The 113785-nt window shown below is 73.3% G+C and carries 99 protein-coding genes and 3 pseudogenes (2 of these 102 running past the window's edge); 58 read left to right on the top strand and 44 right to left on the bottom strand.

Annotated features, from left to right (window positions below):
• Positions 1 to 355, top strand: the final stretch of a protein-coding gene (locus ACTVZO_RS03925) for an RNA polymerase sigma factor (RefSeq protein ID WP_443303039.1). 875 nt of this gene lie to the left of the window's left edge; 355 of the gene's 1230 nt are visible here — the last part of the coding sequence; the start codon falls outside the window, past its left edge; it ends in the stop codon at positions 353 to 355.
• A 132-nt stretch (positions 356 to 487) separates the two neighbouring features.
• Entirely contained in the window at positions 488 to 1753 is a 1266-nt protein-coding gene (locus ACTVZO_RS03920; RefSeq protein ID WP_443296997.1) for a S8 family peptidase, read from the top strand.
• Here the strand turns inward: ACTVZO_RS03920 and ACTVZO_RS03915 are convergent.
• From ACTVZO_RS03915 to ACTVZO_RS03900, 4 genes are all read right to left on the bottom strand, one after another.
• Complete coding sequence (locus tag ACTVZO_RS03915) at positions 1741 to 3219, bottom strand: condensation domain-containing protein (protein WP_443296996.1); 1479 nt, start codon at positions 3217 to 3219, stop codon at positions 1741 to 1743. The genes ACTVZO_RS03920 and ACTVZO_RS03915 overlap by 13 nt on opposite strands.
• 87 nt (positions 3220 to 3306) lie before the next feature.
• Complete coding sequence (locus ACTVZO_RS03910) at positions 3307 to 4275, bottom strand: ABC transporter ATP-binding protein (protein WP_443296995.1); 969 nt, start codon at positions 4273 to 4275, stop codon at positions 3307 to 3309.
• A complete protein-coding gene (locus ACTVZO_RS03905; RefSeq protein ID WP_443296994.1) occupies positions 4272 to 7001 on the bottom strand; it encodes a hypothetical protein in 2730 nt (909 codons plus the stop codon). Before ACTVZO_RS03905 ends, ACTVZO_RS03910 begins: the two co-directional genes overlap by 4 nt.
• Positions 6998 to 10309, bottom strand: a complete 3312-nt coding sequence (locus ACTVZO_RS03900) for an FtsX-like permease family protein (protein ID WP_443296993.1) — start codon at positions 10307 to 10309, stop codon at positions 6998 to 7000. Before ACTVZO_RS03900 ends, ACTVZO_RS03905 begins: the two co-directional genes overlap by 4 nt.
• Before the next feature lie 179 nt (positions 10310 to 10488).
• Between ACTVZO_RS03900 and ACTVZO_RS03895 the strand changes: the two genes are divergently transcribed.
• Positions 10489 to 11208, top strand: coding sequence for an ABC transporter ATP-binding protein (locus ACTVZO_RS03895; protein ID WP_443296992.1), 720 nt, complete (start codon positions 10489 to 10491; stop codon positions 11206 to 11208).
• Between the two features lie 45 nt (positions 11209 to 11253).
• Here ACTVZO_RS03895 and ACTVZO_RS03890 read toward each other — a convergent pair whose 3' ends face one another.
• Positions 11254 to 12258: a LysR family transcriptional regulator gene (locus ACTVZO_RS03890; RefSeq protein ID WP_443296991.1), complete on the bottom strand. Its 1005-nt coding sequence runs from the start codon at positions 12256 to 12258 to the stop codon at positions 11254 to 11256.
• A 71-nt stretch (positions 12259 to 12329) separates the two neighbouring features.
• Between ACTVZO_RS03890 and ACTVZO_RS03885 the strand changes: the two genes are divergently transcribed.
• Positions 12330 to 13280: an NAD-dependent epimerase/dehydratase family protein gene (locus ACTVZO_RS03885; RefSeq protein WP_443296990.1), complete on the top strand. Its 951-nt coding sequence runs from the start codon at positions 12330 to 12332 to the stop codon at positions 13278 to 13280.
• Positions 13281 to 13294: 14 nt separating this feature from the next.
• On the opposite strand, the gene ACTVZO_RS03880 is transcribed toward ACTVZO_RS03885, so the two are convergent.
• Positions 13295 to 14041 (bottom strand): GntR family transcriptional regulator, encoded by a 747-nt coding sequence (locus ACTVZO_RS03880; protein ID WP_443296989.1) that lies wholly within the window; start codon positions 14039 to 14041, stop codon positions 13295 to 13297.
• Positions 14042 to 14218: 177 nt separating this feature from the next.
• Between ACTVZO_RS03880 and ACTVZO_RS03875 the strand changes: the two genes are divergently transcribed.
• The 7 genes from ACTVZO_RS03875 (at position 14219) to ACTVZO_RS03845 (ending at position 21813) form a co-directional block, all read left to right on the top strand.
• On the top strand, positions 14219 to 15409 hold the full coding sequence (locus tag ACTVZO_RS03875) for an ABC transporter substrate-binding protein (RefSeq protein ID WP_443296988.1): 1191 nt from the start codon (positions 14219 to 14221) through the stop codon (positions 15407 to 15409).
• Positions 15409 to 16293 (top strand): ABC transporter permease, encoded by an 885-nt coding sequence (locus tag ACTVZO_RS03870; protein ID WP_443296987.1) that lies wholly within the window; start codon positions 15409 to 15411, stop codon positions 16291 to 16293. Before ACTVZO_RS03875 ends, ACTVZO_RS03870 begins: the two co-directional genes overlap by 1 nt.
• On the top strand, positions 16281 to 17213 hold the full coding sequence (locus ACTVZO_RS03865) for an ABC transporter permease (RefSeq protein ID WP_443296986.1): 933 nt from the start codon (positions 16281 to 16283) through the stop codon (positions 17211 to 17213). The genes ACTVZO_RS03870 and ACTVZO_RS03865 overlap by 13 nt, the downstream gene beginning before the upstream one ends.
• Before the next feature lie 5 nt (positions 17214 to 17218).
• Entirely contained in the window at positions 17219 to 18337 is a 1119-nt protein-coding gene (locus ACTVZO_RS03860) for an ABC transporter ATP-binding protein (RefSeq protein ID WP_443296985.1), read from the top strand.
• Positions 18334 to 19005, top strand: coding sequence for an HAD family hydrolase (locus ACTVZO_RS03855; protein WP_443296984.1), 672 nt, complete (start codon positions 18334 to 18336; stop codon positions 19003 to 19005). Before ACTVZO_RS03860 ends, ACTVZO_RS03855 begins: the two co-directional genes overlap by 4 nt.
• 68 nt (positions 19006 to 19073) lie before the next feature.
• Positions 19074 to 21038: a serine/threonine-protein kinase gene (locus ACTVZO_RS03850; protein WP_443296983.1), complete on the top strand. Its 1965-nt coding sequence runs from the start codon at positions 19074 to 19076 to the stop codon at positions 21036 to 21038.
• Positions 21039 to 21054: 16 nt separating this feature from the next.
• On the top strand, positions 21055 to 21813 hold the full coding sequence (locus ACTVZO_RS03845) for a GntR family transcriptional regulator (RefSeq protein WP_443296982.1): 759 nt from the start codon (positions 21055 to 21057) through the stop codon (positions 21811 to 21813).
• Here the strand turns inward: ACTVZO_RS03845 and ACTVZO_RS03840 are convergent.
• A complete protein-coding gene (locus ACTVZO_RS03840; protein ID WP_443296981.1) occupies positions 21803 to 22375 on the bottom strand; it encodes an HD domain-containing protein in 573 nt (190 codons plus the stop codon). The two genes, ACTVZO_RS03845 and ACTVZO_RS03840, sit on opposite strands and share 11 nt — an antisense overlap.
• A complete protein-coding gene (gene tmpA / locus ACTVZO_RS03835; RefSeq protein ID WP_443296980.1) occupies positions 22372 to 23484 on the bottom strand; it encodes a 2-trimethylaminoethylphosphonate dioxygenase in 1113 nt (370 codons plus the stop codon). The genes ACTVZO_RS03840 and tmpA overlap by 4 nt, the downstream gene beginning before the upstream one ends.
• Before the next feature lie 148 nt (positions 23485 to 23632).
• Here tmpA and ACTVZO_RS03830 point away from each other — a divergent pair, with 148 nt between their 5' ends.
• Entirely contained in the window at positions 23633 to 24727 is a 1095-nt protein-coding gene (locus ACTVZO_RS03830) for a DUF2330 domain-containing protein (RefSeq protein WP_443296979.1), read from the top strand.
• Between the two features lie 35 nt (positions 24728 to 24762).
• Here the strand turns inward: ACTVZO_RS03830 and ACTVZO_RS03825 are convergent, their stop codons facing one another.
• The 5 genes from ACTVZO_RS03825 to ACTVZO_RS03805 form a co-directional block, all read right to left on the bottom strand.
• Positions 24763 to 26355, bottom strand: a complete 1593-nt coding sequence (locus ACTVZO_RS03825; RefSeq protein WP_443296978.1) for a carboxylesterase/lipase family protein — start codon at positions 26353 to 26355, stop codon at positions 24763 to 24765.
• Positions 26352 to 27107, bottom strand: coding sequence for a 5'/3'-nucleotidase SurE (surE, locus tag ACTVZO_RS03820; RefSeq protein WP_443303038.1), 756 nt, complete (start codon positions 27105 to 27107; stop codon positions 26352 to 26354). Before surE ends, ACTVZO_RS03825 begins: the two co-directional genes overlap by 4 nt.
• A gap of 57 nt (positions 27108 to 27164) precedes the next feature.
• A complete protein-coding gene (locus tag ACTVZO_RS03815; RefSeq protein ID WP_443296977.1) occupies positions 27165 to 28085 on the bottom strand; it encodes a recombinase family protein in 921 nt (306 codons plus the stop codon).
• A 172-nt stretch (positions 28086 to 28257) separates the two neighbouring features.
• Positions 28258 to 28902: a response regulator transcription factor gene (locus ACTVZO_RS03810; RefSeq protein ID WP_443296976.1), complete on the bottom strand. Its 645-nt coding sequence runs from the start codon at positions 28900 to 28902 to the stop codon at positions 28258 to 28260.
• Positions 28899 to 30107, bottom strand: a complete 1209-nt coding sequence (locus tag ACTVZO_RS03805; RefSeq protein ID WP_443296975.1) for a sensor histidine kinase — start codon at positions 30105 to 30107, stop codon at positions 28899 to 28901. The genes ACTVZO_RS03810 and ACTVZO_RS03805 overlap by 4 nt, the downstream gene beginning before the upstream one ends.
• 255 nt (positions 30108 to 30362) lie before the next feature.
• Here ACTVZO_RS03805 and ACTVZO_RS03800 point away from each other — a divergent pair, with 255 nt between their 5' ends.
• The 3 genes from ACTVZO_RS03800 to ACTVZO_RS03790 all read left to right on the top strand — a co-directional run bounded on the left by ACTVZO_RS03800 (position 30363) and on the right by ACTVZO_RS03790 (position 33503).
• On the top strand, positions 30363 to 31235 hold the full coding sequence (locus tag ACTVZO_RS03800; RefSeq protein WP_443296974.1) for an ATP-binding cassette domain-containing protein: 873 nt from the start codon (positions 30363 to 30365) through the stop codon (positions 31233 to 31235).
• 18 nt (positions 31236 to 31253) lie between these two features.
• A complete protein-coding gene (locus ACTVZO_RS03795) occupies positions 31254 to 32048 on the top strand; it encodes a hypothetical protein (protein WP_443296973.1) in 795 nt (264 codons plus the stop codon).
• A 186-nt stretch (positions 32049 to 32234) separates the two neighbouring features.
• Positions 32235 to 33503, top strand: a complete 1269-nt coding sequence (locus ACTVZO_RS03790) for an IS256 family transposase (protein WP_443303037.1) — start codon at positions 32235 to 32237, stop codon at positions 33501 to 33503.
• 69 nt (positions 33504 to 33572) lie between these two features.
• Here the strand turns inward: ACTVZO_RS03790 and ACTVZO_RS03785 are convergent, their stop codons facing one another.
• The 3 genes from ACTVZO_RS03785 to ACTVZO_RS03775 all read right to left on the bottom strand — a co-directional run bounded on the left by ACTVZO_RS03785 (position 33573) and on the right by ACTVZO_RS03775 (position 38349).
• Positions 33573 to 36710 (bottom strand): Tn3 family transposase, encoded by a 3138-nt coding sequence (locus ACTVZO_RS03785; protein WP_443296972.1) that lies wholly within the window; start codon positions 36708 to 36710, stop codon positions 33573 to 33575.
• Between the two features lie 102 nt (positions 36711 to 36812).
• A complete protein-coding gene (locus ACTVZO_RS03780) occupies positions 36813 to 37004 on the bottom strand; it encodes a hypothetical protein (protein WP_443296971.1) in 192 nt (63 codons plus the stop codon).
• An 82-nt stretch (positions 37005 to 37086) separates the two neighbouring features.
• Positions 37087 to 38349 carry an MFS transporter gene (locus ACTVZO_RS03775; protein WP_443296970.1) on the bottom strand — a complete coding sequence of 421 codons (1263 nt, stop codon included), beginning with the start codon at positions 38347 to 38349 and terminating at the stop codon, positions 37087 to 37089.
• A gap of 685 nt (positions 38350 to 39034) precedes the next feature.
• Between ACTVZO_RS03775 and ACTVZO_RS03770 the strand changes: the two genes are divergently transcribed.
• The 4 genes from ACTVZO_RS03770 to ACTVZO_RS03755 all read left to right on the top strand — a co-directional run bounded on the left by ACTVZO_RS03770 (position 39035) and on the right by ACTVZO_RS03755 (position 43345).
• Positions 39035 to 39733 (top strand): phosphatase PAP2 family protein, encoded by a 699-nt coding sequence (locus ACTVZO_RS03770; RefSeq protein WP_443296969.1) that lies wholly within the window; start codon positions 39035 to 39037, stop codon positions 39731 to 39733.
• Between the two features lie 144 nt (positions 39734 to 39877).
• A complete protein-coding gene (locus tag ACTVZO_RS03765; protein WP_443296968.1) occupies positions 39878 to 41404 on the top strand; it encodes a carboxylesterase/lipase family protein in 1527 nt (508 codons plus the stop codon).
• 43 nt (positions 41405 to 41447) lie between these two features.
• Positions 41448 to 42455, top strand: coding sequence for a LacI family DNA-binding transcriptional regulator (locus tag ACTVZO_RS03760; protein ID WP_443296967.1), 1008 nt, complete (start codon positions 41448 to 41450; stop codon positions 42453 to 42455).
• A gap of 89 nt (positions 42456 to 42544) precedes the next feature.
• A complete protein-coding gene (locus ACTVZO_RS03755; protein ID WP_443296966.1) occupies positions 42545 to 43345 on the top strand; it encodes a hypothetical protein in 801 nt (266 codons plus the stop codon).
• Positions 43346 to 43981: 636 nt separating this feature from the next.
• Here ACTVZO_RS03755 and ACTVZO_RS03750 read toward each other — a convergent pair.
• Together ACTVZO_RS03750 and ACTVZO_RS03745 are read right to left on the bottom strand one after the other, a co-directional pair.
• Entirely contained in the window at positions 43982 to 44713 is a 732-nt protein-coding gene (locus ACTVZO_RS03750) for a phosphatase PAP2 family protein (RefSeq protein ID WP_443296965.1), read from the bottom strand.
• A complete protein-coding gene (locus tag ACTVZO_RS03745) occupies positions 44703 to 45707 on the bottom strand; it encodes an alpha/beta hydrolase fold domain-containing protein (protein WP_443296964.1) in 1005 nt (334 codons plus the stop codon). Before ACTVZO_RS03745 ends, ACTVZO_RS03750 begins: the two co-directional genes overlap by 11 nt.
• Positions 45708 to 45929: 222 nt before the next feature.
• Here ACTVZO_RS03745 and ACTVZO_RS03740 point away from each other — a divergent pair, with 222 nt between their 5' ends.
• From ACTVZO_RS03740 to ACTVZO_RS03700, 9 genes and pseudogenes are all read left to right on the top strand, one after another.
• The gene (locus ACTVZO_RS03740) at positions 45930 to 46358 is read left to right on the top strand and encodes an ATP-binding protein (RefSeq protein WP_443296963.1); all 429 of its coding nucleotides are present in this window, start codon (positions 45930 to 45932) and stop codon (positions 46356 to 46358) included.
• A gap of 137 nt (positions 46359 to 46495) precedes the next feature.
• Positions 46496 to 48097 (top strand): annotated as a pseudogene (locus ACTVZO_RS03735) (AMP-binding protein); the annotation flags it as partial.
• A complete protein-coding gene (locus ACTVZO_RS03730) occupies positions 48089 to 48667 on the top strand; it encodes an acyl-CoA thioesterase (RefSeq protein WP_443303036.1) in 579 nt (192 codons plus the stop codon). The pseudogene ACTVZO_RS03735 and the gene ACTVZO_RS03730, both read left to right, overlap by 9 nt.
• Positions 48649 to 50952 carry an oxidoreductase gene (locus ACTVZO_RS03725; RefSeq protein ID WP_443296962.1) on the top strand — a complete coding sequence of 768 codons (2304 nt, stop codon included), beginning with the start codon at positions 48649 to 48651 and terminating at the stop codon, positions 50950 to 50952. Before ACTVZO_RS03730 ends, ACTVZO_RS03725 begins: the two co-directional genes overlap by 19 nt.
• Before the next feature lie 11 nt (positions 50953 to 50963).
• Complete coding sequence (locus ACTVZO_RS03720) at positions 50964 to 51965, top strand: carbon-nitrogen hydrolase family protein (protein WP_443296961.1); 1002 nt, start codon at positions 50964 to 50966, stop codon at positions 51963 to 51965.
• Positions 51962 to 53077: a cupin domain-containing protein gene (locus ACTVZO_RS03715; protein WP_443296960.1), complete on the top strand. Its 1116-nt coding sequence runs from the start codon at positions 51962 to 51964 to the stop codon at positions 53075 to 53077. The genes ACTVZO_RS03720 and ACTVZO_RS03715 overlap by 4 nt, the downstream gene beginning before the upstream one ends.
• A 15-nt stretch (positions 53078 to 53092) precedes the next feature.
• A complete protein-coding gene (locus tag ACTVZO_RS03710; protein WP_443296959.1) occupies positions 53093 to 53998 on the top strand; it encodes a fumarylacetoacetate hydrolase family protein in 906 nt (301 codons plus the stop codon).
• A 126-nt stretch (positions 53999 to 54124) separates the two neighbouring features.
• Positions 54125 to 54850 carry a maleate cis-trans isomerase family protein gene (locus ACTVZO_RS03705; protein WP_443303035.1) on the top strand — a complete coding sequence of 242 codons (726 nt, stop codon included), beginning with the start codon at positions 54125 to 54127 and terminating at the stop codon, positions 54848 to 54850.
• Positions 54851 to 54908: 58 nt separating this feature from the next.
• Positions 54909 to 55739, top strand: a complete 831-nt coding sequence (locus tag ACTVZO_RS03700) for a PaaX family transcriptional regulator (RefSeq protein WP_443296958.1) — start codon at positions 54909 to 54911, stop codon at positions 55737 to 55739.
• Between the two features lie 32 nt (positions 55740 to 55771).
• Here ACTVZO_RS03700 and ACTVZO_RS03695 read toward each other — a convergent pair whose 3' ends face one another.
• A complete protein-coding gene (locus ACTVZO_RS03695; RefSeq protein WP_443296957.1) occupies positions 55772 to 58072 on the bottom strand; it encodes an MMPL family transporter in 2301 nt (766 codons plus the stop codon).
• Positions 58073 to 58264: 192 nt separating this feature from the next.
• Between ACTVZO_RS03695 and ACTVZO_RS03690 the strand changes: the two genes are divergently transcribed.
• Positions 58265 to 59440 carry a sensor histidine kinase gene (locus ACTVZO_RS03690; protein WP_443296956.1) on the top strand — a complete coding sequence of 392 codons (1176 nt, stop codon included), beginning with the start codon at positions 58265 to 58267 and terminating at the stop codon, positions 59438 to 59440.
• The gene (locus tag ACTVZO_RS03685) at positions 59437 to 60120 is read left to right on the top strand and encodes a response regulator (protein ID WP_443296955.1); all 684 of its coding nucleotides are present in this window, start codon (positions 59437 to 59439) and stop codon (positions 60118 to 60120) included. The genes ACTVZO_RS03690 and ACTVZO_RS03685 overlap by 4 nt, the downstream gene beginning before the upstream one ends.
• A gap of 170 nt (positions 60121 to 60290) precedes the next feature.
• On the opposite strand, the gene ACTVZO_RS03680 is transcribed toward ACTVZO_RS03685, so the two are convergent.
• From ACTVZO_RS03680 to ACTVZO_RS03650, 7 genes are all read right to left on the bottom strand, one after another.
• Positions 60291 to 61340 carry a zinc-dependent alcohol dehydrogenase family protein gene (locus ACTVZO_RS03680; RefSeq protein ID WP_443296954.1) on the bottom strand — a complete coding sequence of 350 codons (1050 nt, stop codon included), beginning with the start codon at positions 61338 to 61340 and terminating at the stop codon, positions 60291 to 60293.
• 31 nt (positions 61341 to 61371) lie between these two features.
• Positions 61372 to 62232 (bottom strand): DMT family transporter, encoded by an 861-nt coding sequence (locus ACTVZO_RS03675; RefSeq protein ID WP_443296953.1) that lies wholly within the window; start codon positions 62230 to 62232, stop codon positions 61372 to 61374.
• Positions 62233 to 62259: 27 nt separating this feature from the next.
• The gene (locus tag ACTVZO_RS03670; RefSeq protein ID WP_443296952.1) at positions 62260 to 63090 is read right to left on the bottom strand and encodes an ATP-grasp domain-containing protein; all 831 of its coding nucleotides are present in this window, start codon (positions 63088 to 63090) and stop codon (positions 62260 to 62262) included.
• Positions 63087 to 64001: an ATP-grasp domain-containing protein gene (locus ACTVZO_RS03665; RefSeq protein WP_443296951.1), complete on the bottom strand. Its 915-nt coding sequence runs from the start codon at positions 63999 to 64001 to the stop codon at positions 63087 to 63089. The genes ACTVZO_RS03670 and ACTVZO_RS03665 overlap by 4 nt, the downstream gene beginning before the upstream one ends.
• A 234-nt stretch (positions 64002 to 64235) precedes the next feature.
• Positions 64236 to 64958, bottom strand: coding sequence for a zf-HC2 domain-containing protein (locus tag ACTVZO_RS03660; RefSeq protein ID WP_443296950.1), 723 nt, complete (start codon positions 64956 to 64958; stop codon positions 64236 to 64238).
• Positions 64955 to 65566, bottom strand: coding sequence for a sigma-70 family RNA polymerase sigma factor (locus ACTVZO_RS03655; RefSeq protein WP_443296949.1), 612 nt, complete (start codon positions 65564 to 65566; stop codon positions 64955 to 64957). Before ACTVZO_RS03655 ends, ACTVZO_RS03660 begins: the two co-directional genes overlap by 4 nt.
• A gap of 105 nt (positions 65567 to 65671) precedes the next feature.
• The gene (locus tag ACTVZO_RS03650; protein ID WP_443296948.1) at positions 65672 to 66670 is read right to left on the bottom strand and encodes a DUF1996 domain-containing protein; all 999 of its coding nucleotides are present in this window, start codon (positions 66668 to 66670) and stop codon (positions 65672 to 65674) included.
• A gap of 115 nt (positions 66671 to 66785) precedes the next feature.
• Between ACTVZO_RS03650 and ACTVZO_RS03645 the strand changes: the two genes are divergently transcribed.
• The 3 genes from ACTVZO_RS03645 to ACTVZO_RS03635 all read left to right on the top strand — a co-directional run bounded on the left by ACTVZO_RS03645 (position 66786) and on the right by ACTVZO_RS03635 (position 72724).
• Positions 66786 to 67568 carry a DUF1838 family protein gene (locus tag ACTVZO_RS03645; RefSeq protein ID WP_443296947.1) on the top strand — a complete coding sequence of 261 codons (783 nt, stop codon included), beginning with the start codon at positions 66786 to 66788 and terminating at the stop codon, positions 67566 to 67568.
• Between the two features lie 395 nt (positions 67569 to 67963).
• On the top strand, positions 67964 to 69718 hold the full coding sequence (locus ACTVZO_RS03640) for a S8 family peptidase (RefSeq protein ID WP_443303034.1): 1755 nt from the start codon (positions 67964 to 67966) through the stop codon (positions 69716 to 69718).
• A gap of 225 nt (positions 69719 to 69943) precedes the next feature.
• Positions 69944 to 72724 carry an AAA family ATPase gene (locus tag ACTVZO_RS03635; RefSeq protein WP_443296946.1) on the top strand — a complete coding sequence of 927 codons (2781 nt, stop codon included), beginning with the start codon at positions 69944 to 69946 and terminating at the stop codon, positions 72722 to 72724.
• A 40-nt stretch (positions 72725 to 72764) separates the two neighbouring features.
• Here ACTVZO_RS03635 and ACTVZO_RS03630 read toward each other — a convergent pair whose 3' ends face one another.
• The 3 genes from ACTVZO_RS03630 to ACTVZO_RS03620 all read right to left on the bottom strand — a co-directional run bounded on the left by ACTVZO_RS03630 (position 72765) and on the right by ACTVZO_RS03620 (position 74609).
• Positions 72765 to 73685 carry a glycoside hydrolase family 19 protein gene (locus tag ACTVZO_RS03630; protein ID WP_443296945.1) on the bottom strand — a complete coding sequence of 307 codons (921 nt, stop codon included), beginning with the start codon at positions 73683 to 73685 and terminating at the stop codon, positions 72765 to 72767.
• Between the two features lie 147 nt (positions 73686 to 73832).
• On the bottom strand, positions 73833 to 74243 hold the full coding sequence (locus tag ACTVZO_RS03625) for a rodlin (protein WP_443296944.1): 411 nt from the start codon (positions 74241 to 74243) through the stop codon (positions 73833 to 73835).
• 174 nt (positions 74244 to 74417) lie between these two features.
• On the bottom strand, positions 74418 to 74609 hold the full coding sequence (locus ACTVZO_RS03620; RefSeq protein ID WP_215147036.1) for a DUF5302 domain-containing protein: 192 nt from the start codon (positions 74607 to 74609) through the stop codon (positions 74418 to 74420).
• A 241-nt stretch (positions 74610 to 74850) separates the two neighbouring features.
• Between ACTVZO_RS03620 and ACTVZO_RS03615 the strand changes: the two genes are divergently transcribed.
• Positions 74851 to 76212, top strand: coding sequence for an FAD-dependent oxidoreductase (locus tag ACTVZO_RS03615; RefSeq protein WP_443296943.1), 1362 nt, complete (start codon positions 74851 to 74853; stop codon positions 76210 to 76212).
• A gap of 223 nt (positions 76213 to 76435) precedes the next feature.
• Positions 76436 to 77107 (top strand): annotated as a pseudogene (locus ACTVZO_RS03610) (NADPH-dependent F420 reductase); the annotation flags it as partial.
• Positions 77108 to 77137: 30 nt separating this feature from the next.
• Here the strand turns inward: ACTVZO_RS03610 and ACTVZO_RS03605 are convergent.
• The 3 genes from ACTVZO_RS03605 to ACTVZO_RS03595 form a co-directional block, all read right to left on the bottom strand.
• Complete coding sequence (locus ACTVZO_RS03605) at positions 77138 to 77344, bottom strand: cold-shock protein (protein ID WP_443296942.1); 207 nt, start codon at positions 77342 to 77344, stop codon at positions 77138 to 77140.
• 94 nt (positions 77345 to 77438) lie between these two features.
• Complete coding sequence (locus ACTVZO_RS03600; RefSeq protein WP_443296941.1) at positions 77439 to 77948, bottom strand: mycothiol transferase; 510 nt, start codon at positions 77946 to 77948, stop codon at positions 77439 to 77441.
• A gap of 51 nt (positions 77949 to 77999) precedes the next feature.
• The gene (locus ACTVZO_RS03595) at positions 78000 to 79523 is read right to left on the bottom strand and encodes an MFS transporter (protein WP_443296940.1); all 1524 of its coding nucleotides are present in this window, start codon (positions 79521 to 79523) and stop codon (positions 78000 to 78002) included.
• Between the two features lie 145 nt (positions 79524 to 79668).
• Here ACTVZO_RS03595 and ACTVZO_RS03590 point away from each other — a divergent pair, with 145 nt between their 5' ends.
• From ACTVZO_RS03590 to ACTVZO_RS03580, 3 genes are read left to right on the top strand one after another with little or no spacing between them, the layout of a single operon-like run.
• On the top strand, positions 79669 to 80121 hold the full coding sequence (locus ACTVZO_RS03590; RefSeq protein ID WP_443296939.1) for a MarR family winged helix-turn-helix transcriptional regulator: 453 nt from the start codon (positions 79669 to 79671) through the stop codon (positions 80119 to 80121).
• Between the two features lie 16 nt (positions 80122 to 80137).
• Positions 80138 to 80509, top strand: a complete 372-nt coding sequence (locus ACTVZO_RS03585; protein WP_443296938.1) for a DUF4180 domain-containing protein — start codon at positions 80138 to 80140, stop codon at positions 80507 to 80509.
• 26 nt (positions 80510 to 80535) lie between these two features.
• Positions 80536 to 81168 carry a HutD/Ves family protein gene (locus ACTVZO_RS03580; protein ID WP_443296937.1) on the top strand — a complete coding sequence of 211 codons (633 nt, stop codon included), beginning with the start codon at positions 80536 to 80538 and terminating at the stop codon, positions 81166 to 81168.
• 107 nt (positions 81169 to 81275) lie between these two features.
• Here ACTVZO_RS03580 and ACTVZO_RS03575 read toward each other — a convergent pair whose 3' ends face one another.
• Positions 81276 to 83090 (bottom strand): galactose oxidase-like domain-containing protein, encoded by a 1815-nt coding sequence (locus tag ACTVZO_RS03575; RefSeq protein WP_443296936.1) that lies wholly within the window; start codon positions 83088 to 83090, stop codon positions 81276 to 81278.
• Between the two features lie 202 nt (positions 83091 to 83292).
• Here ACTVZO_RS03575 and ACTVZO_RS03570 point away from each other — a divergent pair, with 202 nt between their 5' ends.
• On the top strand, positions 83293 to 83943 hold the full coding sequence (locus ACTVZO_RS03570) for a DUF4360 domain-containing protein (RefSeq protein ID WP_443296935.1): 651 nt from the start codon (positions 83293 to 83295) through the stop codon (positions 83941 to 83943).
• Positions 83944 to 84028: 85 nt separating this feature from the next.
• On the opposite strand, the gene ACTVZO_RS03565 is transcribed toward ACTVZO_RS03570, so the two are convergent.
• The 4 genes from ACTVZO_RS03565 to ACTVZO_RS03550 form a co-directional block, all read right to left on the bottom strand.
• A complete protein-coding gene (locus ACTVZO_RS03565; protein WP_443296934.1) occupies positions 84029 to 85081 on the bottom strand; it encodes a LacI family DNA-binding transcriptional regulator in 1053 nt (350 codons plus the stop codon).
• Positions 85082 to 85180: 99 nt separating this feature from the next.
• The gene (locus tag ACTVZO_RS03560; RefSeq protein ID WP_443296933.1) at positions 85181 to 86704 is read right to left on the bottom strand and encodes a glycoside hydrolase family 64 protein; all 1524 of its coding nucleotides are present in this window, start codon (positions 86702 to 86704) and stop codon (positions 85181 to 85183) included.
• A 25-nt stretch (positions 86705 to 86729) separates the two neighbouring features.
• A complete protein-coding gene (locus tag ACTVZO_RS03555) occupies positions 86730 to 88151 on the bottom strand; it encodes a glycoside hydrolase family 16 protein (RefSeq protein WP_443296932.1) in 1422 nt (473 codons plus the stop codon).
• Positions 88152 to 88472: 321 nt separating this feature from the next.
• Positions 88473 to 88706: a hypothetical protein gene (locus ACTVZO_RS03550; RefSeq protein ID WP_384225253.1), complete on the bottom strand. Its 234-nt coding sequence runs from the start codon at positions 88704 to 88706 to the stop codon at positions 88473 to 88475.
• A 302-nt stretch (positions 88707 to 89008) separates the two neighbouring features.
• Here ACTVZO_RS03550 and ACTVZO_RS03545 point away from each other — a divergent pair, with 302 nt between their 5' ends.
• Positions 89009 to 89248: an acyl-CoA carboxylase subunit epsilon gene (locus ACTVZO_RS03545; protein ID WP_443296931.1), complete on the top strand. Its 240-nt coding sequence runs from the start codon at positions 89009 to 89011 to the stop codon at positions 89246 to 89248.
• A 50-nt stretch (positions 89249 to 89298) separates the two neighbouring features.
• Here the strand turns inward: ACTVZO_RS03545 and ACTVZO_RS03540 are convergent, their stop codons facing one another.
• On the bottom strand, positions 89299 to 90933 hold the full coding sequence (locus ACTVZO_RS03540) for an FAD-dependent oxidoreductase (protein ID WP_443296930.1): 1635 nt from the start codon (positions 90931 to 90933) through the stop codon (positions 89299 to 89301).
• Positions 90934 to 91208: 275 nt separating this feature from the next.
• Between ACTVZO_RS03540 and ACTVZO_RS03535 the strand changes: the two genes are divergently transcribed.
• The 9 genes from ACTVZO_RS03535 to ACTVZO_RS03495 all read left to right on the top strand — a co-directional run bounded on the left by ACTVZO_RS03535 (position 91209) and on the right by ACTVZO_RS03495 (position 98251).
• On the top strand, positions 91209 to 92306 hold the full coding sequence (locus tag ACTVZO_RS03535; RefSeq protein WP_443296929.1) for a SchA/CurD-like domain-containing protein: 1098 nt from the start codon (positions 91209 to 91211) through the stop codon (positions 92304 to 92306).
• Between the two features lie 58 nt (positions 92307 to 92364).
• Entirely contained in the window at positions 92365 to 92808 is a 444-nt protein-coding gene (locus tag ACTVZO_RS03530; RefSeq protein WP_069918768.1) for a cupin domain-containing protein, read from the top strand.
• Positions 92805 to 94076 carry a beta-ketoacyl-[acyl-carrier-protein] synthase family protein gene (locus ACTVZO_RS03525; RefSeq protein ID WP_443296928.1) on the top strand — a complete coding sequence of 424 codons (1272 nt, stop codon included), beginning with the start codon at positions 92805 to 92807 and terminating at the stop codon, positions 94074 to 94076. The genes ACTVZO_RS03530 and ACTVZO_RS03525 overlap by 4 nt, the downstream gene beginning before the upstream one ends.
• Entirely contained in the window at positions 94073 to 95308 is a 1236-nt protein-coding gene (locus ACTVZO_RS03520) for a beta-ketoacyl synthase N-terminal-like domain-containing protein (RefSeq protein ID WP_443296927.1), read from the top strand. The genes ACTVZO_RS03525 and ACTVZO_RS03520 overlap by 4 nt, the downstream gene beginning before the upstream one ends.
• A gap of 76 nt (positions 95309 to 95384) precedes the next feature.
• On the top strand, positions 95385 to 95639 hold the full coding sequence (locus ACTVZO_RS03515) for an acyl carrier protein (protein ID WP_443296926.1): 255 nt from the start codon (positions 95385 to 95387) through the stop codon (positions 95637 to 95639).
• A 1-nt stretch (position 95640) separates the two neighbouring features.
• Positions 95641 to 96120, top strand: a complete 480-nt coding sequence (locus ACTVZO_RS03510; RefSeq protein WP_443296925.1) for an SRPBCC family protein — start codon at positions 95641 to 95643, stop codon at positions 96118 to 96120.
• A gap of 21 nt (positions 96121 to 96141) precedes the next feature.
• Positions 96142 to 96483, top strand: a complete 342-nt coding sequence (locus ACTVZO_RS03505; protein ID WP_443296924.1) for a TcmI family type II polyketide cyclase — start codon at positions 96142 to 96144, stop codon at positions 96481 to 96483.
• A 142-nt stretch (positions 96484 to 96625) separates the two neighbouring features.
• Complete coding sequence (locus ACTVZO_RS03500; RefSeq protein ID WP_443303033.1) at positions 96626 to 97543, top strand: MurR/RpiR family transcriptional regulator; 918 nt, start codon at positions 96626 to 96628, stop codon at positions 97541 to 97543.
• A 321-nt stretch (positions 97544 to 97864) separates the two neighbouring features.
• The gene (locus ACTVZO_RS03495) at positions 97865 to 98251 is read left to right on the top strand and encodes a hypothetical protein (RefSeq protein WP_384225342.1); all 387 of its coding nucleotides are present in this window, start codon (positions 97865 to 97867) and stop codon (positions 98249 to 98251) included.
• Positions 98252 to 98278: 27 nt separating this feature from the next.
• Here the strand turns inward: ACTVZO_RS03495 and ACTVZO_RS03490 are convergent, their stop codons facing one another.
• Entirely contained in the window at positions 98279 to 98653 is a 375-nt protein-coding gene (locus tag ACTVZO_RS03490; protein ID WP_443296923.1) for a toxin Doc, read from the bottom strand.
• Between the two features lie 195 nt (positions 98654 to 98848).
• Between ACTVZO_RS03490 and ACTVZO_RS03485 the strand changes: the two genes are divergently transcribed.
• The 3 genes from ACTVZO_RS03485 (at position 98849) to ACTVZO_RS03475 (ending at position 100293) form a co-directional block, all read left to right on the top strand.
• Complete coding sequence (locus ACTVZO_RS03485; protein WP_443296922.1) at positions 98849 to 99340, top strand: hypothetical protein; 492 nt, start codon at positions 98849 to 98851, stop codon at positions 99338 to 99340.
• Between the two features lie 50 nt (positions 99341 to 99390).
• The gene (locus ACTVZO_RS03480; protein ID WP_443296921.1) at positions 99391 to 99639 is read left to right on the top strand and encodes a hypothetical protein; all 249 of its coding nucleotides are present in this window, start codon (positions 99391 to 99393) and stop codon (positions 99637 to 99639) included.
• A gap of 81 nt (positions 99640 to 99720) precedes the next feature.
• Positions 99721 to 100293: an SRPBCC family protein gene (locus ACTVZO_RS03475; protein ID WP_443296920.1), complete on the top strand. Its 573-nt coding sequence runs from the start codon at positions 99721 to 99723 to the stop codon at positions 100291 to 100293.
• 55 nt (positions 100294 to 100348) lie between these two features.
• Here the strand turns inward: ACTVZO_RS03475 and ACTVZO_RS03470 are convergent, their stop codons facing one another.
• The 3 genes from ACTVZO_RS03470 to ACTVZO_RS03460 form a co-directional block, all read right to left on the bottom strand.
• Entirely contained in the window at positions 100349 to 100639 is a 291-nt protein-coding gene (locus tag ACTVZO_RS03470; RefSeq protein WP_443296919.1) for an SHOCT domain-containing protein, read from the bottom strand.
• Between the two features lie 137 nt (positions 100640 to 100776).
• Positions 100777 to 101442, bottom strand: coding sequence for a response regulator (locus ACTVZO_RS03465; protein WP_443296918.1), 666 nt, complete (start codon positions 101440 to 101442; stop codon positions 100777 to 100779).
• On the bottom strand, positions 101439 to 102644 hold the full coding sequence (locus ACTVZO_RS03460; protein WP_443296917.1) for a sensor histidine kinase: 1206 nt from the start codon (positions 102642 to 102644) through the stop codon (positions 101439 to 101441). Before ACTVZO_RS03460 ends, ACTVZO_RS03465 begins: the two co-directional genes overlap by 4 nt.
• 359 nt (positions 102645 to 103003) lie before the next feature.
• Here ACTVZO_RS03460 and ACTVZO_RS03455 point away from each other — a divergent pair, with 359 nt between their 5' ends.
• The 4 genes from ACTVZO_RS03455 (at position 103004) to ACTVZO_RS03440 (ending at position 111254) form a co-directional block, all read left to right on the top strand.
• Positions 103004 to 104161, top strand: coding sequence for a hypothetical protein (locus ACTVZO_RS03455; RefSeq protein ID WP_443296916.1), 1158 nt, complete (start codon positions 103004 to 103006; stop codon positions 104159 to 104161).
• A 347-nt stretch (positions 104162 to 104508) separates the two neighbouring features.
• On the top strand, positions 104509 to 108267 hold the full coding sequence (locus ACTVZO_RS03450) for a bifunctional glycosyltransferase/CDP-glycerol:glycerophosphate glycerophosphotransferase (protein WP_443296915.1): 3759 nt from the start codon (positions 104509 to 104511) through the stop codon (positions 108265 to 108267).
• Positions 108260 to 109741 carry a hypothetical protein gene (locus ACTVZO_RS03445; protein WP_443296914.1) on the top strand — a complete coding sequence of 494 codons (1482 nt, stop codon included), beginning with the start codon at positions 108260 to 108262 and terminating at the stop codon, positions 109739 to 109741. The genes ACTVZO_RS03450 and ACTVZO_RS03445 overlap by 8 nt, the downstream gene beginning before the upstream one ends.
• A 49-nt stretch (positions 109742 to 109790) precedes the next feature.
• Entirely contained in the window at positions 109791 to 111254 is a 1464-nt protein-coding gene (locus ACTVZO_RS03440; RefSeq protein WP_443296913.1) for an Ig-like domain-containing protein, read from the top strand.
• On the opposite strand, the gene ACTVZO_RS03435 is transcribed toward ACTVZO_RS03440, so the two are convergent.
• Positions 111241 to 112215 (bottom strand): endonuclease/exonuclease/phosphatase family protein, encoded by a 975-nt coding sequence (locus ACTVZO_RS03435; RefSeq protein WP_443296912.1) that lies wholly within the window; start codon positions 112213 to 112215, stop codon positions 111241 to 111243. The two genes, ACTVZO_RS03440 and ACTVZO_RS03435, sit on opposite strands and share 14 nt — an antisense overlap.
• 163 nt (positions 112216 to 112378) lie before the next feature.
• Here ACTVZO_RS03435 and ACTVZO_RS03430 point away from each other — a divergent pair, with 163 nt between their 5' ends.
• Positions 112379 to 113317 (top strand): aldo/keto reductase, encoded by a 939-nt coding sequence (locus ACTVZO_RS03430; protein ID WP_443296911.1) that lies wholly within the window; start codon positions 112379 to 112381, stop codon positions 113315 to 113317.
• Positions 113318 to 113461: 144 nt separating this feature from the next.
• On the opposite strand, the gene ACTVZO_RS03425 is transcribed toward ACTVZO_RS03430, so the two are convergent.
• Positions 113462 to 113614, bottom strand: coding sequence for a hypothetical protein (locus ACTVZO_RS03425; protein WP_443303425.1), 153 nt, complete (start codon positions 113612 to 113614; stop codon positions 113462 to 113464).
• Here ACTVZO_RS03425 and ACTVZO_RS03420 point away from each other — a divergent pair.
• A pseudogene (locus ACTVZO_RS03420) lies at positions 113574 to 113785 on the top strand (alpha/beta hydrolase); its annotated part runs 841 nt beyond the window's last position; the annotation flags it as partial. The gene ACTVZO_RS03425 and the pseudogene ACTVZO_RS03420 overlap by 41 nt on opposite strands.

Here is a 113785-nt window from a genome sequence, read left to right as displayed (position 1 = left end):
GGCCGCGATCGCCGGCTGCCACGCGGCCGCCGTCCGCTACGAGGACACCGACTGGACGGCGATCGCCACCCTGTACGGGCGGCTCGTCGCACTGATCCCGTCCCCGGTGGTGGAGCTCAACCGGGCGGTCGCCGTCTCGATGGCCCAGGGACCGGAGGCCGCGCTGCCGCTCGTCGACGCCCTCGCGCGGGAGCCGGCCCTGCGCTCCTACCACCTGCTGCCGAGCGTGCGGGGGGACCTGCTGGAGCGGCTCGGCCGGCCCGCGGAGGCCCGCGCGGAGTTCGAACGGGCGGCCTCGCTCACCCGCAACGAGAGCGAACGCGCCCTGCTCCGGCGGCGCGCGGAACGGCTCTGACCCCCGAAACCCTCCGGGACGGGAACGGCCGTCGGCCGGGCTGTCCGGGACCGCACTCTTGTGCCCTCGGACCGGACCGGGGAATCTGGGGCGCCCCCACGCCCGGTCGACGAAAGGTCAGGTGTACCGGAGATGACCGCCACCAGACGCGCAGCTAGGCTGCTGCCCTGCGCCGCCCTGCTCGCCGCCGCCCTCCTGCCGATCGCCCCCCTCGCCACCGCCGCCTCCGCGGCCCCCGCACCCGGAACTTCCGCCGCTCCGGCCGGGAAGTTACAGCTCGCCGGCCCCGCCGAGACGGCGGTCCCGGACGGCTGGATCGTCGTACTGAAGGAGCCCGCCGCCGGTACCCGGACCCTCCCCGACCTCCTGGCGAAGGCGGACGGGGCCCGGCTCGGGCACGTCTACACCTCCGCGCTCCACGGATTCTCCGCGCGGATGGACCGGAACCGGGCGGCCCGGCTCGCCGCCGACCCGCGCGTGGCCCGCGTCCAGCAGGACACCACGCTCACCCTGGACGCCACGGCCCCCACGGCCCCCACCGGCCCGGCGGCCGAACAGCCGGGCGCCCCCTGGGGGCTGGACCGCATCGACCAGCGCACCCTCCCGCTGTCCACCGGCTACACCTACCGGACCACCGCCCCCGGCGTCCGCGTGTACGTCATCGACACCGGACTGCGCACCACGCACACGCAGTTCGGCGGCCGGGCCTCCGTCGGCACCGACACCGTCGGCGACGGCCAGAACGGCAACGACTGCAACGGCCACGGCACCCACGTCGGCGGGATCGTCGCGGGCTCGACCTACGGAGTGGCCAAGGAGGCCCGGCTGGTCGCCGTCCGCGTCCTGAACTGCCAGGGTTCCGCCAGCACGTCGGGGGTCATCGCGGGCGTCGACTGGGTGACCGCGAACGCGGTCCGCCCCGCCGTCGCGAACATGAGCCTGGGCGGGGCCGCCAGCTCCGCCCTCGACGCCGCCGTCCGGGGCTCCATCCGCGCCGGGATCACCTACACCGCCGCGGCCGGCGGCTCCGCCCGGCCCGACGGGGCCTGCGCGACCTCGCCCGCGCGGCTCCCCGAGATCATCACCGTCGCGGCGAGCGACAGCCTCGACCGCCGGGCCTCCTCCTCCAACCACGGCCAGTGCGTGGCCCTGTTCGCGCCCGGCGTGGCCATCCCGTCCGCCTGGAAGGACGGCGACACCGCCACGGCCACCCTCAGCGGCACCTCGGCGGCCACCGCCCACACCGCCGGAGCCGCCGCCCTCCACCTGGCCTTCCGGCCCGCCGACACCCCCGCGCAGGTCAAGCAGGCCCTCGTGGTGAACGCCACCGCCGGAGTCCTCCAGGGCAGCCCGCCCGTCGCCCCGAACCGGCTCCTCTACACCCTCTACCGGCCGTAGCGGACGGCCACGTCGAGCGGCGTCCGCCCGGGTCGGCGCGGCGCGGTCAGCGCGACGGGCCGGCGGAAGCCGCCCGAGCGGGCGATCTGCCGGACCGTCAGGCACAGCGCCTCCTGGAAGGCGCCCATGGTCCGGCGGGCCGCCGGAGTGTCGACGTACAGCGAGTTCATGTGCAGCCCGTCGGCGTCCCGCTGGAACCACGAACAGGCGCCGTTGGCGCGCGCCGACCACACGTGGGTCGAGGGCCGCCACTCGTCGTGCCGCTCGGCGCCCTGACACCGCCGCATGTCGATGTACGAGAAGAAGTTCACCGGGTACGGCCAGGAGCGGGCGGCGAACTCCTCGGGGGCGAGCAGCTCCCAGGCCCGCACGAACGGTACGTCGATGTGGCTGATCATCTCGCCGAACCCGGCCCGGACCCCCGCCATCACCTGGGCGAAGTCCCGGCCGGGGGAGGCGTCGAACTCGATGGGCATGGTGTTGACGAACCAGCCCACCGAATTCCCCCAGCCCTCGCGGCCGCGCTCGCTCACCGGCATCAGACCCCGGTAGACGCCCGGTCCGCCGGCCTCGCGCAGGCAGACGGCGACGGAGGCGAGCACCCCCATGAAGGGCTTCCCGCCGACCGTCAGGCAGGTCTTCTCGAAGACCTCCGCCTCGGCTGCGTCCAGCAGCGTGGAGGCCTCGTTGACGATCGGGTACATCCGGTCCGGCTCCACACCGAGGTCGAGCGGGAAGCGGGGGAAGAACTCACCGCCGCGGGCGATGAACTCCTTCCAGTAGTCCAGACGTTCGTCGCACGCGTCGATGGACAGGTACCGGCGGCGCTGCTCGTCGGCGAAGTCGAGATAGCTGGGCGCGGCCGACGGCAGCCCGCTGTCCTCGCCGCGGCACAGGGCCTCGTACTCCGTCAGCACCTCGTGGACGACGATCGGCATCGACATGCCGTCGCACACGATGTGGTCGAAGGCCAGGTAGACCGTCGCGGAGTCCTCGCGCAGCACCGCGCCCATCACGAACAGAGGCCAGGACAGCGTGTCGATGCTCCGCGTGAACCGCTCGACGAGGAAGTCCCGCAGCGCCCCGGAGGTCTCGAAGGTGTCCACGGTCTCGGCGTCGAGGGCGAGTTCGGCCGGGTCGAACGGTTCGCAGGCCAGCTCCCCGGCCAGCCGACGGAAGGCGCACCTCAGCACCTCGTGCCGCTGCACGAACGCCAGCAGTGCCCGGGCCAGGGCCGGTTCGTCCAGTCGCCCGGCCACCTCGAACGTGACCGCGATCCACGACGCCACGGGGTCGTCGGCGGCCCGGCTCTCCTCGGCCACGGTGAAGTGCTTCTCCTGGTTGAACGAGGCCCTCCTGCCCGGCTCGTCGTCCGGCCCGCAGGCCTCCACGACCCCGGACCTCAGCCGCCATTCGACCACCCGACCGGGTGCCACGTGGTGCATCTCCAGAGGAAACTGCCGCATTCCGTTCATCCCTTCGCCCCCGAGTCAACCCCGAGGCCCTAACGACCCCCAGGGCGCGAAGGTGACGAAATCGGCGACGGGCGTACCTCAGTCCCCGTCCGTGTCGGAGTCGTCGCGGCGCACCTCGATGTGGTCGGCGGCCAGGTCCACGGCCACGCGCTGCTCCATGCCGAGGGCCTCCAGGAACTTGTGCGGCAGCTGGACGCGGCCGGTGCGGTCCAGCATCACGTACTCCCGTTCGCTCACCGACTGTGCGCCGTGCTCGTCGGTCACGGTGCGGCGCAGCACCTCGCTGCTGGTGCGTCCGTCGCGGATGGCCACCGTACGGCGGACCTCCCCGGCGACGAGCGGATCGTGGGTCACGATGACCACGGTGGCGCCCAGTTCCCGGTTCACCGTGCGGAAGGCCTCGAAGATCGCGGCGCCGGTCTCGGAATCCAGTTCGCCGGTCGGCTCGTCGGCGAGCAGGACCGCGGGGTCGTTGGCCATGGCCACGGCGATGGCCACCCGCTGCTGCTGGCCTCCGGAGAGCTCGGCCGGCCGGCGGGCCGAGAGGTCGGATATCTCCAGGGCCTCGAGGAGTTCGCCGACCCGGGCCGCGCGGCGCTTGGCGGCGCCCCTGGGAACGCGGCCCCTCAGCTGCATGGGCAGGGCGATGTTCTCGGCGGCCGTCAGGAACGGCATCAGGTTGCGTGCCGTCTGCTGCCAGACGAAGCCCACCGCCTCCCTGCGGTAGCGCAGCCGCTCCTTGGCCGACATCTCCAGCAGGTCGTAGCCCCCGACGGTGGCGGTCCCCGCCGTGGGGACGTCCAGCCCGGCCAGGATGTTCAGCAGCGTGGACTTGCCGCTGCCGGAGGCTCCGACCAGCGCCACCAGATCGCCCTGCGCCACGGTCAGTTCGAGCCCCTGCAACGCCTGAACCTCCACCCCGTCGGTGCTGAAGATGCGCACCAGACGGTCGCAGGCGATGGCCGTGTCCGCCCCGGTGGTACGGGGCGCGGCGGCGGCCAGCGCCTGCCGGCGCAGCTCTTCGTAGGTCGGCTGCTCGGTGTTCACCGCTGGTCTCCCGCTCTCAGCTCGGTGGAGATCTGTCGTCTGCCGGATATCGCCGCCTCGGCGAGCACGGCCGCGGCGACCAGGGCCGCCAGGCCCAGCGCCTGCGTCAGCACGGGCCGCGCCGTGAACCGCAGCCCGGCCGGCACCTGCGCGCCGACCAGCGCGGACAGGTCCACCGCCGGGCCGAGCAGGGCCACGGCAGCCGCCGCGACCAGCCCGCCGCCGACCGCTGCGACCAGCGCCTGCGGCAAGGACTCGGCGAGGATCAGCGCCACGCCCTGCCGGGGACGCAGGCCCATGGTGCGCAGCCGGGCGAGCAGCGCGGCGCGGTCGGGCGCGGCCCGCATCAGCGTGAGCAGGACGGCCAGCAGGGCGAACCCGGCGGCTCCCGCGACCGCCGCCCAGAACAGGCGTCCGGCCGAATGCTGGAGCGGGTCGGCGCCGAGCTTGGCGACGGCGTCGGCGCTGGTCCGCACCAGGACGTGCTCGGCGGCCGCGGCCGGAGTGCCCGCCCGGACCACCTGCCGCAGCCGGTCCGCGTCCAGGGCTCCGGTGCCGAACCAGCGGTTGGGGCTGGAGACTCGGGGCGTCAGCGCCACGGTCGGATCCGCCGGCAGGACCAGCGTGCCGGCTCCGCCGCCCGACAGCGCGGGCGTGCCGTCGACCACGGCAGCGGCCCTGACCTGGAGTTCCTCCCCGCGAACCCGCAGCCGGTAGGCCCGGTCCCCGGCCTGTGAGACCACGTCGCTGCTGAACAGCGCGGGCACCGGCTCCCCGGGGCCGCCCGCGGCGAGCAGCGCCGGATCGAAGCCGCCGCGCCCGACCGTGCGGGCCAGCGCCGCGTACGCCACCGGGTCGACGACGACCACCGTCACCTGCGGGGAGCCCCGGTCGGTGCCGAAGACGAACGCGTCCTCCTCCACCCAGGCGGCGACCGACGTCCCTACCCCGGGCAGCTCGCTCGCGGCCCGGATGAGCTCGGGCGTCAGGACGTCGCCCAGGGGAGCGGCGATCTGGGCGTCGCCGCCGACGGCCTGCCGGGCCACCTGGAGCCGGGCGGCGTCCACCGAGCCCAGCACCGTGGCACCGAAGCCGCCCGTGGTGACGGCGAGCAGCAGGGCGATCAGCGGCAGTACGGAGGGCCGTCCGCGGCCGCTGCCCCGGGCGGCGCGCGCCAGCCCGAGGAAGCCGACCAGGCCGGGACGCCGTCCGGCCGCCCCGGCCAGCGCCCCGACGAGGGCCGGCTGGAGCCGGGCGAGCAGCAGCGCCCCGGACAGCGCGAGCAGCAGCGGGGCGGCCACCAGCAGCGGATCGAGTCCGGCGGAGGTGACGACACCGCGACGGCGCACCTCGACCACGGCCGCGGCGGTCGCGGCGAGGACCAGCAGCTCGCCGATGAGACGGCGCCGGGGGCTCGGCGGGCGCGGCGCCGACAGCAGCACGAAGGCCCGTACGGGGAAGGCCAGCAGCGCGAGCAGCGTCACGGCGGCCGCGGCGGTCAGCGAGGCCGCCGGCCGGGGGGCCGGCAGCAGCCGGAGGGCGAGCCAGGTGGCGAGGGCGGCGGCCGGCAGCACGGTGAGCGCGCCCTCCGCGAGCAGCCGGCGCACCAGGGAGCGGCGCGATCCGCCGCGGGCCGACAGCAGCCGCAGCTCGGCCTCGCGCCGGTCGCCGGTGAGCGCGGCGGCCAGGCAGAACACCACGGCGGCCACCCCGGCGACACCGGCCGGACCGATCGCGGCGAGCGGTGCGACGCCCTGCTGCCGGGCCTCGGCCTGCGCGAACAGTTCGGGAAGGCGGGAGCGGATGCGCAGGTCGGGCCGTTCGACGGCGAGGGACAGCTCGGACGCGGTGCGGCCGGTGACGAAGGCGGCGATCTCCCGCGAGACGCCGGGCAGCAGGTCGGCCCGCAGGACACCGGTGTCCACCGGGAGCCGCCAGAAGTACTCGATGCCCTCGCCCCAGGGCGCGATGCGGTCGAGCCCGTCCGCGCCGACGACTGCGGAGGTCTGCCAGAACACCTTCGGCAGGGTGTCGCGGGTGCGCGTCTCACAGGCCTTGGTCAGGCACGGCAGGTCGGTCCAGTAGACGTCTTCGGGGTCGGCGGCGTCGTAGAGCCCGACGACCTCGGCCCGCTGCGCGCCGGAGATCCCCGGCGCGGACTCCAGCACGGTGCCCAGCGGAGCCCTGAGGGTCTCGGAGGCACTGCGCGACAGGGCCACCGGGAGCGGGCCGCCCGGCTCGCCGCCGTCCGGCCACCGGCCGGCCACCAGCGTGGTGTGCGCGGCGGCCTCGGGGAGGTGGGTCAGCGAGAGCTGTGGATCGATCCCCTCGGGCCGGGCCAGGCCCGGGTTGGCCAGGGCGCGCGGCTTCACCCCGACCGCCCCGTGCACGGAACCGCTCGGGGCGATGCGGAAGGCACCGCCGGTGCGTGCGGCCAGGGCGGCCCGTACGGAGTCCAGGTCCTGCGGGGTCATCGGCCCGCCGCGGCCGGTGGCGGAGGCGAACAGGCTGGTCGGTCCGGGGCCCTGGTCGTGCAGGAAGGAGCGCAGCGCCTGGTCGGCGCCGCGGTCCACGGCCCGCGGCAGGGCGGCCGCCAGCAGCACCGCGACGAAGGCGAGGGCGGCGCCGAGCAGTACGGTCAGCGGCGCCGCGCGCAGCCGGGTCCGCACCCAGGGCGCGGGGCGAAGTGCCCGCTCCTCGGCGGTGATCGGGGCCGGGCGGGTCACATCTCCTCCAAGAGGCGCAGCCGGTGGGCGGCGCCCCGGGCGGTCCGGTCGCGGCGGCCGCCGATCACGGCCGACAGCAGGGGCACCGCGGCGATCGCGGCGGCCATCAGCAGGGTCTGGACGGTCGGCAGGTCCACGAGGACCTCCGGTACGGGCCGCCGCGCGGCCGGCGTCAGCACCACCAGCGGCACCACCAGGTGCACGATGGCCGCGCCCAGCCCCAGCCCGACGGCGGTCCCGAGGCCGACCAGGACGCCGTTCTCGGCGGCGGCCGTGCGGCCGAGGCCGCGGCGGGGCGCGCCCAGCGCGGTCAGCACCGCGAACTCCCGGGCCCGCTCCCGCCCGGCCGCCGCGGCGGACGCTCCGAAGCCGATGGCGGCCAGCACCGCGCAGGCCACCGCGAGGGCGGCGAGCGCGCTCTGCGGGCCGGCGCTCAGCGGGTCCTCCAGCAGGGCGCCGGCCACCTCCTCGCGCAGCTCCGCCCGTTGCGTACCGGCCCCGGCCCGCAGCTCGGCGGCGGCCGCCGCCGGGGCCGCGTCCCCGGACGAGGCGGCGGGCAGCCACCACTCGTCGGGCGGTGGCAGCTCCCGCGCGGTGTCGGCCGCCAGCAGCCGCCCGGCGGTGGCCAGGTCGACGGCGAGGGCGGTGTCCCCGGCCACCGGCAGCGAGCCGACGGCCGCGGTGATCCGCACGGGCACGGTGGCCCCGCCCAGCGGCACGGGGACCAGGTCGCCGACGGCCGCCCCGACGGCGGAGAGGTAGCCGCGGGTGGCGATCCCGGGCACCTCGGCGGCGGGCGCGGGCCCCGGCAGCATCCCGAGCTGCACACCGCCGGCGGTGTCCGGGCCGCCGCGGTAGCGCACCCGGAGCAGCGCCGCGCCGCCCGGGGCGCCCTGCGCGGGCAGGAGTTCCGCGGCGGGGGCGGCGCCGGACAGGGCCGGCGGCTTCAGGGTCCAGGCCGGCGGGGTCGCGGGCAGCGGCACCGGTACGGCCGCCCCGCCCGGGGCCGAGGCGACCGCGAGGCGGCGTACGGTCAGCTCGCCGGGCAGCTCGGGCCCGCCGGTCCCGGGCCCCTCGAGGCCGCGGCCCGGACCGGCTTCGAGCCCGTACGAGAGCACCAGCCCGGCCAGGCTCAGTGGCGCGGCGGCGGATCCGAGCGGGGCTCCGGCCAGCGCGTCGAGGTCCACAGAGAGGGTGGCTTCCCCGGTGTCGGGGAGCTGGAGCATGGGCGAGCGGTAGGTCGTGCCGAACCGGTCGCGCAGCAGCAGTCCCAGACCGGGACGGCCTCCGGCCCGGGGGGTCCGGGCGGTCACGTCGAGGTCCAGCCGGCGCGGGTGTCCCGGGAGTTCGATGGCGCCGCCCGCCGGGCCGGCGGCGGCGAGCGGGGTGAACAGTTCGCGCATGGACCGCCCGTCCCGCAGGTCGGCGCGGAGCGGCACCCGTTCGGCCACACCGGCGGCGTCCAGCGCGAGCACCTGCGCGGGCCGCCCGCCGGGCAGCTCCTGCACGGCGCGGACCACCGGGATGACCCGTTCCCCGCCGGGCAGTGCGGCATAGCGGCCGCCCCGGCCGAGCGGGGCGATCTCGCTGCCGGAGATCCGCAGGCCACCGGCGGTGGCGAACGCGGCCTGGTCGCGCTGGGAGGCGGTCCAGGCGGTGTGCTGGCCGAGCGCCAGGACCCCGCTGGACACGGCGAGGACGAGCAGGAGCACCGGACCGGTGGCCCGCCTCGGCCGCCGCGCGAGCTGCCAGCCGACCAGGGCGGGGCCGAGCCCCCGGCCGCGAGCCGCCAGCCGTCCGCCCAGCCGGGCGGCGAACGGCAGCACCCGCAGCACCAGCAGGGTGCCCGCGCACAGGGCCAGGGTCGGCGCGGCCACCAGCACCGGGTCGACGCCGAGCCCGCCGGAGGACGGTGCCTGCGGTTCGTGCCCGGCGCCGCTGTACCGGGCGAGCTGCTGGTAGGCCAGGACGGCGAGGGCCACCAGAGCCAGGTCCGCGCCGGACCGGGCGGCCCCGGCGACCAGGGCCTGGCGGCGGCCGCTGCGGCGCAGGGCGGCGGCCCCCGCACCGCGCAGGGCGGCGGGCAGCGCGGTCAGCGCCACGCACCCGAGGGCGCAGGCGGCCGCGACGGGCCACAGCAGCCAGGAGCCGGAGGTGTTCAGCGGCACCCGCGACAGCGGGCCGAAGCCGCTCAGGAACCCGAGCAGGGGAGGGGTGAGCAGGGGGGCCAGGACCGCGGCGGGCAGGGCCAGGAGCAGCGATCCGGCGGCGCCGAGCGCGCCCAGCCGTCCGCGTGAGGCGCCGCGCGCGGTGAGCAGGACCCGCTCGGGCTCCTGGCGGTCCGTCAGCAGCTGGGAGACCAGCAGCAGGGCCGCCGCGGCGAGGACGGCCAGCTGGAGCGCCCCGACCAGGAGCGAGGACCGGGCGACGAGCTGCCCGGACTCCAGCTCGCCCAGCAGCTGCGGGAGCTCGGTCCTGACCTGGAACCCGGCGGGTGCCTCGGCGGCCGCCGCGCCCGGCGGGCCGCCGGCCGGCACCGCCGCGCGCTCGCGCAGGGCCCGGGCCTCGGCGGGGCCCACCGTGGAGAAGTCGGGGGACAGCAGCGAGGCGCGGCTGTTCTGCGGGATCCCGCCCGCCGTGAAGGCGGTGTCGTCGACGAGCAGCGGTCCGTAGGTGGTGAAACCGCCGACCTGGAGGGCGCGGCCGCCGAGCGGGTCGAGCCGCCAGTACGGGTCCTCAGGGTCCGCCGCCCGGTACACGCCGGTGACCCGGACGGTCAGCGGGGCGCCGCCGTACCGGTCGGCCAGCGCCACCTCGGCGGGCAGCGCGGCCTCCGCCAGCCCCAGCCGGACCAGCGCCGCCCGGGGCACGGCCACCGACGGCGCGGACGCGCCGTCCGCGGCCTGCGGCCACTGGCCCGCGAGCAGGTCCACGCGCCCCCGGTCCAAGGAGGCGAGCAGGGTCAGATCGGCCTGCCTGCCCGGGGCGGCGGCCCCCGGCAGGCCGTACGGCCGGCTGCGCGCCAGGCTCTCGACGCCGACGGGGAGCCGGCCGAACAGCCGTTCCGCGAAGCTCCGTACGGCCGCGTCGTCCTGGGCCCGGGCGGTCACCGGGTGTTCGGCGGTGACCAGCACGGTGGCCCGGTCCCGGCCCGGGCCCTGGAGCGCCTGGCGCAGCCCGGCCTCGCCCACACCACGGGTGAAGGCGAACAGCGCCGTCAGCACGGTGGTGGTGATCAGTACGGTGAGCAGCACGGCGGCGGCGAGCGGCAGTCGCCCGCGCAGCCGGCGCACGACGAAGCCGAGCATGTGCCTTGTTCCTCCCCCGTCCGGACCGCTGGCACCGGATAGCGGACGATGCTGTCAGATTCGAACGCGCAGTGGAAGGGACTTGCGCGAAGGATGAGACGGATGAGCAAATTCGAGCAGGAGGGGCCCGGGGCGGCGTCTCCACCGGCCGGACCGAGTCCCAGGGGGAACCGAACACCATGACGCAGCATCAGGACGGCCCGGCCGCACCCATGGTCGTGGTGGACGACGTCCACCGGAGCTTCGGCAGCGGCCCGCGGACCGTGCACGCCCTGCGCGGCGTCACGTTCGAGGTGCGCCGCGGTGAACTCACCGCCCTCAAGGGCCGCTCCGGCTCCGGCAAGACCACTCTGCTGAACCTGGTCGGCGGCCTGGACACCCCGACCACGGGAGTCGTGCGGCTCGACGGCACGCCGCTGGGCGGCCTCGACGAGCCGGGGCTGCTGGCGCTGCGGCGGGAGCGGATCGGCTTCGTGTTCCAGTCCTTCGGCCTGATCCCCGTCCTCACCGCCGCCGAGAACGTCGGCGTCCCGATGCGCATGCGCAAGATCCCCGCCCGGCAGCGGGAGGAACGCGCCCGGACCCTGCTCGCCCTGGTGGGCCTGGCCGAACACGCGGGCCAGCGCCCCGGCGAACTCTCCGGCGGCCAGCAGCAGCGGGTGGCGGTGGCCCGCGCCCTCGCCAACGAACCCGACCTGCTCATCGCGGACGAACCCACCGGCCAGCTCGACTCCGAGACCGGACGCTCGATCATGCGGCTGCTGCGCGCCGTGGTGCGCAGCGAGGGAGTCACCGCCCTGGTCGCCACGCACGACCCGGCCCTGATCGAACTGGCCGACCGCGTCGTGGAACTGCGCGACGGCCGCATCGTCGACGAACACCGTCCGGCGGACCTCTGACGAGACCGCCCGACGCGCCGGGCACCGCCTGCGGTCCGAGCCCGGTCACCGTGACCGCAGCCGCTCCTCGTGCGAGGTCGCGGTCGCAGCCGCGGTCGCAGCCGCAGCCGCAGCCGCGGTCGCAGCCGCAGCCGCAGCCGCGGTCGCAGCCGCAGCCGCGGTCGCAGCCGCGGTCAGGGCCGCGGCCAGGGCCTGGGCGTACGGGTGCGGGCGGCGTCGGCGGGGGAGGAGGAGGCCGATGTGGCGGGTGGGGCTTGGGGGGTTGACCTGGAGCACCGTCGTCTGTGGTGACGGGGTCAGGGAGACCTGCGGGATCAGGGAGACGCCCACGCCCGCCGCCACCAGGGTCTGCGCGAAGAAGTAGTCGGTGGTCGACGCCCCCACCCGCAGCTCGAAGCCGGCGATCTCCGCGTACCGGCGCAGGTACGCCTCCGTCTTGAGGCAGCCGATCACCCAGCGTTCGGCGGAGAGCTCCGCCAGGCCCGTCGAGGGCCGGTCCGCGAGCCGGTGGCCGCGCGGGACGACCAGCCGGAGCGGGTCCTCCATCAGCGGGACCCAGTCCAGCGCGGGACGCTCGCCCGGCCGCACGGGCGGCGGCCCGTCGAGGTGGTAGGCGAGGGCGAGGTCGGCGGCTCCGCCGCGCACCATCGGCGCGGCCGCCTCCGGCTCGCTCTCCAGCACGGTCAGCTCCACCTCCGGATGCGCGGCCACGAACCGGGCGAGCGCGGCGGGCAGCAGATGACGGCCGCCGCTGGTGAAGGTGGCCACGGTCAGGCGCGGCCGGGGTGCGGTCAGCCGGGCGATCTCGTGGCGGACCTGGTCCAGTTCGGCGGAGATCGCCTCCGCCGCCTCCACCAGCAGCCGTCCGGGCTCCGTCAGGGTGACCCCGCGGGTGCTGCGCACGGCCACCGGGTGCCCCAGCGTGCGCTCCAGCGCGGCGATGTGCTGGGAGACGGCCGACGGGGTCAGCAGCAGGGCGCCGGCGGCCCTGTTGAAGCTGCCGTGCTCCGCCACGGCCCGCAGGACGCGCAGCCGCTGCACATCGATCATCAGTTTTCCTTCATACGGGTTCAGCAGGTCACCAGTTCCGCTGGGGACCCTATAGCGGCAGAGTCGGGCGCATGAACACGATTCTTGTCATCGGCGGGAGCCGGTACTTCGGAAAGTCCCTGGTCACCAACGCGCGGGACGCGGGGCACGAGGTCACCGTCCTCAACCGGGGCTCCAGCGCCCCGCCCGCCGGCGTCGGGCGCGTCGTCGCCGACCGGGACGACGAGGCGGGGCTGCGGGCGGCGCTGGGCCCGCGCGGTTTCGACGTCGTCATCGACCAGGTCTGCTACACGCCCCGGCAGGCCGCCGTCGCCCGCCGGGTCTTCGCCGGGCGGACCGGCCGGTACGTCATGACCTCGACGATGGAGGTGTACGACCCCGCCACCCTCCCCGGTCCCGAGGAGCGCGGCGGTCGGGGCCCGGCCGCCGCTCCCGTGCCCGTGCCCGTCACCGAGGATTCCCTCGACCTCGCGCGCACCCTGCCCGCGGCCCCGCACCCCGGCCCCGGCCCCGGCCCCGACCCCGCTTTCGCGTACGCCGAGCGGAAGCGGCAGGCCGAGGCCGTCCTCCTGCGCGAGCCGGCCTTCCCGTTCGTCTCCGTACGCACCGCCCACGTGCTCGGCGGCGGACGGGAGGAGTTCACCGGGCGGCTGGCGCACTACGTGCAGCGGATCGCGGCCGGGACCCCCGTCGACGTGCACGGAGCCCCGTACGCCACCTCGTTCATCCACCACAGGGAGATCGCGGACCTGTTGTACTGGGCGGCCGGGCAGGAGTTCACCGGGCCGGTGAACGCGGCCTCGCACGGGGCGCTGGACGTGACCGGGCTCTGCGAGCTGGTCGCCGCACGGCTCGGGCGGCGGCCGCGGTACCGGCTGGTCGAACGGGGCGCCGCCGCCTCGCCGTTCTCCTTCGACCGGGCCTACGCCATGGACAACGGCCGGGCCGCCGCTCTGGGTTTCGGCTTCGGACGGGTCGCCGACTGGCTGCCGGGGGCGATCGGCGAAGCGGCCGAAGCGTAGCGGGCTGCCGGACGTCAGCCCTCGCCCGCCCGCCGCTCCAACGGTGTTGCTACCGCCGAGTTGTTCACACTGAAGGTGACGCTGCCCGCCCGGTAGCGGTCGTCGGACCACTCGATCGGGCGGCCCGCAGCGGTCGCGGAGACGTGCCGCTGGCGCAGCAGCGGGCTGCCGCGCCGGATCTCCAGCAGCCGGGCGTCCTCGCTGCCCGCGGCGAGGGCGTCGATGAGGTGCTCGCCGTGGTGGGCGACGATCCCGGAGCCCTGCGCCAGGCTGTCCATGACGGAGCGGCAGTCCGCGGGCAGGGCCTCGACGGCCGCCGCGACCCAGTCCGCGTACGCGGTCCGCTCCACCATCGTGGGCTCCCCGTCGAGCAGGCGCAGCCGCAGCACGGCCAGGATCTCCGTACCCGGCTCCAGCGCGAGGCGCTCCGCCTCCTCGGCCGTGGCCGGTCTGCGGCTCCGGGCCAGGAAGCGGCTGTCCGCCCGGTGCCCCACCCCCTCGGCCCACTGGGCGAAGCTGTTCAGTTCGCCGAAGCTGTGCCGGCGCTCCTGGCGCAGTACGGTCCGCCGCGCGCCCTGCCGGGAGCCGATCAGCCCCTCCGCCGCGAGGGTGGCGACCGCCTGGCGGACGGTCCCGCGCGAGGCGGACCAGCGCGCCGCCAGATCGCTCTCCGAGGGCAGCTGCGCGCCCACCGGGAGTTCGCCCGAGGCGATCGCGGCGCGCAGCGCCTCGGCGATCTCCACATGCCGGACCGTGCCCATGTCCTTCGCCCCCTGGTCGTGTGTGCCGCCGCGCTCTCATGATCATTCCAGCAGCTGTCGCGCGGATTCCCGCCGACCTTCTCGTCTCTTCGTCGAGCCGTGCTCCCGGAGACGGCCGCCGTTCACCGTACGTACAGAGGGCCCGGGCGAACTGGAGCCAACTTGTCCAGACAAGTGATGCCCCCTAAGTCTCCGGGAGAGACCGTGCTCAGTTCCTCCGCCCGTCGCGGTGCGGCCGTACTGCTCAGCGCCGCCGTCCTGACCACGCTCAGCGCGTGCGGCGCCGCACCCGAGCCCAAGGCCGGCGCCGCCGGTGACGCCAAGAGCAACGTGCAGCCGGGCGCCGCCGCCTCGGTCGCCGACTTCGGCTCCATGGAGGCCCTCGTCGCCGCCGCGCAGAAGGAGGGCGAGCTCAATGTGATCGCGCTGCCGCCGGACTGGGCGAACTACGGCGAGATCATCAAGGCCTTCGAAGCCAAGTACAAGATCAAGGTGAACAGCGAGAACCCGGACGCCTCCAGCGCCGACGAGATCGCCGCCGTCAAGTCCCGCAAGGGCCAGAAGCGCGCCCCCGACGTACTGGACCTCGGCATCGCCTTCGCCCGCAGCGGCGCCGCGGAGAACCTCTTCGCCCCGTACAAGGTCACCGCCTGGGACAAGATCCCGGCCGGCCAGAAGGACGCCGACGGCCGCTGGTACAACGACTACGGCGGCTACGTCTCCATCGGCTGCGACGCCGCGAAGATCCCCACCTGCCCGCAGACCTTCGCCGACCTGCTGAAGCCCGAGTACAAGGGCAAGGTCGCCCTCAACGGCAATCCCACCAAGTCCGGCTCCGCCTTCGGCGGCGTCTACGCGGCCGCCCTCGCCAACAAGGGCTCCTTCGCCGACATCCAGCCCGGCATTGACTTCTTCGGTCAGCTGAAGAAGAGCGGCAACTTCATCCCGGTCGAATCCACCCCGGCCACCGTCGAGAAGGGCGAGACGCCCATCTCCATCGACTGGGACTACCTGAACGCCGGCTACGCCGACCAGTTCAAGGGCAAGGGCGTCGACTGGAAGGTCGCCGTCCCCACCGACGGCGTCTACGCCCAGTTCTACTCGCAGGCCATCAACAAGGAGGCCCCCAACCCGGCCGCCGCCCGCCTGTGGATGGAGTTCCTGTACAGCGCGGACGGCCAGAACCTCTGGCTCAAGGGGTACGCCCGCCCCGTCCTGCTGCCCGCCATGACGCAGGACGGCACCGCCGACAAGACCGCCGTCGCCAAGCTCCCGCAGGTCCAGGGCACCCCCGCCTTCCCGGCCTCCGAGGAGCTCGACAAGGCCAAGGCCACCCTCGCCGAGAAGTGGGACAAGGCCCTCTCCTGATGCCCACCACCCTCACCCGCGCCGCCGGCACCAGCCGCCGGCGGCGCGGCCCCCGCACCTGGCTCGCCGCCCTCCCGCTGCTGGCCTTCACCGGACTCTGCTTCGGCCTGCCCCTCGGCGCCATCGCCTTCGGCGCGGTCACCCGCACCGACCCGGCGGACGGCGCCACCCGGCTGACCGGCGAGCACCTCGCCCGCTCGCTCCAGGGCCCGTACCTCGGCTCGCTCATCGGCAGCGTCCAGCTCTCCGCCCTCACCGCACTGATCGGCGGAGTCCTCGGCGTCCTCATCGCCAAGGCCGTGGTCACCTCCCGCTCCGCCGCACTGCGCAGCGCGGCGCTCACCGCCTCCGGCGTGCTCGCCAACTTCGGCGGCGTCCCGCTCGCGTTCGCGTTCATCGCCACCGTCGGGATCTCCGGAGTCGTCACCCAGCTCGCCGGCCTCACGGGCCTCGGCTGGAGCCTGTACTCCTTCACCGGCCTCAGCGTCGTCTACCTGTACTTCCTGATCCCGCTCATGGTCCTGGTGATCGCCCCGGCGCTGGAGGGCCTGCGCCCGCAGTGGCGCGAGGCCGCCCAGAACAACGGGGCCGACGGATGGCAGTTCTGGCGCCACATCGGCCTTCCGGTCCTCGCCCCCTCCCTGCTCGGCGGCTTCGTCCTGCTCTTCGGCACCGCCTTCGCCGCCCACGCCACGGCCGCCGCCCTCGTCGGCGGCTCCGTCCCGCTGGTCACCCTCAAGATCGCGGACGCGCTGTCCGGCAACGTGCTCACCGGCCAGGAGAACGTGGCCCTCGCCCTCGGCCTCGACATGATCCTGATCGCCGGCCTGGTCATGGCGGTCTACCTGCCCCTCCAGCGACGGAGCGCCCGATGGCTGCGATGACCCCCACCGCCCCGGACACCGAGGCCCCGGCGCACACCGCCGCGCCGCGCCCGGCCGCCGCCCGCCCGCGCCCCGGCGGCCGCCGGCGCACCGGCATCTGGCGCGGCGCCGTACTCGCGCTCGCCGGCGCGTACTTCCTGGTCCCGCTCCTCGCCTCCTTCGTCTTCACCGTGCACGTGCCGGGCCAGGGGATCACCTTCGAGGCCTACACCGAACTGCTCTCCGCCGACGGGTTCACCGAGAGCCTCCTGCTCTCCCTCGGGCTGGCCGCCGCGACCATCGTGCTGTCGCTGCTGCTCGCCGTGCCCGCGCTGATCGCCGTACGCGTCGGCTCCCCCCGGCTGCGGCCCGTCGTCGAGATCATGTGCATGCTCCCGCTGGTGGTGCCGCCGATCGCGCTGGTCACCGGGATCACCACCGTGCTGCGCTGGGGGCCGGAGCACCTGTCGCGGACCCCGCTCTACCAGACCTTCCTCGCCGTCCAGGACGAGCGGTTCCCCCTCGTCCTGGTCCTCGCCTACACCGTGCTGGCCCTGCCCTTCGTCTACCGCTCGCTCGACGCAGGACTGCGCGCCGTCGACGTGCCGACCCTGGCCGAGGCGGCCCGCAGCTGCGGAGCGAGCTGGCCGTACGTGGTCCTGCGGGTGCTGCTGCCGAACCTGCGGGCCTCGATCGCCGGCGCCGCCTTCCTCACGCTGGCCCTGGTCCTCGGCGAGTTCACCATCGCCTCGCTCCTCGGCTTCCAGCCCTTCGCGGTGTGGATCGTCTCGATCTCCGGAGCCCAGGCCCGGATGTCCGTGGCGGTCTCCGTCCTCAGCCTCCTGATCACCTGGCTGCTGCTGCTCGCCCTCTCCCGGGCCGGAACCGCCCCGGCCACCGCCGCGGCCGCACCCGCCACCCCCTCCCGCAAGGAGTCCTGACCCCGATGCCCACCACGCCCACCACCCTCCCCGCAGACGCGGCCGCCGCCGGGAAGCCGACGGCCGACTCCGCGCAGCCCGCGGGCGCGCGCGTCGAATTCCGCGGCCTGCGCCGGGCGTTCGGCTCCACCGTCGCCCTCGACGGCCTCGACCTGACCGTCGAACCCGGAGAACTCCTGGCCCTGCTCGGCCCGTCGGGCTGCGGCAAGACCACCGCGCTGCGCGTCATCGCCGGATTCGAGCAGCCCGACGCCGGCGAGGTCCTGGTCGACGGAGCGGACATCACCCGGGTCCCGGCCAACCGCCGCGACGCGGGCATGGTCTTCCAGTCGTACAGCCTCTTCCCCAACCTCAACGCCCGTGACAACGTGGCCTTCGGGCTGCGCGTCCGCAAGGTCGCAGCCGCGCAGCGCCGTGAGCGGGCCGCCGAACTCCTCGACCTGGTGGGCCTCCCCGACCACGGCGACCGCTACCCGCACCAGATGTCCGGCGGGCAGCAGCAGCGCGTGGCCCTGGCCCGGGCCCTCGCCCTGCGCCCGCGCGTCCTGCTGCTCGACGAGCCGCTCTCCGCGCTGGACGCAAAGGTGCGGGCCACCCTGCGCGAGGAGATCCGCAGGCTCCAGCTCTCGCTGGGCATCACCACCGTGTTCGTCACGCACGACCAGGAGGAGGCGCTGTCGATGGCCGACCGGGTGGCCGTCCTGAACGCCGGGAAGCTGGAGCAGTGCGCCGCCCCGGCCGAGCTGTACGAGCGGCCCGCGACGCCGTTCGTCGCCGAGTTCGTCGGCACCATGAACCGGCTGCCCGGACAGCTCGCCGACTCCGGCCTGGTGGCGGTGGCCGGCGTCCGGCTGCCCGTGGACGGCCCCCTCCCCTCCACCCCGGACGTGGAGGTCCTCGTACGCCCCGAGAACGTGACGGCGACCGCGGACGCCGAGGGCGAGGCGACCGTGGTCTCCGCCTCCTTCTTCGGCTCCGTGACCCGCCTGCACCTGGAACTGCCCGGCGGCGTAGCCGTCAAGGCCGACCTGCCCTCGCGGGACGCCGGAGCCCTGGTGCCCGGGGCCCGGGCCGCCGTGGGCCTTGCCGAGCGGCCCGTGCTCGTCGTGGCCAGGACCGCGTGAGCGGCCGCCCGGACGCCCTCGGCGCGGTCCTGTTCGACATGGACGGCACCCTCGTCGACACCGAGGTGCTGTGGTGGGAGACCACCGAGGAGGTCGCTGACGGCCTCGGCCACCGGCTCACCGACGCGGACGCGCCGGAGGTGGTCGGCCGCGCCGTCGAGGACACCGCGGCGCACCTCGTACGGACCGTGGGCGGGGGAGACCCGGCCGAGATCGCGGCCGCGCTCACCGAGCGGTTCTTCCGCCGGGTCGAGGCGGGGGCGCCCATGCGGCCCGGAGCCCAGCGGCTGCTGACCGCCCTGGCGGTGGAAGGCGTGCCCTTCGCCCTGGTCAGCGCCTCGCCGCGGCTGGTCGTGGACTCGGTGGTCGGTGGCTCGCTGGCCCATGTCCCCTTCGCCTTCACCGTGTCCGCCGACGACACCGAGCGCACCAAGCCGCACCCGGACCCCTACCGGGCGGCGGCCCGGCGCCTCGGCCTCGAACCGGGCGCCTGCGTGGCCGTGGAGGACTCGCCCGACGGAGCCGCCTCCGCGGAGGCGGCCGGCTGCGGGGTCCTCGTGGTCCCCTCGCTCCTGCCGGTTCCGCCGTCACCGCGGCGGACGTTCGCCCGCTCGCTCGAGGAGGTCACCCCCGCACTGCTGCGGGGCCGGGCGGAGCCGCCCGTGTGAGATCCGGCCCGGCGGGTTGGGTAGGGTGCCGGTCGTCGGGAGAGAAACTGCGTGGGAGACATGAGTTGATGAGTGGTCAGCAGCCGGGCCGGGACGGTACGCCTCAGGTCTTCCAGCCGCTAGCCGGAGACGACCCCACCACCATCGCCGGATACCGGCTGGCCGCCAAGCTCGGCGCGGGCGGCATGGGCAAGGTCTACCTCTCCTACACGCCCGGCGGCAGGCCCGTCGCGATCAAGGTGATCCGGCCCGAGTTCGGCGAAGACGCCGAATTCCGCCGCCGGTTCACCCAGGAGGTGCAGTCCGCGCAGCGGGTGCAGGGCCTGTTCACCGCTCCCGTCATCGACGCCGACACCGACAGCGCCCAGCCCTGGCTGGCCACCGCGTACGTGCCGGGACCCTCGCTCGCCGACGCGGTGGTCGCCCACGGGGCGCTGCCGGTCGAGGCGGTGCTGCTGCTGATCGCCGGGATGGCCGAGGCCCTGCACGTCATCCACGGGGCGGGCATCGTCCACCGCGACCTGAAGCCGTCCAACGTGCTGCTCGCCGCGGACGGGCCCCGCGTCATCGACTTCGGCATCGCCTACGCCGCCGACGCGACCTCCCTGACCGGCAGCGGAGTGACCATCGGCACCCCGTCCTTCATGGCCCCGGAGCAGGCCGCCGGAAGCAAGGTGACCCCGGCCACCGACATCTTCGCGCTCGGCCAGGTCGCCGCGTACGCCTCCACCGGGACCCCCGCCTTCGGCGAGGGCACCTCGCACGGCGTGCTCTACCGCATCGTCCACGAGGAGCCGGACCTCGGCGGGGTCCCGGACCGGCTGACCGAACTGGTCAGCCGGTGCCTCGCCAAGGACCCCGGAGCCAGGCCGTCCCTGGCCGAGATCATCGCGCTCTGCCAGGCCGCCAACGCCGAAACCGTGCTGCGCCGCCCCGAGGACTGGCTGCCGGCCCCGGTCGCCGCCGACATCACGGTGCGCGCCGCCGCCCCCGCCCCGGTGCAGACCCCGCCGCCCCCGGCCGCCGCGCCCGCCGTGCCGGCCGCCGCCCCCGCCGCCCCCGCCGCCCCCGCCGTGCCGGCGTACGCGCCCACCGCGCAGGCGGCTCCGGCCACCCCGCCCCCGGGCTTCGGTCCGGCACCGCACCAGCAGCCCACGCAGCCGCACCAGCAGCCGCAGCCGCAGCCGCAGCCGCACCAGCCGTATCAGAACCAGCCGTATCAGCCGCAGCAGCCTTCGCAGCAGCCCCAGTCGTACCCCACGCCGCCCCCCGGCCCCGCCGCGCCGCCGCAGGCCCACGGGCACGCCTACGCCCCGACGCAGTTCCCGCCGCAGCCGCAGCCGCAGCCGCAGCCGCAGCACGCCCGCCCCTACCCCGGCGGGTTCATGCCGCAGCCGGTCCAGCCCCCGAAGAAGTCGGGCGGCAAGGGCGCACTCATCGCGCTGGCGGCCGTACTGGTCTTCGCCGTGGCGGGCAGCGCCACGGCCTACGCCCTGCTCAAGGAGAACGACGGGCAGCAGGCCCGGGCGCAGGGCAGCGGATCCGGGCAGGACAAGGGCAAGGGAGCGGACCAGGCCGGGGGAGGGCAGACCGGCTCGGCCCAGCCGGGCATCAAGCCGGGCACCCAGGCCGATCCCAAGCCCACCGACCACAAGGGCATCAACCTCACCGCGGGCTACCACCTGACCCTCGGCGACGAGGACATCCGGCCCCAGGACGGCGAGGACGGCGGCTACGAACTCTCCTACGACACCGGCGGATACCTCGACGCCGAGACCTCGGACGGCAACATGGTGCTGCTCGACCCCGGACAGGAGGGAACCCTCGCCGTCTGCCGCGCCGAGACCCGCTTCGCCAAGAACATCAACCTGGCCAAACTCTCGAAGGGGCGGCAGATCTGCGTCACCACCGGCACCGGGCACCTGGCCCTCGTGACGGTCCAGGGCTTCTCCCCCGAGAACTCGCCCAGCAAGTACATGACGCTGGACGTGACGGTCTGGCGCAACGCGGTCCGCTCCGGCGCCGGCAGCTGAGCCGCGGTCCGGCCCCGTGAACCAGGCACCGCCGCCCCGGACCCCGCTGTACGTCCAGGTCGCCGAGGACCTGCGGGCCGCCATCACCGCGGGCGAGTACGGCTCCGGCGCCCGGCTCCCCGCCGAAGACGAACTGGCCCGCCGCTACGGCGTCTCGCGGGGTACGGTCCGCCAGGCGCTGGCCGCGCTGCGCGGCGACGGGCTGGTCACCTCCCGCCGCGGCACCCGCCGGGTGGTGCAGGCCGGGCCGGGCGGCGCGGCCGGCACCACCGATCTGCGGAGCTTCACCCGGTGGGCGCGCTCGCTGGGCGAGCGGCCCGGCGGCCGCACCGTCTCCGTCCTCCGGGGGCGTGCGGACGCCGAGGAGGCGGAGCAGCTGCGCATCGAACCCGGCGCCCCCGTCCACCGCCTCCTGAGGCTGCGCACGCTGTCGGACGCCCCGGTGATGGTGGAGCGCACGACGTACCCCGGGGCGATCGGCGCACTCGTGGCGGACATGCCCGCGGACACCGTCTCGTACTCGGAGCAACTCGCCCTGCGCGGCGTGCTGTTCACCGATGCCCACCACACCATCGACATCGCTCCGGCAGACGACGACGACGCGCGTCTGCTGGGCTGCCGGGCCGGGGAGTCGCTGCTGCGCGAACGCAGGCGCTCCACCGACCCGGCGGGCGTCCCGGTGGAATGGTCCCAGGACCGGTACCTGCCGGGGACGGTGGCCTTCACCGCCCACAGCACCTCGGCGGGGGCGCTGGGCCGCCGGCTCAGGCCCTGACCAGCAGCCCCTCCAGCAGGGGGCGGTAGGAGTCGAAGTGCGGGACGCGTGCGTCCGGGTCCTTGGCCCGTTCGTCCCAGCGCCGTACGGCCACCGCCTCGGCAGCGCCGGGCAGTGCCTCGAAGGCGCGGGCCTGGGCCTCGGTCATCGGCCCGCCCTGCACGCGCAGCGTGTGCACCGAGGCCTCGGACAGCAGGCCGAAGTAGCCGGGCTCGGCCGTGCACAGGTACCGCTTCGCGGCGACGTGCAGCCGGACCGGCTCGGTCACCTCCGGTCCGAACCACTGGGCCAGCCACTCGGCTCCGGTGTGGCTGTGCCGGTTGTCCAGGCCGCCCTCCATCAGGTCCCGGCCGGTCACGGTCCCGTGGAAGTGCCCGACGTCGTGCAGCAGCGCCGCGGCGACGAGGTGCGCGGGGGCGCCGGCCGCCCCGGCGAGGGCGGCGGCCTGGAGCATGTGCCCGGCCTGGGTGACGGCCTCGCCCAGGTACTCGGAGCCGCCCTCGCCCTCGAAGAGCGCGGCGAGCAGGTCGACGGGGCCGGGCCCGGGGTCCGGGGCGGTCATGCGCGGGCTCCTTCGCGGTGCAGAACGGCAAGGGTGGACAGCAGCCCGTCGAGGTCGGCGTACGTGCCCTGGAGGTGGCGGTCGCCCGACTCGGAGAAGGCCGTACGGGCGTGCAGCAGACGGGTGTTGTCGAAGACGAGGCAGTCGCCGGGGGCGAGCCGGAAGTCCAGCCGGAGCCCGGGACGCAGCAGCAGCTGCGCGAAGGTCCGGTAGGCGGCGTAGAACTCCTCGACGACCGCGGCGGGCTGGTGCAGGGTGCCGATGGACCGGTTGTTGAACCGGATCTCGCGGATGCGTCCGAGCGGGTCCACGTCGATCAGCGGCCGGTGGGCGCGCAGCTCGGTGCGGGCGTCGGCGAAGGCGAACTCCACGGGCACCCGGGTCAGCACGGCGAAGGCCTCCGGGTGCTCGGCGCGCAGCAGCGCGGCGGCCCGGAAGCCGTCGACGAGCCCGGAGTCCCCGCCGCGGGCCTCGTTGCTCAGGCAGTGCAACAGCTGGAGCGTGGGCACCGGGTCCCGGTACGGGTTGTCCGTGTGCGGGCTGATCCGGGCCCCGGTGAAGGCGAGGTTGTTCGGATCGGCCTCCACCCGCACCTCGAAGAGCTCGCCGTAGTTCGTCTCGCGCACGAAGCCGAAGCTGCGCGCCACGTCGAGGACCGTCCGGTCCCGCGGCGGGACGCCGCGCAGCAGCACGAAGCCGAGGCGGACGACGCTCTCCAGCGCCCGGATCCGGACCCGCCGGTCGCCGGTGTACGCCTCCCAGCCGGCCTCGGGGAGCCGTCCGTCCAGGTCCGGCGCGGCCCACAGCTCCTTGTCCGCCTCGGTCCGGCCGTCGCCCGGCCGGGGCGCGCCGCCGGCGCCGGGCGCGTGGGCGGCCAGCCAGGCCTCCGGGTAGACGGACCGGTGCCCGTCGGGCTCCCACCGCACCTCCCGGCCGAGGCCGCCGTCGGCGGCCGGCACGCAGTCCCGTACCGCGCCGACGGCCAGGTCCTCGGGCAGGTCGGTGATCTGGAACAGCTTCTGGCCGGTGCGCGGATCCCGGCAGTCGGCGCACGGGCAGTTGTCGCGCAGCCAGAAGGCGGGCGGGTGGAGGTTTCGAGTCGCGGACACCGGCGCTCCCGTCAGAGTTGTATGTACAACTTTTCGGACGCCATGCTGGCAGCGCCTGATGACCGGAAGATGGCGCCGACGTGTCCGAAGGCCGTCGGCCGTGCCCGCGGAACCGGATCGCGCGGGCCGTCGTCTGAGACCCGTGTGGATGAGACGAAGAATCGCCGCCCTGCTGTTCGCCCTGCTCGCGACGCAGGTGGGCGCCCTGGTCAACCCCGCCTACGCGTGCGGATGCGGGGCGATGGTGCCCGACCGGCAGTCCAGGATCGGCGTCGACCGCGAGACCTCCGTCGTGCGCTGGGACGGCCGTACGCAGCAGATCGTGATGCGGTTCACCGTCGGCGGAGACGCGCACCGGGCCGCCTGGATCATGCCCGTGCCGGGCCGGGCCACGGTGGAACTGGGCGACGGGGAGGTGTTCGGCGAGCTCTCGCGGCTGACCCGGCCCGAACGCAGGACCCGCGGCTACTTCTGGCCGCGCGACGGCGACTGGCCCTTCTCCTCCATGGCCGGGGACACCGCCGGCGCGACACCGCCCGGCAGCGCCGACCCGGGCGTCGCCGTCGTCGGCCGCGAGCGGCTCGGCGACTTCGACGTCGCCCGCCTGACCGCCACCGACCCCGACGCCCTGAAGGACTGGCTGGAGACCAACGGCTTCGACCTCCCCGAACGCCTCACCGCCGAGGTCAAGCCCTACGTCGACCAGAAGTGGGAGTACGTGGCGGTACGACTGGCCCCCCGACAGCAGGGCACACCGCTCCGGGGCGACCTGGACCCGCTGAAAATCCGCTTCGACAGCCCGACGCCCGTCTACCCGATGCGGCTCTCCCGGATGGCCAGGACACCCCAGTCCCTCGGCCTGTACGTCCTGGCCGACCACCGCATGGAACCGAGCTCGGCGATCGGCGGATCCGCCCCCGAGGTGACCTTCGCCGGGAAGATCGCCCCCAAGAGCGGACCGCTCGCCGAACTCACCGGCGGAAAACCGGTGTTCCTCACGGCCATCGACCAGCGGTTCCCCGAACCGGGCCGCATCGACGCCGACCACGAACTGCGGGCCACCGCCCAGGACACCCCCTACCGCAGGGTCGTCTACCGGGACGAGCTGCTCACGCTGGGAGACGGCATCCCGGTCTGGCTGCTGACGGTGTCCGCCGCCCTGGTCGCGGCGTCGGCGTCGGCGCTGGTGGTCCTTCGGCGCCGACGCCGACGTGCGGCCGCGGATGCGGGCGCGGCCGTGTGATCACGGCGGCCCGCCCGAGCCGAGCCGCCGCCCGATCAGAGCGGGCGGTCCGGCTGGGTCCGCCAGAACGCGCACTGGTGGTCCGCCCCGAACGACGAACCCGGACCCGTCCGCCCCGGGCCGAGCGTCAGCACCGGGGCGACCCCGGAGCCCGGGACGGCCGCCGGCCACGGCACCTGACCCGGCACGACGGGCGCACCGAACCGGGCGAAGGCACCCCAGTAGCGCTTCATCCGCGCCGCCAGCGCCACCTGCACCGGGGTCAGCGGCCGCTCACCCATGGTGAAGTCGTGCAGATAGGCCAGTTCGGCGCTGTGCCCGTTCGACTGGTCCAGGCCCGGCACCTGGGCCCCGGCCAGCGTCGGTGACCGGGGATCGTCGAACTCGTACGCGTACGTCGGCACTTGGGAGGCGAACAGCTCCGCCGTCCACGCGGTGTGACAGGCGAAGGTCGAGTCCGTCAGGACGGCCGACAGCGCCAGGTACGGCGAGCCGTGGGCCTCCACCGGATAGCGTGCGAGCACCTCGGGCCCCGCGGCCCCGTACCCCGCGAGGACCTGCGCCGCATACTGCTCCCGGGTCAGGTCCGGCTGCGTCAGCGCGACGAAGAACCGGCCCTCGGAACGCGTGCTGCCGATCATGACCGGCACCCTGTTCCACGCGCCGCTTCGTACGGCCCGCTCCGGATCCACCGGCAGCAGCCCGTCGCCCGACGCCGGACCCGGAGCGGGCAGCGTACGGGCGGCCTCCACCAGCGCCGCCCCCGAGGCCCCGCGCAGACACGCGGCCATCCCGGCCGGACCGGCGCACCCCGCCCGCGCGGCGAACTCCCGCGCCAGGGCCTCGGCCCGGGCCCGGTCGGGCGTACGCAGCAAGGTGCACGGCCCGCTCTGCAGCACCGCCCGGTGGAACAGACCCGCCGCCGAAGGGGCCGCCAGCAGCGCGCACACGGACCCGCTCCCCGCCGACTGCCCGGAGACCGTGACGCTCTGCGGATTGCCGCCGAAGGCCCCGATGTTCTCCCGGGTCCAGCGCAGCGCGGCGATCTGGTCCATCAGCCCGAAGGAGCCGGACCGTACCTCGCGCGGCCCGTTCAGCTCGGGCAGGTCCAGATAACCGAGCTGCCCCAGCCGGTAGTTGATGCTGACCACCACGGTCTGGGTGAGCTCGGCCATGGTCCGCCCGCCGAACTGGGTCCCGGTGCCCTGGCTGTACGCACCCCCGTGCATCCAGACGATCACCGGCAGCCGGGCTCCGGGACGGGCCGACCGGGGCCGGTACACGTCCAGATACAGGCAGTCCTCACTGACGGCCGCCGGATCACGCAGGCCGAACGGCGAGAACTGCAGGCACGCGGGGCCCTGCCGGACGGCCTCCCGCACCCCGTTCCAGCGCTCCGCCGGCCGCGGCGCCCGCAGCCGGGCCTCCCCGACCGGGGGAGCGGCGTAGGGGACGCCCAGGAACTCCTGCGCCCCGTCCCGGTTCTGCCCGCGCAGGGAGCCCTGCGCGACGGCGACCACGGGATCCGGCGCCCCGCCGCCCCGCGCCGCCGCCGGGGCTGCCGGGGCCAGCAGCCCCAGCGCCAGGGCGAGGACGGCGCCGAGCAGCGGTCCCGTCCGGCGTCTCACGGGCGGAGCCCGGCGAGCAGGGCGGAGGTCACGGCGTGGTCGACCGGACCGGTGTTCCAGTCGGAGTTCATCGGGCTCACCGCGATCCGGCCCGCGGCGACCGCCTCGACGTCGCCGCCCTTCGCCGCGGGCCGCAGCGCGACCTTGACGGACACCTTCCAGGTGCCGTCGCCGGAGTCGGTGAAGTCCGGCTGGAGGAGGTTCTGCGGGTCCTGGAAGGTCGCGGCCACACCGGCGGCCGTGCCCTTGCCGTCGGCGCCGACCACCGGGTGGTTGACGTTGAGGCCAACTCCGGCGGGCAGCAGCCGTCCGGACCGGGCCCGCGCCGCCCGCAGCCGGTCGATCAGCTTGACGGCGAAGTCGAGGGTCGGACCCATCGCGTTGACGGTGGTGACCGGGTCGGGCGCGGTGAGGCCGCCGGTGCTCAGGGCGATGGCCGGCACTCCGGACTCCAGCGCGGCGACGGCGCCGCCGACCGTACCGGAGTGGCTGGCGAGCCCGGCGACGTTCGGGCCGAAGTTGGTGCCGGAGACCACGAGGTCGGGGGCCTTTGCGGCGAAGACCTCGGCCAGACCGAAGGAGACGGAGTCGCCCGGCGTGCCGTCGACCGCCCACACCTTGGGCTCGGGGTGCTTCACCACGATGGCGGGGGCGTTGGACATCTTCGTGCCGGTGCCGCTCTGGTTGGTGAGCGGGGCCACGATCGTGACGTCGTGGCCGGCCGCGGTCAGCCGCGCGAAGGCCTTGCGGATGCCGGGCGCGTCCGGCCTCGGGGAACATCGGTACAGCGGTTAACGCTAAGCCGGTGATCATGGTCCGGGTGTGAGCGTGCTGACCCTGTTCTCGTACTCGCGGCGTGCCTTGCGCTGGGCAGGGATTGCGGGGAGGCCGTGGCCGCCGTCGAGCGGCTGGCAGCGGGTGAGGAATTGGCGGTGCACGGAGGGTGCGGCGGTAACGCGCAGGGTGTAGCCCTGGCCGCGCCGTACGGTCACCCCCTGGTCGAGCGCTGCCCGCTCGACGGGGTCCAGCTCGGTGGTGCGGAGGAAGTCGGCGACCTTGCCCGGCATGTCGAGGGTGACCGGCAGCTCCGGCGCCGGAACGTCTTCGGCGGCGGTGTGGTCGGGCAGGAGGTCGGCGACGGTCGTGCGGATCGCGCCGCGGCTGACGTCGTGGTCGCGGGCGAGGGCGGCGATCGAGCGGCCCGCCAGGTAGGCGGCGCGGACCGTGTCGGCCTTGTCGACCGCGACGGCGGGGCGGCGTCCGCCCTTGTTGCCCTTGGCCTCGGCGGCGCGGAGTCCGTCGTAGGTCAGCTCGCGCTGTAGGTCGCGTTGGAGTTCGCCGGCGGCGGCGAGGGTCTGGACCATGAACTTCACGGTGGACAGCAGTTCGCCGGTGCGCGGGTGGCGGGCGGTGAGGTCCATGGCGGAGAACGCGCCGTCGTGGATGCGCAGGGCGAGCTGGTCGCGGTGCAGGACTGCGAGGACGTCGAGGATGTGCTGGTTGCCGCGCACGAGGCGGAACATCTCGGAGATGTGCACGGTGTCGCCCGGCCGCGCGTAGGTGAGCAGTTCGCCGAACTTCGGGCGCTGAAGCGGGTGGAGGCGGCTGGAGGTGCCCGGGTCTTCCTCGAAGACGACCGGGTCCTCGATCCCGGCCTCGGCGAGGACGAGGTCCTGGCGGGCGGTGGACTGCTGGTCGGTCGACACCCGCTTGTAGACGAGATTGGCCACGCTGTTCCCCGCTCCTGCCGCCGCATCGGACCTGGGCTGTCATCTAACCCTGTCGTCTGCCGTCATCGGATCTCATTGGATCGGGGCCGCCGTCAGGCCCCGGAATCACTGGGTTCATTGGACGCCCGCCGCGCCTGTCGTCAAACGATCGTTTGACGACAAGTGGGCAGGGTCATGCCGTGTTGGCCTGGTGGGCGAGGATGGCGATCTGGACGCGGTTGGTGGCGTCGAGTTTGGTCATGATCTGGCTGACGTGGGCCTTGATGGTGGCTTCGCTGAGGTGGAGTGCGCGGGCGGCGTCGGCGTTAGACATGCCCTCGGCGACGGCAGCGAGGACCTCTTGTTCCCTGGGGGTGAGGGCGGTGAGCCGGCGTCGGGCTTGGGCCTGATTGGTAGAGCCTTTGGCGAAGTGGTCGATCAGGTTTTTGGTGACGCTGGGGGCGAGGATGGCGTTGCCGTCGGCGATGGTGTGGACGGCGGCGATGAGGTCCTGGGGTGGGGTGTCCTTGAAGAGGAAGCCTGCGGCGCCGTTCTGTAGTGCGGTGTAGACGTACTCGTCGCGGTTGAAGGTGGTCAGGACCAGAACGCGGGGGGCGCCGGGCCAGGTGCTGAGCTGCCGGGTGGCGGCGAGGCCGTCGAGATGGGGCATCCGGATGTCCATCAGGACGACGTCCGGGCGGTGAGCGCGGATCTGGGCGAGGGCTTCGTGGCCGTCACCTGCTTCGGCGATCACTTTGATGCCCGGGTCGGACTGCAGGATCATCCGCAGTCCGGTGCGGACCAGGGCCTCGTCGTCGGCGATCAGGACTTTGATCATGCTGCGGCCTCACGTGTCTGAGGATCTGTACTGGCTGTCGGCAGTGTGGCGGTGACCAGGAATCCACCGTCGTCTTGCGGCTGGGCGGTGAAGGTGCCGCCCAGCAGTTCGACGCGCTCCCTCATGCCGAGGAGACCGTGACCTCCTCGGGGGAAGTCTGCGGTGGCTGACTTTGTGGGCCGGGCGTTGCGGATGGTGACGTCCAGGGCTCCGGCACGGTGGCGGAGCCGGATGGTCGTGCGGGCCTGGGGGGCGTGTTTGTGGATGTTGGTCAGTGCCTCTTGGACGATGCGGTAGGCGGTGCGCTCGATGGTGACGGGCAGCTCGTTCGGGGTTCCTTCGATGGTGAGGCGGATCTTTACGCCTGCCTGGCGGGAGGAGCGGATGAGATCGTCGAGCTGTTCCAGGGTGGGCTGGGGTGCCAGGGCGCTGTCTTCCCGGGCGTGGAGAAGTCCGAGAATCGTGCGCAGCTCTTGGAGGGCTTCGCGGCCGTTCTCGCGGATGAGGGCGGCTGGTGTGGTGACTGCGGGGTCGGTGGCGGTGACTTCCAGGGCTCCGGCGTGCAGGACCATGAGACTGACCCGGTGGGCGACGATGTCGTGCATTTCGCCGGCGATGCGGGAGCGCTCGGCTGTGCGTGCCGCGGCGACTTCTACTTCGTGGGTTGCCTGGGCCTGGGTGATCTGGCGGCGCAGGTTGTCCAGGAGGGTTCGGCGGGCGGCCAGCCACAGGCCGATGGTGAGGGGAAGCGCTCCGGCGGCGACCGTCCAGAAGGCGGTGTTGACCGCTGAGAGGTGCAGCGGGTTGGGCATCAGGACGCGGGAAGCTAGGGCTGCCAGGGAAAAGACGGCAAGGCCTGTTGTGCGGCGTCGTGTGGCCAAGGGCCGGAGCCCGAGGTTGTACATGGCCAGCATGGCCACCCACGGGATGCCTAGCACCAGCCAGCACGCGGCTCCGGCCGCCACCATCGGTACCGGGTGGCGGCTGCGGACCACGGTGGCCCACGCGGCGGCAGCTGCGACGAGCTGCGGCAGCGGCGTCAGCGCCACGATGTCGGCGTGTACGGGGCCGTGGCTCACGGTGACGCGGATGAGTAGGTACGCGAGGGAGGCCAGAACCAGCGAGGTCAGGAGCGCATCGCCGGCCGCAGACCCTCGCCACCACCGGTGAGAGGCCGACTGCGGGGATTTGTCCTGCTCACTCATGGTCCCAGGGTACGAAGGCGGGCCTGCCGGCAGCTTCGCCCGTGGGGTGAGGCGGTCCCCTACTTTCGTCGGGGGTGAGGTGTGTGCCACCAGCCACTTTGGTCGGGGTGGCTGTAGCGGATGCTCCGATGCCAGGGGTGCCCGCCGGGCGGGAGCATCGGTGCCAGATGCGAATACGCACCCCTTCACCTCATGAAACGGTAGTTCCCGATGATCGATGTCACCGATCTCACCAAATCCTATGGCGACCGGACCGTGGTCGATCGCCTGTCGTTCCAGGCCAGGCCCGGGGTGGTGACCGGCTTCCTCGGACCCAACGGCGCGGGGAAGTCCACCACCATGCGCATGATCATGGGCCTGGACCGGTCCACGTCCGGCTCGGCGACCGTGAACGGCCGCGGTTACGGCACGCTGGCCGCCCCGATGCGCGAGATCGGCGCACTCCTGGACGCCAAGGCCCTCTATGGACCCCGCCGGGCCGCGGACCACCTGTGGTGTCTGGCCCGCGCCAACGGGATCGGACGCCGCCGGGTCACCGAGGTGCTCGAGGTGGTCGGCCTGCAGGATGCGGGGCGGCGCCGGGCCGGCGGCTTCTCCCTCGGAATGGGCCAGCGCCTTGGCCTGGCCACCGCGCTGCTGGGCGACCCGCCCGTCCTCATGCTCGACGAGCCGGTCAACGGGCTGGACCCCGAGGGCATCATCTGGATCCGCACCCTCCTGCGGTCCCTGGCCGCCGAGGGCCGCACCGTGCTGCTGTCCAGCCACCTGATGAGCGAAATGGAGCACACCGCAGACCACCTCGTCGTCATCGGCCAGGGGCGCCTCCTCGCTGATATGAGCATGCAGGAACTCATCGACAGCAGCTCACGGACCTGCGTCAGGGTCCGGGCGACCGAACCGGAGCGGCTCGCCGCCCTGCTTGCCCGTACCGGTGCCGGCGTCGAGCAAGCGCCGGACGGCCTGCTCTCGGTCACCGGCCTGGACACCGGCCAGGTCTCCGACATCGCCGCCCACAACGGGATCGCCCTGCGGGAACTGGCCGCCCACCGGTCCAGCCTCGAAGAGGCCTACCTCGAACTCACCCAGCACACCACCGACTACAGCGCCACCGCGCCCGCCGCAGCCTGACCAGGAGAAATGAACACCATGACCGCCCAAACCACCACCCTTTCCGCCGGCACCCGACGGCATGCCACCACCCCGCGACCGGCCACTTTCCTCGATGCCGTGGCCAGCGAATGGATCAAGATCCGCACCCACCGCGGAGTCCTGCTCGCCCTGCTCATCGGCATCACCGTCACCGTGCTGGCGGGCGCGAACAACTCCTCGGCCAACGCCCGGCACATCCTGGGCGGCGGTGAAACCGGCGGGGACCTGACCTGGGTCACCCAGTTCGGCATGAAATTCGGAGTGATTGCCTTCGCCGTCGCCGGCGCGCTGGCCATGACCTCCGAGTACAGCAGCGCAATGATCCGCACCTCGCTGACCGCCGTCCCCTCCCGCGGCCGCTTCCTGGCGGCCAAGGCCACCGCCTTCACCGCCATTGCACTGGCCGCAGGCCTGGCCGCCTCCGCCGTCTCCTTTGCTATCGGAAGCTCCATCCTGTCCGGGGCCGGCGTCCACCTCAACCTGAGCGATCCCGGAGTCATGCGCGCCATAGCCGGCGGCGGTCTGTTCCTGGCCACCTCCGGCCTGCTCGCCCTCGCCCTCGGCGCCCTCCTGCGCAACCCGGTCGCCACCGTGGGCAGCATCTTCGCCCTCTACGTCCTCCCCATGATCCTCGGCCCCGACCTGGGCGACCACGTTCCCCCCTTCGAGGCCGGTAACGCCATCACCCGCGCAGCAGCCGAAACGGCCTGGACCGGCTACCTCACCCTCCTCGCATGGACAGCAGCCATCGCGGCCAGCGCGTACGCAGCAATGAAGCGGCGCGACGCCTGAGCAGCCCGAGACGGTCGCAGATGCGTTCTGACACCCTTGCTTCACTAGGAGTGTCATGAATTAGGTGGGTTCCTTCCTCGAAGGAGTCATCTGATGGGTACGACGACGGGTCACACGATCGGGATGGCCGGCGGTGTGTCGCTTGCCAGGGTCGGCGCGAGTGCTGAGGGTTCTGGTGTGAAGGCGATGCCGGTATCCGAGAACGGCCTCTCGGTCGAGCTGCTGGAAGAATTGGCCGCGCTCGCGGCGGAGAAGACCGCGGCCGGTGGTCTTCGGCTGATGGGCGAGGGCGGCATTCTTCCCGAGCTCGCCCAGCATTTGATGCAGGCCGCGCTCGAGGCGGAGATGGACTTGCACCTGGCTGATGAATCAGTGCGGGCCGGCGGCCGGGGATCTCGTTCGGGCGGGAATATGCGCAACGGTTACCGGGCGAAGAAGGTGATGACCGAGGTCGGCCCGGTGGTGGTGAACGTGCCGCGTGACCGGCTCGGAACCTTCCGTCCGGGGCTTCTGCCGAAGTACGCCCGCCGGACCGGCGCCCTGGATGAAATGGTCCTCTCGCTCACCGGGAAGGGGCTGACGTCCGGGGAGATCGTCGCTCATCTCGCCGAGGTCTATGGGATGGCGACGTCGAAGGAAACCGTTTCGACGATCACGGACAAGGCGCTGGAATCGATGGCGGAATGGCGTACTCGTCCTCTCGATTCGGTGTATCCGGTGGTGTTCATTGATGCGATCCATGTGCGGATCCGGGATGGTCAGGTCGCCAACCGGCCCGTCTACGTGGCGATCGCGGTCACCGCGGACGGCTACCGCGAGATCCTCGGACTGTGGACCGGGCAGGGCGGCGAGGGTGCCAAGTACTGGCAGACCGTGCTCACGGAGATCCGTAACCGTGGCGTGAAGGACGTCCTCATGCTGGTCTGTGACGGCTTGACCGCGCTGCCCGAGGCCGTTAACGCGATCTGGCCCCAAACCGTTGTCCAAACGTGTGTAGTTCATCTGATCCGAAACAGTCTGCGTTACGGATCGCGTCGGGATGCAGCTGAGATCGCCCGGGGCCTCAAGCCGATTTACACAGCCGTCGACGAAACCCAGGCCCGAAGCCGGCTGACCGAATTCAAAGAGAAGTGGGACAGCCGGTATCCCTCGATCGGCGGGATCTGGGAACGGTCCTGGAACGAGTTCGTCCCGTTCCTCTCCCTGCCACCGGCGATCCGTCAGGTCGTCTACACGACCAACGCGATCGAGAGCTTGAACGCGCGCTACCGACGGGCTGCACAGGCCTGCGGACACTTCCCGAACGAGACCGCAGCCCTCAAGAGGCTCTATCTCGCCACGCTTGCTCTCGATCCCACTGGCCGGGGCCGTCAGCGCTGGAGCAATCGCTGGAAGGCCGCTCTCAACGAATTCGATGTCCTCTTCGACGGCCGCCTTACCGCCAATCAGGTATAGGCCAGAAAGCCCAGCAAACAAGGCGTAGGCCAAACAGACGAACCACACCTAATTCGTGATAGACCCGCTTCAGTCGGCCGCTGGCTCGTCCTCGTCTTCGTCCTGCTCCGGCGCGTCGGGGTCACGCAGCGGGCGCAGGGCACCGGTAGCCGGGAAGCTGGCGATGAAGCTGTAGCGGCCGAGCAGGTTCAGGTTGCGGTGCTTGAGCGGGGACAGTCGGGCGACATCCTCGTTCCGGATCTCGTGGACCTCGGCGCGGAGCTGGGCGACGGCGGCGTCAATGTACTTCGTCGTCCAGAGCACGATGGCGTTGAGGACCAGGCCGAGAGCGCCGAGCTGGTCCTCCATACCGTCGCGGTACGCCTGGTGGATGGTGCCGCGCTTGCCGTGGCACACGTCCCGGGCCAGCTTGTGGCGGGACTCCTGCACGGTGAGCTGCCGGTTCATCTGCCGCCGGTAGGTGTCGTCCACCGGGTCGACCACGCGCAGCAGGTGCTCGGTCTTCGCGATCCGCCCGTACTCCGCGAACGCCGCACCCAGCGGGGTGGCGCGGCCGTCACGGCCGAACATACGCAGCAGGTCGTAGGCGCGGACCTGGTTGGTGACCAGGGAACCGGCGACCTTCAGCATGTCGGGCCAGTGCGTGATCACCTTGTTCAGATTCACGCGGTTGCGGGCCAGGTCCTCCACCGGGCCGTACGTACCGGTCTCGACGCCGGGCATGGTGGCCCGCCAGAACCGCTGGTCGTCCAGGTCGCGAAAGCGGGGGCTGAAGTTGTAGCCGAGGATCTTGAACAGGCCGAACACCATGTCGGAGTACGAGGCGTTGTCGGTCGCCACCATCTCCGGCTTGACGCCGCCGTCCAGGTTCAGCAGCGCGTCCAGGATGTGCAGGGAGTCGCGCGGGGTGCCGGGCACGACCATCTGCCCGATGCCCGCGACCTGGTCGTTGACAGCATTGAGCCAGGTGATGCCCCGCTTGAACCCGAAGTACTTCGGCGACGGCGCGGCGTTGATGGTGCGCACCGGTACCTGGAAGCGCAGCCCGTCCACAGAGGCGAGCAGCCCGTCGCCCCAGAACTGCACGATCGGGATGTCGGCCTGGGCGGCGATGAGAGCTGCGTTCGCCGCGGCGATGGTGTCGGCGCGCAGGTAGTACTGGTCGACGTGCACGAGCCGGGCCCGGGTCAGCGCCTCGTAGCCGGGGCTGACCACCGGGGTCAGGCCGATGTTGCACGCCTCGGAGACGAGCAGCGCGACCATGGAGGTGGGCAGGTCTTTCATCCGGGTGGTGCCGTCGCCGAGGTGCACGAAGGCGTCGAGGAACCCGGTCCAGGCGTTCACCTCGAACAAAAGGTCCGGCAGGTCGATCTTCGGGAGCATCTTCTCGACCCGCTTGCGCAGCCAGGTCAGGGACTTCGGTTCGCCGAGCGCGCCGAGCTTGTCGACGTTCAGCTTCACCCGCCCGTCGCCGGCCACCTCGATGGAGACCTTCGCCGCCGGCCCCGCCTCCTCCAGCCGTTCGGCGAGCTGCTTCCATCCGGCGTCCAGGCCGCGCACCAGCTCCGCCAGGTGCTCGGTGACGGGCCTGTCCAGGCTCAGGGCCGCCAGGACGTCCTCCTCGACCGCGTCCCAGTCCGGGCCCTCCAGGAGGCGGGCGCGCGGGTTGGACCAGCGGTGTGAGGGCGAGGCGAAGACGTCGCGGTTGTTCAGGGCCCGGTGCAGCTGTTCCAGCACGCACACCACGTAGGCGTCCCGGTCCACCGCGCCCTGGGGTAGATCAGGGTTGGCGTACACCGCCTTGCGCCACGCGGGAGGCACGAGCTTGTCGTCCACCTCGCGCGGCAGCAGCGGCTTGACGCCCACCTTCCGCCGGGCCAGCGCTGGCAGGCCGCGCACCCCGGCCAGGACCCGCTTCCCGGCACTCGCCGCGTCCAGGGCCTTCGACTCGCCCAGCAGCGCGAGGAACGGACGGACCGTGGCATACCGGTTCGTGAGCGCGGCCCGCATGGCGACCTCGGCCGAGTTCTCGTCCTCGGGCACCAGCGAGACCACGGTGGCCGCCGCGGTCATCACGGCGGCGCGCGGGGCGACTTCCTCTACGGCTGCCCAGAGCGCGGCCACGTCCAGGTCCGTCGCCTGCTCCTCGACCAGCTCCAGTTCCTCGAACAGCACCTTCGCCGCCCGCGCGAGCACTCGTGACGCCTTCTCCAACTGCGGCAGCGTGGAAAGCCGCTCCTTCTCCGTCTTGCGCTTCGCCGTGTTCAGCAGCCGGGTGGCCATGAGGACCTGGAACAGGTCCAGGGCCTCGTCGATCGCCTTCGCCTCCAGGTGCCGCATCACCGCGGTGAGCATTGCCGTGCGCTTGGGCTCCGCCGTCCGCTCCAGCAGCGGCGCCTTCGAGCCCAGCGCGTACCGGGCCAGCGCCGCCATCCGGTTCGGCGGGATCTGCGACAGCCTCAGCCTGCCGAGCCGGTACGCGCCGATCTCGTCCACCCGCTCCAGCGCACGGGCGAACGCCGTGCCCGTCGTCCGCGTCGGCGGCCGGCGCAGCCGCTCCAGCTCCGAGAACCGCGAGCCCTCCGGTGTCTTCAGCGTCGCCACCAGATCCCCGGGCAGCGCCGGGTCCGCGCGGCGGGCGGCACCCGCGACCGTGGCGTGCAGCCGCTTCTCCGCGACCTTCCGGGCCTCCGACACCTGCCGGGCCAGCACCGACACCCCGGGCAGCAGGACCCGGTGACGGCGCAGCCAGCCCACCGCCTGGTTGAACAGGGCCACCGGCCCCTCGGCGTGCGTCCACGCCCGCCCGTGCAGGAACGTACGGAACCGGCGCGACCACTCCGCATCGTCGTACTCGCGGTACTCGTAGGCGTCCCGGATCTCCCACGCGTGCTCGTACGGCGTCGGCTTGCGCTCGGTGTACCGCTTCACGCACGAGACGTCCTCGATGCCGAGCTGCACGGCCAGGTGCTCGACCACGACCCACGGCACGTCCAGCGGGTCGTCCGGGAGGAACCGGCCGATGTGGCGCACGGTGCACATCTGGAGAGCGAACCCGAGCCGACTGTGGTCCCCGCGCCGCTTCGCGACCAGCTTGCGGTCCTCGTCGTCCAGGAAGAAGAACCGCTCCAACTCTGGCCGAGTCGGCTCCTCGTTGAACTTGCCGTACGACGCTGCCTGCTCATCGGTCAGGAACTCCACTGGCATGGACGCGAAGCTATCGGCGCCCGCAGGCTCTCAGGGATCTTCCACCGAACCTCGCCGCCGGGCCTGCCGCCCGTGGTAGAGGCCATGATCACCGGCTTAGCGTTAACCGCTGTACCGATGTTCCCCGAGGCCGGCGTCGTACCCGTCGTCGTTGGTGAGCAGGATCCGCAGCGGGGCGGTGCGTTCGGGCGCCGGGCCGGCGGTCCGCGGGGCGGCGGCCGCGGGGACCGTAGCGGCCAGGGCCGGGGTGCACAGCAGCAGGGCGGCCAGCGGCAGAACGCGCTTGCGAGTCACGGGGATGCTCCTTCGGAGGGTGGGCGGGTGGGTGGGGGGGCGGAGTACGGGGGCGCCGGGTCCGGCGGACCCGGCGCCCGGATCAGCGCACGCTGCGGATCGGGAGGATGGCGAGCGCGCCGATGAGCGACAGGGCCCCGCCGGCCAGGAAGAGCGGGGTGTAGCCGCCCAGTCCGGTGACGATGGCCGAGGCGACGAAGGGGGCAACGATCTGCGGCCCGGCGTTCGCGATGTTGAGGACGCCCATGTCGCGGGCGGCGTCCTCGGCCCGGGGCAGGACGAGGGTGACCAGCGCCGTGTCCACGGCCATGAAGCAGCCGAAGGCGAGGCCGTTGAGCGCACTGAAGACGATCATGCCGGTCCAGGTCGGGCTGATCACGGGGACCGCCATGACCAGTCCGGCGAGGGCGGCCGAGACGCCGACGAACACCTTGCGGCGGTCCCACCGGTCGGACAGCAGGCCGCCGAGCACCGTGGAGAGGGCCATCGCGACCATCGACACCGGGGTGAGCACGGCCATCGCGGCGGGCGGGGTCAGACCGGCGGGCAGCGCGATGTGGTCGTCGAGGATGTACAGCTGGTAGCCGACGACCGAGAAGTAGCCGAGGACCATCAGGGCCCGGCCGATGAAAGCCCACCGGAAGTCGTGGTGGGACAGCGAGGAGAGGAAGGCGGCGATCCCGGAGCCCTTGGGACGGGCGGCCGCGGCGGCTGCCGCCTCGACGGCGGCCGCGGTGCGCGGGACGTCCCGGCAGAAGGTGGTGAGCAGCAGCGCGGCAACGGCGACGATCGCGCCGAAGACCAGGTAGCCCGTACGCAGGTGGTCCGCGGTCTGGGAGGCGATGAGCACGCCGACCGTGCCGCCGATGGGCAGGCCCAGCCCGACCAGCGCCGATGCGGTGCCGCGGCGGGCGGCCGGGATCCGGTCGGGCACGATCGCGGTGACCGCGGCCTGGTAGACGTTCATGGTCGCCTGCGCCAGGCACCAGGCGGTGCCGACCAGGAGCGCGGTGCTCACACTGCCGAGCAGGGCCAGGGCGGCGAGCGAGGCGAGGGCGCCGCCCAGGATCCAGGGGCCGCGGCGGCCGGTGCGGTCGGAGAGGGCGCCCGCGATCGGGTTGAAGGCGGTGGCGAAGATCGAGCTGACTCCGCCGATCAGGCCCAGGACCGCGACCTTGTTGACGGGGTCGATGGCGGCGACCTGGAGGGGCAGCAGGACCGAGCCCACGCCCATGTAGACCGCCATCATCGCGGAGTTCGCGACTAGCAGCAGGGTAAACAGGCCGCGCTGACGCGGTGGTTCGGGGGCGGCGGGGACGGGATGGACGACGTCGGGCAGGGCCATGACGACTCCTCGGGGGACGGAGCGGGGAGGTGGCGGTGAGCGGGGCGCCGCATGCGGGGGCGGGGGAGGAGTGGGGTGGTGCGGGGCGCGCGGCAGCGGCCGGGGGCGCCGGGAGATGCGGCGTACTAGCGCGGCCGACCTGATGTTGTTACACGTGTCACCGACGGCGCTGGACACTGTGTAGCACCCATTTCCGGCCGCCGCCAGAGGTTTGGCGGAGTGCTGGTCCGGATCGTGACCGTCCGGAGATCCCTTGTGCCATGACGTGTAACCAACGCTTGTGCGGGGGCCGGGTCTCGGCCATACTCCGTGCCGCAGCGCGACGATCCGAGCCGCTGGCCCGGCCCCGACCGCACGGGCCCACGTCCGGCTCACCCCCGGCACGACCCTTGGCGCGGCCTCGCCGTGGTCCTCGGCTCCGCCGTCTGCTTCGCCCCTCGGCCTGGCCGTTGGCTTCGCTCTTCGCCTGCCTTTCCGGGGACTTCCGCTCGGCGGTGGCGGTGAGGACGTTCCGTGTCGGCCGGTCAGTCGGCCGGTCAGTCAGTCGGTCGGCGGCCGCGCGGTCGTTGTCGCGCGCCGCCTGCCGCTGGTCCCGTCGCCGTGTTCGCCCGCCGTCCGTTCCGTAGCCGTCCCCGCTGCTCGCCCTCCCGTGTCCGCTCACCGGGACGCCCGTGAAAGGCCCGCCATGACGCACTCGCCCTCCCGTGTGCCGCCGCCCCCGCACCATCTGCCGACCGCTCCGCCGCGCCATGCACTCCCCTGGGGGATCGCCCTCCTGCTCGTGCCCTTCCTCGTCGCACTGTTGCTCAGCACGGTCGAACGGCCCTTCTTCCAGGGGTTCGACGACTGGTGGGAGGCCTCGGTGAACAACGCGTCCACCACCGGGGACGGCGGTTTCGCCCTCGTCCTCGACCGGCTCGGCGGCCCGCTCGGGATGATCCTGCCGCTCGCGCTGATCGGCGTCCTGTGCGTGTACGGGCGCTGGCGCTCGTCGCTCTTCGTCCTCGCGGCGGCGGTCGCCGCCAACGGCGTGGTGCTGCTGCCGCTCAAGCAGCTCGCCGACCGCCCGCGTCCGCCGCACCCGTGGGTCCTGGTCAACGAGGGCTCGTACCCCTCCGGCCAGGTGTTCAGCGCCGTCACCCTGGTGATCGTGGCCGGACTGGTGGTGTTCCCGCCCCGTGCGCGACGCTGGTGGTGGCCGGTCGGTGCCGTGTACGTCCTCGCGATGATGGGGAGCAGGACCTGGCTGCACGCCCAGTGGCTCAGCGACACCTTCGCCGGCGCCCTGCTCGGCGCCGGGACCTGCCTGGTGCTGTGGCGGGTGTTCGCCTCGCTGCTGCGTGCGGAGGCGGAGCGCATGGCCGCGGACAGCCTGTGGCTGTGAGTCCCGGGCGGGCCGTGCGGGTCCGAGCCACGGAGCGAGCCACGGACCCGCTCGGATATTGCGAAATGTTGACGGTCGATAATTGTACGCAATAGTCTCGTCGTGTCGGCGCGCATCCGGCACGCGATCAGGAAGGACCGGCTCATGGCTCACTCCCCAGGCGAGGACCCGATGGTCGTGGACCTGCCCGCAGGGCGGCTCCGCGGCGCGGACGAGGGCGGGCTCCTCGTCTTCCGCGGCGTGCCATACGCCGAACCGCCGGTCGGCGACCTGCGCTGGCGCCCGGCCCGGCCGCACGCGGGCTGGAGCGGGATCCGGGACGCCACCGCCGACGGGCCGAGCGCGCCGCAGCTTTACCAGGAGGGTGGCGACCCGGTGCTCGGCGGTCACGGCGCGCCCCCCTTCGACGAGGACTGCCTGACCCTCGACGTCTGGACGCCCGCCGCCGACGGGGCCCGCCGCCCGGTGCTCGTCTGGATCCACGGAGGCGGCTTCGTGTCCGGCTCCGGGTCGCTGCCCGGCTACTCCGGCGCGACCTTCGCCCGCGACGGCGATCTCGTGGTCGTGAGCATCAACTACCGGATCGGGCCGCTCGGTTACCTCTGTCTCGGCCCCGGCGAGGGCGTCAACCACTGGCTCACCGACCAGCTCGCCGCCCTGCACTGGGTACACGAGAACATCGCCTCCTTCGGCGGCGACCCCGACGCCGTCACGGTCGCCGGGCAGTCGGGCGGCGCGGTGTCCACAGCCGCGCTCGCCGGGCATCCGCAGGCACGGGGCCTGATCAAGCGGGTCATCCTGCAGAGCCCGCCCTTCGGCCTGGACCTCCCCGACCCGGCCGCGGCCCTCGAGCGCACCGCCGCCTACCTCGAGCTCGCCGGGGTCAAGGACCAGGCCGAACTGCGCACCCTGCCCTGGCCCGAGCTGATCGGTGCGGCCGCCGGACTGTTCGGGCGGACCATGCGGTGGGGGTACTGGCCGACCCCCTTCCTGCCCGTGATCGACGGCGCCACCCTGCCCCGGCATCCGGCCGAGGCCCTGCTGGGCGGGGCGGCGGCCGGCATCGACGTCATGATCGGCTGGACCCGGGAGGAGGCCGCCTTCGGCTTCGCGCTCGACGAGCGGTACGCCGCCGCGACCCGGGAGCAGGTCACCGACCGCATCGCGGAGACCTTCGGCGGCTCCCGCGCCCCCGCGGTGTACGCGGCGTACGAACGGACCCGCCCCGGCGCCCGCCCGCACGACGTCCTGATGGACCTGATCACGGACGAGCTCTTCCGGGTCCCCGCCGTACGGCTGGCCGAGGCCAGGGCGGAGCTCGGGCGGCCCGTCTGGGCCTACCAGTTCGACCTGCCCGCGCCCGCTTACGAGGGCCGGCTCGGCGCCGCGCACTGCCTCGAACTGCCCTTCGCCTTCGACAACTTCGACCAGTGGGCGCACGCCCCGTTCGTGGCCGGGATCGCCCCCGCCGTCCGCGACGGCCTCGCGCACGCCATGCACCAGGCCTGGATCGGCTTCGTCCGCACCGGCGATCCCAACCACTCCGACCTGCCGCGATGGCATCCGTACGACACCGCCACCCGCACCACGATGCGCTTCGACTCGGTGGTCGGCGCCCTCGACGATCTCGCCGGCGATTCCCGGCGGCTTCATCTGACTCGTGTAACCTGAAAGGAGCCGTACGAGTCAGGCAGAAGGAGCTCCGAGGGACGTCATGGCCAAAGACACAAGCGTCCCCGCCTCCATCACCAGTGCCGACGTGGCCCGGCTCGCCGGGGTGTCACGCGCCACCGTCTCCTTCGTGCTGAACGACACCCCCGGCCACCGCGTCAGCGAGAACACCCGCGCCCGGGTGCGCGACGCGGCCCGGCAGCTCGGCTACGTCCCGCACGCCGCCGCCCGCTCCCTGCGGGCCGGCCGCAGCAACCTCGTCCTGATGCCCGCGTCGATCTCCGCGATCGGCCGTCTCGTCAGCGACTGGGTGGACGACCTGCACAGCGAGCTCGACCGGCACGGCTACACGGCCGTGCTCCACGCCGGCCGGTTCCCCGACCCCCTCGACGCCGCCCGGGCCTGGGCCGAGATGCGCCCCGCGGCGGTCGTCGCCATGGACGGCGACCGCTTCGGCGGCCAGGCGGCGGAGCTGCTGCGCCGCGCCGGCGTCCGGGGACTGCTCGCCTTCGCGGCCCACCCCGTTCAGGGCGTGCACACCGTCGGCTTCGACCACGCCAGGATCGGTGCCGCCGCCGCCGAACACCTCATTGCCCGCGGCCGCAGCCGGATCGGCGTCGTCATGCCCCTCGAACGCGGCCTGGGCACGCTCGCCCGGCCGCGCCTCGCGGGGGCCGAATCGGTCGCCGCCCGTCACATGGCCACGGTCACACCCCTGGAGCTGGCCTACACCCGCGAATCCGCGACCGAGCTCGCCCGGCGGTGGCGGAGCCTGGGCCTGGACGCCGTCTTCGCGTACAACGACGAATACGCGGCCCTGCTCCTCCACGCGCTCCAGGCGGAGGGCGTCCGCGTACCGGACGACGTCGCCCTGGTGGGCTGCGACGACCTGGTCCTGTCCTCGCTCCAGCAGCCCGCGCTCACCACGGTGCGGCTGGAACTGCCGTCGGCCGCCCGGATCGCCGACACCGTGCACGAGCAGATCGACACCGGAACGGCCCCGCCGGTGAAGCCCGTCGAAGCCGTCCTCGTCCACCGCCAGACCTCCTGACACGGCCGCCGGGGCGCCCCGGGGCCGGCCGCCGGGCCCCCGTGCCTCCCCGGATGGCCGGTGGGCCGCGGGGCGCGGACGATGGAGGCATGCGGCGGAGCGAGGCAAACGGCGGGGGCACCGGAGCACTGTCCGGATTCCTGGAGAACCCGGTCATCGGCATGGCGCCGTGGATCGTCTTCTCCCTGCTCGTCGGACCGGGACGGTTCGAGATCGCGGTCGGGATCGCGCTGGCGACGGCCGCCACACTGATCGTGCTGAGCCGCGTGGTCAACCGGGGCACTTCGTGGAAGCTGCTGGAACTGGCCGACGTGGTGTTCTTCGCCGCGCTGGCCGTCGTCGGGGCCACCGCGAGCGCAGGGACGCTGCGCTGGCTGGAGACGTACGCGGGCGAGCTCGCGAACATCACCCTGGCCGTGATCGCCTTCGGCTCCATGGCCGTGGGGATGCCCTTCACCCTCCAGTACGCCCGCGAGCAGGTCGACCCCGCGCTCTGGCACACCCCCACCTTCGTCCGGACCAACTACGTGATCACGGCGGTGTGGGGGCTCGCCTTCCTGGTGGCGGCCCTCGCGGGCGGCTACGGGGACCTGGTCCTGCACAATCCGAACAACATCTGGACCGGCTGGATCATCCAGATCCTGGCGATCGTCGCGGCCCTCCGGTTCACGGGCTGGTACCCGGAGGTGGTCCGGGCCCGCGCGGCCCGGGCGGCCGCCGGACAGGGCGCCGAACCGCCCCGCCTGGCCGGCCTGCTGCTCCCGCTGGCGGGGCTGCTGGTGCCGATCGGGATCGCCGTGCTCGTCTTCGACGGCAACGTGTGGTGGCTGGGCGTGGCGCTGATGGTGGCGGGCGGAATCCTGACGAAGCGGCTCCAGTCGCGGAGCTGAGCCCGCCGGGGGTTGCGGGTGCGGCGTCGTTGCGGCGGCGCTGCCCCGGGGCCCCGCGCCTCAATCGCCGGCGGGGCTGGTGGGGTGCCGGGGTTCGGGAGGCGAGGGGTGCGGGGCCCCTCCGCGGTGTCTCCTCGGCTTGCGGCTGGGCCGTGGCCGGGGGTTGCGGGTGCGGCTTTGTTGCGGGGGCGCTGCCCCGGGGCCCCGCGCCTCAATCGCCGGCGGGGCTGGTGGGGTGCCGGGGTTCGGGAGGCGAGGGGTGCGGGGCCCCTCCGGGGTGTCTCCTCGGCTCGCGCACCATGGCTTGGCTGCGAGGGTTTCGGCCGTGGTTGCGCGCTCGTCCTGCGGGGACACCCCTGCACGGCCCCACCCCCCTCGCCTCCCGAACCCCGGCGGGCGGGGCAGTCGCTTGCGGAGCCTGGGTGTGGGGTGGGGGCGCGCAGGAGGGTCCCCGCAGGACGAGCGCGCAACCCTGGTCCGGCGCTTCGCAGCCGGGGCTTGGTGCGCGAGCCGAGGAGACACTCCGGAGGGGCCCCGCCCCACGCCCGTGCCGGGCCTGGCCGTTGGGGGACCCGGCCCGCCAGGGCGTCGGTCCGTGCCGGGCCTGGCCTCGGATCAGGGCCGGCCCGGCGGGGGTCAGGCGGGGGGCGCCGCGCGGGCGGCTAGGCGGGTGTGTTCGCGGGTCAGGGACGGGATCAGGAGCCACCACACCACCAGCCCGGCCCCGGCGCCCGCCGCGGCCCCCGCGACGGTGTCGCTGAGCCAGTGCGCGTGCAGCCAGGTGCGGCTCCACATCATGGCCAGGGTGAAGACCGCTCCGGCCGCCCACCACAGCCGCCGCCGCGCGGACGGGACCAGCACCGCCCCGACCACGACGACCAGCAGCGCGGCCGTGGCGGCGTGCCCGGACGGGAAGGAGCCGTGGTCGACGCGGACCAGCGGGTTCGCCGGGCGCGGCCGGTCCACCAGGTGCTTGAGCCCCTGCACGACGAGCATGTTGCCGCCGAGGAAGGCGAGCAGCAGGAAGCCGGCCGAGACCCGGCGCCCCCGCAGGAGCAGCAGGGCCAGCAGGCCGAGCGGCACGACCGCGCCGAACGGGCCGCCGAACCAGTTCAGGGCCGAGGCGACGGCCGCGTACGGGCCCTCGTGTGGGCCGCCCATCCAGGCCAGCCAGCGCTCGTCCAGCGCCTGGAACGGCGGATCGCCGACGTCGGCGCGGACCACGAGGCCCGTCACCGCCGCGCTCCCCAGGAGCAGCAGCCCCAGGACGAGGCTGCCCCGGCCGCGCACTGCCCCGACCGTGTGGCCTGCGGGGTCGGCGAGGCGGACGGTGTCGGCGTCGGCGGCGGTCGCGGGTCTACCGGTCATGGCCGGCTCTCGGGGCGGCGGCAGCGGCAGCGGCAGTCGCAGCGAGGTGCCCCGCCAGGAACGCCACGCTCTCGGCGACGATCCCGGCGATGTCCGGGGAGCCGAGGAAGATGTGGTCCGCGCCCTCGACCGGCCGCAGGGTGACCTCGCCCCCCGCGCTCCCCAGCGCCTCGGCGAGGGCCTCGCTCTGGCTGTAGGGGACCAGCCCGTCGTGGGTCCCGTGCACCAGGAGGAACGGCGGCAGGTGCGGACCGGCGGCGTACGTCACCGGGCTCGCCACCCGCGCCGGCTCCGGGCCGTCCGCGACGGGGGCGCCGAGCAGGGCCTCGTACGGGTCGGGGAAGGCGACCTCGGACGGCATCGGCGGCATGGGGTGCGCGGCCAGGGCGACCAGGTCGGAGCAGCCGTACCAGTCGACGACGGCGCGTACTGCGGTCTCCCCGGAGCCGACCCCCTCCGTGCCCTCGAGCGCGGCGCCGTCCGTCGAGCCGGGGCCGACGAGACCGGCGAGTGCGGCCAGGTGGCCGCCGGCCGACTCGCCCCAGACGCCGATGCGGGCGGGGTCGATGCCGAGGACGTCCGCGTGCGCACGGACGTAGCGGATCGCGGCCTTCACGTCGTGCAGCTGCGCCGGGAAGGGCGCTTCGAGGCTGTGCCGGTAGTCGATGGAGACCAGCGCGAGCCCGGCCGCGGCCACCGCGCCGTGGAGCAGCGCGGCGGGCACGGTCGGCGGCGGGTAGCGGCGGTCGCCGTCCAGCCAGCCGCCGCCGTGGATCCAGACGACGGCCGGGAAGGGGCCTTCGCCGGCGGGCACCTGCACGTCGAGCAGCCGGGGACGGTAGCCGGGCGTGGTCGCGTACGTGATCCCGTCGAAGCGGCGGACGCCGTCCGGGCCGGTCACGGCCGGGACGGGGAGCCGGTACGGGGGAGGCGGCCAGGTCATGTCGGCGGCGTCGAATCCGGAGGGGGGAGATGCCGGGGGAGATTGCGTCATTGCGGCCCTTCCAAGGCGGGGCGGCCGGGGCGGGGGCAGGCTTCGTGACGTTTGTCCGAAATGCTTGCGCAGGCCACCGGGGGAGACGTAACGTGTTACACGTGTAATCACGACTCTAGCGATGCGTTTCCGCTGACCACAAGCCCGGGAGCTGACCCGATTCGGGATCGGTTACACGAGCCACTCCAGCGGATGTGCCGCCTTCCCCTCCGGGAGCACGTCATGCTCACCACCACCGGCAGCTCGGTCCGCAGCGTCACCCACTGGGTGACCGACCCCCTCCCGGCAACCGTTCCGCAGGTCAGGGCCCGGGTGCGGGCCGTGCCCGACGGATGGCGGGTTCCCCTCGACGAATCGGACGCCCTGCTGCTGGCCGTCAGTGAGCTCGTCGGCAACGTCGTCCGGCACGTGGGCGCCGGACGGATGCGGGTGGTGGTGGCCGCCGGCGGCGGATGGCTCCGGCTGGAGGTCGCCGACCAGGGTGCCTCGCTGCCGCGCCTGCCCTCGCCCCGCGCGGCGTTCGACCCCGACGCCGAAAACGGGCGCGGGCTGCTGATGGTGCAGCTGATGGTGGCCGGGCTGGGCGGTGAACTCGCCGTGGTGGCAGACGGGTTCGGAAAGTCCGTGCACGTGCGAATTCCGGCCGCCTGAGCCGCGCGGCCGGCCGTACGGCGGGCGTGCGAAGGGTGGTCGCGGCGCAGCGATATCGCGCAATGTTGACGGACGCCAAATATTCGACATACCTTGCTCCCGTCTCCCCCGCTGCTCCCTGATTGAGGTGCCGCCCCATGGAGCTCTCCCCTTCCGCGTACGCCGACTCCTTCTGTCGTGACCGGCTGCCGCCCGACCCCCTCTGGCCCGAACTCCACTTCGATCTAGCGGAGTTGGCCTACCCGGACCGGCTCAACTGCGCCCGTCGACTGCTCGACGACGCCGTCGAGACCCTGGGCCCCGACCGCCCCGCCCTGCTCACCCCGACCGACCGCTGGACCTACGGCGAGCTGCGGCACCGGGCCAACCAGGTCGCCCAGGTGCTCACCGAGGACCTCGGCCTGCGTCCCGGCAACCGCGTCCTGCTGCGCGGTCCGAACAACCCCTGGCTCGTGGCCGCCTGGTTCGGCGTCCTGAAGGCAGGCTGCGTCGCCGTCACCACCATGCCGCTGCTGCGCGCCGCCGAACTCGCCGAGCTCCACGACATCAGCCGGCCGGCGGCCGCGATCTGCGACCACCGCCACACCGGCGAGCTCGACGCGGCGGACCTGCCCGGTCTGCCCGTCCTCCCGTACGGGGGACCCGGCCCCGAGGACCTGACCGCGCGGTGTTCGGCCAAGGACGGCCGCTTCACCACCGTCGCCACGGCCGCCGACGACGTGGCGCTGATCGCCTTCACCTCCGGCACGACGGGCCGCCCCAAGGCGACCCTGCACTTCCACCGCGACGTCCTCGCCAATGCGGACACCTTCTCGAAGCACATCCTCAAGCCCCGCCCGGACGACGTGTTCACGGGCACGCCGCCGCTCGCCTTCACCTTCGGGCTCGGCGGGCTCGTGGTCTTCCCGCTGTACGTCGGCGCCGCGACCCTGCTGATCGAGCAGGCGGCCCCAATGCAGCTGGCGGAGCTCGTCGAGGCCCACGGCGTGACCGTGCTGTTCACCGCCCCCACGGCCTACCGCGCGATCATGGCGGCCGGGGCGGCGGACCGGCTGGCCGGCGTGCGCCGCTGCGTGTCCGCCGGAGAGCCGCTGCCCGCCTCGGTGTGGCACGCGTTCCACGAGGCCACCGGGCTGCGGATCATCGACGGCATCGGTGCCACCGAGATGCTGCACGTGTTCATCTCCGCGGCCGACGAGGACATCCGGCCCGGCTCCACCGGCCGACCGGTGCCCGGCTACCGCGCCGCCGTCGTCGACGAACAGGGCGATCCCGTGCCCGACGGGCAGCCCGGCCTCCTCGCGGTCACCGGCCCCACCGGCTGCCGCTACCTCGCGGACCCGCGCCAGGCCTCGTACGTCAGGAACGGCTGGAACATCACCGGCGACACCTATGTCCGCGACGCCGAGGGCTACTTCTGGTACGTCGCCCGCAGCGACGACATGATCGTCTCCTCCGGCTACAACATCGCGGGCCCCGAGGTGGAGAAGGCCCTCGCCGCGCACCCGTACGTCGAGGAATGCGGTGTCGTCGGCGCCCCTGACGAACGGCGCGGCATGATCGTCAAGGCGTACGTGGTCCTGGGTGCGGGCGTGCCGGCGGACCCGGACACGGTCCGCGCACTGCAGAACCACGTCAAGCAGGCCATCGCCCCCTACAAGTACCCGCGCGCCGTGGAGTTCGTGACGGAGCTCCCGCGCACCGGCTCCGGAAAGCTCCGGCGCGCCGAACTGCGCACCCTGGCGGCCCGGACGGCCGCCTCGCCCCCGGAATCCGCCCCGCCCCCGGAATCCGCCCCGCCCCCGGAACCCGCCGCGCCGGCCGCCCCGCCGGCCCCCGCGGCCCCCGCGCGGCTGCCGAGCGTCGTCGTCGAGCGCCGCGTCGAATGGCCCGACACCGACGCCGCCGGCCACTACCACCACTCCACCGTCGTGCGCTGGGTCGAGGCGGCCGAGGCCGTGCTGCTGCGCCGCCTGGGCCTGGCCCAGCTGTTCGGCAGCACGCCCCGGGTCCACTTCGAGGCCGACTACCGGGCGCGGCTCTGGTTCGGGGACGCCGTGCGCACCGAGCTCAGGGTCACCGAGGTCGGCGCGAGCTCCCTGCACTACGCCTTCACGGTCCACGGCGAGCACGGGGAGGAGGCGGCCACCGGACGGATGGTCGTCGCCCACTCGGCCGCCCGCGCCACCGGCTCAACCCCCTGGCCCGAGGACGTACGGGCCGTACTCACCACAGCGGGTCCGCAACGGGCCGAGCTCCTGATCGCTTCGGAACCACTGGGAGGCACGCCGTGCGCGTGGCAGTCATAGGAGGAGGACCCGGCGGGCTGTACTTCGCGGCCCTGGCCAAGCAGCTCTCCCCGCACTGGGAGATCACCGTCTGGGAGCGCAACGCTCCCGACGACACCTTCGGCTTCGGCGTCGTGTTCTCCGACGAGACCCTCGACGGCATAGCCCAGGCCGACCGCGAGACGTTCGAGGCCATGTCCGCGCGGTTCGCCCGCTGGACCGACATCGACATCCGCTACCGGGGCCGCACCCTCACCTCGGGCGGCCACGGCTTCGCCGCCCTCGGCCGCCGGCACCTGCTGCGGATCCTCCAGGAGCGCTGCTCCGCGCTGGCGGTCGACGTCCGTTACCGCACCGAGGCCCCGCCGGCCGCCGAACTCGCCGCCACGCACGACCTGGTGGTGGCCTGCGACGGCGTACGGTCGGCCACCCGCGCGGCCTTCGCCGACACCTTCGGCCCCGACCTCGACGAACGCGCCGGCCGTTACATGTGGCTCGGCACGGACAAGGTCTTCGAGGCCTTCACCTTCATCGTCGAGGAGCGGGACTTCGGCACGCTCCAGGTGCACGCCTACCCGTACGACGACACCCGGTCCACCTTCATCGTGGAGATGTCCGAGGAGTCCTGGCGCCGCGCGGGCTTCGCGGAGTCGCAGGGCCGGGTCCTTGCGCCCGGCGCGAGCGACACCGAGAGCATCCGGCGCTGCGAGCAGCTCCTCGCGGACCATCTCGACGGCCACCGGCTCCTGCCCAACAACTCCAAGTGGCTGCGGTTCGCCACCGTCCGCAACCGCACCTGGCGCCGCGGCAACATTGTGCTGCTCGGCGACGCCGCCCACACCGCGCACTTCTCCATCGGCTCCGGCACCAAGCTCGCCATGGAGGACGCCCTCGCCCTGGCCGCCTGCCTGCACGAACACCCCGACGTGCCCAGCGCGCTCGGCGCGTACGAGGAGGAGCGCAAGCCCGTGGTGGAGTCGACCCAGCGGGCGGCCCAGGCCAGCCTGGAATGGTTCGAGCACATCGACCGGTACACCGGCCAGGACCCCCACCAGTTCGCCTTCAACCTGCTCACCCGCAGCCGCCGCGTCACCTACGACAACCTGCGCGTGCGGGACGAGGACTTCACCAGTGCCGTCAACGGCTCCTCGGCCGTGCCGCCCATGTTCCGGCCGTTCCGGCTCGGCGGCCTGCTGCTGCGCAACCGGGTCGTCGTACCGCCCACCGCACTGGACACCGCCCGCGAGGGGGTCCCGGGCGACTTCGACCTCGTCCACCTCAGCACCCAGGCCCTCGGCGGCTCCGGCCTCGTCCTCGCCGGCATGACCGCGGTCAGCGCCGACGGCCGGGCCACCCCCGGCTGTCCCGGCCTGTGGAACGACGAGCAGGAAGCGGCCTGGGAGCGCATCACCGGCTTCGTCCACGGCCAGTGCGACACCCTCATCGGCATTCAGCTCACCCACGCCGGACGCCGCGCGGCCACCGGTGACGGGCCGCCCGTGGCCGCCTCGGCGCTGGCCTGGGACGAGCTCAGCCGTCTGCCGCGCGAGGCCGACCGAGCCGATATGGACGCGATCGTACGGGACTTCGTGTCCGCGGCCCGGCGCGCCGACCGGGCCGGCTTCGACGCGCTGGAACTCCAGTTCGGGCACGGCCATCTGCTCTCCGGCTTCCTCTCGCCGCTGACCAACCGGCGCACCGACGCCTACGGCGGCGACGTGGCCGGACGGCTGCGCCTGCCGCTCGAAGTACTGCGCGCCGTAAGGGCGGTGTGGCCCTTCGGCAAGGCCCTGCTCGTACGGATCTCGGCCGCCGACTGGGCGGAGGGCGGTCTGACCGAGGCCGACGCCGTGGCCATCGCCCGCGCCCTCGACGAGGCGGGCGCCGACGCCATCGACGTCTCCACCGGAGAGGTCGTCGCCCACGAACGGCCCCGGTACGGCCGCAGTTACCAGACCCCGTACGCCGACCTGATCCGCAACGCCACCGGCGTCCCCGCCATCGCCGTCGGCGCGATCTCCACCTACGACGACGTGAACTCCATCATCCTGGCAGGCCGGGCCGACCTCTGCGGTGTCGGCCGGGCCCAGCTCCACGACCCCCTGTGGACCCTGCACGCCGCGGCCGCCCAGGGCTACCAGGGGCCCGCGGCGCCCTGGGCGCCGTCCTGGGCGGCGGGCCGCCGCCGCCCGCCCGCCGCCCGCACCGACCGGGTGCCGCCCCGCCTCGAACTGCTGCGCCCGGCAGCCGAACCCGTCCACCGGCGCTGGCTGCCGCGCGTCGCCGCGGCGCCCGCCCCCCGATAGCGGAGGTCCCCATGGACAACCTGCGCCGCTTCACGGCCGCGGCCGTCCAGGCCGCACCCGTCTACCTCGATCCGGCCGCCACCGTCGACAAGGCCGTCGCCCTGATCGCCGAGGCCGCCGGCAACGGCGCCGAACTCGTCGTGTTCCCCGAGGTGTTCGTCCCCGGATACCCGTACTGGAACTGGACGATGAACCCGGTCCAGGGCTCACCCTGGTTCGAGCGGCTCCGGGCCGCCTCGGTCGACGTCCCCGGCCCGCACGTCGACGCCCTGTGCGCCGCCGCCCGCCGGTACGGCGTCACGCTGGTCATCGGCGTCAACGAACGGGTCCGGTACAGCCTCGGTGTGCTGCACAACACCCTGCTCACCATCGGCGCGGACGGCGAACTCCTCGGCGTGCACCGCAAGCTGGTGCCCACCTGGGCGGAGAAGCTCACCTGGACCGGCGGCGACGGAAGTTCGCTGCGGGTCCACGACACGCCCGTCGGGCCGCTCGGCGTACTGGCCTGCGGGGAGAACACCAACACCCTCGCCCGGTTCGCCCTCCTCGCGCAGGGCGAACTCGTGCACGCCTCCTGCTACATCGCCCTGCCCGTGGCCCCGGCCGACTACGACATGGCCGACGCCATCGCCGTCCGCACCGCCGCCCACAGCTTCGAGGGCAAGGTCTTCTCGGTCGTCGCCTGTTCCACCGTCTCCCCGGAGATCGTCGACCTCCTCGCCGGGGACGACGAGGAGCTGCGCAAGCAGTTCACCCGGCCGCGCAGCGCCCTGTCCGGCATCTTCGGCCCCGACGGCCGCCCGGTCAGCGAGCCCCTGGTCGACGACGAGGGCATCGTCTACGGCGAGATCGACCTGGCCCGCTGCGTCCAGCCCAAGCAGATGCACGACATCGTCGGCCACTACAACCGCTTCGACGTCTTCCGCCTCGAAGTCGACAACCGGCCGCGCCCGCCCGTGACGTTCACCGTGCCCCCGTGCCCCCCGACCACCCCCTCCGAGGAGGACGTATGACCACCGAGCAGAACGACACCGCCCTCGGCCGCGCCCGGGTGACCGACACCCCCGAACTCACCGCCTACTACGAGGAACTCGGCGCCCTCGACGCGGGCGCCCTGTGGACCGTCGCCAACGACATCGAGCCCTGGTACCCGCAGCCCAAGTCGGTGCCCGTGCTGTGGCGTTACGCCGACCTGCGCCCCCTGGTCCACAAGGCGCTCGGCCTGGTCCGCGCCGACGACGCCGGCCGCCGCGTGGTCATGCTCGTCAACCCCGGCCGCCGGGAGGTCAGCGCCGCCGCCGGACTCCTCTACACCGGCCTGCAGATCATGGGGCCCGGGGAGGCGATGACCGCACACCGCCACCAGGCCGCCGCCCTGCGCTTCGTCCACGAGGGCACCGGAGCCTGGACGATCGTCGACGGGCAGAAGCTGAAGGTCGGCCCGCGCGACTTCGCCATCACCCCCAACGGCACCTGGCACGAACACGGCAACGAATCGTCCGACGCGCCCGTCATCTGGCAGGACGGACTCGACATCCCGCTGGTCAACGCCTTGGACGCCGGGTTCTACGAGGTGCACCCCGAGCTGTACCAGAAGCCCGGAAAGGTCATCAACTCCTCCGTCCTGACCTACGCGGCGAACCTGCTGCCGTACGGCGCGGAGAAGTGGACCCGGCCCTACTCGCCGCTGCTCGCCTTTCCCTGGGAGCCGACGTACGAGGCCCTGCTGGGCCTGGCCAAGGCCGGTGAGGGTTCCCCGTACGACGGAGTCATCGCCGAGTACACCAACCCGCTCACCGGCGGTCCGGTCATGCCCACCATGGGCGCCCACATGCAGCTGCTGCGCCCCGGCCAGGCCACCCGCGCGCACCGCCACACCGGATCGGTGATCTACACGGCCGCCAAGGGCCGGGGGGTCTCGGTGATCGCCGGACGGCGGTTCGAGTGGACCGAGGGCGACATCTTCTGCGTCCCGTCCTGGGCCTGGCACGAGCACCACAACCCGGACCGGTCCGAGGACGCCTGCCTGTTCTCCTTCAACGACTTCCCCGTCATGCGCTCGCTCGGTTTCCACCGGGAAGAGGCGTACGCCGACCACGGCGGCCACCAGCCCGTCACCGCCTGACCCCGAGGAACTCCCATGCGACTGCTGACCTTCACCACCGCCGACTCCGTGGAACGCCTGGGCGCCGAGGCCGACGGCCTCGTCGTCGACCTGGCCGCCCTCGCCGACCGGGCCGGAGTCCGCCTCCCGCACGACCTGCTCTCCTTCATCCAGGCAGGCCCCGCCGCGCTGGAGACCGCCGGGCGCCTGCTCGCCGCGGACCCGGCGGACCGGCCCGCCGGATCCGTGCACCGCCTGGACGAGGTCACCCTGCGCGCCCCGCACCGCCCCGGCAAGATCATCGGGGTGGGCCTCAACTACGTGGAGCACGTGGAGGAGTCCAGCCGCAGCCTGGACACCGACAAGGAGCGCCCGCCGCGCCCGGTCCTGTTCTCCAAGCCCGCCACCGCCGTCACCGGCCCGGGGCAGCCCATCCTGCACAACGCCGACCTGACCACCCAGCTCGACTGGGAGTGCGAACTGGCCGTCGTCATCGGCCGCACCGCGTTCCGGGTCAGCGAGGAGGAGGCGTACGGGTACGTCTTCGGCTACGGCATCGTCAACGACATCAGCGCCCGCGACCAGCGCCGCTCCGGCCAGTGGTTCTTCTCCAAGGGCCAGGACTCCTACGCCCCCTTCGGCCCGGTGGTCGTCACGGCGGACGCGGTCCCCGAACCGATGGACCTCGACCTCTCGCTGCGCGTCAACGGCGTCACCAAGCAGAAGTCGAACACCCGCCACATGCTCTTCCCCATCGCCCGCCTCATCGCCGACATCAGCTCCGGCATGACCCTGGAGCCCGGCGACGTCATCGCGACGGGATCGCCCTCGGGCGTCGGCGCCGGCATGGTCCCGCCGGAGTTCCTCGTCCCCGGGGACACGGTGGAGGCCACCGTCGAGCTGATCGGCACCCTCACCAACCCCGTCGTCGACGCCCGCTGAGGAGCACCCATGCCCGACCGCACCGACCGCACGGACCGCACGGACCGCACGGACCGCACGGACCGCACGGACCGCACGGACCGCACCTTCCGTATCGGCCAGATCGTGCCGAGCTCCAACGTCACCATGGAGACCGAGATCCCCGCGATCCTGCGGGCCCGCCAGACCCTCTTCCCCCACGAGCGCTTCACGTTCCACTCCAGCCGGATGCGCATGACCCATGTGACGCCGGAGCAGCTCAAGGCCATGGACGCCGACTCCGACCGCTGCGCCGTGGAACTGTCCGACGCCCGCGTCGACGTCCTCGGCTACGCATGCCTCGTCGCGATCATGAGCATGGGCCTCGGCTACCACCGCACCGCGCAGGAACGCCTGCACCTGCGCACCGCGGAGAACGGCGGCCCGGCGCCCGTGGTCACCAGCGCCGGGGCCCTGGTCCACGGGCTGCACACGCTCGGCGCCCGGAAGATCGTGCTGCTCGCCCCGTACATGCGCCCGCTGACGCGGACCGTCGTCGACTACCTCGGCCACGAGGGCATCGAGGTCCTCGACCACCGGGCCCTGGAGATCCCCGACAACCTCGACGTCGCCGCCCACGACCCGGCCCGGCTCCCGGGCCTGGCCCGGGCGCTGGAGTACGCCGAGGCCGACGCGGTGGTCCTGTCCGCCTGCGTGCAGATGCCGTCGCTGACCGCCATCGAGGAGGCCGAACAGCTGCTGGGCAAGCCGGTCGTGTCCGCGGCCGTCTGCACCGCCCACCAGATGCTGCGCGCCCTGGACCTCGAGGCGGTGGCCCCGGGAGCCGGGCACCTGCTCTCCGGCGCCTACGCGCAGAGCCCGCTGCCCAGGTAGCCCGAGGGGCCGGAGGGCGGCTCGATATGATCGCGACCGCGCACAACGGAAGGCGATCATGTCGGACAGCCCCCTTCGGCCCAGCTCGTTGATCAACACGGTCTACGGGGCGTTCCTGCGTCGCCTCGGCGGCTGGATCTCCATCGCGGACCTGATCACGCTGATGGCGGAACTCGACGTCGACGGGCCGGCCGTACGCTCGGCGATCTCCCGCCTGAAGAAGCGCGGAGTCCTCGAACCGGAGCGCCGCGGCGCCACCGGATACCGCCTCGGCCCGGCCGTCCACCCCGTCTTCGACGAAGGGGACCGCCGGATCTTCGCCAGCCTCGAACCCGCCGACCTCGCCGACGGCTGGGCCATGGCGGTCTTCTCCGTCCCCGAGTCCGAGCGCTCGCACCGCTACCAGCTGCGCACCCGGCTGACCTGGCTCGGCTTCGGCAACATCGCCCCCGGCGTCTGGCTGGCCCCGGGGCGGCTGCTCGACGACGCGCGCGGCATGCTGGAGCGGCTCGGACTCAGCGACTACGTCCACCTGTTCGCCGCCGAGTACGCCGCCTTCAGCGACCTGCCCGACACGGTCAGCTCGTGGTGGGACTTCCCGGCGATCCAGACCCAGTACGCGGCCTTCACCGACACCTACGCGCCGGTCGCCGCCGGGCTCGCCGCCGGGCCGGACCCGGACCCCGCGCAGGCGTTCCGCCACTACGTGCCACTGCTCACCCAGTGGCGCCGCCTGCCCTACCTGGATCCGGGCCTGCCGACCGAACTGCTCCCGGGGGACTGGAACGCGGTCGCGGCACGCCAGGTGTTCCAGCAGCTCCACACGGTGCTGCTGGAACCGAGCCTGCGCCACGTCCAGGACGTGACCGGCCTGAGGGCTGAGGCCTGAGGGCTGAGGCCCTCCCGGCCGGGCCGGGGCGGCTAGCCGACGGACACGCGGTCGTGGTCCGGACGGGACGCGAGCGGTTCGGTCTGGTGGCGGCCCCGGGCGCCGCCCGGGCGGACCGGCCACCAGGTCCTGCGGCCGAGCAGCGCGGCGAGCGCGGGCACCAGCACGATGGACAGGACGAACGCCGAGAGCATGATGCCGAGCGCCGTGGCGAAGCCGATCTGCCGGGTGGACGGGTTCACGTTGACGGCGAGGCTGCCGAAGGAGGCCGCCAGGACGACTCCCGCCGTGGCGATGGCGGGCGCGGTGTGCCGTACGGCCCGGGCCACGGCCTCGCGGGCCGGTCCTGGGCGTTCCATCTCCTCGCGTATGCGGTCGCTGATCAGGATGTTGTAGTCGGTGCCGAGGGCGACCACGAAGAGGAACAGCACCAGCGGGAGCACGAAGTTGACGCCGGGCTCGTCGAGCAGGTGCTGGAAGAAGAGCGCGGAGGCGCCGAGGGTGGCGGCGAACCCGAGGCCGACGGCGATCATGAGGATCGCGGGGGCGAGCAGGCTGCGGAGCAGTACGAGCAGGATGAGGGCGATCAGCACCGCGGCGACCGGGAAGACGACCCGCAGGTCGTGGTCGACGGCGGTGGAGATGTCGGCGAAGACCGCGGCGGTACCGCCGACATGGGCCTCGGTCCCCGCGGGGACGGCGTCGGCGATCGCGTCGCGGACGGGCCCCGAGACGAGGTCGCGGGCCTGCCGGGTCTGCGGTCCCGGGGTGAGGTAGAGGTCGAAACGGGCGGCCGTGCGCTCCTCGTTGAGGGTGGTCGGGCCGATGCTGCCGACGCCGTCGACCGCTCCGAGGGCCCGGGGCAGGGCCTCGATCCGCTGGGGGTCGAGGGCGCGGCCGTCCTTCGCGGTGACGTAGACCGTGGCCGGGTCGGACACCCCCGCGGGCAGGGCGCGGGAGATCTCGGCGGCGGTGGCCGCGGCCGGGGTCTCGTGGTTGCCGCCGCCCTGGCCGAAGTCCATCCGGATGCCGGCCAGTCCGGCCGACAGGGCGCCCAGCAGGGCCACGGAGGCGAGGACGAGGCGCAGCGGCCGACGGGCGACCAGGGCGCCGAAGCGGGAGGCCGTCCCCTCCGCGGGCTGCCGCTCCAGGGCGCGCGAGGGCCAGAACATCCGGCGTCCGGTGGCCGCGAGCAGCGCGGGCATCAGGGTGAGGCTGGCCAGCAGCATGACCAGCACCGACACGGCGATGGCGGGACCGAGGACGCGGAACTGTCCGAAGGTGGCGACGGCGAGGGTGGCGAACGCGGCCACGATCGTCAGGGCGGCCGAGGTGACGGCCGTGCCGACCCGGGCGCTGACGTGCGCCGCCGCCTCCCGGGCGGGCTGGTCGGGGCGGGAGCGCAGCTGTTCGCGGAAGCGGAAGAGGAGGAAGAGGAAGTAGTCGACGCCGATGCCGATGAGTACGACGCTGATCATGCTCGGCGTGGAGGGGTCCAGCTTGATGCCGGTGAGCATCGCGCCGCCGATCACCGTGCCCGCCGCCGCCCCGCCGACGATGACCACCGCGAGCAGCGGCACGAAGGCGGCCAGGACGCTGCGGAACACCAGGATGTTGATCAGCACGATGAGGCCGACCATCACGATGCCGACGACGGTCTGCGTGGTCTTCTCGGCGTCGGCGGTGTCGGTGAGGTCGGCGAGTCCGCCGGTGAATCCGGTGCGCATCCCGGCCGCCTCGAAGGCCTCCTCGGCCCGGTCGTGGAAGACGCGGTAGACGCGCTGGAGGCCGGGGTCCAGGGAGTTGCCGGTCAGTTTGACGGAGAGCAGCCCGAAGGCGCGGTCCGGCGCGGTCATCGCGGGACTGACGGCGGGGGTCTGGGAGTGGTCCTCGTTCAGGAAGGCGGGCGGTTCGTCCTCCTTCGGTGCGGGCATCTCGACGCGTCGGCTGCTCAGCTGCCCGGCGACGGCGCCGATCTGCCGCTCGTCGGCCTCGGTGAGCGGCCCGCCGTCGGCGCGGGCCACGAGCACGGTGACCGCGTTGCCGTCCGGTTTCAACCCGAACTCCTCCCCGGCGATCCGGAGCGCGGCGGCCGAGTCGTACTGCCCGGGCAGGAACGCGCCGCTCCGGGTCTCGGTCACCCGGTAGACGAGGGGCTGGCTGAGCACGGTCAGGAAGATGCCCAGCACCGCCCAGACGGCGATGACCTTCCACGGGCTGCGGGTGGAGAACCCGGTCAGGGCGCGGATCACGTTGGTGTCCTTCTGCGGTGGGTGGTTCGCCGGGGTCTCCCGGCCGATGTCCAGCTCATCAGCGGGAAGCGGGCGAATCATCCGGGTGCGGGAGGAGACGGCACCCGGGAGCGGGGGCCGGGCCGGAGCGCGGACCAGGACCCTGGTCCTGGTCCGGGATCCGCCCCGGGGCCCGGGGGGCGGGCCGCGGACCGGTGCCAGAATGGGTCGCGAGACGACGGCCGGTCGTGCGTACCGGCGGTCGGCGGGGGCGCCCGCGGGGGAGGACACAGCATGCCGAAGAGACCTGCCCGGGAGGGTTCCCGGGCCGACGGAGCCGGGCCGGACGGCGACGCCCTGCCCTGGACCCGCAACGACGGGCTGGTGACCGTCGGGGCGGCCGTCGTGGACCTGGTCAGCTTCTCGTTCGGCAGTCAGCTCGACCGCGGGTACGTCCCGCCGGCCGGGTGCGTGCTGCTGCTGGTGGCCGCCCTGCCGTTGCTGGCCCGGCGCCGCGCCCCGCTGGCCACCCTCGCGGCGGTCCTGCTGTCCGACCTGGCCCTGAACCTGAGCGTGCCGGTGGGGCAGCACTTCACGGCGACGACCGTGGTCGCGCTGTACACGGTCGCCCGCTCCCGGCGCGCGGCCGTGGTGGCGGCGGCGGCGTTCGTCTGCGCGGTGATGCCGCTGGTGGGCCAGTCGTCGATGCCGGGGACGGTGGACGTGGTCGGCAGCCTGGCCAACGTGCTGCTCGTGCTCGTCGCCGCGGCCGCGATGAACCGCTGGCACCGCGAGAACGAGACCAACCGCCGTCTGCTGGCCGACCGCGCGGTCGCCGACGAACGGCGCCGCATCGCCCGGGAGCTGCACGACATCGTGGCCCACCACATCACCACCATGCAGCTGATGGCCGGGGGCGCCCGGGCCAACCTGGCGCACGACCCGGAGGTGGTCCGGGAGGCCCTGGTCACCCTGGAGGGCTCCGGCCGGATGGCGCTGCGCGAGATGCGCCAGCTGCTGGACGTGCTGCGGGCGGGCGACGAGGCGGAGGAGGCGCCCACCGCCCCGCAGCCCGGGGTCGCGGACCTGGCGGGGATCGTCGACGAGACCTGCCGGGCCGGGCTGCCCGTCGAACTGGACGTGCGCGGCGAGGAGCGCCCGCTGCCGCCGAGCGTGGGTCTGACCGTGTTCCGCATCGTGCAGGAGGCTCTGACGAACGCGCGCAAGTACGCGGGCCGGGCGCGGGCTTCCGTAAGGCTGACGTACGGGACGCACGGGCTGTCCGTGGAGGTGTCGGACGACGGTGCGGGAGCGGCGGCCGCGCCCGCCGGGTCCGGCTACGGTCTGGTGGGCATGAGGGAGCGGGTCGCGCTGCACGGCGGCACGCTGGAGGCCGGACCGCTGGCCGGGGGCGGGTTCCGGGTGGCGGCCCGGCTGCCGCTGAGGGCCGAGGAAGGGGCACGGGCATGAGCGGGCGGACCACGGAGGCGATCAGGGTGCTGATCGCGGACGACCAGCCGCTGGTGCGGCGCGGGCTGGCCCTGATCCTCGCCCCCGACCCGGCCTTCGAGGTGGTGGGCGAGGCCGGCGACGGCGAGGAGGCGGTGGCCCTCGCGCACCGGCTGCGGCCCGATGTCGTCGTCATGGACATCCGGATGCCGGTGCTCGACGGGGTCGGCGCGACGGAACGGCTCGCGCGGACGCTGCCCGGGTGCCGGGTGCTGGCACTGAGCACCTTCGACATGGACGAGTACGTGGTGGCGGCGCTGCGCGCCGGCGCGTACGGCTTCCTGCCCAAGGACATCTCCCCGGAGGAACTGGTCGCGGCGGTGCGGGTGGTGCACACCGGCGAGGCCGCCGTCGCACCCCGGCTGCTGACCCGGCTGATCTCCGCCTACGTCCTGGCCCCGCGCCGGCCGCGGCCGCCCACGGTGACCCTGGGCGACCTGACCCCGCGCGAACAGGAGGTGTGGCGGCTGATGGCCACGGGGCTCGACAACGCGGAGATCGCCCGGGCCATGGACCTCAGCGTGTCCACCGTGAAGAACCACATCACCAGCCTCTTCGGGAAGCTGTCGGTCCGCGACCGCGCCCAGGCGGTGATCGCCGCGTACGAGACCGGGCTGGTCGAAGCGGGCAGCCCGGGCTAGGGGGTGTCTGACGGATGTCCGCGGCGTCGCGACGCCCGGCACGCACTCTCGCCGCACCGGCCGGAAGCCCGGGTACGCCCAGTACGCAGGCTTCCGGCCGGCACGCCGAGAGCACGCACCGGACGCCGCAGGCCGCCCTCCGGGCGACGACGGGAGTTTGACGACAGGCCTTAGGGGGCGCCGTGCGGGAGGATGACGGTGACTCCGCGGCCCGGGGCGGTGCCCATCGCTGAGAGTGCGGCCGGGGCCGCGTCGAGCGGGATCGTCGAGGTGACGAGGAGGTCGGGGCGCAGGCGCCCGGACCGGACCAGTTCCATCATCGGCGGGTAGGCGTGCGCGGCCATCCCGTGGCTCCCGATGATCTCCAGCTCCCAGCCGATCACCCGTTCCATCGGCAGGGCCGTCCCGCCGGCCGCCACCGGCAGCAGCCCGACCTGCACGTGCCGCCCGCGGCGGCGCAGCCCGTCCAGCGAGGCCGCGGCGGTGGCCGGCGATCCCAGGGCGTCCAGCGACAGGTGCGCGCCCCCGCCGGTCACCTCCCGCACGGCCGCCGCGGTGTCCGCGGTGTCCGCCGCGTCCACGCAGTGCGCGGCCCCGAACCGGCGCGCCAGCTCCAGTGCCCCGGGCGTCCTGTCCACGGCGACCACCCGCGCCCCGGCCGCCGCCGCGATCATCACGGCGGAGAGGCCGACCCCGCCGCAGCCGTGCACGGCGACCCACTCGCCCGCGGCGACCCGCCCCTGCGCGACGACCGCGCGGAAGGCCGTCGCGAAGCGGCAGCCGAGCCCCGCCGCGGTCGCGAACGACAGCTCCCCGGGCAGGGCCACCAGGTTCACGTCGGCGTGGTCGAGGGCCACGTACTCGGCGAAGGAGCCCCAGTGCGTGAACCCGGGCTGCGTCTGGCGTGCGCACACCTGGTGGTCGCCGGCCGCGCATTCGGCGCAGTTTCCGCAGGCGCACACGAACGGCGCGGTGACCCGGTCGCCGGCCCGCCAGCCGGTGACGCCCGGCCCCACCGCCTCCACCACTCCCGCCAGTTCGTGGCCGGGCACGTGGGGCAGCGCGATGTCCGGGTCGTGCCCCATCCAGCCGTGCCAGTCACTGCGGCACAGACCGGTGGCCTCCACCCGCACCACCACCCCGGCCGTGGCCGGACGCGGGTCCGCGACCTCCCTGACCTGGGCCGGCTCGCCGAACCGGTCGAACACCACCGCGCGCATGGAACCATCCTCCGCTCGACTGCCCCGCAGGCTACCCGGCCTCGTCCGGGAGGGAGGACCGGGCCAGGGCGAGCACCCCGGCGCAGATCAGGGCCAGGCCCAGCAGTTGGGGCAGCAGCCACCAGTGGGCCCGCAGGTGCTCCTCGTACAGCAGCACGCCCAGCGCCACGCTGACGCTCGCGTCCCCGAGGGTCAGCGCGGGCTGCGAGGCGACCAGCGGGCCGCCCTGCATGGCGTGTTCGAGCAGGAGCAGCGCGCAGACGCCGCTCGCGGCGAAGGCGTACGTCTCCCACGTGGTCAGGAACGCGCCGATGCCGCCCCCGTCGAGGACGTGCATCGCGGACTTCATCAGGGCGGCGGTGAGGGCGTAGCAGACGGCGGTGGCCGCGCCCAGGCACCCGGCCCGCATCCGCCCGGGCGGCCGCCGCAGCCCGGCCACGGTCAGCAGCGCCACCGCCACCGCGCACGCGGCCAGGGCCAGCACCCACCGGTCCGGCGGTACGTCCGTACGGTTCCCCCGCGGCGAGGCGGCCACCAGGACGATCCCGAGCCCGGCCACCACCCCCGTCACCGCGAGCCACAGCGTCCCCGGCAGCCGGGTCCGCGTCACCAGCGAGGCGATCAGCAGCGCGAGCGGCAGTTCCAGGACGAACAGCGGCTGTACGAGGGCCAGCGCGCCCGTGGCCAGGGCGAGGGCCTGCCCGACCCCCGCGGCGATCACCGCCAGGATCCCGGCGAGCCACAGCGGCCGCCGCAGCAGGTCGAGGACGAGGCCGAACCGGAAGCCCTTGCTCTGCGGCACGGTGAGCGCGGCCCGCCGCTGGAGCACGGTCGCCAGTGCGTTGCTGAACGCCGCGAACAGCGCGAAGAGGACCGGCAGGACGAAGCCCATGCCCCCGATCCTCACCGATCCGCAGCTTCAGGGCGCCGCGACACTCCCGGAGCCGACGCGTCCGCCGCCGTCGGCCCGGCGCAGGGCCATCGCCGCCAGGGCCTCGGGAGCCCCCGGCTGGCCGCGGAACCCCGGGAAGGCGTTCACGTCGACGATCAGCGGTTCCCCGCCGCCGGCGTCGATGATGTCCACGCCGTAGACGTCCAGCCCGAAGGCCTCGCCCGTGGCCCGCACCAGCGCGGCCCACCCGGCGGGCAGCTCGGACGGCTCCAGCGGCAGGTCGGGCCCGCGCCCGCCCGGCGACAGCTCGGAGCGGCGCACGGCCGCGAACACCCGGTCCCCGATCGCCCACAGCTTGTGGTCCCAGCCGCTGTTGGGCGCGAAGTCCTGCACCACCACCGGTTCCCCCGGCCACCGCTCCGCCAACTCCCGCAGCCCGGCGGCATCGTCCACCCGGGCCACCAGGTCGCCGCGGCGGCTGCGGCGGCTCTTGACCACCACGGGGGAGGGCAGCGGCCCGCCGGTCGCCGCCCACGCGGCGAGGGTGCCGACGGTCCGGGTCGCGGCGAACGGCAGCCCGGCCCGCAGCGCCAGCCCGGCCATCGCCGTACGGTCCTGGCACAGGGTGGTCGTCGCCGCGGAGTTGACGACCCGGGCGCCGCGTTCCTCCAGCCGGCGCGCGAGCTCCAGGGCCCGCTCGGTCCTCGACTTCAGCAGGTACACGTCGGCCGGCGGTCCGGGGAGCGCGTCGGCCGTGGCCGGGTCGAGGGCCTCGACGACGTGGTCGGGGGTCAGCAGGGCGGTGGTGGCCGCCAGCAGTGGATGACCGGGCTCCGGAGTGATCAGTCCGATCCTCACGCGCCGTCCACCGCCCCCGCCGGCACCTGAGCCGGAAGCGCCGGAACGGACAGCGGCAGCGCGTACGACCGGGCCGGCGGCGTCGCCGTGAGCGGGGAGCCGCCGGTGCGCGCCAGGTCCAGTACCGCGCGGGCCACCCGCGCGGCCGCGTCCGGCACCTGACGGAAGCTCGGGAAGTCGTTCACGTCCACGACCACCGGCCCCTCGGGGCCCAGCACTACGTCCACCCCGTACAGGTCGAGCCCGTACACCGCCCCCACCTGTGCGGCGATCGCCGCGACCTCGGCCGACAGCGGCACCCGGCGCTCCCGCACCGCGGGGTCGGGGTGCAGCGGGGAGCACCGCTCGGTGGCGAACAGTTCTCCGCCGACCGCGTACACCTTGACGTCGGTGCCCGAGTTGGGCACGTACGGCTGGGCGATGAGCAGGCCCTCGCCCGCCAGGGCGGGGAGCATCGCCTCCAGCCGTTCGGGCGAGGACACCAGGTGCACGGCCCGTCCGGAACTCCCGTCGGCGGGTTTCACGACGAGGGGGTACTCGGCCGCCGGGATCTCCCGCAGCAGCTCCGGGCGGGCCGCCGCGTAGGTCGGCGGCAGCGGCAGCCCGCGGGCGCGGCCGATGGCGGCGGCCAGCGCCTTGTCCCGCACACCGCGGATCGAGCGGGCGTCGTTGACCGTGGTGAGGCCCGCCGAGGCCGCGGCCTCGAGCAGGGTCAGTCCCGGGCCGCCGGAGACGGTCTTGAGCACCCAGGCGTCGTGCGAACCCGCGTCCACCGCCTCGGTCATGCGCAGCAGCGAGCCGCCCGGCCGCACCACGTCGACACGGTGCCCCCACGCCGTCAACTGGCGGATCACCTCGTTCGGCATGCCGTCGTGGCGGTAGTGCTCCTCCACCAGGAAGCAGAGCCTCATGGACCTTCCCCATATTCCCCGGACGTCCGCCGATCCCGTCCGGCGAGTTGTGACGTCACAGGATGTCATGGACCGCAATGTGATGATCGGTCCAGGTGTGCGGGAACGCCGGGCTCCGCGCGGGGGCCGCCCGGACCCGGGTCGGGGACACCCGTCGTGGGCACGCGGAAGCCCGGGAGCACGATGTGCTCCCGGGCTCCGTCACCTCCGCGCCCCGGTGGCCGGGGCGGCCGCCTACACCGGCACGGACACGAACGTCCGGCCCGCCTCGTTCTCGACCAGGACCGCCTTCACGTCGGCCGGATCCACGGCCGCCGAGCCGTCCAGCGACGCGCCCTTGCCGCCGCCGTTCTCCTGGCCGACCACCCAGCCGCCCGCGGTGGTGCGCGTACCGTCCTTGGCGACGACGACCAGCCGGCACCGCTCGCCCGGCGGCACTCCCGTGACCGCGGCCTGCACCCGGACCCACTGGGTGGCGGGAGTCATCTGCACGGTCATCCGCGCACCGGTGCCCGGGTCGGTGGCGGAGGCCACCTTGGTCCCGGGCGCGGGCGGCGAGGGAGCCGTCGACACCGTCGGCGAGGGCTGGGGCAGGGCGACCGCCCCCGGATCGCCGGCGCCCAGCTGCGCACCGGCCCAGAACACGGCGGCCAGGGAGGCCGCCGCGGCCAGTCCCGCGAGCCCCGCCCGGCGGCGCCGTTCGCCGGTCCGTTCGCCGCGCATCTGCCGCAGGGTGCGCTGGAGCAGCAGGTCTCCGCCCTGCGGCGGCCCGTCGAGGAACGCCTCCTCGGGCACTTCACCCAGCGCCGCCTCCATCTCGCGCAACGCGGCCACCTCCTCCCGGCACTGCACGCACCCGCTCACGTGTTCCTCGACCCGGCGGACCTCCGTGTCGTCCAGGACGCCGAGCACGTACGGGCCGAGCTGTTCTTCCTCCTCGTGCCGCTGCCGGTTCATGCCACCACCTCACGCAGTCCGGCGGGCTGCTGGGGCGGCCTGCCCGATCGTTTGCCTTGTCTGGAAGCGCCGTCCCCGGCGCCGTTGTCCCGGAAGACGTCGCGCAGGGCCTTGAGCGCGTAGTGCGAACGCGATTTGACCGTACCGGCGGGGATGCCGAGGCTGTCGGCCGCCTCCGCGACGCTGAGCTGCCGGTAGTACAGCTCCCGCAGCACGTCCCGGTGTTCCGGCGACAGCTGGTCGAGGGCGCCCAGCACCGTCATCGTGTCCACGACGGAGTCGGCGTGGTCCCCCTCCACCGGGGGAGTGGCCGCGACCCCGGACACCTCCGGCGGCCGTGCCGCCTTGGCCCGGTACCGGTCCGTGATGATGTTGCGGGCCACCGTGAGCAGCCAGCCGCGCACCGAGCCCTTTCCGTTCACCAGGACCTCGGAATGCCTCCAGGCCCGGATCAGCGTCTCCTGGACGATGTCCTCGGCGGCGGCCCGGTCTCCGGTCAGCCGGGTGGCGTACGAGAGCAGGGCGTGGCCGTGCTCCTCGTAGACCGACCTGATCAGTGCCTCATCGGTCGAGCCCCGCCGAGTGCGGGGCCACAGTGGTCCGGCCATCTCACCCTCTCCGTCTTCCTCGCTTACGTGGTGCGGTCGGAACACGCCGCCCACGGGAAGCCGGTTCACGTGACGTGCGTCACTTTCGGATTCCCCGCGCGTGCCTCACATCCGGCAGTCGCGGCCCTCGTTGAGGCACGCCACGACCGCGGCCATCTGCCGGTCGGTCATCGCGTTCACGAACATGCCGTGGTCCGTCTTCGGGCTGTGCCGCTGCTCGGGGAAGGAGTCCAGGGCGAGGGGCGCGCCCGCGGGGACCTCGTAGGAGAGGGAGACGCGCAGTTCGGGCACGGGGAAGGTGCCCCGCGGGCAGACGCCGTTGCCGGCCGGGAACCTCAGGTGGGAACGGTGCCCCGCGCCGATGGTGTCCAGGCCGTTCCAGCAGCTCGGGAAGACCAGGGTGCGCGTGACGAGGTCGCCCTGCGGGCAGCGCGGGTAGCGGGTGGTGGGCCGGTCCGGGGTGCTCGAACAGCCCCAGCGGGCCCGGACGTCGGCGTCGCCGGCCGCGGTGTACGCGACGGCGTCGCCGGTCATCCCGCGCAGGAAGCGCGGCATCGCCACGACCTTGCTCACCGGGCTGCCGCGGAACTCGACCCGGACCGAGGACTCCGGCAGGATCCGCCCGGCGTTGCCGTGGCCGGCCGAGCGCTCGTGCGGGCGCGTGCCCGGCAGGTCCGGCCGGCGCAGGACCGGCCAGTAGTACGTCGACCGGTCGCCGCCGCGGCAGCTGGTGGCGGCCGCGTCGAGGGAGGCGTCGGTCGACATGGCGTCCGTGGACAGGTTCCCGACGTACGCGTGCGTGTGGTGGGCGCCCGCCGGCAGGCCGGGGGAGACGACCAGGTTGTCCTCGTTGTAGTGGCCCTCCTCGTTGCGCCCGCATTCCACGGCCACCGAGCCGGCCGAACTGTCGGCTCCCGGGGCGGCAATGGGCTCGGTTTCGCGTGGAACGTCGCGTATGTCCACGTAGTCGGAGGGTGCCGGGCGGGAGCCCGCCGCGCCCTGGTGCGGACCGGCCGCTCGCGAGGCCCCCAGGACGGCGGCGAGCAGACCGCCGCCCAGGACCAGGCAGATGACGAGAGCGAGCAGTCGGTGTTCTTTCCCCATGGCGGTCACGGTCGCCGGTGGCGCCACCCGCGTCAACCTGGCATCCGCATGGCGGGCGGCGCCGCGCACGGGGCCCGCTTGCCGCTCCGGGCACCGACCGCGCAGAGTACGGCGTATGACACGCGAGATGACGCCCGCCGAGCTGCTGAATGCCCTCGCCCGCACCCGCGCCTCGCTCGACGGCGCCGAGGTGACCTACTGGTGGTCGGGCGACGTCTACACCTGGGGACCCGGCGAACCCCACGAGCGCCTCTTCGGCTTCGAAGGCCTCAACGTCGCCCGGCTCGTCGGCGACGAGGAGACCGGCGGCTACCGGCTGCTGTCCAGGGAGGCCGCCTTCTACCTCGACCCGCTGACCCGCGAGATCCTGGACACCTGGCAGGACCGCCAGGTGGTGCACGTCTGGAACGACCCGGCCAACCAGAGGCTGCGGCCCTACCCGGTCCCCGTGACCGAGCTGGGCGACCAGGTCTGCTTCAGCCTGGAGATCCCGCTGGCCTACCCCTCGCCGCTGCCGGTGGCGCAGTATCCGGCCCAGTCGGCCGACGACACCTACCGGGCGCTGGAGCTCTTCCAGTTCTTCGCACCCGCCGAGGCGCTGACCACCGACGCGCCCAGCGTCCCCGCCACGATGTCCTGGACCCGGATGTCGCCGTGGCTGCCCTGGATGGAACAGGGGCAGCGGCCCGGCGGCCTCGCCTTCCACTGCCGCGGCCGCAAACTCGGCTCCTACGCGGAGGTCCCCGAGCGGACCCGCGCTTACATTTCCGCCCAACACCCCGAATTCGCCCGGTCTCCGGACAAATGGACCGCTCCGAACGAGACCAGCTGGACGTACTACCGCAAGCTCTTCCCGCCGCGCGGCGGCGCGGACGACACCGCCCCGCCCGCGTCCTGAGGCCCCGTCCGCGGCCGGTCCCCTCCCGCTGTGCGGGGGACCGGCAGGGGGCGGACAAGGGTTTTCCCCGTATCGCGTTCATCCCCGCGTTGCCTACTGTCTGCCCATCGGCGATCTTCCCCTGACCCGACGGCCGACACGCCAACCCCACATGGCATGATGCCGTCCCATCAGGGGGAATCTTCGGTACCGACGTTGCCCTGCCCCACCGTCGAGGCGGGGGCAACGTGGCGTGCGGCGGCGGCCGGGACGAGTTCGACCAGCTCGCTCCCGGCCCCGCGGCCGCCGGTCACCTCCCACACTGCACCGACCGGCCGCTCCGGCCTGCCCGGAATCGGCCCGCGAAAGGGACCTTCGTGCACGCATCGAGACGCAGGCTCATATCCGTGGTGGCGATGTCCGTCACCCTGCTCGCCGGCTCCGCCACCGCCTCCGTGGCCGTCGCCGCCGACGTTCCGGCTTCGTCGGCCGCCGCCGTCGGCGCCACCGCCCCGGTCGAGAACCTCATCGTCGGATACAAGACCTCCGCCTCCGAGGCCAGTTCCAACACCGCCGCCGCCGACGACGCCACGGCCAAGGGCAAGAAGGCCGGCAAGAAGGCGAAGTTCGACCGCCGCCTCGGCACCGGAGCGGCCCTGGTCAACCTCGGCTCGGCCACCGCCCCCGCCGACGCCGCCAAGGTGATGGCCCAGTTCCGCGCCGACCCGGACGTCGCCTACGTCGAGGTCGACGCCCGCGCCTACGCGATGGCCACCCCGAACGACACCGAGTACTCCAAGCAGTGGGACCTCTTCGAGCCCACCGCCGGCATGAACGTTCCCGCGGCCTGGGACAAGACCACCGGCTCCGGCGTCACCGTCGCCGTGATCGACACCGGCTACGTCGCCCACTCGGACCTCGCCTCCAACGTGGTCGCCGGCTACGACTTCATCAGCAACGCCACCTACGCCCGTGACGGCGGCGGCCGCGACGCCAACCCCGCCGACGAGGGCGACTGGAACGCCACGGACAACGAGTGCGGGTTCGGCTCCAAGGCCAGCGGCTCCTCCTGGCACGGCACCCACGTGGCGGGCACCATCGCCGCGGCCACGAACAACACCAAGGGCATCGCGGGCATCGCGTACAACGCGAAGATCCAGCCCGTGCGCGTCCTCGGCAAGTGCGGCGGCACGACCGCGGACATCGCCGACGCCATCACCTGGGCTTCCGGCGGCACCGTCGCGGGCATCCCGGCGAACGCCACCCCCGCCAAGGTCATCAACATGAGCCTCGGCGGCTCGGGCGCCTGCAGCGCCACCTACCAGAACGCCATCAACGCCGCCGTCGGCCGCGGCACGACCGTCGTCGTGGCGGCCGGCAACAGCAACTCCGACGCGGCCGGCTTCACGCCCGCCAGCTGCAACAACGTGATCAACGTGGCCGCCAGCAACCGCACCGGCGACCGCTCCTTCTACTCCAACTACGGCGCGAGCATCGACGTCGCCGCCCCGGGTGGTGAGACCCGCCGCGGCACCGACACGCCCGGCACCGTCACCACCCCCGAGAACGGCATCCTCTCGACGCTGAACGCGAGCACCACCACCCCCGGTGCCGAGAACTACAAGCCGTACCAGGGCACCAGCATGGCCGCCCCGCACGTCGCGGGTCTCGCCGCGCTCGCCGTCGCCGCCAAGCCCTCGCTGACCCCGGCCCAGATCGAGGCGGCGATCAAGAACAACACCCGCCCGCTCGCCGGCGTCTGCAGCGGCGGCTGCGGCACCGGTCTCGCCGACGCGGCCGCGACCATCAACGCCGTGACCTCCACCACGCCCCCCGGCCTGGAGAACGGCACGGACTACACCATCGGTGACAACACCACCGTGGAGAGCCCGATCACCGTCACCGGCAAGACCGGCAACGCCCCGGCCGCCCTCAAGGTCGGCGTGAACATCGCGCACACCTACATCGGCGACCTGAAGGTCGACCTGATCGCCCCGGACGGCACCGCGTACAACCTGCACAACCGGACCGGCTCGGGCACCGACAACATCAACCAGACGTACACCGTGAACGCCTCCTCGGAGGTCGCCAACGGCACCTGGAAGCTCCGGGTGAACGACAACGCCGGCGGCGACACCGGCAAGATCGACTTCTGGAGCCTGACCTTCTGACCGGCTTCCGGTCCGGCCGCCAACTCGGCCTGACGGACCGATAGTACGGACCAGGACCCACTCCGCGGGCCCGCCGGTACACGTGTACCGGCGGGCCCGACGGCTTTTCCCGTCACCTGGCTGATTTCTGCGTCACAATCCGTGTTCACCCGGCATCCGACCTCGTATTGTCGCGTCTCACAGGAATGGCACAGGAGCTGGGGACCGAGAGGCTGGTGGCTGTGCGTGGTGGCGGCGACGGGGAACGCTGACACGAGTGTCGGACAGGACGAACTGGTCGAAGCGGTCGGCCGTGCGCTGACCTCGCACGGCCGGGCCCTGCTCACCGGACCCGCGGGCGCGGGCAAGACCGAGGTGGTCCGCGCCGTCGCGGCGGCTGCCGAGACGCGCCGCGAGACGGTGCTGCGCCTCGCGCCCGAGGCCGCCGACCAATGGATACCCGAGGCCTCGGCCGCGGCCCTGCTGGCCACCGTTCCGGGCGCCGCCCTCGAACCGCTCTCCGGCCCGCAGCGCACCGCCATCGCCCTGCTGTGCCGCGAGACCGACGCCCCCCGCGCCGGCCGCGACCACGTCGCGCTGCGCCTCGCCGTCGTCGAGGTCCTGCGGGCGCTCGCCGCCCGGCACCCCGTCCTGCTCGTCCTCGACAACGCCCAGTGGCTCGACGCCGAGAGCACCGACCTGCTCCGCTTCGCGCTGCGCCTGACCCCGCCCCGGGTCCGCGTCCTGGTGGCCGAATGCGTCCAGGGCGGCGCACCCGTCGGCGAATCCCTCTGCGGCACCGGCGCCCCCGCGATCAGGGTCCCCCCGCTCGGCGCCGACGAGATCGCCGAACTCCTCGTCCGCCACGGCCTGCCCGCCCGCCTCGCCGGCCGGATCCACCAGGCCAGCGGCGGCAACCCGCGCCTCGCCCTGGCCCTCGGCCACTCCCTCGCCGAGGCCGCCGGAGCCCGTGACGGCGGCGCCCACCACGCCGACACCCTGCCCGTCTCCGGGCAGGCCCGCGAAGTGGCCCGCAGACTGCTCGCCGAAGCCCCCGCCCAGGCCCGCCGCACCCTGCTCCTCGCCGCACTGGCCGCCCGCCCCACCACCGCCCTGCTGCGCCGGGCCGGACGCCCCGACGCCGAGGTGGAGTTGGCCGAAGCGGAACGGGCCGCACTGGTCAGGGTGGGGGAGGACGGCAGCGTGGAGTTCACCGCCGGCGCCCTGCCCACCGCGCTCGCCGCCGACGCGGGCTGGCCCGAGCGCTCCGCCGGGCACGCCGCGCTCGCCGAGGCCGTCGACGACCCGGTCCAGGCCGTACGGCACCGCGCGCTGGCCGTGGACACCCCCGACCAGTGGCTCGCCGCGGAGATCACCGAGGCCGCCGCGGTCTGCCGGCGCCGCGGCCAGCGGGCCCTCGCGGCCGAACTCGGCCTGCTCGCCGCCGAGCGCACGCCCTCCCACCTGCCCGGGGAGGAACTGGCCCGGCTCGTCAACGCCGCCGAGGACGCCGGCTGGGCCGGCCGCGCCGACCTCGCGCGCCGCGCCACCCGGGCCGTCCTGGCCCGCGACGCCTCGCCGGCCAGCCGGGTCCGGGCCCGGCTGGCGGTCATCGACGCCGCCGGGCAGGCACTGGGCGCCCTCGACGAGACCTTCGCCTACGCCATGGCCGACGCCGCCGGGGACCCCTCCCTCGAAGCCGCCGTCCAGCTGCGGATCGCCTGGAAGCACAACCTCAGCGACGGCGACCCGGTCCGCTCCCGCGACGCCGCCGCCCGGGCCGGAGCCCTCGCGGCACTCGGCGGCGACCAGGTCGCCGAGGCCATGGCCCTGACCGTACGGGCCCGCATGGGCCGCATCCTCGGCGACCCCGGCGCCGAGGCGATCCTCGCCGAGGCCCTCGCCCTGCCCGCCCCCGAGGTACCGCTCGGCATGCGCAACGCGCCCCAGTACCTCGCCGTACGGCACGCCCTGTTCGACGACCGGCTGGACGACGCCCGCAAACAGCTGATGGTCCTGCTGCCCGCCGTCCAGCGCACCGGGTCCGCCGAGGACGTCTTCGAGGTCCTGCGCAGCATCACGGAGGTCGAACTGCGCAGCGGCCGGTGCACGGCCGCCTCGGCCCGCGCCCGCCAGGCCCTGGAGCTGACGATCGAGGCGGGTCTCTCGCCGGGCCCCGCCTGGTACGTCGCCGCGATGGCCGAGGCCACCGGAGGCAGCTTCGCCCGCGCCGCCGGATACGCCCGGCGCGGCATCCAGGCCTCGCGGGAGGAACACGACCAGGTCTTCCTCTCGCGCAGCCTCCACGCGCTCGGCCTGGTCGAACTGGCCACCGGAGAGGCGGCGAAGGCGGTGGCCACCCTGCGCCGGGTCGCCGAGCTCGAAGCCGCCCAGAAGGTGGCGGACCCCTCGGTCCTGCGCTGGCACGGGGAGCTCGCCGAGGCGCTGGTCGCCGCCGACGCGACCGACGAGGCCGCCCGGCTGCTCGACTCGGTACGTCCCGTCGCCCGCGGCCTCGGCCGCACCGGGGTCGTCGCCGCCCTCGACCGGGCCCGCGGCCTGTGCCTGTCCGCGCAGGGCGAGGCGGACGCCGCCGTACAGCTGCTGGAGGCCACGGCGCAGCGGTTCGACATGCTGCGGCTGCCGCTGGAACGCGGACGCACGCTGCTCGCTCTCGCCCGGGTGGAACGCCGCCGGCGCCGGCGCGCACCGGCCCGCGTGGCGCTGCTGGCCGCGGCCGAGGTGTTCGAGCTGGCCGGAGCCACTCCGTGGTCCGAGCTGGCGCGGGAGCCCGCGGCGGGGGAGGGGGGCCGTGCCGAGTCGGCGGCCGCGGCCCTGACCGAGGCCGAGACCCGGCTCGCGCTGCTGGTCAGCGAGGGGGCCAGCAACCAGGAGGCCGCGGCGAAGCTGTTCCTCAGCGTCAAGACGGTGGAGGCCCGGCTGACCCGTATCTACCAGAAGCTCGACGTCCGCTCGAGGGCCCAGCTCGCCACCGCCCTGGCCAACGCACCGCGCGCCACGCACTGAACCGCGGGGCGCGCGGCGGGCCGGCCGGGGCGGGAGCCGGTCAGCAGCTCAGGTTGCCGCCCGGGGTCACGCCGAGCAGCTGGGTGAAGCTCTGGTACTTCGAGATGCGGCTCTGGACCTGTGCGGGGTTGCCGCCGTTGCACTCCAGGGCGCCGTTGATGGAGCGGATGGTCTCGCCGAAGCCCGCGCCGTTCACCATGGCCGCGTGGGCGGTCATCGTGCCCGGGCCGTTCTGGGTGTTCCAGTACCAGAGCGCCGTCTTCATGGCGATCGCCGGGTCCTGCTCGACGAGGTACGGATTGCCGAGGAGGTTGATGCCGAGCGCGTCGCCGGCCGCCTTGTAGTTGAAGTTCCAGCTCAGCTGGATGGGGCCGCGCCCGTAGTAGGCGGCCTGCCCGGCCGGACAGCCGTAGGGCTGGCTCGCGTCGCAGTAGTGGGGGTAGTTGGCCGTGTTCTGCTCGACGATGTGGACGAGTCCGCCGGTCTCGTGCGAGACGTTCGCGAGGAAGGCGGCCGCCTCGCGCCGCTTCACCGTGTCGTCGCCGGTGTTGGCGAAGCCGGGGTAGGCGGACAGGGCCGCGACCAGGCCGTTGTAGGTGTAGAAGGGGTTCCGGTTCGGGAACATCTGGTTGAACTGGGCCTCGGAGACCACGAATCCGGACGGATTGCCGGGATCCGGGTCCTGGCCGCCGCCACCGCAGGCGCCCTGGTCGGACCACACGCCCCACTGCCCGGTGGTCCCGGGCGTCTCGCCCTGGGTCCACCATTTCGCCTGCCAGTTGCGCCCGTTGTGCGAGGCGCTCATGCCGCCCGTGTAGACGGCGGAGGAGGCCCAGGCGCCGGCGCACGGGGCCGCGGCGGCGGCGGGGGAGGAGGGGAGGACGAGGGTGAGGGTGAGGCCTGCGGTGGCGGTCGCGGCGGCGGCCAGCAAGAGGGCACGACGGCGAAGCGCACGTATCACGTAACTGCTCCTTCAGTGGGGGGAGTTGCCGTGGGGGCGGCAGCAGTGCCCACTGAAGCGAAATGGTCTGAACCTGTCAAGGTCTAGACCAAATGAAACGCGCCGGTGTGGCATGCCACACCGGCGCGCAGCCAGAGGACCGGAAGGTCAGCTTCCGGCGGAGATGTTGCCGGAGATCAGGTCGACGTTGCTGAGGATGTGCGAGAGCGGCTCGTCACCCTTGGCCTGGGTGGAGTTCTCGGTGCACTGCTGGTTCATCGGGTTGTGCAGGACGTTGACGTCCTGGACGCCCACGTTGATCAGGGCGAGGATCGACTGGGCGTTGACCTTGGCCGGCAGGCCGACGCAGAGCTTGTTGGCGGTGCCCTGCACCAGGCTCGCCTGCGGGCTCATCGCGCCGTGGGTCTCCTGGTTGCCGTAGATCTGCGCGGCGCCGTTGCCGTTGACGGTGTTGACGCCGTTGTCGTTGCCGATCGCCATCGCCGGGGTGGCTACGGCAGCGCCCGCGCCCAGCACGGAGGCGGTGACCGCGGCGGTGGCCATGAACTTCTTGAACATGTGGGGGATCCTTCTGTCGCACTGTCGCATGAGATAGCTGCCCTCGGCGGGGCGAGCTGATCAACTGCTCTCGGCGCGGGTGGTTATCCCCACTCACCCGGGTGGCTCAACGGCGGAGCGGCGAACCCGGTCCCGCCGCCGTGACGGCGAGACTGAGCTCCTCGTGTCCGAGGGTCAGCCGGTCTTGCGGCGGACCTTCTTGTTCTTGCCGCCGGGGCCACTGCTGGCACCCTGGACCTTCGCGCGGGACTGGTGCGCCTGCTGGGACTGGGCATTCGCGGCGTTGCGCTCCAGCGCCTCCCGGAACTTGCGCTTGGCCTCCTCGGCCGGAGATTCGTCCTGCGGGGTCTCTGCTTCGTCTGCCATATGTCCTCCTGGGGTGATCAAGCCGTTTCAGTCTGTCAGCTGGCCCGCCTGCTGACCAGCGAGTTCCGTCGGAGGGCGGGCGGGGGTGCGGCTTGCACTCCAAGGATTGCTTGGAGTGGCCATAAGTTCAGCTGATGGGGTCATAAGGCGATACCGGGTGCTGGGTTAGGATTGCCTTAGTTTAGGGTTCTCTTTGATCACGTGTGATCCACCGTGCCGTCGTTCGAAGGGAACCTCTGTCATGCCTCGACCTCTGCGGGTAGCAATCGTCGGTGCCGGCCCCGCCGGGATCTACGCCGCCGATGCGCTGCTGAAGTCCGAGGCGGCGGCCGAGCCCGGTGTGTCCATAGACCTGTTCGAGCGGATGCCCGCGCCCTTCGGCCTGATCCGCTACGGCGTCGCCCCCGACCACCCGCGGATCAAGGGCATCATCACCGCCCTGCACCAGGTGCTCGACAAGCCGCAGGTCCGCCTGTTCGGGAACGTCGACTACCCGAACGACATCAGCCTGGACGAGCTGCACTCCTTCTACGACGCCGTGATCTTCTCCACCGGCGCCACGGCGGACCGCGCCCTGACCATCCCGGGCGTCGACCTGGACGGTTCCTACGGCGCCGCCGACTTCGTCTCCTGGTACGACGGCCACCCCGACGTCCCGCGCACCTGGCCGCTGGAGGCCGAGAAGGTCGCCGTGCTCGGTGTCGGCAACGTCGCCCTCGACGTCGCGCGGATCCTCGCCAAGACGGCCGACGAACTGCTGCCGACCGAGATCCCCCCGAACGTCCACGAGGGCCTCAAGGCGAACAAGGCCCTCGAAGTGCACGTCTTCGGCCGCCGCGGTCCGGCCCAGGCCAAGTTCAGCCCCATGGAGCTGCGCGAGCTGGACCACTCGCCCAACATCGAGGTCATCGTCAACCCCGAGGACATCGACTACGACGAGGGCTCGATCGCGACCCGCCGCGCCAACAAGCAGGCCGACATGGTCGCCAAGACCCTGGAGAACTGGGCCATCCGCGACATCGGCGACCGGCCGCACAAGCTCTTCCTGCACTTCTTCGAGTCGCCCGCCGAGGTACTCGGCGAGGACGGCAAGGTGGTCGGTCTGCGCACCGAGCGCACCGAGCTCGACGGCACCGGCAACGTCAAGGGAACCGGCCAGTTCACGGACTGGGACGTCCAGTCCGTCTACCGCGCCGTCGGCTACCTCTCCGACGAACTGCCCAAGCTCCCCTGGGACGTCGAGTCGGGCACGGTCCCGGACGAGGGCGGCCGCGTCATCGAGGCCGGCGGCCACCTGCCGTCCACGTACGTCACCGGGTGGATCCGGCGCGGTCCGGTCGGCCTGATCGGCCACACCAAGGGCGACGCGAACGAGACCGTCGCGAACCTGCTGGCCGACCACGCCGAAGGCCGGCTGCTGACCCCGGCCGCGCCCGCCCCGGAGGCCGTCGAGGCCTTCCTCGCCGAGCGCGCCGTCCTCTACACCACCTGGGAGGGCTGGCACCGGCTGGACGCCGCCGAGAAGGCGCTGGGCGAGCCGCAGGGCCGCGAGCGAGTGAAGATCGTCGAGCGCGACGAGATGCTCGAGGCCAGCGGAGCCTAGGCTCTGCGCGCGCCGCGGCCCGGCGGATCCCGCCGGCCGCGGCGTCCGGACGGAGCAAGAGGGCCGGGACCCGTTCGGGTCCCGGCCCTCCGCGCGTGCGCGGCCGTGGGACCCGGCCGGACACGACCTTGTCCTCACCCGTCCGGAGGAAGTCGGATCCGGGGCGGAATGCCGTGCGCCCGCGGGGAGTTCGTACCAGCGCGAGACTGATCCCACACGCACTGGAGAGCTCATGAAGATCGGCATCATCGGCGCGGGAAACATCGGCGGCAACCTCACCCGCCGCCTCGCGGCCCTCGGGCACGACGTGTCCGTGGCGAACTCGCGGGGCCCCGAAACCCTGACGGCCCTCGCCGAGGAGACCGGCGCCACCCCCGTCACCGTCGCGGAAGCGGCCCGCGGCGCCGAGGTCGTCGTGGTCACCGTCCCCTTCGGGAAGGTGCCGGACCTGCCCTCCGGCCTCTTCGACGCGGCGGCCGAGGGCTTCGCGGTCATCGACACCAACAACTACTACCCCCAGCAGCGCGACGGCCGGATCGCCGGCGTCGAGGACGAGGGCCTCACCGAGAGCCGGTGGACCGAGCGGCAGCTCGGCCACCCCGTGATCAAGGCCTTCAACGGCACCTACGCGCAGGACATCCTCGACCGGCACCGTCCGGCGGGCGACCCGGAGCGGCTGGCCCTGCCCGTCGCGGGCGACGACGAGACGGCGAAGAAGACCGTCCGCGCCCTCATCGAGCAGCTCGGCTTCGACACCGTCGACGCGGGCGGGCTCGACGAATCCTGGCGCCAGCAGCCCGACACCCCCGTCTACGGGCTCCGCGAGGGCGTCGAGGGGGTCACCAAGGCCCTCGCCGCGGCCTCCCCCGAGCGCCCGGCGGGTTTCCGCGGATGACCGGGTGACGGGGTGACGGGGTGAGGGGCGTCAGGGCCGGACGTGCCGCGCCGACATGCGGCCCTGACCCAGCTCGATCGTGAAGGTGACCTGCTGTTCTTCGGAGAGGACCTGCGGATCGTGCTCTATGTCCTCCCGCTCGACGAAGACGGGCGCCGTCTCGCCGAGGGGGAGGATGAAGCCGTAGCCCCGGTCGCGGTTGTACGACTGGACGAACCCTTTGACGCGCGGTTCCATCGTGCACCTCCCGTGCCACGAGGCTGCCGCACCGGCCGGGGCTCCGCCTTCCGGGCGATTCCGAAAGGGTGAGCCCCCGGCCGCCCGGCACCGTCTAGCGCCGCTCCAGCAGCCCCCGTACGAAGGCGGCCTGGCCGGCGTGCTGGAGATCGTCGGCCAGCACGCTGACCAGGCGCACGCCCAGGGTGACCGGCGGGTCCCAGCGCTCGTCGACCACCCGGTCGAGGTCCGTGGCGGCGAGTCCCCGCACGAAGCCCATGGTCTGTTCGTGGACCGCGTCGAAGTACCCCAGCAGCAGTCCGGCGGAGTCGGCCTGGACCGCTCCGGCCTGCCGGGCGGTGTGCCCGTACCCCGTCGACCCGGTGGGCAGGGAGAGGGCGAACCGGGCCACCCAGCCCCCCGCCTCCCAGACCTGTTCCAGTCCCGCGGCCTCCGCCACGTGGTCGTCCTGGACCCGGGTGAGGTGCCAGACGAGCCAGGTGATCGAGTTCGCCGCCGGGTCGACGCGGGCGTTGAGCTGCTCCGCCGGGAGGCCCTCGACGGCCTCGTGCACGGTCTCCCGGATGCGTCCGAAGCCGTCGGCGATGACGTCCGTAGCCTTCATGCACCCACCATGCAAGGCTTCCGGGCCCGCTCGGGGCCAGCGACACGCGCCTCAGACGGCGGCGTCGGCCTTCGCGGCGCGCACCGTCCCGTCCGCGGGCGCCGCCGCCGCCGGCCGGTCCCCGGCCGCCGCGGCCACGGTCGCGCGCCCGCCGCGCAGGCCGAACCTGCTGATCACGGCGACCAGCGCGAAGGCGGCCGCGCCGATGCCGAAGGTGAGGGTGAAGCCGGACTCGGCGGGCAGCGCGGGGACGCCCGGCGGCAGGTGCTCGATGGTCCGGGACGCCAGGATCGTGGTCACGATGGCGCTGCCGATCGCGCTGCCCGTGGAGCGCGAGATCGAGTTGATGCCGTTGGCGATGCCGCTCTGGTGGTGCGGGACGCTGGCCATGATGACGGCGGGCATGGCGGCGTAGCCGAAGCTGACGGCCGCACCGACGACCAGGCCGGCGCCGATCACCGAGGCGGCGTGCTGGTGGTCCAGGGCGAGCCAGCCGAAGCCGACGGCGCCGAGCACGGCGGCCAGGCCCAGGGCCACGCGCGGGCCGCGGTGGCGGACGAGCTGGCCGCCGATGGGCGAGGCGAGCAGCGAGACGATGGCGCCGGGCAGCAGGAACTGCACGGAGGCCCGCAGGATCGACGCGTCGAAGCCGTAGCCGGCGACCGCCTCGGGCATCTGGACGAGGTAGGAGACGCCCAGGAAGTTCGCGAACATGCCGAAGCCGACGAGGATGCCGGCCAGGTTGGCCATGAGCACCGGGCGGTGGACGAACATCTTCATGTCGACGAGCGGCTCGTCGACCTTGCGCTCGACCAGGACCCACACGGCGGTCATGACGGCCGCGCCCGCGAAGCTGCCCAGCGTACGGGCGGAGGCCCAGCCCCACTCGTGGCCCTGGGAGATCGGGAGCAGGAGCAGCAGCAGGGCGATGCCGAGGGTCAGGGCGCCCAGGAAGTCGGTGCGGCCGCCGGTCTTGTGGCGGGTCGCGGGAACCAGGAACACCACGGCGAGCAGGGCGATCACCGCGAAGCCGGTCGCCATCCAGAAGGCGTTGCGGTAGTCGGCGTCGGATCCGGAGGTGAGCAGGCCGGTGGCGACGAGCGCCAGGCCGCTGCCGAACGCGAGCGTGCCGCTGACCAGTGCCATCGCGCCGGGCAGCTTCTGCGGCCGGACCTCCTCGCGCAGGACGGAGAGGGCGAGCGGGAAGATCGCGGTCGCGGCGCCCTGGAGCACCCGGCCCAGGATCAGCAGCGGCAGCGAGGTCGCCAGCGCCGCGATGACGGAGCCGGCGACCATGACGCCGAGCACGGCCACCAGGGTCGGCTTCTTGCCGTGCTGGTCACCGAAGCGGCCCAGCAGCGGGGTGAAGACGGCCGCCGACAGCAGGGTGGCGGTGGTCACCCAGCTGACGTTGGCGGTGGTGGTGCCGAGGTCGGTGCGGATCAGGCCGAGGATCGGGACCGGCAGGGTCTGCATCATCGACACGACCATGGCGGCGAGGCTCAGGGCGAAGACGATGACCGTCTCGTTCCGTCGCCCGGTGGCCGTCGTGGCGGCGGGGGAGGTGGTGCTCATGGCTGACAGGACCTTCTTCGGACTTCAGAGCTTTAGGACGCAGATGTTTGATGTCATCAAGTAACTCGGTCGACGGTAGACGCGGATAGTTAAGGTGGTCAAGTAAACAATTGATAATGTCAACCATTCTGGGTAGGCTCGAGTCATGTCCGGTAAGAGCGGAACCCCTCCGCACGCAGCCCCCGCCAAGCTCCAGCTGCTGGAGCTGCTCGCCGCCATCGGCACGGCCCAGTGGCGCGACTTCGCGACGGCCGCCTCCCAGTACGGCCTCACGTCCACGCAGGCCAGGGTGCTCGCACAGCTCGACGGCCCGGTGCCGATGCGCGGCCTCGCCCGGCTGCTGGTCTGCGACGCGTCCAACGTGACCGGCATCGTCGACCGGCTCGAGGCCCGCGAGCTGGTGCGCCGCGAACCGGACCCCGCCGACCGCCGCGTCAAGAACGTGGTGGCCACGGACGCGGGACGCGAGGTCATCCGCCGCGTCCGGGAGGAGATGCAGGCCACCCACGGCGCGCTCGACACCCTCGACGAGGCCGAGAGCGCCACGCTCTACGCCCTGTTGGAGCGCCTGCGCCCCACCATGGAGAAGGACGCCTGACGTAGCCTCGTCCTCCATGAGCACCCTGCAGACGATCAACGGCGTTTCCGTGCTGATGTGCGAGGCCGAGGGCGAGGTCATCGCCGGCGAGCGCGAGGCCCTCGACTTCATCGGCGACGCCGGATACCAGGGAGCCCGGTGGGCCGTCATCCCCGCCGAGCGGTTCGGCGAGGAGTTCTTCCGGCTGAGCACCCGCGTGGCCGGCGCGATCATCCAGAAGTTCGTCCAGTACCGGGTCGGGATCGTCGTCCTCGGCGACATCTCCCGCCACACGCAGGCCAGTCCCGCGCTGCGCGACTTCGTCCGCGAGTGCAACCGCGGCACGCAGACGTGGTTCCTCGCCGACGCGGCGGAGCTGCACGAGCGGCTGGCCGGGCCGGCCGCGTGAACGGGGACCGGGGAGAGTCCGGCGGTGTGAGCCGGGCCGGCGGGGCGCGCGTCCTGCGGGCCGCCGGCCGTACCGCCACCGCCTGGAGGAACGGCGGGGGAGTCACCCGCGAGATCGCCGCACGGCCGGAGGGCGCCGGCATCGCGGACTTCGCCTGGCGGGCGAGCCTCGCCGAGGTCGCCGCCGACGGGCCGTTCTCCGCCTTCCCCGGGGTCGACCGCACCCTCACCCTCGCCGAGGGAGCGGGCATGGACCTCACCGTGGCGGGCGCGCACCGCCTCGTGGGCGAGCGGTACGCGCCGCAGGACTTCGCCGGGGACGAGCCGACGGACTGCCGGCTCCTCGACGGCCCGGTGGTCAACTTCAACGTGATGTACCGCAGGGACGCGGCGCGGGCGGACACCGCCGTCGTACGCGGCCGGCTCGCCCTCGACGCCCGGGCGGGGGAGACCCTGCTGATCGTCGCCCTGGAGGGCCCGGCGGACCTCGAACCGGCCGAAGGCCCGGCCGTCACCCTGGGCCCGTACGACGCGGTGCTGGCCGAGGGCCCCTTCACCGCCCTCGTACGGACCTCCGGGCGCGCGGCCCTGGTGCGCTTCCGCGAGCGGCCTGGGCGCTCCGGCCCGCCGGGCGGCCCAGGAGCACGCCCGCCAGCGTGAGGGCCGGGCCGCACAGCTGCTGCCCGGTGAGGGTCTCGCCCGCGGGGCCTCCTGGAGGGGCTCCTGGCGGCCTGGCCGGCGAAATCGAGCCGCCGGGGGTGTGAGGCTCAACGGCGGCCCAGCTTCACCCACTTCGCCGTGCTGGGAACGCCCTTCGCGTTGAGCAGGAAGAGCATGTAGTACCCGGGCGGCGCGTCGGCGGCGGTCGGCGGAGTGCGGAGCCCGACCGCGGTGCCCCGCACGCCGGTGAGCCGCAGCTCCAGGTGGCGCTGGCTGGTGTTCACCGAGTGGGTGACGGTCGTCGGCGCCAGCAGCACCGCCCGGGCCACGTCCTTCGGCGTGGACGTCGAGACCTCGAAGGACGTGTCGTGGCCGAGCTCGCCCGCCGGGGCCCGGTCGAGGGCCGGCCGGGGGCCGCGGTGCAGGTACGCGGGCTCGTAGAGCTCGATGCTGCCGTCCATCCCGTCCCTCATGTCGGGGTCGTTGGCGATCTGCTGGAGCTCGTCCCCGGTCACCATCATCCGTCCGTCCGGCATGATCAGGGCGTTGGAGTGGTAGCCGCGGGGCAGCCGCTGGGCCGGGCCGAGCCGCCAGCGGCCGCGCGCGTCGCGCAGTTCGATCTGCCGGTACTTCAGGTCCGCCTTCGGGTTGAACGGCCCGTTGCCGTAATCCCGGGTGTCGAGCGCCCCGTTGACCGTCAGCAGCGAACCGTCCGGCAGGATCAGGGTGTCGTCCTGGGTGCGCCCGAAGGCGCGCGGCTCCTCGATGGTCCACCGGCCGCCGGACAGCCGGTAGGTGTGCGGGTCGCGCGGATCGCCGCCGAGCACCAGGACCGAGTCGGGCCCCCGGAATCCCGCCGGCAGCGGCACTGCCGAGCCGTACCCGCGGAAGTCGGCGGGGCGCCGGGGCAGGTCGGTGCGCACCTCCTTGACCGGGTCGAACAGCCACTGCTGGTCGGCGTCCCGGCCCAGCCCGTAGACCATCCCGTCCCGCAGCGAGAAGAGGTGCGGGTAGTCGTTGCGGAACGGCGCGTCCGAACGCAGCCGCTGCGAGGCGAAGTCCACCGGGATGTCGAAGGGCCGCCAGGGCACGGGGTGGCGCAGCGCGGGGAAGCGTTCGACCACCGGGGTGGGGGTGCCCGTACCGCGCTCGGACTGGCCGGACATGATGATCTGGCGGCCGTCGGCCCCGGTGACGACCGAGGGGTACCAGCGGCCCGCGGACATGTCGCGGTTGCGGAACCAGGTCTCGGTCCACGGGTCGAACACGAAGGACAGCTTGGCGCCGCTGCCGCCCTTGCCGCCGACGTTCCCGCCGAAGACGCCGACCATGCCGTTGGGGAGGAAGGCGTGCCCGGCGCAGAAGAAGGGCGCCGGGCGCGGGGCGTAGCTCCCGTCGGGCATCAGGACCGTGGGCGGGGCCACCTTCTTGAACGCCCGCGGGCCGGTCCCCCGGGCCGGATCCCAGAGGTAGGCGCGGCCCGCGTTGGTCCGGCCGACCGTGTTCGTGGGCCCGGTCTCCTTGGTGGGGTCCTCCTCGGTGCGCTCGAAGGAGAAGAGCAGCACTTTGCCCGTCGGCAGCTGGGCCACGTGCACGCCGAAGTCGGGGGAGGCGAAGTACTCCGTGAACCGGCCGGAGCCGGCTGCCGCGAAGCCCGCGTTGGTCCTGGTCTGGGAGTCCCGCAGCGCGGTCAGGTTCGCCGTGCGCTTCGTCTGCGGGTAGCCCTTCGTGCCCTTGGCCGCCTCGCGGAGGCGGGCGTGCGCCCGGGCGTGGTCCTCGCCGATCACGGAGGCCTCGGCCGCCTCGGCCGCCGCGGCGCGCTCCGCGGGCCCGGGCCGCGGCGCCGGGGACATCGCGGTGAGGGCCAGGACGGAGGCGATCACCCAGGCGGACACGGCGGCGGAGCGGTGCGCGCGGGACATGGAGCTCCTCGGGATCTCTGGTCGATTCGCCAGATATTAGGAGGACCCGGATGAATCAGGGCGATGCGACGCGATGCGGAGCCGTTCGGCCCAGCGATGCCGCCTGAAGAATCGTTTCCCCGGTGAACCGCTGCGCCCATGAAGGTGAGACCCCGTACCCACCGGCCCACCGCGACCGCCGCGGACGGCTATCCATGTCGACGTGATCAAGTCGCTTCGTACCGGATTCACCGCAGCCGCCGTGACCGCAGCTCTCGTCACGCTCAGCCCCTCCGCCGGGGCCTCCCCCTCGGCACCCTCCGACCGGGTGACCGTGGACGTCGCCAGCGTCAACGGATCGGGCTGCCGTCCAGGCAGCGCCGCCGTCGCCGTGGCGCCGGACAACTCGGCCTTCACCGTCACCTACAGCGAGTACCTGGCCCAGGCCGGCGGCGGCGCCCCCGCCGTCGAGGGCCGCAAGAACTGTCTCCTGTCCCTCATCGTCCACGTCCCCCAGGGCTACACCTACGCCGTGGCCCAGGTCGACTACCGGGGCTTCGGCAGCCTCCAGCCGGGGGCCGTCGGCACGCAGAAGGCGAGCTACTACTTCCAGGGCATGAGCCAGACCGCCCAGCGCACCCACAAGTTCAACGGCGCGCTCGAGGACAACTGGCAGGCCACCGACACCACGGGCATCGAGGCGCTGGCCTTCGCACCCTGCGGCGAACAGCGCAACTTCAACATCAACACCGAGCTGCGCGCCGAGGTCGGAACCTCCGACCCGTCGAAGACCAGCTTCATGGCCCTCGACTCCACGGACGGCAGCATCAACAGCGTGTACCACTTCACCTGGAAGCAGTGCCCGGGACGCTGACGGGCAGCGAGCCGGAGGCCGGGAGCACCGCCTTGCGCTCCCGGCCTCCGGCGTACCCGGCGGACGCCCGCGCTGACGCGGCGGCTCAGGCCGACGCGCGCCGGACCAGCTCGGTGGACGTGATCACCGGGCCGGGCGGAGGCCGCTCGCCCCGGCCCGCCAGCGTCTCCAGGAGCAGCTCCGCCATCATGCGGCCCATCCCCTCGATGTCCTGGCGTACGGTCGTCAGCGGCGGGTCCGCGTTCTCCGCCACCAGCTCGGCGTCGTCGAAGCCGACCACCGCCACGTCGTCGGGCACCGTGCGGCCGCGCTCCCGCAGCACCCGCAGCGCACCCGTCGCCATCAGGTCGTTCCCCGCGAACACGGCGTCGATCCCGGGCCGCCGGTCCAGCAGTTCGGCCATCGCGCGGGCCCCGCCCGCCACCGTGAAGTCCCCCTCGGCGACCAGCGCGGGTCCGGCCTGCGGCAGCACGTCCCGGTAACCGCTCAGCCGGTCCGCAGCCGAGGTCTGGTCGAGCGGACCGGCGATGTGCGCGATCCGCTCCCGGCCCCGGGCCGCCAGGTACCGTACGGCCTCGCGCGCGCCTGCCCGGTTGTCGGCGTCCACGTACGCCACCCGGGCGTCGCCCCCGCCGGCTTCGCCGGGCCCGGCGGTCCAGCCGGGCCGGCCGCCGTAGACCGTGGGCATGCGGATCCGCCGGACGATCGCCGGCAGCGGATCGTCGGTGTGCAGCGAGAAGGCGAGCGCTCCGTCGACGTGGCCGCCCGCCAGATAGCGCTCGATCCGGTCGTAGTCGCCCCGGTCCTCCACCAGCAGGAGCACCAACTGGGTGTCGTGCGCCGTCAGTTCCTTGCTTATCCCGCGCACCTGACGGGAGAAGAAGGGGTCGGAGAAGATCCGGATCTCCGGCTCGGGGATGATCACCGCCACCGCGCCGGTCCGCCGGGTGACCAGGGTCCGGGCCGCGGGGTTGGGAACGTAACCCAGGTCCCGGATGGCCACTTGGACCTTCTCCACCAGGTGGGGGCGGACCCCGTCGCCGCCGTTGACGACGCGGGACGCGGTGGCCCGGGACACCCCGGCGCGCGCCGCGACCGCCTCCAGGGTGGGGCGGTCCCCGGGTCGCTGTTCCGGCACGGGCGCTCCTCCTGGGTGTCTTCGGGCGGTGGGTTCGCCCGTGCAGCAGGGTAACCCGTACCGCCGGTAGGCCTGCGGCCCGCCCGGCGGTACGGATCATTACCAGCCGATGCCGAGCGTCAGCCCGGTCGGCGGGCCGGAGTTCCCGAGGATCTGTACGGAGGACTGGTCGTTGACGTCGTCGTAGGGGAATCCGTAGGCCCGCCGTTCCAGGCCGACGGTGTGGAAGAAGCCGGCGTAGTCGTTCCCCGCCGCCCCGGAGTAGTACGCCTCCGGGCGGTACCAGGCGGTGGTGTCGAGGGCGACGCCCCGGTTGAACGCGGCGCAGAACTCCGCGCCGAGCTGCCTCTCGGTGTCGTTGCCCGAGGCCATCGCACCGGAGCAGGCCATGACTTCGGGCGAGGTCGGCTTGCGCAGGGTGAAGCCGCCCGCGCCGTTCTTGCCGAAGGTGAGGGTGGAGCCGGTGACCCGCCCGGAGAACGTCTCGCCGAGTCGGCTGAGGGTGAACGGGTGGGCGGTGTAGTGGGCCCAGGCCCGGTCGATGGCGGCGGTCAGGTGGTCCTGGCCGGCTCCGCCGGGCTGGAAGAGGCCGGAGGAACGGGGGGCGACGATGCGGTGGTCGCTCTGCAGCGGCCTGAACGCGGGGCCGACGGCGGCCGCGTACCGCCGCATCACCTCGGCGCGCCCGGTGGTGATGCCCTGCGTGGTGTCGTAGCCGCTGGCGGTCTGCCGCAGCCGCGAGGTGATCGGGAAGCCGAACTGGTCGACCTGGGTGGTGTTCCCGCCGAAGGGGACCTCTCCGTGGACGTAGGTGTACTCGTACCAGTCGTAGTACACGTCGTTGTTGGGGTCGTCGGGGTTGCGCGGATCGGGACCGCCCCAGCCCTGGTCGTCGGGGGAGACCGGGATGTACACCGGGGAGCCCAGTGAGAGGTAGATCCGGCCGCCGCGGATCGCGGGCGGGGAGGGGACGGTGCCGCCCACCTCGGCCAGGGTGAAGGACATGTCGGGGTAGTTCACCCCGCGTTTGACCAGGTGGCCGGGTGCGTCGGCGTCCAGGTGGCTGATCCGGGCCATCGTGCCGTCGGGCTTCATGTACGACCACTGGCCCGGGGTCACCTGGCCCAGGACGGTGACGTGGATCTGTGAATCGGCGTACGCGCCGCGGGTGTTGTTCAGGAAGGTGATGGGGAAGCCGCCGGTTTCGCCGCCGCCCCCGCCGCCTCCCGTCCCGCCGACGGTGTGGGTGAAGCGGGGGGTGTCGTGGAGCGGGCCGCCCTTCTCGTACGTGAACCAGTACGGGAGGGCCGAGCCGGGGGTGAGGCCGGTGACGGTCCGCTCCCAGGTTCCGGCGTCGTCCGTCATCCGGAGGTTCTGCTGGCCGAGGCCTCCGCCCGGCAGGTAGTGGACGTCGACCAGGGCGGCGGGGGCGGCGGGCCTGAACCGGATCCGGACCGCGCCCGGGCCCAGGGGTGTGACGCCCTGCGTGTAGTCGGCAGCGGCGGCGGTGGTGGCGGTGGCCGGGACCGGCCCGGCCGCCGGGGCCAGGGCCGGGGATCCCGCCAGGGCCAGCAGGACGGCGAGCAGGAGCAGCGGGATCCGCCGCGGAAGGGGGAAGTTCACGGGAGCTCTCCTCGGTCCGGGCCGGTCAGTGGCCGAAATCGAACCAGTTGAGGTTCACGAAGTCGGCTCCCTGGCCGCTGGTGAAGGTCAGGTACACGTCGTGGGTGCCCGTGACCGCGCCGATGTTCGCCGGTACCGTCCGCCAGCTCTGCCAGCCGCCGGTGTTCGCCACGGAGAAGCTGCCGACCGGGGCCGCGGTGCGGCTGCCGAGCCGTACCTCGACCAGGCCGCTGACCCCGCCCGCCGCGCCGGACGCGACGCGTCCGCGGAACTGCCGTGCGGCGGCCGGGCCGAAGTTGACCCCCTTGAAGAGGACCCAGTCGCCGTTGCCGAGGGTGGTGAGGTCCTGGCCGCCGCCGGTGTCCGTGGTGGTCTCCCTCGCCACGCCCGCCTGGGAGTCGTACGACTCGGCCTGGATCGGGGCGTAGGCGTCGCGGTTGCCGGCCGGCGGGGTGGTGGGGGGCGTGGTAGGGGGTGTGGTGGGCGGTGTCGTACCGCCGGTCGAGCGGAGGACGGACACGTAGTCGACGACCATGGGGTGGCCGGGCTCGGTCGCCGCGTCGGGTCCGCCGCCGAAGGCCGCCGGGAACTCGCCGCCCATCGCGACGTTCAGGATGATGAAGTAGCCGTGGTTCGTGGCGTTGGCCCAGGTGGCGGCGTCCACCTGATCGGCCCGCACGGTGTGGAAGCTGATGCCGTCGACGTAGAAGCGCACCTGCTCGACCGCGGTCGAGCGGTCCCATTCCGCGGCGTACGTGTGGAAGCCGGCCTGGCAGCTGGTGCCGGGGCAGACGCGCTGCCCGCCGATGCCGGACTTCTCGTTGCAGGGGCCGCCCGGGCTGGTGCCGCAGTGCATGGTCGCCCAGACCTGGTTGATGCCCTGCACGTTCTCCAGGATGTCGATCTCGCCGACGCCGGGCCAGTTCCACCAGTTGCCCCGGTAGGGGGCCCCGAGCATCCAGAACGCCGGCCAGTAGCCCTTGGCCGCGGGGCCCGTGACGTTCGGCATCTGGATGCGGGCCTCGGCCCGCAGGGTGCCGCCCGCCGGGGGCTGGAAGTCCGACCGCCGGGTCTCCACCCGCCCCGAGGTCCAGTTGCCGGCGGCGTCCCGCCGCGGGGTGATGCGCAGATTGCCCGCCCCGTCGAGGGATACGTTGGCGGGGTCGGAGGTCATCGTCTCTATCTCGCCGGTGCCGAACTGCGCCGGCCCGCCGGGGTAGCCCGTACCGGTGGTGTACTGCCAGTCGGCGGTGTCCAGGCCAGAGCCGGCAGGACCGTCGAAGTCGTCCAGGAACACCTGGGACCAGCCGGCCGGGGTGGGCGGCGCGGTGGCGCCGGCGGGCAGTACGGCCGCCACCGAGGCGGCCGCGACCACCGCGACGGTACTGAGCGCGGCTAAGACGGCCCGCCGGACGACCGGCCGTTTCCTGTCGGATGTCTGACGCATGGGTGCCCTCTCTGGAACGCCGTGAGGCGCGTTGCGGGAGAACCGGAAGAAGTGCCGGGGAAGTGCCGGGGAAGTGCCGGGGAAGTGCCGGGGAAGTGCCGGGGAGGCGCGCCGTCGGGGGAGCTCGCTTTGAGAGCGCTCTCAAGACCCCGCCGATCGACACTGTGCTCCCCGCCCCTTCGGGCGTCAAGACATCGAACCGGGAAAGGACTTGCGGGCCGGCGGAGTTCATCCCTTGAACGCGGCCGGCGGGCCGCGCCGACGGGAACGTCCCCCGTTCGGCCCAACCCGCCGCGCCCCGCCGCGCCTCGGCGCCGGGCCTCAGCCCGGCGGGCCGAGGACCTCGCGCGCACCGGGCAGGTCGTGGACCGCCGCGGCCGTCCCGGTCAGCGGCAACAGCCCGGACAGCGGGCACAGCACCGGCATCTCGTGGTCGACCTCCCACTCGCCGACCGCTGTGCCGCGGCTCTTGCGGCCACCGCCGGCGTCGGTGGTGCAGACGGCGTACAGCCGTCCGGCGCAGCCCCGGCAGAGCAGGGCGTCGTGGCCGGTCACGGCCGGCCCGCCGGCCGAGATGCGGCCGCGGACGCGTCCGGGCGGCCCCGGCCGCCCAACGTGCCGGGTCCGCCGCGCGCTTGTAGCGTCGGTCGCGTCAGGAGTCCTGGTGACCCGACAGGACTCCGCCGGCCGGTGCGCAACCGCGCGACACGCAGAGTGCGCGGAGTACGCAGACCATACGGATCACGCCCGCGAGGCGCGCCGAGCCGCCCGAGCGCAGCCCGCGCCGGTGCCGGGACGGTCCGTACGACAGGCCGTCGCGGGGCGTGCGCACAGCACCCGTACGAGAGGCCGTGCCGATGCCGAACGACGTTCCGATATCGAGCCTGCTGCGTGTCGAGCGGGGCCACGCGGACCCCGAGGAACTGGCGGCGATCGCCGTCGTGGTCGCCTGCTACGCGGGCCGCACCAGCCTGGCCCGCGCCGCGGAGAAGTGCGCCGGACCGGAACCCGGCCGGAGCGCCGGCCACGGAACCGGCCGGCGCCGTGCCGCCCGTTCGGACGCCGGCTGCTGGGCAGGCTGCTGGGCCTGCCGCTGAACCCCGTCCGCCGGCCGGGCGCGCGGCCGGCGGACAGGGAAGCGAAAGGGTCACCTCCGCCGCAGCACCGTCGTGAGGACCTCGCGCAGCGCCGCGGCGGGATCCGCGACGGCGCCCTCCGAGCGCCATGCCACGAACCCGTCCGGGCGTACGAGCACCACGCCGTCGGGGCTCATCCCGTGCACCTCGGCCCAGTCGGCACCGGTCTCCTGGAGCAGGTCGGCGTCCGGCCCCGAGCCGATGGTGTAGGCGTCGAGCCGGACGGCCGGGAGCTGCTCCGCCACCCGTTCGGCCGCCTTCCGCCATGGCGTCCCCGCGCCGCTGAGCAGCACGAAGGAGCGCTCGTACAGGTCCAGCGAGGAGATCCGCTCGCCGGCCCTGAGCAGCCACATGTGCGGGGCCCGGGTGCCGGTGTCACCCATCAGGCGCAAGGCCTCGGGGATGACCGGCCGGCCCGGGTCGCCGCCGACGACCGCGCCCTGCGGGTAGCAGTAGCCCATCGCCGTGGGCAGGATCCCGCTGCCGGGCCCGCCGCCCATCGTGGGCGGGGGCGCGTAGCCCGGGTGGCTGTGCTCCGCCGAACGGGCCGAGGCCCGCTCGCTGGTGGCCCTGGCCACCGGCAGCCGCTCCGCCTCGTAGCTCTCCAGCAGGCCGATGCCCGCCGAGCCGTCCAGCACCGCGGCGATCTTCCAGGCCAGGTTGTGCGCGTCCTGGATGCCGGTGTTGGAGCCGAAGGCCCCGGTCGGTGACATTTCGTGGGCGGCGTCCCCGGCCAGGAACACCCGGCCGACCGAGTACCGCGTCGCCACCCGTTCGGCCGCGTGCCAGGGAGCCTTGCCGCCGATCTCCACGTCCAGGTCGGGCACGCCGATGGCGTTGCGGATCTGCTCCACGCACCGCTGGTCGGTGAAGTCCTCGAGGGTCTCGCCCCGGTCCGGGTGCCAGGGCGCGTGGAAGACCCACTGCGTCTCGTTGTCCACCGGCAGCAGCGCCCCGTCCGCCCCCGGCCGCATCAGGTAGCAGACGATGAAGCGCAGGTCGCCCAGCACCTCGATGAGCCTCTCCGAGCGGAAGGTCACGCTGACGTTGTGGAACAGCTCGCCGTTGCCCGTCTGGGGGATGGCCAGCTGCTCACGTACGGGGCTGCGCGGGCCGTCGGCCGCGATCACGAAATCGGCCCGCACGGTGGTGTGCTCACCCGTCTCGCGGTTCTTCACCAGGGCGGTCACCCCCGTCTCGTCCTGGTCGAAGTTCATCAGCTCGGTCGAGAACCGGATGTCGGCGCCCTGCGCGCGGCTCTGCGCGGCCAGCACCGGCTCGATGTTGTTCTGGCTGCACAGGCACCAGCCGGTGGGGCTGAACTTGCGCAGCGCCCCCGACGGGTCGACCGACTTGATCAGCCAGTTGTGGTCGCCTCCGGTCAGTGACCGGGCTTGCAGAATGCCCTGAATCCCCTCCAGCGCGGACGCCGCCCGGCGGATCGCGCGCTCCGCCCCTGCGGTGCGGAAGAGCTCCATCGTCCGGGCGTTGATGCCACGGCCGCGCGGGTGCGGGGAGGTGCCGGAGTGCTTCTCGACCAGAAGGTGCCTCACTCCGTGGCGGCTCAGGAAAAGCGAGGTGGACAGGCCCACGAGGGAGCCGCCCACGACGAGAACCGGTACGCGAACATCGGCGTTGTCTTCCATCAGCTGCGGGCTCCTGTTTTCTGTGTGGGGGAGTGGACTCTTTATGCCCCCGATCGTCGATTAGGCCCGGTTGATTCGCCGGTTGTCACCCGCTTGATCCGGACATGTAGCGGTACGTCCCAACCGGGATGACGATGAGCGACAGCGGCTCCCCCTGAGATGCGCCGGCCCGCCGTTCCCGAGCGAGGCGGCCGCCGGCCCGGGCGGACGCCACCGGTGACGGACGAGGGGTCCGTACGCGATGGATCTCCACCCCCTCATGAAGGAGTGAGTAGATGACAACCACCCTGTCCGAACGGGTGTCGCAGTCAGCCTTCGACGGCTCCATGCTCCGGGTCGTCCTGCTGATGGACCTCCACGAGGGGGCCCAACAGCGGTTCTTCGAGGCGTACGAACAGCTCCGCCACGACATCGCGTCGGTCCCGGGCCACATCAGTGACCAGCTGTGCCAGTCCTTCGAGAACCCCTCCCAGTGGCTCATCACCAGCGAGTGGGAGAGCGCACCGCAGTACCTCGCATGGGTCAACAGCGAGCACCACGCCGAACAGGTCAAGCCGCTCGGCGCCTGCGCCCGGGTCATGCGCCCGCTCAAGTTCACCGTCCTGCGCGAGACCGGCCGGAGCTACGACCAGGCCGCCCGGCCCGCCCGCGTCCGGCTGCAGCCCGTGCCCCGGCTCGGCGCCGGCATCGTCCGCCACGCCCTGACCTTCACCGTCAAACCGGGCAGCGAGAAGGAGGTCGCGTCCATCCTCTCCAGCTACGCCTCCCCGGCCGCCCGGGTGGACGACCACACCCGGCTCTGCCGGACCTCCCTGTTCATGCACGGCAACCGGGTGGTGCGGACCGTCGAGGTCCAGGGCGACCTGATGGCAGCCCTGCGGCACGTCTCCGAGCAGCCCGAGGTGCGGGCCGTCGAAGAGGCCATCAACCCGTACCTGGAGCAGGACCGGAACCTGAACGACCCCGAGTCCGCGCGCATGTTCTTCATGCGGGCCGCGCTCCCCGCCGTGCACCACGTCGCCGCCGGGGAACCGGCCGCCGAGGAGGTCACGCGCCACGCGCTCTTCTACCCGGCCAAGCCCGGCTGCGGCGAGGCCCTGGCCCGCTTCCTCTCCCGCCAGGACGAGGCGGCCGCGCACCGCCCGGAGAGCCCCGTTCGGAGCAGCAGCATCTTCCAGCGCGACGACATCGTGGTCCGCCTCGTCGACGTGCGCGGCCCGCTCGACGCCGAGCCCGACACCATCCGGGGCGTGCACGGCCCGCGCAAGGCGGCCGTACTGGACCGGCTGACGGCCGCGCCCGCCGAGCGCACCCGCGCCGCCCGCCACACGATGAACCTGATCACCGACCGCTCGGCGCCCGCGCAGTCCTGACCCCCCGCCTCCCTACCCCAGCCCGTCCAGGCTCCCCATACGCCAGGAGGAACCCGCCATGACCAGACAGCGTCCACGCATCGTCGACCTCAGCGAGACGCCGCCCAACCGCCGGCGCGGTGGCGACCTGAGGGCCGTGCTCACCCCGACCTCGGTGGGTTCCACCAGCGGCTTCATGGGCCTGGCTGTCATGGCCCCCGGGGAGTCCATCGCCGAGCACTACCACCCGTACTCCGAGGAGTTCGTGTACGTGGTCGCCGGCCGGCTGGAGGTCGACCTCGACGGCGAGGCCCACCCGCTGCGCACCGACCAGGGCCTGCTCGTACCGCTCAACGTGCGCCACCGGTTCCGCAACGTCGGGGACACCGAGGCCCGCATGGTCTTCCACCTGGGACCGCTCGCCCCGCGCCCCGAACTGGGCCACGTGGACACCGAGGCGGCCCCGAACCCGGAGGGCACCGCCTGGGAGCAGCCCCCGGACCGCACGGGAGCCGTCTCGTGACCGGCCGCCGGGTGGCGGTCACCGGGGTCGGCGTCGTCGCGCCCGGCGGGATCGGTGTCTCGGCCTTCTGGGACCTGCTCGCCAACGGCCGTACGGCGACCCGCGGCATCACCCTGTTCGACCCGGCCGGCTTCCGCTCCCGGATAGCCGCCGAGGTCGACTTCGACCCCGCCGCGCACGGCCTCTCCGAAGGGGAGGCGGCCCGGGCGGACCGGTACATCCAGTTCGCCCTCGTCGCCGCCCGCGAGGCCCTGCTCGACGCGGGCCTCGACCTCACCACGGACGAGGCGTGGCGCACCGGCGTCTCCCTGGGCACCGCCGTCGGCGGGACCACCCGTCTGGAGCACGACTACGTCGCCGTCAGCCAGTCGGGCGCCTGGTGGGACGTGGACCACAAGTTCGCCGGGCCCCATCTGCACCGGGCCTTCACCCCCGCCACCCTCGCCTCCGCCGTCGCGGAACAGACGGGTGCGCGCGGGCCGGTGCAGACGGTGTCCACCGGCTGCACCTCCGGACTCGACGCCATCGGGTACGCCGTCCACTCCATCGCCGAGGGCCGGATGGACGTGTGCATCGCCGGGGCCTCGGACTCGCCCATATCGCCGATCACGGTGGCCTGCTTCGACGCCATCAAGGCGACCTCGCCGAACAACGACGACCCGGCCCACGCCTCGCGGCCGTTCGACGCCGACCGGGACGGGTTCGTCCTCGGCGAGGGCGGCGCCGTCCTCGTACTGGAAGAGCTGGAACACGCCCGCGCCCGCGGTGCGCACGTCTACTGCGAGATCGGCGGCTACGCCACCTTCGGCAACGCCCACCACATGACGGGACTGACCGCGGAGGGCCTGGAGATGGCGCGCGCCATCCGGACCGCCCTGGACCAGGCCGGGATCGACGCCCGGGACATCGACTACGTCAACGCGCACGGATCCGGCACCAAGCAGAACGACCGCCACGAGACGGCGGCCGTCAAGCGGGTCCTGGGCGACCACGCCTACAAGACGCCGATGACCTCCATCAAGTCCATGGTCGGTCACTCGCTCGGCGCCATCGGGGCGATCGAACTGGCGGCCTGCGTGCTCGCCATGACCCACCAGGTGGTACCGCCCACGGCGAACTACGAGACGCCTGACCCCGAGTGCGACCTGGACTACGTACCCCGCACCGCCCGCGGCCGCACGCTGCGCAGCGTGCTCTCGGTCGGCAGCGGTTTCGGCGGATTCCAGTCCGCCGTGGTCATGACCCGGCCCAAGGAGGAGGTCTCGTGACCCGCCGTACGGTCATCACGGGCATCGGGGTCGTCGCGCCGAACGGCATCGGCGCCGACGACTTCTGGAAGGCCACCCAGTCCGGCGCGTGCGTGCTGGACCGCGTCACCCGGGCGGGCTGCGAGCACCTCCCGCTGCGCGTCGCCGGCGAGGTACGGGGCTTCGACCCGGGCGCGATGGTCGAGGAGCGCTTCCTCGTCCAGACCGACCGGTTCACCCACCACGCCCTCGCCGCGGCCGACCTGGCCCTGGCGGACGCCCGGCTCGGCCGGGCCGACTACGAGGCCGACCCCTTCTCGGTCGGGGTGGTCACGGCCGCCGGATCCGGCGGCGGCGAGTTCGGCCAGCGCGAACTGCAGCGGCTCTGGGACCAGGGCCCCCGCTACGTCGGCCCGTACCAGTCGATCGCCTGGTTCTACGCCGCGAGCACCGGCCAGATCTCCATCCGGCGCGGCCTCAAGGGGCCGTGCGGGGTCGTCGCCAGCGACGAGGCGGGCGGGCTCGACGCCTTCGCACACGCCGTCCGGGCCATCCGCCAGGGCAGCCGGGCGATGCTCGTCGGGGCGACGGAGGCGCCGCTCGCGCCGTACTCCATCGTCTGCCAGCTGGAGTACGAGGGACTGAGCACCGGCGACGACCCCGAGCGCGCCTACCGGCCCTTCACCACCAAGGCCTGCGGGTACGTCCCCGCGGAGGGCGGCGCGATGTTCCTCGTCGAGGACGAGGCCGCGGCCCTCGACCGGGGCGCCACGGTACGCGCCGTCCTGGCCGGCCACGCCGCCACCTTCAGCGGTACCCGGCGGCCGGACGAGGCCGGTGAAGGCCTCACCCACGCGATCCGGGGCGCGCTCCGGGAAGCGGGATGCGCCCCGGAGGAGATCGACGTGGTCTTCGCCGACGCCCTCGGGACGCCGCAGGCCGACGCGGCCGAGGCGGCGGCGATCGCGGCCGCCCTCGGAGCCCGCGGGCACCAGGTGCCGGTCACGGCGCCGAAGACCGGTACGGGCCGGGCGTACTGCGCGGCGCCCGCCCTCGACACGGCCGCCGCGGTCCTGGCCCTGGAGCACGGGGTCGTCCCGCCGACCCCGAACGTCTTCGACGTGTGCCACGACCTCGACGTCGTGACGGGCAGCGCCCGCTCCGCGGACCTGCGCACCGCGCTCGTGCTGAGCCGCGGCCGGATGGGCTCGAACTCCGCGCTCGTCCTGCGCAAGGGCGCGAAGGCACCGTAACGGCCGTGCAGTCCACCCAGGGCCCGCGCCCGGCACGAGCCGCGCGCGGCCCCCCGTAGGAAGAGAGAAGCCACCCATGTCCGACCGACTGACCCTGCAGGAGCTGGCGGCCCTGATGAAGACCGCCGGCATCACCGTCGACCCCACCGAGCTGGCGAGCCGTCCGGACTCGGCCTTCGACGAGTACGGCCTGGACTCGCTGGGCCTGCTCGGCATCGTCGGCGAGCTGGAGAACCGGCGCGGGCGGGCCCTGCCCACCGACGCCGACCGCTGCAAGACCCCCGGCGAGTTCCTCGACCTCGTCAACAACAGCCTGATGACAGGAGCCTGACATGCCAGGACACACCGAGAACGAGATCACCGTCAACGCGCCCGTGGAGGTCGTCTGGGAGATGACCAACGACCTCCCCAGCTGGCCGCACCTCTTCAGCGAGTACGCCTCGCTGGAGATCCTGGAGCAGAAGGGGGCCACCACCCGCTTCCGCCTGACCATGCACCCCGACGAGAACGGCAAGGTGTGGAGCTGGGTGTCGGAGCGGACCGTGGACCGCGAGGGCCTCACGGTCCGGGCCCGGCGCGTCGAGACCGGACCGTTCGCGCACATGGACATCCACTGGCAGTACTTCGTGGTGCCCGGCGGCACGCGGATGAAGTGGACCCAGGACTTCGCGATGAAGCCGGACGCACCGGTCGACGACGCGTGGATGACCGACAACATCAACCGCAACTCCCCGATCCAGATGGCGCTCATCCGGGAGAAGATCGAGCAGCGCGAACGTGAGAACCGCGCTCCCGCCGCCAGCCGCTTCTGAAACGAAGGGTGGGTACCCCCGATGAACCAGTCGCACCGCGCACTCATCGTCGCCCGCATGGCGCCCGGATCGGCCCCCGACATCGCCGAGTTGTTCGCCGGTTCGGACGCGGGTGAACTGCCGCAGCTGGTCGGAGTCACGCGCCGCAGCCTGTTCCAGTTCGGCGATGTGTACATGCACCTGATCGAGGCGGACCGGCCACCGGGCCCCGCCATCGCCCAGGTCACCGAGCACCCGGAGTTCCGGCAGCTCAGCGAGAGCCTCACCGCCTACATCAGCCCGCACAACCCCGCCACGTGGCGCAGTCCGAAGGACGCGATGGCCCACGAGTTCTACCGCTGGGAGAAGGCCGCCGCGCAGTGACCCGAGCGGCCCGGACGGGACCCGCACACCGGCGTGTGCGGGTCCCGCCGCGTGCGGTGCCCGCGCCTTGGACCGATCTTCGTCGGCCACGGGGCGTGAGCTATGTTTGAGCGTGAGTGACATAGTCAAGGAGGCCCTTCCGGTGTCATCGGGGCAGCAGGCACGCGCTCAGGCGGCGGCGATCAAGCCGAGCGGGCAGTCGTCGGAGGAATTCCGCGCCCCGGCCGACCGGCTCCTCGCGCTCTTCGACGGCCGGCGCCTCTCCCCGGGCCAGCGCCGGATCGCCCAGTACCTGATCGACCACCTCACCGAGGCCGCCTTCCTGTCGATCACCGAGCTCGCGGAGCGGGTCGGTGTCAGCCAGCCCTCCGTGACCCGCTTCGCCTCCTCCCTCGGGTTCAGCGGCTACCCCGCCCTGCGCGACGTGCTCCAGCCCATCGCGCTCAGCGCCGTCGCCGGCTCCCCGGACACCCGCGAGGAGATCCGCCGCAACGAGCTTCAGGCCGCCGTGGACGCCGAGATCGAGAACCTCGAGAACGTGCGCCGGCTGCTCGCGGACACCAACCAGGTGCTGGACATCGGCCGCGAACTGGCCGCCTCGGTACCGCTGACCGTGCTCGGACTGCGGATCTCGGTGTCCCTGGCCGAGTACTTCGCGTACGCGGCCCGGCGCATCCACCCCGACGTCCGGCTGGTGACCCGCGGCGGCAGCGTGGCCTACGACGCGCTGCTGCAGTCCAAGGCGGCCGGCGGGACCTGGGTGCTGGCCTTCGCCATGCCGCGGCACGCCAGGGAGACCCTGGCCGCCGTCCGGGCCGCCCGCAGCACGGGGCTGCGCGTCGTCCTGATCACCGATCCGACCCTCGGACCGCTGGTGGACGAGGCGGACGTGACGCTGAAGGCCGGAACCGGCTCGCGGCTGGTGTTCGACTCGTACGCGGCCCCCGGGATGCTCTCCGCGGCCCTGCTCCAGGCGATGGCGGACGCCGATCCCGAGCGAACCCAGGCACGCCTGGAGGACTACGAGCACGTTGCCGACCAGCATGGATTCTTCCTGTAAGAGCTGGTCAGGTCGGATTTGACCCGGATTCTGACCAGGGGATATTCAGTCCGCGGGATGCATGAAATTTTTCATACCCTTGCCTACTCGACGGTATATATGTTTACTGACGGCGGCGCTCCGGATCCACCAGATGCCAAGGAGGAGGACCCCCTCCTGAACGCACGCGCGGCACGACGACCTCCTCACGTCGTGGCACGCGTCGAGTCCAGGCCTTCGGATCCCGCAGAGCGCCCATGGCGGCCCCGGCCAACCCCTGGGCCGGGGCCGCCCCTCAGCAACGTCTCGATCAGAGTTCGACACCCCTCGGAAGTGACGAGAATGCCCCTGACGGCCACCATCACGCGCAGCCCGGACTGGCCCCTGCAGGTCAAGGCGCCCGGTACCCACGACTGGGAACGCTCGGCCACGCGCTGGCTGCGGGACCTGCTCCCCGCCCGCTACGGCAGCTACCTGACCCTGACCCGCCACCACGCCCTGCTGGCCCGGCACGTCCAGCTCCAGCTCCAGCACGAGATGCGCGCGGTCCGGGTGGCCCTCCAGACCAGCCGGGCCGAGCTGCCCGTGCTGGGCGTCGGCGAGGCGGTCATCGAGAACACGATCCGGATGTACGCCGTCGAGCTCGAACAGCTGGGCCGTCTGTCCCGCGGCGCGCGCCTGGTCTCCGACGCCCTGCTGGTGGGCACCCCCGCACAGCGCAGGCGCTGACCGCGGTCCCGGCACGGACCGGGCGGTCTAGGCCGGCCGCCAGGAACGGAGCCGCGCGGCCACGTCGAAGACGGTGACGCGGAGCAGCCGGATGTCGGTGATGAGCTCGCGCCACCGCTCGTACGGGGCGTCCACCGTTTTGCCGGACGCCTCGATGTAGGCGACGGCCACCCCGTAGCCGAAGAACTCGTTGGAGTCGGGGAGCGGGCGCAGCAGGACGATCGCCTCGAGCAGGGCGGCCGCGCGCCAGTACGCGTCGGGGTCGTCCACGTCCAGGCTGGGAGTGTTCACCCGGTGCCGGGCGACGGCGGCGACCAGCGCGGAGTGGTCGGCCACCGCCACGTCCTTGAACAGCGACTCCTGCCGCTCCAGCAGCCAGCGGTGATCGATGTGCAGTTCCACGCGTCCGAGTATCCCCGTCCCGGGGCCGGGCGGGGGGCTGTTCGCGGAGCACGCCGTCCGCGGCCCGGCCCCGGGGAACCGGCGCGGGGTGGTGACGGTCCGGTGACTTCCCCGTTTCTCTCCGGCACAGGTGTTCCGCAGCGAGGGCTTCGGCTCCTACGGTCTGTGCAGCACAGTTCCGGACCAGGAGGCAGCGTGGAGCGCGAGATCGGCATCGACCAGCTGGTGGCGGCGATGAAGGCGGTCGACGAGGCGGGCCGGCTCTTCGAGGAGTCGCTCGCCGTGTACGAGGCGCGGGGCCCCAAGCGGACCGGTGACGACTTCACGGTGGCGGGCGGCTCCGTCCAGACGCTCCAGGGGGCCGAGGAGATGGCCCTAGGGGCCCGCAGGTTCCTCACCGAACTCGCCGTGCTCGCCGGTTTCGCGACGGCGGGCCTCGACGAGCGGGCGGCCGGGCGGGAGCAGGCGGCCCGGGCGGGCTTCGCGGCCGTCGCCGGAGGCGGCTCCCGGATGGCCCGGCCGCTGCTCGAACCGACCCTGAAGGGGCTGCGGCTGCTGCTGGACGTCGGCCTCTTCGCGCCCGCCTTCAAGGCGGAGGTGGAGGACGTGCTGCGGGCGGAGGAGGCGACCTACCCCGCGCCCTCGGCCCGCCGCGTCCCGCGCGCCGTCGCGGCCCGCACCCCCTGAGCGGATCCCCTCGGGGTGCCGTGCCCGGCCGGGCGGGAGAGGCTGGAGACATGCACCGCGCACCGGTCGTCGTCCACCGGATCTTCCCGTCGGGAGGCCGGCAGGTCACGCTGCGGACTGCGGGCGCCGAGGAGTCCCTCGGTGTGGCCCGCTCGGACGAGGACGTCATCGAGTTCCTCCGGCGGGCCGGGATGCCCGACCCCGACGACGTGGTCCTCGGCGGCTCCGAGCTCCTGGAGTGGGACTCCGACGATCCCCACGTGTACGCCGCCGATCCGCCGACCGGCGACCTGCCGTGACCCGGTACGGTGCCGCGCCGCCGAAACCCCCTTCCTGACCGCCGGGTACGGATGCGCGCGGGTGTGCCTACACTCCCGTGCATGCCGTCCCTCCCGACGATGCGGGCGGCCCGGAGCGGAAGGGAGCCCTTCGTGGGGGAGCGCCAACGGCGCCTGGAGGAGCACGTCGTGGTGGACGCCGCCCCGGCGGACGTCCACCGGCTGGTGTCCGACCTGCGGAACATGGGCCGTTGGAGCCCGGAGTGCCGGCGGGTCTGGGTGCCGCGGCCGCCGGCCCGGCACGGCAGCCGGTTCGTCGGATTCAACCGGCGGGGGCCGTTCGTCTGGTTCACGACCGGGCGCGTCACCACCCTGCGGGCACCGCAAGCGCCGCAGGGGGAGGGAGAGTTCGCCTTCGACGTCGGCGTCTTCGGCCTGCCGCTGGCCCGCTGGGGCTACCGGTTCGAACCGGAGGGCGCAGGCACCCGGGTCACCGAGAGCTGGCAGGACCTGCGCGGCGGCCGCGGCGGCCGGCTGGCCGAAGCCCTCGGCGCGGTCTTCGCGGGAACCGGCCCGGAGCGCCGCGTCGCGGTCAACCGGGCCGGGATGCGCACCACGCTCGCCCGCCTGGCCGACGCCTGCGGCCGCGGGGCGGGCGAGCCCGGGCGGGGGTGACGGCCGCCGGCGGAGGGCTGACGGCCGCCGGCGGAGGGCTGACGGCTGACGGTGCTCAGCTCGCCCGGCCCTTGGCGGCGGGGCCGAACTGCTCGTCCAGTACGGACAGCCGGCGCCAGTACTCGTCCTCGTCGATCTCGCCGGACGCGAAGCGCCGTCCCAGGATCCCGATCGGCGACTGCTCGCCGTAGGCCGCCCCGCGGGCCTGCCACGGCCCGCGGCGCCCGCGCCACACGGTGCGGCGCAGCAGGGTGACGGCGGCGACCGCGACCGCCGCCCAGATCAGCGGGAAGAGCAGGATCCACGGGGCGGGGCCGTCGTACGCGAGGGTGGTCAGGGTGTTCATCTCGGTTCGTCTCCTCGGAGGTTCGGGTGTCTCGTCTCACTCCGAGACTGGCTCCGGGAGGGGCCCCGTGGCGTCGTACGGCCGGCGGCACCCCGCCTACGACCGGGGGAGTAGGGGCCGCGGGCCGGGGCCCGGTGTCAGCCGAGCCAGCCCGGCCGTACCAGCCCCGACTCGTAGGCCAGGACCACCAGCTGGGCCCGGTCGCGGGCGCCGAGCTTCACCATGGTCCGGCTGACGTGGGTCTTCGCGGTGAGCGGGCTGACGACCAGCCGGCGGGCGATCTCCTCGTTGGACAGGCCCATGCCCACCAGCGCCATCACCTCCCGCTCCCGGTCCGTGAGCCGGTCCAGGTCCGCGGCGGCCGCGGGCCGCTTCGAGCGGGCCGCGAACTCCGCGATCAGACGACGGGTCACACCCGGGGACAGCAGCGCGTCGCCGTTCACCACCGCCCGGACCGCGCGCAGCAGTTCCGCGGGCTCGGTGTCCTTGACGAGGAAGCCCGAGGCACCCGAGCGGATGGCCTCGAAGACGTACTCGTCGAGCTCGAAGGTGGTGAGCATGACCACCCTGACGGCGGCCAGCTCCGGGTCTCCGGTGATCAGCCGGGTGGCGGCGAGCCCGTCCAGCACCGGCATCCGGATGTCCATGAGCACGACGTCGGGGCGCAGCTCCCGCACCCGGCGCACGGCCTCGTCCCCGTCGGCCGCCTCACCGGCCACCTCGATGTCCGGCTGAGCGGAGAGCAGCGCCCGGAACCCTGCCCGGACGAGGAGCTGGTCGTCGGCGAGCAGTACACGGATCACGGGTCCTCCTGGGACGTGGCGGCCTTCAGCGGCAGTGTCGCGACCACCCGGAATCCCCCCTCGGGCCGCGGGCCGGCCTCGATGGTGCCCCCCAGGGCGGCGGCCCGCTCCCGCATGCCCACGAGGCCGTTCCCACTGCCGCCCGCGCCGTCCCCGGTGGCCGGACCGTCGTCGTCCACGCGCAGTTCCAGGGCGCGCGGCCGCCATATGAGGCGGACGCGCGCGGTGCGCGCGCCCGAGTGCCGCACGACGTTGGTCAGTGCCTCCTGGAGGATCCGGAAGGCGGCCAGGTCCACGCCGGGCGGCAGCGCCCGCGCCGTCCCCTCCGCCGCCACGTCCGCCACGAGCCCGGCCGCCGCGGCCTGCTCGACGAGCTCGGACGTGCGGTCGAGGCCGGGTGCGGGTGCGCGGGGCGCGTCACCGGGGGTGCGCAGGGTGTCCAGAACCTGCCGGACCTCGCCCAGGGCCTCCTTGCTGGCGGCCTTGATGGTGGTCAGGGCCGTACGGGCCTGCTCGGGGTCGGTGTCGAGCAGGGCCAGCCCGACGCCCGCCTGCACGTTGATCACCGAGATGCTGTGGGCCAGTACGTCGTGCAGCTCGCGGGCGATGCGCAGCCGCTCCTCGTTCACCCGGCGCCGCTCGGCCACGGCCCGCTCGGCCCGCTCGCGGGCCCACTGCTCCCGCCGCAGGCGGGTCAGCTCGGCGAGGGCCAGCATCGCGAGCACCCATGCGGTGATCACCAGCTCCTGCCCCCAGGGCGCCGGACCGTCCCCGGGCGGCGGGAGCCACCGGTACAGCCAGTGGGCGATGAGCAGGTGCCCGGCCCACAGCAGCCCCACGGCCCCCCAGGCGGCTCTGCGGTGCCCGGCGACGACGGCGGCGAAACAGGCCAGGGCCATGCTGAGGAACACCGGGCCGTAGGGGTATCCGGCGCCCACGTACACCAGGGTGACGGCGCTGACCCCGTACGCCACGGCCACCGGGTGTCGGTGCCGGGCCAGCAGCAGCGCCGGCCCGAGCAGCAGCAGGAGCCGCGCGAAGGCGTCCAGCCCCACCCGCCCGGTCTGCTCCCTCGCGGCCCAGCCCGAGGCGACCTGCGCGAAGACCGCGACGAGCAGCACCGAGCGCCAGGCCGGGCCCCGCCCGGTCCGCTCCATCCATCGCCGCCACGGAGGACCCGGGCGCTCACGCTGCTCGTCCATACGACCACGCTAGTGCGCACCCGGCGTCACCCGCGTCACCCCGGCGTAGCGTTCGCGGCGTACTCCCGGGGTAGTACGCGGGGTACGGCGGAGCGGGTCGCACGGTGCGCCGATACCCGGCCGGAGCAGGTCCATTCCTGACCATCGGGGCTATCCGGACTATCTGCCTCCGCCCCTCCGGAGCACGCCCGGGGTCCGGTGGTGGAGGGGCTCCGATCAGGCTAGGTTGCACGGATGCCGGAGCCGTCGGGAGGACCCGACCCCGGCATCGACAGGTTGCCGCGCTGCCGTAAATTGTCCCACGGCCCGCCGGACCAGGCCGGACATACGGGACGATATCGGTCAGGAGTGGGCAGCACATGGCGCGACGCGGACGTGCGGAAACCGACCTGGGAGCCGCCTCCGGGGAGCCCGTGGTCCCGGGCTCCGAGATCGCCGCGGCGGCCGACGCCGGACACGGCGCCCCGGGCTGGCTGCGCCTGGGCCGCGACGGCCGGCTGACCGCCTACGCGAGCTGCGCCGAGGGCCTGGTGCGCTGGACCGAGTCGGCCCCCGGCTCGGACGTCTGGCAGGGGCCCGACCTGTTCCCCGTGGCGGGCTGGACCGGACGGTTCACCCTCACCCAGGACTCCAGTGGATTCGTCTGGTTCGCCGCCACCCGCCACCGCGACGGGGCGCCGGAAGGCCGCGAATTCGTCATGGCCGCCCAATATCAGACAAGTCGTCCGCTGAGCGACTGGCGCGTCATGGGCAACCCCTTCCCTCCGGGCGACGCCTCGGCGCCCGCCCCGGGCGCCCCCGTCGTCCTCGCCGACGGAGCCGGCACCCTCCACTACTTCGTCACCCGTTTCGGAGTGGGGGTCCGCGCCCGGACCCAGCAGACCGACGGATCGTGGGCGGCGTGGGCCGACCACGAGCTCCAGTGGGTGCGCGGGGCCGTCGTGCCCACCGTCCGGACCGGGGGCCGCGTCGGCTTCCTCGCCCCCTTCCGCGGCGGCGCCGTGCAACTGGGCCAGGAGAAGCCGGGAAACGGGGCCTTCGCCTGGCTGGGCCGGATGGAGGCCGAAGCCGTCGAGGGCACGTACAGCTCGGTCGAGACGAGCCCCGGTGTCGCCACCCACTTCTGGCGCGCCCCGGCGGACGGAACCGTCGTCGCGTGCCGGCCGCCGGAGACCGGCGCGGTGACGACGGGCGGGTTCATGTCCCTGGGCGGCGCGGGCGGGGTCGGCCCGGTCGGCGCCGTCCGTACGCCCGTCAACGGCTACGACTGCACAATCCTGCTCCAGCGCGGCGCCGGGGGACACCCGGAGATCGCCGCCTATCCCACGCAGGGTGAGCAGTACGGCGCCTGGTGGGCCCCGGTGGGGGACCGGTGTGCGGGGCTCCCGGCCATGGCCCTCGATGCCCGCGGCTCGGTCACGATCGCGATGATCGACACGGATGGCGGGCTGAGGATCGCCCGGCAGGATCTCATGGCGGAGGGGCTCGCGTTCGGCGCCTGGCGCCGCGTCGGGTGACCTTCATCACCGAGTCATCCTGCCCCGTGGGGTGAATTGGTCATTCCGGTATTTCTCCCGCCCAACTGCGCAGTTGGCGAGCCCGCTGGAGCCGGGATGTAGTTGCTCATTAACACATGCGAAACCTTGTGTGGCCGGGGAGTTTCCGAATACTTGCTCGGCGTCAAACGATTGGCCTAGGCTGCACACGCCCTGTGAGGGTCGCATAAGTGTGCGGCCAGGAACCGGGCCGGACGGGCGAGGCGAGGGGCGGGGCGGCGGTGGTCGGAGTCGGGGGCGGATCCGGCCCTACGTCACGGCGAAGAGCCCAGCGCCCCGAGAAGAGTGGCAATCGAGGAGTTTTCTGAGTGGCCGGTACGCCCCGCCTGAGTGTTGTCGTTCCCTTCCAGGACGTCGAGATCTACCTCGAGGAGTGCCTGGAGTCGATAGCCCGGCAGACGTTCCCCGACCTCGAGGTCGTCATGGTCGACGACGGCTCGACCGACTCCTCGACCGCGATCGCCGCCGATTTCGCCCGCCGGGACTCCCGGTTCAGGCTGCTGCGCCAGGAGCCGATGGGGCCGGGACACGCCCGCAATGTCGGCATTCGTGCCGCTCATCCCGAGGCGGAGTTCCTGGCGTTCGTCGACGGGGACGACGTCATACCCGAGTACGCCTACGAGCTGCTCGTCCGCACCCTCGACGCATCGGGTTCCGACTTCGTGTCGGGCAACGTGCAGATGATGAACTCCACCAAGAAGTGGCAGTCCCCGCTGCACAAGGCGCCCATGCAGCGCAGCAAGCGCGGCACCCACATCACCAAGGTGCCGGAGCTCATCTACGACCGGACCGTCTGGAACAAGCTGTTCCGGCGCTCCTTCTGGGACTACCACTACATAGCCTTCCCCGAGGGGGTCATGTACGAGGACTCCTGGGTCAACATGTTCGCGCATTTCCGCGCGACCAAAGTGGACATCCTCACGGATATCGTCTATTTCTGGCGCCGGCGTGAGGGAGGCGCCGCACCCTCCATCACCCAGCGGCACACCGAATTCAGCAATCTGCAGGACCGCGTCGCCGCCGTGCAGTCGGTCAGCCGGTTCCTCGCCGGACACCGCGCCCGGTCGTACAGCGAGCACAAGCGCAAGTACGACCTCGCCTGCCTGAAGTCGGACCTGATGCTGCATCTGAAGGTGCTTCCGGACGCCGACGCGCAATACCGGGACGCCTTCATGCACTGGGCGAACGAGTTCCTCGACGAGGCCGACGAGGACATCATCGGCGAACTCCCCGCCGACGCCCGCGTGAAATGGCTGCTGGTGCGCGAAGGCCGTCTGAAGGAACTGCTCGACGTCGTCGAGTTCGAGCGCAAGGGCGGCCCGCTGCCCGTCCAGCGACGCCTGCACCGGTACCTCAACTACCCCTATCTCGGGGACCGGTCGATAGGCCTCGACAAGAGCGCCTACCGGCTCGACAAGGAACTGTCGCTGCACGGCTCGCTGACCAGCGCGCGCTGGGACGACTCCGGACAGCTGTCCCTCGAAGGATCCGCCTACGTCCGCTTCATCAACGTCCACAAGCGGCACATGTCGATGAAGGCCATCGCGCTGCGCAACAAGAAGCAGGGCCGGGTCGTCGTCGCGAAGGCGAAGACCACGTACTACCCGACGGCCACCGAGCACTCCAACCAGAACCGCTACTGCTACGACTGGTCCGGGTTCCAGGTCGGCTTCGACGCCTCCCGACTCAAGCGCAAGGGCAAGTGGGTCGAGGGGACTTGGGACGTGGCCGCCGGCGTGCTGAGCCGGGGTCTGTTCCGCTACAAGGGGATCGCGCGCGGCGGCGCGGGCACCGCAGCCAACCCGCCCTACCGGTACGTCGAGAAGAACACCCGCGTCGTACCGCTGTTCCTCCAGGGCAAGCTCAAGCTCCGCGTGGAGATCGTCCGTTGCCGCATCACCCGGCACCGGATCGTCGGCGACGCCATCGAACTCGGCGGCGTCTACCTCGGACCCAAGCTGCCCGACTGGGGCAAGTTCCGGGTGACCAGCATGGGCGGCGCGGGCCGTCACGACTCCTGGGTGCACTTCAAGCCGGGCGGCGAGGGCTGGTACACCTTCGTGACCCGCATCCCCGTCAAGGCGCTCGTACCCGGCCACCGCACGAACTCCGGCGACGGGGTCCCGCAGACCTGGAACACCGGCGCCAACGGCTGGAAGACCACCCTCCACGTGGAGGGCCGCAAGGCGGCCATCTACCCGGTGATGGCGGAGGAGGCCGCCGACGGCCACTACCGCCTTCCGGCCGGGCTCCAGACGCCGAACGCGGACCGCGAGGTCGTCGTGCACCGCAACGGCTCCGGCTACGTGGTGCTGTTCGAGCGGGACACCCTGCCGCTCGCCCGCTCCGTCACCTGGCGCGAGGACGGCTCGGCGGAGATCGTCGTCGGCTACGCGGCCGAGGACATGCTCGGCGCGTCCGAGTACGCCGCGGCCCACATCGTCGTCCGCTCCCGCGCCCACGGCGCCGAGCGCGTCGTCCCCATCACCTGGCAGGGGCAGGAGTTCCGCTTCGTCCTGACGCCCGCCGCCATGCGCACCCTGGCCGGCGACGTCCCGCTGGCCTCCGGCCGCTGGGACTTCTTCCTGCGCCGCCAGGACCCCTCCGCGGTCACCCCGGAGAACCGGTCCGGCGACCTCATGGTCAAGATGGCCCAGGAACTCATCCCCACGTTCCCCAGCGAGCTGACCGCCGACGAGCGCCGCTACGAGATGCAGGCGGAGGCGTACGACCGGCTCTCCCTCCTGGTCCACTCGGCGATGCCCGACGAGGCCCGCGGCCCCTACCGCCAGAAGCTGCTGCGCACCAAGGCCTATCCCGACGCCCGGCGCAAGCCGCTCAGGCAGGCGGTGCTGTTCGACGCCTTCAAGGGCACCCAGTACTCCGACAGCCCGCGCGCCCTGCACGAGGAGCTGGTCCGCCGGGGCGTCGACCTCGAGCACCTGTGGGTCGTGCGCGACGACCAGGTCGCCGTTCCCCCGACCGCCCGCGCGGTCCGCATGTGGTCCCCCGACTGGTACGCGGCCATGGCCCGGTCCCGGTACGTCGTCGCCAACAACCATCTGCCCGACTGGTTCCAGAAGCGCGACGGGCAGGTCGTCGTGCAGACCTGGCACGGCACGCCGCTCAAGAAGATCGGGCACGACATCGAAGCCGTGCACTTCGCGGACAAGCGGTACCTGGAGCGCGTCGAGAAGGAGGTGCGGAACTGGGACATGCTGGCGTCCCCGAACAGCTTCAGCACCCCCATCCTCCAGCGCGCCTTCCAGTTCCCCGGCGAGATGGTCGAGAGCGGCTACCCGCGCAACGACGTCCTGCGCCGCGCGGACTCGGGGCACCGGGCGGCGGAGGTGCGCCGCCGCATCGGCCTCCCGCCCGGCAAGCGCGTCGTCATGTACGCACCGACCTGGCGCGACGACCAGTTCTACGCCCCGGGCAAGTACAAGCTCGACTTCCGCATCGACCTGGAGGACGCCCGGGCGCAGCTGGGCCACGACCACGTCCTGCTGGTGCGCCGCCACCCCAACGTGGTGGACCCGGTGCCCGGCGCCGGTGACGGGTTCGTCTTCGACGTGTCCGACTACCCGGACATGGCGGACCTCTCCCTGATCACCGACGTGATGATCACGGACTACTCCTCCCTGATGTTCGACTTCGTCAACACCGGGCGGCCGATCCTCTTCTTCACGTACGACCTCGATCACTACCGGGACACGCTGCGCGGGTTCTACTTCGACTTCGAGCAGTCCGCGCCCGGTCCCCTGCTGTACAACTCCCCGGAACTGGTCGGTGCCATCCGCAACATCGACCGCATCCAGCAGGGCTACGCGGCCCGCTACCGCTGGTTCCAGCAGGAGTTCTGCGACCTCGACGACGGCTACGCCTCGGCCAGGCTGGCCGACCGCATCCTGATCGCCGGCGGAGACCTCGACCCCGCCCGGGCGCAGGCGCCGGCCGTCGGCGCGGCCCCCGCCGGCGTCCCGGTCCAGCCGGGCCCCTGGAACGCGGGCACCCTGGGCCAGATGCCGCGGCAGACGGTGAGAAGGATGGATTCCGAGCATGTCTAACGCAGCCCAGAACGCGCGTCGCACCGTCACGGGCGTGGACGCTTCCGGGCCGGTCCCCGTCGAGTACCGGTTCTCCCACGCCAGGAACGGGAACCGGCACCTGGTCGTCGTCTTCGCGAACGCGGGCGCGCCCGAGGACTACGGGATGTCGGGCGGGGTCCTCGACAAGGTGCGGGCGAACGTCCTGTGGATCCGCGACCTCTTCGACGGTGCGAACGGCTTCTACCTGTGCAAGGGGATGGACTTCGGCATCGAGCAGTCGGTCGCCGGGCTGATCGCGCGCGTCATGAACGCCCTGTCGCTGACACCGGACCGGTGCACGGTGATCGGCGGCTCCAAGGGCGGCAGCGCGGCCCTCTACTTCGGCCTGAAGTACGGCTACCGCAACATCGTGACCAGCGTGCCCCGGTTCCTGATCGGGACGTACGTCAGGGAGAGCCTCCCGGGCGCGGCGCAGCCGATGATGGGGGAGGTCACGGAGGACAAGGTGCGCTTCCTCGACTCGCTCCTCCCCGACCTGGTGCGCGGCCGGGCGAACCCCGGTGCCCACATCTACCTGGTCTCCTCGCCCCAGGACGAGGAGCACGCGCGCCAGGTGGAGCCGTTCCTCGGACTGTTCCGGGGCTACGAGCGCTTCAACCTCGTCTTCAACGACTCCACCCTGGTCACCGGCTCCGCGCAGGTGGTGCCGCACAACGTCCCCGTCATCATGGGGCTGTTGAACCTCCTCGTCGACGGAATCAGCCCCGTGATCGGCGGTGTCCGCTACGGCTACGAGGAGCCCGGGCGCGACGCCTCCGGAATCGAGGCGTACCTGTCGGCGACCTCCCAGGTGCGGGGGGACGACTTCCCGGCGCCCGTGGTGCTGATGCCCGCGGCCGAGCAGCGGCTGCCCGCGCACGCCGTCCGGTTCGTGGGCTCCGCCCCGCGTGCGGTGCGGGTCAGCATCTGGGAGGACGGGAAGTTCCAGGGCTCCCCGGCCGTCGCCCCCGACGGCAGCTGGAGCTGGCTGCGGGACAAGCCGTGGGGCAAGGGGCGGCACGTGGTGCGGCTCTTCGGGGTGGACGCGAACAACTTCCACTCCGGGCGCAGCGAGGTGGTCTTCACGGTCGTGGACCCGGTGGACGCCCCCGATCCGGGTGCCGCGCCCGCCCGGCCCCTGGCGCTGACGGTGACCTCGCCGGGCGCCCACCAGCAGGTGCCGGGCCCGGTACCGCGGTTCGCGGGCTTCGCCCCCGGCGCGGTGCGGGTGGAGTTCCAGGAGGCCGGGATGAGCCTGGGCGCCTGCCCCGTCGCGGCGGACGGCACCTGGAGCTGGGAGTCGAACTGGGCCTGGAACGAGGGGCCGCACTTCGTGGAGGCCGTCGCGGTGGGCGCCGGGGGCAACGCCTCCGCCTGGATCTCCGTCCCGTTCGCGGTGGGCGGCTCGCACCCGGTGCAAGGGCCCGGCGGCTACTCCGGCGCGAGGCACTGATCCGCGGGGCGGGTTCGTGCCAGGCCGGTCACAAGAATGGATTCCGAGCATGTCCAGCACAGCGAAGAACGAGCGCCGCGTCATCACGGGCGTGGACCCCTCCGGGCCGGTTCCCGTCGAGTACCGGTTCTCCCACGCCAAGAACGGCAGCCGCCACCTCGTCGTGGTGTTCGCCAACCTCAACGCGCCCGACGAGTACGGGATGGGGGGCGGAATCCTCGAAAACGTGCGGTCGAACATCCTGTGGATCCGCGACTCCTTCGACGGTGCGAACAGCTACTACCTCTGCAAGGGGATGGATTTCGGCATCGAGCAGTCGGTCGCCGGGCTGATCGCGCGCGTCATGAACGCCCTGTCGCTGACACCGGACCAGTGCACGATGTTCGGCAGCTCCAAGGGCGGCAGCGCGGCGCTGCACTTCGGGCTGAAGTTCGGCTACCGAAACATCATCGCCAGCGCTCCCCAGTTCCGGATCGGCACGTTCGTCGTCAGTGCCATGGCGAACGCCGCCCGCGCGATGATGGGGGAGGTGACGGAGGACAAGGTGCGCTTCCTCGACTCGGTCCTCCCCGAGGTGGTGCGCGGCAGCGCCAACCGCGCCGCCAACATCTACCTCGTCTCCTCGCCGCAGGACCGGCAGTACCCGATCCACATCGAGCCGTTCCTCGGACTGTTCCAGGGCTACGAGAACTTCAACTTCATCTTCAACGACTCTCCCCTGATCTCCGGCCACGACAAGGTGACCACGCGGAACATCCCTTCCCTGGTGAGCCTGCTGAACCTCGTCTCGCACGGGATCACCCCCCGGATCGGGGCCGTCCGCAACGGCCTCGAGGAGCCGAAGCGCGATACGTCGGCGATCGACGCGTACCTGTCGGCGACCTCACAGGTGCGCGGGGACGACTTCCCGGCGCCCGTGGTGCTGATGCCCGCGGCGGACGAGCGGCTGCCGGCGCGGGCGATCCGCTTCGCGGGGTCGGCCCCCGGTGCGGTGCGGGTCAGCATCTGGGAGAACGGCAAGTTCCAGGCGTCCCCGCCGGTCGGCCCCGACGGCAGCTGGATCTGGGAGCGGGAGACGCCCTGGGCCAAGGGGCGGCACGTGGTGCGGCTCTTCGGGGTGGACGCGGACAACTTCCACTCGGGGCGCACCGAAGTGGTGTTCACCGCCACCGACGAGCCCGCCGGGGCCGCCCAGCCGCCCGTCCTGTCCGTCACCTCCCCGGTCCCCGGGCAGCAGGTGCAGGGTCCGGCGGTGCGCTTCACGGGCCTCGCCCCGGGGGCCGTGCGGGTGGACTTCCAGGAGCGCGGCGCGGGCCTGGGGACCTGCGAGGTGACGGCCGACGGTGCCTGGACCTGGGATCCGGCCTTCGCCTGGAACGAGGGCGACCACGTGGTCGAGGCCGTGGCGGTGGACGCGGCGGGCAACGCCTCCGCCTGGGCCTCCGTCCCGTTCGCCTTGATGAACGCCTACATCGTGCCGACGCAGGGCGGTTACACCGCTACGAGGTACTGAGCTCCGGGGCCTGCGGGACCTCCGGGGACTGCGTGACCGCCGGGGCGGGACGGCTCACCCGCATCACCAGGGCCCGGTGGTCGGAGGCCTTGGTCTCCACGACCTGGCACCCGGTGCGCGGCAGCGCCGTGAACAGGTAGTCGATCTTCGCCCCGTCCTCGTGGGTGCGGCGTCCCGCCCGGGAGGCGCCCTTCTGGTCGCACTCCTGGAACGTGGTGTAGGCCTCGGCCGGCCACAGCCAGGCGGTGGGGCTCCCGCCGACCGGCGGCGACGAGTTGAAGTCGCCGCCCACGACCGTGCGGTCGCGGTCGCGCTCCGACGCGGCCTCGAAGAGCGAGCGGAGATGGTCCTCCCGGAACTCCCGGTCCGGGTGCGCCGTATCGGTGCCGCGCAGCGCGACGTGTCCGTTGCACACCCGTACGCCCTGGGCCGGGACCTGGGCGCAGAGGAACCGCCGGTGCACGCCGGCGGTCGGCTGCCGGGTCGCCACGGCCTGCACCTCGGTGAGCGGAGACGCCGCCAGCAGGCCGGAACCGGCCTGCCCCCGGCCCTCTCCCGTACAGCCGACGGGCACGCTGCGGCCCGCCTCGTCCACGCTGACGTACGGGTCGAACTCGCTGTGCCAGTCCTTGCCCAGACGCCGGGCGGCCGCCAGCAGGTCATCGGAGCAGACCTCCTGGAGGAGCATGACGCGCACCCCGCGCCCCTCGGCCAGGGCGCGCAGCTGCTGGAACTTGTCGTCCGGGCCGCCCTTGTCCTCACAGCCCCACTGCTCCACACCGCACATGTTCCAGGTGGCCACGGACACCGTGTCGTGCGTGGCCCCGGGGGTGAGCGCCGACGGCACCGCGGAGCCGGGCGCGGACGTGCAGGCCGCGGTGGTCAGCAGACCGAGGACCGTCGCCACGCGGCCGAGGCGGCGCGAGCGAGGGAGCGTCCCGGTCCCGGTGTGTCTGTGCATCCCGCCATCATTGAGTACGGGCCGGTCGGACCGTGCATCGGGGGGACCGGAACGGCCGGGACCGGAATGGTGCCGTCCAGGGCCGGGGCCAGGGCCGGGGCCCGGATTCCGGGAGGCGGCCACCCCATAGAGTGGGGGCCTGGTGTCGAGGGAGGGTGCGGGCATGAGCGGTGACCGGGTGCTGTACGGGTGCATGGGGCTGGGCGGGAGCTGGGAGCCCGGACCGTACGGACCGGCGGACATCGACGCCGCCGAGGCGGCGATCAACGCGGCCCTGGACAGCGGGATCACCGCCTTCGACCACGCCGACATCTACCGGAGCGGCAAGGCCGAGGCCGTCTTCGGCGAGGTGCTCGCACGGACGCCGGGGCTGCGCGAGCGCGTCACCCTCCAGACCAAATGCGGGATCCGGCCGGCCGCCAAGGACCACCCGGGCCTGTACGACCTGCGCGGACCGAGCGTCGTCCGGCGCGTGGAGGAGAGCCTGGCCCGGCTGCGGACCGATGTCATCGACGTGCTCCTCCTGCACCGCCCCGACCCCCTCGCGGACCCCGACGAGATCGCCTCGGCACTGATGTCCCTGCACCGGCAGGGCCTCGTACGGCACTTCGGGGTGTCCAACATGGGGGCCGCGCAGATCGCCTCGCTCCAGTCCCGGCTCGACGTGCCGCTGGTGGCGAACCAGCTGGAGATGAGCCTGCACAGCCGGGACTGGGTCGAGGCCGGGGTGCTGCTCAACACCCCGGACTCCACGCACAACGGGTTCCCCTACGGCACGCTGGAGCACTGCCGCGACCACGGCATCCGGCTCCAGGCCTGGGGAGCGCTGGCGCAGGGGCGGTTCACCGGCCTCCAGCAGACGGCCGCCGAACGGGCCACCGCGGAGCTCCTGGCCGAGCTCGCCCGGCGCAAGGACACGACGCCCGAGTCGGTGCTGCTGTGGTGGTTGAGCCGGCACCCGGCCGGGATCGCCCCGGTCATCGGCACCGCCCGGCCCGAGCGGATCCGCGCCTGCCGGGACGCGGCGCTCCGCGAGCCGGACCTGACGCACGAGGAGTGGTACGAGCTGTGGGTCACGGCCAGGGGAGTCCCGCTGCCCTGAGCCGGCGGAGGCGGTGTACGGGCCGGGAGTGCCGGCCGGGGGGTGTGAGCCGGAGCCGGGCACGGCGGGATAGCCCCACCGGCACCGGCCGGTCTGCCGGATGGGTGCCGCGGGCGGTGCCAACAAGGCTTGCCCCATGACGACTTACCCGCGCAAGACCCTGATCCTCGCGCTCGCCGCCGTCACCGCGGCCACCGCGCTGACCGCGACCGCCGCGGCCCCGGCGGCCGCCCGGACCGGGACGGCCGCACCGGCACTGACCTGGTACCCCTGCGCCAGGCCGGGCGGTCCCGCCACGCAGGAGTGTGCCGAACTGCCCGTCCCCCTCGACTGCTCCGACCCCGGCGGCCGGCAGAGGCACTGCGCGAGGCCCTGGGCGGGGCGTACGACCTCGTCGCCCTCGACCCGCGCGGGGTGGGCGGGAGCACCACCGCGAGCTGCGCCCTCGCCCCCGCGGACCGCTACCTG

Source organism: Streptomyces sp. IBSNAI002, from assembly GCF_052244475.1.
Classification (GTDB): Bacteria; Actinomycetota; Actinomycetes; order Streptomycetales; family Streptomycetaceae; genus Streptomyces.
This window is presented reverse-complemented; position numbering and strand designations above follow the sequence as displayed.

Coding starts and splice junctions, on each gene's coding strand:
- ACTVZO_RS03840 (WP_443296981.1), bottom strand. CDS start 22,375: ATGACCGCCCCGGACCCCGGGCCCGGCCCCGTCGACCTGCTCGCCGCG.
- ACTVZO_RS03755 (WP_443296966.1), top strand. CDS start 42,545: ATGCGGCGGAGCGAGGCAAACGGCGGGGGCACCGGAGCACTGTCCGGA.
- ACTVZO_RS03700 (WP_443296958.1), top strand. CDS start 54,909: ATGTCGGACAGCCCCCTTCGGCCCAGCTCGTTGATCAACACGGTCTAC.
- ACTVZO_RS03430 (WP_443296911.1), top strand. CDS start 112,379: ATGAGCGGTGACCGGGTGCTGTACGGGTGCATGGGGCTGGGCGGGAGC.
- ACTVZO_RS03850 (WP_443296983.1), top strand. CDS start 19,074: ATGAGTGGTCAGCAGCCGGGCCGGGACGGTACGCCTCAGGTCTTCCAG.
- ACTVZO_RS03715 (WP_443296960.1), top strand. CDS start 51,962: ATGACCACCGAGCAGAACGACACCGCCCTCGGCCGCGCCCGGGTGACC.
- ACTVZO_RS03685 (WP_443296955.1), top strand. CDS start 59,437: ATGAGCGGGCGGACCACGGAGGCGATCAGGGTGCTGATCGCGGACGAC.
- ACTVZO_RS03435 (WP_443296912.1), bottom strand. CDS start 112,215: ATGCACAGACACACCGGGACCGGGACGCTCCCTCGCTCGCGCCGCCTC.
- ACTVZO_RS03765 (WP_443296968.1), top strand. CDS start 39,878: ATGGCTCACTCCCCAGGCGAGGACCCGATGGTCGTGGACCTGCCCGCA.
- ACTVZO_RS03495 (WP_384225342.1), top strand. CDS start 97,865: ATGCCCCTGACGGCCACCATCACGCGCAGCCCGGACTGGCCCCTGCAG.
- ACTVZO_RS03645 (WP_443296947.1), top strand. CDS start 66,786: ATGACACGCGAGATGACGCCCGCCGAGCTGCTGAATGCCCTCGCCCGC.
- ACTVZO_RS03900 (WP_443296993.1), bottom strand. CDS start 10,309: ATGCTCGGCTTCGTCGTGCGCCGGCTGCGCGGGCGACTGCCGCTCGCC.
- ACTVZO_RS03640 (WP_443303034.1), top strand. CDS start 67,964: ATGTCCGTCACCCTGCTCGCCGGCTCCGCCACCGCCTCCGTGGCCGTC.
- ACTVZO_RS03890 (WP_443296991.1), bottom strand. CDS start 12,258: ATGATCGATGTGCAGCGGCTGCGCGTCCTGCGGGCCGTGGCGGAGCAC.
- ACTVZO_RS03740 (WP_443296963.1), top strand. CDS start 45,930: ATGCTCACCACCACCGGCAGCTCGGTCCGCAGCGTCACCCACTGGGTG.
- ACTVZO_RS03760 (WP_443296967.1), top strand. CDS start 41,448: ATGGCCAAAGACACAAGCGTCCCCGCCTCCATCACCAGTGCCGACGTG.
- ACTVZO_RS03745 (WP_443296964.1), bottom strand. CDS start 45,707: ATGACGCAATCTCCCCCGGCATCTCCCCCCTCCGGATTCGACGCCGCC.
- ACTVZO_RS03785 (WP_443296972.1), bottom strand. CDS start 36,710: ATGCCAGTGGAGTTCCTGACCGATGAGCAGGCAGCGTCGTACGGCAAG.
- ACTVZO_RS03615 (WP_443296943.1), top strand. CDS start 74,851: ATGCCTCGACCTCTGCGGGTAGCAATCGTCGGTGCCGGCCCCGCCGGG.
- ACTVZO_RS03605 (WP_443296942.1), bottom strand. CDS start 77,344: ATGGAACCGCGCGTCAAAGGGTTCGTCCAGTCGTACAACCGCGACCGG.
- ACTVZO_RS03460 (WP_443296917.1), bottom strand. CDS start 102,644: ATGGACGAGCAGCGTGAGCGCCCGGGTCCTCCGTGGCGGCGATGGATG.
- ACTVZO_RS03675 (WP_443296953.1), bottom strand. CDS start 62,232: ATGGGCTTCGTCCTGCCGGTCCTCTTCGCGCTGTTCGCGGCGTTCAGC.
- ACTVZO_RS03805 (WP_443296975.1), bottom strand. CDS start 30,107: ATGAGTGAGCAGGACAAATCCCCGCAGTCGGCCTCTCACCGGTGGTGG.
- ACTVZO_RS03880 (WP_443296989.1), bottom strand. CDS start 14,041: ATGGGCACGGTCCGGCATGTGGAGATCGCCGAGGCGCTGCGCGCCGCG.
- ACTVZO_RS03455 (WP_443296916.1), top strand. CDS start 103,004: ATGGCGCGACGCGGACGTGCGGAAACCGACCTGGGAGCCGCCTCCGGG.
- ACTVZO_RS03505 (WP_443296924.1), top strand. CDS start 96,142: ATGAACCAGTCGCACCGCGCACTCATCGTCGCCCGCATGGCGCCCGGA.
- ACTVZO_RS03540 (WP_443296930.1), bottom strand. CDS start 90,933: ATGGAAGACAACGCCGATGTTCGCGTACCGGTTCTCGTCGTGGGCGGC.
- ACTVZO_RS03895 (WP_443296992.1), top strand. CDS start 10,489: ATGACGCAGCATCAGGACGGCCCGGCCGCACCCATGGTCGTGGTGGAC.
- ACTVZO_RS03705 (WP_443303035.1), top strand. CDS start 54,125: ATGGAGACCGAGATCCCCGCGATCCTGCGGGCCCGCCAGACCCTCTTC.
- ACTVZO_RS03440 (WP_443296913.1), top strand. CDS start 109,791: ATGTCCAGCACAGCGAAGAACGAGCGCCGCGTCATCACGGGCGTGGAC.
- ACTVZO_RS03920 (WP_443296997.1), top strand. CDS start 488: ATGACCGCCACCAGACGCGCAGCTAGGCTGCTGCCCTGCGCCGCCCTG.
- ACTVZO_RS03480 (WP_443296921.1), top strand. CDS start 99,391: ATGCACCGCGCACCGGTCGTCGTCCACCGGATCTTCCCGTCGGGAGGC.
- ACTVZO_RS03750 (WP_443296965.1), bottom strand. CDS start 44,713: ATGACCGGTAGACCCGCGACCGCCGCCGACGCCGACACCGTCCGCCTC.
- ACTVZO_RS03795 (WP_443296973.1), top strand. CDS start 31,254: ATGACCGCCCAAACCACCACCCTTTCCGCCGGCACCCGACGGCATGCC.
- ACTVZO_RS03665 (WP_443296951.1), bottom strand. CDS start 64,001: ATGAGGCTCTGCTTCCTGGTGGAGGAGCACTACCGCCACGACGGCATG.
- ACTVZO_RS03575 (WP_443296936.1), bottom strand. CDS start 83,090: ATGTCCCGCGCGCACCGCTCCGCCGCCGTGTCCGCCTGGGTGATCGCC.
- ACTVZO_RS03690 (WP_443296956.1), top strand. CDS start 58,265: ATGCCGAAGAGACCTGCCCGGGAGGGTTCCCGGGCCGACGGAGCCGGG.
- ACTVZO_RS03650 (WP_443296948.1), bottom strand. CDS start 66,670: ATGGGGAAAGAACACCGACTGCTCGCTCTCGTCATCTGCCTGGTCCTG.
- ACTVZO_RS03775 (WP_443296970.1), bottom strand. CDS start 38,349: ATGGCCCTGCCCGACGTCGTCCATCCCGTCCCCGCCGCCCCCGAACCA.
- ACTVZO_RS03790 (WP_443303037.1), top strand. CDS start 32,235: ATGCCGGTATCCGAGAACGGCCTCTCGGTCGAGCTGCTGGAAGAATTG.
- ACTVZO_RS03860 (WP_443296985.1), top strand. CDS start 17,219: ATGCCCACCACGCCCACCACCCTCCCCGCAGACGCGGCCGCCGCCGGG.
- ACTVZO_RS03625 (WP_443296944.1), bottom strand. CDS start 74,243: ATGTTCAAGAAGTTCATGGCCACCGCCGCGGTCACCGCCTCCGTGCTG.
- ACTVZO_RS03710 (WP_443296959.1), top strand. CDS start 53,093: ATGCGACTGCTGACCTTCACCACCGCCGACTCCGTGGAACGCCTGGGC.
- ACTVZO_RS03830 (WP_443296979.1), top strand. CDS start 23,633: ATGAGACGAAGAATCGCCGCCCTGCTGTTCGCCCTGCTCGCGACGCAG.
- ACTVZO_RS03515 (WP_443296926.1), top strand. CDS start 95,385: ATGTCCGACCGACTGACCCTGCAGGAGCTGGCGGCCCTGATGAAGACC.
- ACTVZO_RS03655 (WP_443296949.1), bottom strand. CDS start 65,566: ATGGCCGGACCACTGTGGCCCCGCACTCGGCGGGGCTCGACCGATGAG.
- ACTVZO_RS03590 (WP_443296939.1), top strand. CDS start 79,669: ATGTCCGGTAAGAGCGGAACCCCTCCGCACGCAGCCCCCGCCAAGCTC.
- ACTVZO_RS03595 (WP_443296940.1), bottom strand. CDS start 79,523: ATGAGCACCACCTCCCCCGCCGCCACGACGGCCACCGGGCGACGGAAC.
- ACTVZO_RS03530 (WP_069918768.1), top strand. CDS start 92,365: ATGACCAGACAGCGTCCACGCATCGTCGACCTCAGCGAGACGCCGCCC.
- ACTVZO_RS03535 (WP_443296929.1), top strand. CDS start 91,209: ATGACAACCACCCTGTCCGAACGGGTGTCGCAGTCAGCCTTCGACGGC.
- ACTVZO_RS03770 (WP_443296969.1), top strand. CDS start 39,035: ATGACGCACTCGCCCTCCCGTGTGCCGCCGCCCCCGCACCATCTGCCG.
- ACTVZO_RS03875 (WP_443296988.1), top strand. CDS start 14,219: ATGCCCCCTAAGTCTCCGGGAGAGACCGTGCTCAGTTCCTCCGCCCGT.
- ACTVZO_RS03720 (WP_443296961.1), top strand. CDS start 50,964: ATGGACAACCTGCGCCGCTTCACGGCCGCGGCCGTCCAGGCCGCACCC.
- ACTVZO_RS03445 (WP_443296914.1), top strand. CDS start 108,260: ATGTCTAACGCAGCCCAGAACGCGCGTCGCACCGTCACGGGCGTGGAC.
- ACTVZO_RS03585 (WP_443296938.1), top strand. CDS start 80,138: ATGAGCACCCTGCAGACGATCAACGGCGTTTCCGTGCTGATGTGCGAG.
- ACTVZO_RS03660 (WP_443296950.1), bottom strand. CDS start 64,958: ATGAACCGGCAGCGGCACGAGGAGGAAGAACAGCTCGGCCCGTACGTG.
- ACTVZO_RS03600 (WP_443296941.1), bottom strand. CDS start 77,948: ATGAAGGCTACGGACGTCATCGCCGACGGCTTCGGACGCATCCGGGAG.
- ACTVZO_RS03865 (WP_443296986.1), top strand. CDS start 16,281: ATGGCTGCGATGACCCCCACCGCCCCGGACACCGAGGCCCCGGCGCAC.
- ACTVZO_RS03915 (WP_443296996.1), bottom strand. CDS start 3,219: ATGCGGCAGTTTCCTCTGGAGATGCACCACGTGGCACCCGGTCGGGTG.
- ACTVZO_RS03620 (WP_215147036.1), bottom strand. CDS start 74,609: ATGGCAGACGAAGCAGAGACCCCGCAGGACGAATCTCCGGCCGAGGAG.
- ACTVZO_RS03555 (WP_443296932.1), bottom strand. CDS start 88,151: ATGCGTCAGACATCCGACAGGAAACGGCCGGTCGTCCGGCGGGCCGTC.
- ACTVZO_RS03870 (WP_443296987.1), top strand. CDS start 15,409: ATGCCCACCACCCTCACCCGCGCCGCCGGCACCAGCCGCCGGCGGCGC.
- ACTVZO_RS03475 (WP_443296920.1), top strand. CDS start 99,721: ATGCCGTCCCTCCCGACGATGCGGGCGGCCCGGAGCGGAAGGGAGCCC.
- ACTVZO_RS03680 (WP_443296954.1), bottom strand. CDS start 61,340: ATGCGCGCGGTGGTGTTCGACCGGTTCGGCGAGCCGGCCCAGGTCAGG.
- ACTVZO_RS03810 (WP_443296976.1), bottom strand. CDS start 28,902: ATGATCAAAGTCCTGATCGCCGACGACGAGGCCCTGGTCCGCACCGGA.
- ACTVZO_RS03510 (WP_443296925.1), top strand. CDS start 95,641: ATGCCAGGACACACCGAGAACGAGATCACCGTCAACGCGCCCGTGGAG.
- ACTVZO_RS03695 (WP_443296957.1), bottom strand. CDS start 58,072: ATGATTCGCCCGCTTCCCGCTGATGAGCTGGACATCGGCCGGGAGACC.
- ACTVZO_RS03545 (WP_443296931.1), top strand. CDS start 89,009: ATGCCGAACGACGTTCCGATATCGAGCCTGCTGCGTGTCGAGCGGGGC.
- ACTVZO_RS03470 (WP_443296919.1), bottom strand. CDS start 100,639: ATGAACACCCTGACCACCCTCGCGTACGACGGCCCCGCCCCGTGGATC.
- ACTVZO_RS03885 (WP_443296990.1), top strand. CDS start 12,330: ATGAACACGATTCTTGTCATCGGCGGGAGCCGGTACTTCGGAAAGTCC.